General features: G+C 66.0%; 80 protein-coding genes, 1 tRNA gene, 1 other RNA gene and 1 riboswitch. Of the genes, 32 read left to right on the top strand and 50 right to left on the bottom strand.

Going from position 1 to position 82,205, the window contains the following annotated elements; translation table 11 throughout:
- The 5 genes from BDI24065_RS31815 to BDI24065_RS31795 form a co-directional block, all read right to left on the bottom strand.
- A partial coding sequence (locus BDI24065_RS31815; RefSeq protein ID WP_175034548.1) for an electron transfer flavoprotein subunit alpha/FixB family protein occupies positions 1 to 749 on the bottom strand: 749 nt, incomplete at its 3' end.
- A gap of 16 nt (positions 750 to 765) precedes the next feature.
- Positions 766 to 1,515, bottom strand: coding sequence for an electron transfer flavoprotein subunit beta/FixA family protein (locus tag BDI24065_RS31810; RefSeq protein WP_175034547.1), 750 nt, complete (start codon positions 1,513 to 1,515; stop codon positions 766 to 768).
- A 228-nt stretch (positions 1,516 to 1,743) separates the two neighbouring features.
- Positions 1,744 to 2,538, bottom strand: a complete 795-nt coding sequence (locus BDI24065_RS31805) for a MetQ/NlpA family ABC transporter substrate-binding protein (RefSeq protein ID WP_047850524.1) — start codon at positions 2,536 to 2,538, stop codon at positions 1,744 to 1,746.
- A gap of 33 nt (positions 2,539 to 2,571) precedes the next feature.
- Positions 2,572 to 3,225, bottom strand: coding sequence for a methionine ABC transporter permease (locus BDI24065_RS31800; protein ID WP_011351347.1), 654 nt, complete (start codon positions 3,223 to 3,225; stop codon positions 2,572 to 2,574).
- Positions 3,215 to 4,249 (bottom strand): methionine ABC transporter ATP-binding protein, encoded by a 1,035-nt coding sequence (locus tag BDI24065_RS31795; RefSeq protein ID WP_046545198.1) that lies wholly within the window; start codon positions 4,247 to 4,249, stop codon positions 3,215 to 3,217. The genes BDI24065_RS31800 and BDI24065_RS31795 overlap by 11 nt, the downstream gene beginning before the upstream one ends.
- Positions 4,250 to 4,468: 219 nt before the next feature.
- Here BDI24065_RS31795 and BDI24065_RS31790 point away from each other — a divergent pair, with 219 nt between their 5' ends.
- Positions 4,469 to 5,389: an alpha/beta hydrolase gene (locus BDI24065_RS31790; RefSeq protein ID WP_175034546.1), complete on the top strand. Its 921-nt coding sequence runs from the start codon at positions 4,469 to 4,471 to the stop codon at positions 5,387 to 5,389.
- Positions 5,390 to 5,419: 30 nt separating this feature from the next.
- Here BDI24065_RS31790 and BDI24065_RS31785 read toward each other — a convergent pair whose 3' ends face one another.
- Entirely contained in the window at positions 5,420 to 6,343 is a 924-nt protein-coding gene (locus BDI24065_RS31785) for a histone deacetylase family protein (RefSeq protein WP_175034545.1), read from the bottom strand.
- Between the two features lie 43 nt (positions 6,344 to 6,386).
- Here BDI24065_RS31785 and mltB point away from each other — a divergent pair, with 43 nt between their 5' ends.
- Positions 6,387 to 7,736 (top strand): lytic murein transglycosylase B, encoded by a 1,350-nt coding sequence (gene mltB / locus BDI24065_RS31780; RefSeq protein ID WP_175034544.1) that lies wholly within the window; start codon positions 6,387 to 6,389, stop codon positions 7,734 to 7,736.
- 78 nt (positions 7,737 to 7,814) lie between these two features.
- Here the strand turns inward: mltB and cysM are convergent, their stop codons facing one another.
- The 16 genes from cysM to gyrA form a co-directional block, all read right to left on the bottom strand.
- Entirely contained in the window at positions 7,815 to 8,717 is a 903-nt protein-coding gene (gene cysM, locus BDI24065_RS31775; protein ID WP_011351342.1) for a cysteine synthase CysM, read from the bottom strand.
- Between the two features lie 214 nt (positions 8,718 to 8,931).
- On the bottom strand, positions 8,932 to 9,273 hold the full coding sequence (locus BDI24065_RS31770; protein WP_175034543.1) for a ComEA family DNA-binding protein: 342 nt from the start codon (positions 9,271 to 9,273) through the stop codon (positions 8,932 to 8,934).
- A 74-nt stretch (positions 9,274 to 9,347) separates the two neighbouring features.
- The gene (gene rfaD, locus BDI24065_RS31765; protein WP_175034542.1) at positions 9,348 to 10,340 is read right to left on the bottom strand and encodes an ADP-glyceromanno-heptose 6-epimerase; all 993 of its coding nucleotides are present in this window, start codon (positions 10,338 to 10,340) and stop codon (positions 9,348 to 9,350) included.
- Positions 10,341 to 10,403: 63 nt separating this feature from the next.
- Positions 10,404 to 11,354 carry a D-glycero-beta-D-manno-heptose-7-phosphate kinase gene (rfaE1, locus tag BDI24065_RS31760; protein ID WP_175034541.1) on the bottom strand — a complete coding sequence of 317 codons (951 nt, stop codon included), beginning with the start codon at positions 11,352 to 11,354 and terminating at the stop codon, positions 10,404 to 10,406.
- A 7-nt stretch (positions 11,355 to 11,361) separates the two neighbouring features.
- Positions 11,362 to 12,762, bottom strand: a complete 1,401-nt coding sequence (locus BDI24065_RS31755; protein ID WP_175034540.1) for a UDP-glucose dehydrogenase family protein — start codon at positions 12,760 to 12,762, stop codon at positions 11,362 to 11,364.
- Positions 12,763 to 12,852: 90 nt separating this feature from the next.
- Entirely contained in the window at positions 12,853 to 14,025 is a 1,173-nt protein-coding gene (gene lapB / locus BDI24065_RS31750) for a lipopolysaccharide assembly protein LapB (RefSeq protein ID WP_011351337.1), read from the bottom strand.
- A gap of 53 nt (positions 14,026 to 14,078) precedes the next feature.
- Positions 14,079 to 14,372 carry a lipopolysaccharide assembly protein LapA domain-containing protein gene (locus BDI24065_RS31745; RefSeq protein WP_175034551.1) on the bottom strand — a complete coding sequence of 98 codons (294 nt, stop codon included), beginning with the start codon at positions 14,370 to 14,372 and terminating at the stop codon, positions 14,079 to 14,081.
- 210 nt (positions 14,373 to 14,582) lie between these two features.
- Positions 14,583 to 14,906, bottom strand: coding sequence for an integration host factor subunit beta (locus BDI24065_RS31740; RefSeq protein WP_006486894.1), 324 nt, complete (start codon positions 14,904 to 14,906; stop codon positions 14,583 to 14,585).
- A 22-nt stretch (positions 14,907 to 14,928) separates the two neighbouring features.
- Positions 14,929 to 16,641: a 30S ribosomal protein S1 gene (gene rpsA / locus BDI24065_RS31735; protein ID WP_011544885.1), complete on the bottom strand. Its 1,713-nt coding sequence runs from the start codon at positions 16,639 to 16,641 to the stop codon at positions 14,929 to 14,931.
- Positions 16,642 to 16,782: 141 nt separating this feature from the next.
- The gene (cmk, locus tag BDI24065_RS31730; RefSeq protein ID WP_175034539.1) at positions 16,783 to 17,469 is read right to left on the bottom strand and encodes a (d)CMP kinase; all 687 of its coding nucleotides are present in this window, start codon (positions 17,467 to 17,469) and stop codon (positions 16,783 to 16,785) included.
- A gap of 13 nt (positions 17,470 to 17,482) precedes the next feature.
- On the bottom strand, positions 17,483 to 18,787 hold the full coding sequence (aroA, locus tag BDI24065_RS31725) for a 3-phosphoshikimate 1-carboxyvinyltransferase (RefSeq protein ID WP_175034538.1): 1,305 nt from the start codon (positions 18,785 to 18,787) through the stop codon (positions 17,483 to 17,485).
- A gap of 13 nt (positions 18,788 to 18,800) precedes the next feature.
- Complete coding sequence (locus BDI24065_RS31720) at positions 18,801 to 19,727, bottom strand: prephenate dehydrogenase (RefSeq protein WP_175034537.1); 927 nt, start codon at positions 19,725 to 19,727, stop codon at positions 18,801 to 18,803.
- Between the two features lie 186 nt (positions 19,728 to 19,913).
- Positions 19,914 to 20,996, bottom strand: coding sequence for a prephenate dehydratase (pheA, locus tag BDI24065_RS31715; protein WP_175034536.1), 1,083 nt, complete (start codon positions 20,994 to 20,996; stop codon positions 19,914 to 19,916).
- Between the two features lie 33 nt (positions 20,997 to 21,029).
- The gene (gene serC, locus BDI24065_RS31710; RefSeq protein ID WP_175034535.1) at positions 21,030 to 22,112 is read right to left on the bottom strand and encodes a 3-phosphoserine/phosphohydroxythreonine transaminase; all 1,083 of its coding nucleotides are present in this window, start codon (positions 22,110 to 22,112) and stop codon (positions 21,030 to 21,032) included.
- Between the two features lie 155 nt (positions 22,113 to 22,267).
- On the bottom strand, positions 22,268 to 22,867 hold the full coding sequence (locus BDI24065_RS31705) for a DUF2059 domain-containing protein (protein WP_011351329.1): 600 nt from the start codon (positions 22,865 to 22,867) through the stop codon (positions 22,268 to 22,270).
- An 83-nt stretch (positions 22,868 to 22,950) separates the two neighbouring features.
- Positions 22,951 to 25,554, bottom strand: a complete 2,604-nt coding sequence (gene gyrA, locus BDI24065_RS31700) for a DNA gyrase subunit A (protein ID WP_175034534.1) — start codon at positions 25,552 to 25,554, stop codon at positions 22,951 to 22,953.
- Between the two features lie 542 nt (positions 25,555 to 26,096).
- On the opposite strand from gyrA, the gene ompA reads away from it, so the two are divergent.
- The 6 genes from ompA to BDI24065_RS31670 all read left to right on the top strand — a co-directional run bounded on the left by ompA (position 26,097) and on the right by BDI24065_RS31670 (position 30,470).
- On the top strand, positions 26,097 to 26,765 hold the full coding sequence (ompA, locus tag BDI24065_RS31695) for an outer membrane protein OmpA (protein WP_011351327.1): 669 nt from the start codon (positions 26,097 to 26,099) through the stop codon (positions 26,763 to 26,765).
- Positions 26,766 to 26,919: 154 nt separating this feature from the next.
- On the top strand, positions 26,920 to 27,618 hold the full coding sequence (gene ubiG, locus BDI24065_RS31690) for a bifunctional 2-polyprenyl-6-hydroxyphenol methylase/3-demethylubiquinol 3-O-methyltransferase UbiG (RefSeq protein ID WP_175034533.1): 699 nt from the start codon (positions 26,920 to 26,922) through the stop codon (positions 27,616 to 27,618).
- Positions 27,619 to 27,631: 13 nt separating this feature from the next.
- On the top strand, positions 27,632 to 28,348 hold the full coding sequence (gene gph / locus BDI24065_RS31685; protein WP_175034532.1) for a phosphoglycolate phosphatase: 717 nt from the start codon (positions 27,632 to 27,634) through the stop codon (positions 28,346 to 28,348).
- A gap of 17 nt (positions 28,349 to 28,365) precedes the next feature.
- Positions 28,366 to 28,735: a transfer-messenger RNA gene (ssrA, locus tag BDI24065_RS31680) on the top strand.
- Between the two features lie 200 nt (positions 28,736 to 28,935).
- Positions 28,936 to 30,177, top strand: a complete 1,242-nt coding sequence (locus BDI24065_RS31675) for a tyrosine-type recombinase/integrase (protein WP_175034531.1) — start codon at positions 28,936 to 28,938, stop codon at positions 30,175 to 30,177.
- 104 nt (positions 30,178 to 30,281) lie between these two features.
- The gene (locus tag BDI24065_RS31670) at positions 30,282 to 30,470 is read left to right on the top strand and encodes a hypothetical protein (RefSeq protein WP_175034530.1); all 189 of its coding nucleotides are present in this window, start codon (positions 30,282 to 30,284) and stop codon (positions 30,468 to 30,470) included.
- 54 nt (positions 30,471 to 30,524) lie between these two features.
- Here BDI24065_RS31670 and BDI24065_RS31665 read toward each other — a convergent pair whose 3' ends face one another.
- The 15 genes from BDI24065_RS31665 to BDI24065_RS31595 form a co-directional block, all read right to left on the bottom strand.
- Entirely contained in the window at positions 30,525 to 31,244 is a 720-nt protein-coding gene (locus BDI24065_RS31665) for a hypothetical protein (protein WP_175034529.1), read from the bottom strand.
- 85 nt (positions 31,245 to 31,329) lie between these two features.
- Entirely contained in the window at positions 31,330 to 31,677 is a 348-nt protein-coding gene (locus BDI24065_RS31660; protein ID WP_175034528.1) for a hypothetical protein, read from the bottom strand.
- A complete protein-coding gene (locus tag BDI24065_RS31655) occupies positions 31,674 to 32,711 on the bottom strand; it encodes a phosphoadenosine phosphosulfate reductase family protein (RefSeq protein WP_254609894.1) in 1,038 nt (345 codons plus the stop codon). Before BDI24065_RS31655 ends, BDI24065_RS31660 begins: the two co-directional genes overlap by 4 nt.
- Positions 32,708 to 33,673 carry a DnaB-like helicase C-terminal domain-containing protein gene (locus BDI24065_RS31650; RefSeq protein ID WP_175034527.1) on the bottom strand — a complete coding sequence of 322 codons (966 nt, stop codon included), beginning with the start codon at positions 33,671 to 33,673 and terminating at the stop codon, positions 32,708 to 32,710. Before BDI24065_RS31650 ends, BDI24065_RS31655 begins: the two co-directional genes overlap by 4 nt.
- On the bottom strand, positions 33,673 to 34,182 hold the full coding sequence (locus BDI24065_RS31645) for a histidine ammonia-lyase (RefSeq protein WP_175034526.1): 510 nt from the start codon (positions 34,180 to 34,182) through the stop codon (positions 33,673 to 33,675). The genes BDI24065_RS31650 and BDI24065_RS31645 overlap by 1 nt, the downstream gene beginning before the upstream one ends.
- 5 nt (positions 34,183 to 34,187) lie before the next feature.
- Positions 34,188 to 34,934 (bottom strand): hypothetical protein, encoded by a 747-nt coding sequence (locus BDI24065_RS31640; RefSeq protein ID WP_254609893.1) that lies wholly within the window; start codon positions 34,932 to 34,934, stop codon positions 34,188 to 34,190.
- A gap of 80 nt (positions 34,935 to 35,014) precedes the next feature.
- Positions 35,015 to 35,290 (bottom strand): hypothetical protein, encoded by a 276-nt coding sequence (locus BDI24065_RS31635; protein ID WP_175034524.1) that lies wholly within the window; start codon positions 35,288 to 35,290, stop codon positions 35,015 to 35,017.
- 8 nt (positions 35,291 to 35,298) lie between these two features.
- Positions 35,299 to 35,562 carry a helix-turn-helix transcriptional regulator gene (locus BDI24065_RS31630; RefSeq protein ID WP_175034523.1) on the bottom strand — a complete coding sequence of 88 codons (264 nt, stop codon included), beginning with the start codon at positions 35,560 to 35,562 and terminating at the stop codon, positions 35,299 to 35,301.
- A 93-nt stretch (positions 35,563 to 35,655) separates the two neighbouring features.
- Positions 35,656 to 36,201: a hypothetical protein gene (locus BDI24065_RS31625; RefSeq protein WP_175034522.1), complete on the bottom strand. Its 546-nt coding sequence runs from the start codon at positions 36,199 to 36,201 to the stop codon at positions 35,656 to 35,658.
- Between the two features lie 90 nt (positions 36,202 to 36,291).
- A complete protein-coding gene (locus BDI24065_RS31620) occupies positions 36,292 to 36,657 on the bottom strand; it encodes a hypothetical protein (protein ID WP_175034521.1) in 366 nt (121 codons plus the stop codon).
- The gene (locus BDI24065_RS31615; protein ID WP_175034520.1) at positions 36,654 to 36,821 is read right to left on the bottom strand and encodes a hypothetical protein; all 168 of its coding nucleotides are present in this window, start codon (positions 36,819 to 36,821) and stop codon (positions 36,654 to 36,656) included. Before BDI24065_RS31615 ends, BDI24065_RS31620 begins: the two co-directional genes overlap by 4 nt.
- 301 nt (positions 36,822 to 37,122) lie before the next feature.
- The gene (locus BDI24065_RS31610; RefSeq protein WP_175034519.1) at positions 37,123 to 37,848 is read right to left on the bottom strand and encodes a hypothetical protein; all 726 of its coding nucleotides are present in this window, start codon (positions 37,846 to 37,848) and stop codon (positions 37,123 to 37,125) included.
- A gap of 650 nt (positions 37,849 to 38,498) precedes the next feature.
- The gene (locus BDI24065_RS31605; protein ID WP_175034518.1) at positions 38,499 to 38,852 is read right to left on the bottom strand and encodes a DUF4148 domain-containing protein; all 354 of its coding nucleotides are present in this window, start codon (positions 38,850 to 38,852) and stop codon (positions 38,499 to 38,501) included.
- A 379-nt stretch (positions 38,853 to 39,231) separates the two neighbouring features.
- Complete coding sequence (locus BDI24065_RS31600; RefSeq protein ID WP_175034549.1) at positions 39,232 to 39,501, bottom strand: hypothetical protein; 270 nt, start codon at positions 39,499 to 39,501, stop codon at positions 39,232 to 39,234.
- 101 nt (positions 39,502 to 39,602) lie between these two features.
- Complete coding sequence (locus BDI24065_RS31595) at positions 39,603 to 40,709, bottom strand: substrate-binding domain-containing protein (RefSeq protein WP_175034517.1); 1,107 nt, start codon at positions 40,707 to 40,709, stop codon at positions 39,603 to 39,605.
- A 131-nt stretch (positions 40,710 to 40,840) separates the two neighbouring features.
- Between BDI24065_RS31595 and BDI24065_RS31590 the strand changes: the two genes are divergently transcribed.
- The 4 genes from BDI24065_RS31590 to BDI24065_RS31575 are packed head-to-tail and all read left to right on the top strand — an operon-like array spanning position 40,841 to position 46,143.
- Positions 40,841 to 41,341, top strand: a complete 501-nt coding sequence (locus BDI24065_RS31590) for an NAD(P)H-dependent oxidoreductase subunit E (RefSeq protein WP_175034516.1) — start codon at positions 40,841 to 40,843, stop codon at positions 41,339 to 41,341.
- Positions 41,338 to 42,915 (top strand): formate dehydrogenase beta subunit, encoded by a 1,578-nt coding sequence (locus tag BDI24065_RS31585; RefSeq protein ID WP_175034515.1) that lies wholly within the window; start codon positions 41,338 to 41,340, stop codon positions 42,913 to 42,915. Before BDI24065_RS31590 ends, BDI24065_RS31585 begins: the two co-directional genes overlap by 4 nt.
- A 17-nt stretch (positions 42,916 to 42,932) precedes the next feature.
- A complete protein-coding gene (fdhF, locus tag BDI24065_RS31580) occupies positions 42,933 to 45,884 on the top strand; it encodes a formate dehydrogenase subunit alpha (RefSeq protein WP_175034514.1) in 2,952 nt (983 codons plus the stop codon).
- A gap of 7 nt (positions 45,885 to 45,891) precedes the next feature.
- Complete coding sequence (locus tag BDI24065_RS31575; protein WP_175034513.1) at positions 45,892 to 46,143, top strand: formate dehydrogenase subunit delta; 252 nt, start codon at positions 45,892 to 45,894, stop codon at positions 46,141 to 46,143.
- Between the two features lie 8 nt (positions 46,144 to 46,151).
- On the opposite strand, the gene BDI24065_RS31570 is transcribed toward BDI24065_RS31575, so the two are convergent.
- On the bottom strand, positions 46,152 to 47,798 hold the full coding sequence (locus BDI24065_RS31570) for an FAD-dependent monooxygenase (protein ID WP_175034512.1): 1,647 nt from the start codon (positions 47,796 to 47,798) through the stop codon (positions 46,152 to 46,154).
- 130 nt (positions 47,799 to 47,928) lie between these two features.
- Here BDI24065_RS31570 and BDI24065_RS31565 point away from each other — a divergent pair, with 130 nt between their 5' ends.
- Positions 47,929 to 49,770, top strand: a complete 1,842-nt coding sequence (locus BDI24065_RS31565) for a tetratricopeptide repeat protein (protein WP_438820040.1) — start codon at positions 47,929 to 47,931, stop codon at positions 49,768 to 49,770.
- Positions 49,771 to 49,854: 84 nt separating this feature from the next.
- On the opposite strand, the gene BDI24065_RS31560 is transcribed toward BDI24065_RS31565, so the two are convergent.
- The 4 genes from BDI24065_RS31560 to BDI24065_RS31545 form a co-directional block, all read right to left on the bottom strand.
- Complete coding sequence (locus tag BDI24065_RS31560) at positions 49,855 to 51,150, bottom strand: MFS transporter (protein ID WP_175034510.1); 1,296 nt, start codon at positions 51,148 to 51,150, stop codon at positions 49,855 to 49,857.
- Positions 51,151 to 51,934: 784 nt separating this feature from the next.
- Entirely contained in the window at positions 51,935 to 52,492 is a 558-nt protein-coding gene (locus BDI24065_RS41570; RefSeq protein ID WP_175034509.1) for a hypothetical protein, read from the bottom strand.
- Positions 52,493 to 52,515: 23 nt separating this feature from the next.
- On the bottom strand, positions 52,516 to 53,208 hold the full coding sequence (locus BDI24065_RS31550; RefSeq protein WP_175034508.1) for a DUF2968 domain-containing protein: 693 nt from the start codon (positions 53,206 to 53,208) through the stop codon (positions 52,516 to 52,518).
- Between the two features lie 115 nt (positions 53,209 to 53,323).
- Positions 53,324 to 54,514: a gamma-glutamyl-gamma-aminobutyrate hydrolase family protein gene (locus tag BDI24065_RS31545; protein WP_175034507.1), complete on the bottom strand. Its 1,191-nt coding sequence runs from the start codon at positions 54,512 to 54,514 to the stop codon at positions 53,324 to 53,326.
- A 280-nt stretch (positions 54,515 to 54,794) separates the two neighbouring features.
- On the opposite strand from BDI24065_RS31545, the gene BDI24065_RS31540 reads away from it, so the two are divergent.
- The 8 genes from BDI24065_RS31540 (at position 54,795) to BDI24065_RS31505 (ending at position 62,829) form a co-directional block, all read left to right on the top strand.
- A complete protein-coding gene (locus BDI24065_RS31540) occupies positions 54,795 to 55,475 on the top strand; it encodes a GntR family transcriptional regulator (protein ID WP_175034506.1) in 681 nt (226 codons plus the stop codon).
- Positions 55,476 to 55,482: 7 nt separating this feature from the next.
- Positions 55,483 to 56,859 (top strand): amidase, encoded by a 1,377-nt coding sequence (locus BDI24065_RS31535; RefSeq protein ID WP_175034505.1) that lies wholly within the window; start codon positions 55,483 to 55,485, stop codon positions 56,857 to 56,859.
- A gap of 139 nt (positions 56,860 to 56,998) precedes the next feature.
- The gene (locus BDI24065_RS31530; protein WP_175034504.1) at positions 56,999 to 57,511 is read left to right on the top strand and encodes a disulfide bond formation protein B; all 513 of its coding nucleotides are present in this window, start codon (positions 56,999 to 57,001) and stop codon (positions 57,509 to 57,511) included.
- Positions 57,512 to 58,141: 630 nt separating this feature from the next.
- Complete coding sequence (gene xdhC, locus BDI24065_RS31525; RefSeq protein ID WP_175034503.1) at positions 58,142 to 59,152, top strand: xanthine dehydrogenase accessory protein XdhC; 1,011 nt, start codon at positions 58,142 to 58,144, stop codon at positions 59,150 to 59,152.
- 18 nt (positions 59,153 to 59,170) lie between these two features.
- Positions 59,171 to 60,196: an adenosine deaminase gene (locus BDI24065_RS31520; protein ID WP_069247409.1), complete on the top strand. Its 1,026-nt coding sequence runs from the start codon at positions 59,171 to 59,173 to the stop codon at positions 60,194 to 60,196.
- A 27-nt stretch (positions 60,197 to 60,223) separates the two neighbouring features.
- Positions 60,224 to 60,571: a hypothetical protein gene (locus tag BDI24065_RS31515; protein WP_175034502.1), complete on the top strand. Its 348-nt coding sequence runs from the start codon at positions 60,224 to 60,226 to the stop codon at positions 60,569 to 60,571.
- The gene (guaD, locus tag BDI24065_RS31510; RefSeq protein ID WP_175034501.1) at positions 60,568 to 61,884 is read left to right on the top strand and encodes a guanine deaminase; all 1,317 of its coding nucleotides are present in this window, start codon (positions 60,568 to 60,570) and stop codon (positions 61,882 to 61,884) included. The genes BDI24065_RS31515 and guaD overlap by 4 nt, the downstream gene beginning before the upstream one ends.
- Before the next feature lie 156 nt (positions 61,885 to 62,040).
- A riboswitch (yybP-ykoY riboswitch) is annotated at positions 62,041 to 62,216 on the top strand.
- 40 nt (positions 62,217 to 62,256) lie between these two features.
- Positions 62,257 to 62,829: a TMEM165/GDT1 family protein gene (locus BDI24065_RS31505; protein WP_175034500.1), complete on the top strand. Its 573-nt coding sequence runs from the start codon at positions 62,257 to 62,259 to the stop codon at positions 62,827 to 62,829.
- Positions 62,830 to 62,883: 54 nt separating this feature from the next.
- Here BDI24065_RS31505 and BDI24065_RS31500 read toward each other — a convergent pair whose 3' ends face one another.
- Positions 62,884 to 63,582: a DUF4136 domain-containing protein gene (locus BDI24065_RS31500; RefSeq protein ID WP_174934502.1), complete on the bottom strand. Its 699-nt coding sequence runs from the start codon at positions 63,580 to 63,582 to the stop codon at positions 62,884 to 62,886.
- A 186-nt stretch (positions 63,583 to 63,768) separates the two neighbouring features.
- Here BDI24065_RS31500 and pepN point away from each other — a divergent pair, with 186 nt between their 5' ends.
- The 7 genes from pepN to BDI24065_RS31465 all read left to right on the top strand — a co-directional run bounded on the left by pepN (position 63,769) and on the right by BDI24065_RS31465 (position 71,643).
- Positions 63,769 to 66,462, top strand: a complete 2,694-nt coding sequence (pepN, locus tag BDI24065_RS31495) for an aminopeptidase N (RefSeq protein ID WP_175034499.1) — start codon at positions 63,769 to 63,771, stop codon at positions 66,460 to 66,462.
- A gap of 280 nt (positions 66,463 to 66,742) precedes the next feature.
- Positions 66,743 to 67,756 carry a class 1 fructose-bisphosphatase gene (locus BDI24065_RS31490; RefSeq protein ID WP_175034498.1) on the top strand — a complete coding sequence of 338 codons (1,014 nt, stop codon included), beginning with the start codon at positions 66,743 to 66,745 and terminating at the stop codon, positions 67,754 to 67,756.
- 207 nt (positions 67,757 to 67,963) lie between these two features.
- Positions 67,964 to 68,039, top strand: a tRNA-Thr gene (locus tag BDI24065_RS31485).
- A gap of 170 nt (positions 68,040 to 68,209) precedes the next feature.
- On the top strand, positions 68,210 to 69,019 hold the full coding sequence (locus BDI24065_RS31480) for a helix-turn-helix transcriptional regulator (protein ID WP_175034497.1): 810 nt from the start codon (positions 68,210 to 68,212) through the stop codon (positions 69,017 to 69,019).
- A 164-nt stretch (positions 69,020 to 69,183) separates the two neighbouring features.
- A complete protein-coding gene (locus tag BDI24065_RS31475) occupies positions 69,184 to 70,917 on the top strand; it encodes an FAD-dependent oxidoreductase (RefSeq protein ID WP_175034496.1) in 1,734 nt (577 codons plus the stop codon).
- The gene (locus tag BDI24065_RS31470) at positions 70,914 to 71,126 is read left to right on the top strand and encodes a hypothetical protein (protein ID WP_175034495.1); all 213 of its coding nucleotides are present in this window, start codon (positions 70,914 to 70,916) and stop codon (positions 71,124 to 71,126) included. Before BDI24065_RS31475 ends, BDI24065_RS31470 begins: the two co-directional genes overlap by 4 nt.
- A gap of 262 nt (positions 71,127 to 71,388) precedes the next feature.
- The gene (locus BDI24065_RS31465; RefSeq protein WP_041492772.1) at positions 71,389 to 71,643 is read left to right on the top strand and encodes a GlsB/YeaQ/YmgE family stress response membrane protein; all 255 of its coding nucleotides are present in this window, start codon (positions 71,389 to 71,391) and stop codon (positions 71,641 to 71,643) included.
- A gap of 79 nt (positions 71,644 to 71,722) precedes the next feature.
- Here the strand turns inward: BDI24065_RS31465 and BDI24065_RS31460 are convergent, their stop codons facing one another.
- From BDI24065_RS31460 to BDI24065_RS31445, 4 genes are all read right to left on the bottom strand, one after another.
- A complete protein-coding gene (locus BDI24065_RS31460) occupies positions 71,723 to 72,205 on the bottom strand; it encodes a TlpA family protein disulfide reductase (RefSeq protein WP_175034494.1) in 483 nt (160 codons plus the stop codon).
- Positions 72,202 to 73,470, bottom strand: coding sequence for a sialidase family protein (locus BDI24065_RS31455; RefSeq protein WP_175034493.1), 1,269 nt, complete (start codon positions 73,468 to 73,470; stop codon positions 72,202 to 72,204). The genes BDI24065_RS31460 and BDI24065_RS31455 overlap by 4 nt, the downstream gene beginning before the upstream one ends.
- Entirely contained in the window at positions 73,458 to 75,821 is a 2,364-nt protein-coding gene (locus BDI24065_RS31450) for a TonB-dependent receptor (RefSeq protein ID WP_175034492.1), read from the bottom strand. Before BDI24065_RS31450 ends, BDI24065_RS31455 begins: the two co-directional genes overlap by 13 nt.
- A gap of 124 nt (positions 75,822 to 75,945) precedes the next feature.
- Positions 75,946 to 76,335 (bottom strand): DUF2946 domain-containing protein, encoded by a 390-nt coding sequence (locus BDI24065_RS31445; protein ID WP_175034491.1) that lies wholly within the window; start codon positions 76,333 to 76,335, stop codon positions 75,946 to 75,948.
- A gap of 197 nt (positions 76,336 to 76,532) precedes the next feature.
- Between BDI24065_RS31445 and BDI24065_RS31440 the strand changes: the two genes are divergently transcribed.
- Together BDI24065_RS31440 and BDI24065_RS31435 are read left to right on the top strand one after the other, a co-directional pair.
- Positions 76,533 to 76,679 (top strand): hypothetical protein, encoded by a 147-nt coding sequence (locus tag BDI24065_RS31440; RefSeq protein ID WP_006756195.1) that lies wholly within the window; start codon positions 76,533 to 76,535, stop codon positions 76,677 to 76,679.
- A 223-nt stretch (positions 76,680 to 76,902) separates the two neighbouring features.
- Positions 76,903 to 77,496 (top strand): chorismate mutase, encoded by a 594-nt coding sequence (locus BDI24065_RS31435; RefSeq protein ID WP_175034490.1) that lies wholly within the window; start codon positions 76,903 to 76,905, stop codon positions 77,494 to 77,496.
- 33 nt (positions 77,497 to 77,529) lie between these two features.
- Here the strand turns inward: BDI24065_RS31435 and BDI24065_RS31430 are convergent, their stop codons facing one another.
- The gene (locus BDI24065_RS31430) at positions 77,530 to 78,669 is read right to left on the bottom strand and encodes an exonuclease domain-containing protein (protein ID WP_175034489.1); all 1,140 of its coding nucleotides are present in this window, start codon (positions 78,667 to 78,669) and stop codon (positions 77,530 to 77,532) included.
- Between the two features lie 141 nt (positions 78,670 to 78,810).
- Positions 78,811 to 79,014, bottom strand: coding sequence for a cold-shock protein (locus BDI24065_RS31425; protein ID WP_011351289.1), 204 nt, complete (start codon positions 79,012 to 79,014; stop codon positions 78,811 to 78,813).
- A gap of 393 nt (positions 79,015 to 79,407) precedes the next feature.
- Here BDI24065_RS31425 and BDI24065_RS31420 point away from each other — a divergent pair, with 393 nt between their 5' ends.
- Both BDI24065_RS31420 and BDI24065_RS31415 read left to right on the top strand, forming a co-directional pair.
- The gene (locus BDI24065_RS31420) at positions 79,408 to 79,674 is read left to right on the top strand and encodes a hypothetical protein (RefSeq protein WP_043181783.1); all 267 of its coding nucleotides are present in this window, start codon (positions 79,408 to 79,410) and stop codon (positions 79,672 to 79,674) included.
- 510 nt (positions 79,675 to 80,184) lie between these two features.
- Positions 80,185 to 81,336 (top strand): porin, encoded by a 1,152-nt coding sequence (locus BDI24065_RS31415; protein WP_175034488.1) that lies wholly within the window; start codon positions 80,185 to 80,187, stop codon positions 81,334 to 81,336.
- Positions 81,337 to 81,438: 102 nt separating this feature from the next.
- On the opposite strand, the gene greB is transcribed toward BDI24065_RS31415, so the two are convergent.
- Entirely contained in the window at positions 81,439 to 82,005 is a 567-nt protein-coding gene (gene greB, locus BDI24065_RS31410; RefSeq protein WP_175034487.1) for a transcription elongation factor GreB, read from the bottom strand.
- Positions 82,006 to 82,205: the final 200 nt, after the last annotated feature.

Here is an 82,205-nt window from a genome sequence, read left to right as displayed (position 1 = left end):
ACGATCTTGCCGGTCTGGCCGACCTGGTAGTCGTTCGGCACGTAGCCGGCGTCGACTGCCGCGCGCGATGCGCCCAGTGCCGCGCTCAGCTTGTCGGCCAGCGGCTCCAGCACCTTCGTGTAGTTCTCGCCGCTGCCCAGACCGCGGCCACCCGACACGATAATCTTCGCGCTGGTGAGCTCAGGACGGTCCAGCTTCGTCACTTCACGGCTGACGAACTGCGACTTGCCGGCATCGGCTGCCGCTTCGATCTTCTCGACCGACGCGCTGCCGCCTTCCGCTGCCACCGGATCGAAGCCCGTCGCGCGCACCGTGATCACCTTGATCGGATCGCCCGACTGCACCGTCGCGATCGCGTTGCCCGCGTAGATCGGGCGCTCGAACGTGTCGGCCGAATCGACCGCCGTGATGTCCGAGATCTGCGCGACGTCCAGCTTCGCGGCGATGCGCGGCGCGATGTTCTTGCCGTAGGCGGTAGCCGGCGCAAGGATGTGCGAGTAATCCTTCGCGATGTTCAGCGCGGTCGCTTCGACGTTTTCCGCGAGGCCGGCTTCGAGTTGCGGCGCGTCGGCCAGGAGTACCTTCGACACACCTGCGATCTTCGCTGCTGCGTCGGCTGCGCCTTGCGCGTTGTGGCCCGCGACCAGCACGTGAATGTCACCGCCGATCTTCGCTGCCGCCGCCACCGTGTTCAGCGTCGCGGCCTTGATCGACGCGTTGTCGTGTTCTGCAATCACCAGAATCGTCATTTCTTTCCGCTCCCTCTTACAGCACCTTGGCTTCGGTCTTCAGCTTCTCGACCAGCGTCTTCACGTCCGGCACCTTCACGCCGGCTGCGCGCTTCGGCGGCTCAACCACCTTCAGCGTCTTCAGACGCGGCGCGACGTCGACACCCAGGTCTTCCGGCTTCACGGTTTCCAGCGGCTTCTTCTTCGCCTTCATGATGTTCGGCAGCGTCACGTAGCGCGGCTCGTTCAGGCGCAGGTCGGTTGTGATCACGGCCGGCAGCGTCAGCGACAGCGTTTCCGCGCCGCCGTCGACTTCGCGTGCAACCGTTGCACGGCCGTCGGCGACCGTCACCTTCGATGCAAACGTCGCTTGCGGCAGGCCTGCCAGCGCAGCCAGCATCTGGCCCGTCTGGTTCGAATCGTCGTCGATTGCCTGCTTGCCGAGGATCACCAACTGCGGCTGCTCCTTGTCGACCAGCGCCTTCAGGATCTTCGCGACAGCCAGCGGCTCGACGCTGTCGTTCGACTCGACGAGGATCGCGCGATCCGCGCCAATCGCCAGCGCCGTACGCAGCGTTTCCTGCGCTTGCGCGACGCCTACCGACACGGCGATCACTTCGGTCGCCACGCCCGCTTCCTTCAGGCGCACCGCTTCTTCAACCGCGATTTCGTCGAACGGGTTCATCGACATCTTCACGTTCGCGATGTCGACACCCGTGTTGTCCGACTTCACGCGGACCTTCACGTTGTAATCGACCACTCTTTTCACTGGCACCAGGATTTTCATGCACACGCTCCAAAGTTACGAATACGACCAGAGGCCATTCTATAGCGAGGCCTCATGACTGCGCGGCCAAGCGGACCCAACCTTCGTGGTTGTCGAGGATACCGCTTCTTGGCGACGCGCCAATGATAGCGAACGGTCGTTCTATTTTAAAAGAGAAAAAACCCGGACGCAAAGCCCGGGTTTTCGATCATCGACTCTAATCTCGCCGGGCACCCCGTGCTTCGCCCGTTACCAGGCGGCAATGACCGCGCCGCCGAACTTGCCTTCGATGAACTGCTTCACTTCAGCCGAATGATAGGCCGCGACCAGTTTCGCGACCCAGGGCTTGTTCCGGTCCGCCTCGCGGATCGCCAGGATGTTCGCGTACGGGCCGTTCGGGCCCTCGATCGCGATCGCGTCCTGTTTCGGTTTCAACCCCGCTTCCATCGCGTAGTTGGTGTTGATCGCGGCCGCGTCGACGTCGCCGAGCGAGCGCGGAATCTGCGCCGCATCCAGTTCGACGATCTTCAGCTTGCGCGGATTGTCGACGATATCGAGCGGCGTCGCCTTCAGCCCCGCGTCCGCGCGCAGCTTCAGCAGGCCCTGCTTTTGCAGCAACAGCAGCGCACGGCCGCCGTTGGTCGGATCGTTCGGGACCGCGATGCGCGCGCCCGGCTTCAGTTCGGCCAGCGACTTCACGCGCTTCGAATAGATGCCCATCGGGAACGTGACGGTATCCGCGACCTTGATCAGTTTGTAGCCGCGATCCTTCACCTGCGCCTGCAGATACGGATCGTGCTGGTAGCTGTTCGCATCGAGGTCGCCCGACGCGAGCGCGGCGTTCGGCTGCACGTAATCGGAGAATTCGACGATGCGGATATCGAGGCCGCTCTTCGCCGCGACCTTCTTCACCGCTTCCATGATCTGCGCGTGCGGCCCGCCCGTCACGCCCACCTTGATGGTTTCGGCCTGGGCGTGCGCGCCCGCAAACAGCGCGGCCGCGCCGAGTGCCGCCGCGAATTTCAGCATGAAGCGTCGTTGCATCGTGTGTCCCCTAACGGATCGATCAGTCTTGTTTTACTTGTGGCTCAAGCGGCGGACGAGCCAGTCGCCGAACGACTGCACGATCTGCACGAACACGATCAGGATCGCGACCACCGTCCACATCACTTCCGGCAAATAGCGCTGGTAGCCGTAGCGGATCCCGAGATCGCCGAGGCCGCCACCGCCGATCGCACCCGCCATCGCCGAATAGCCGACCAGCGACACGAACGTGATCGTCAGGCCCGCGACGACGCCCGGCAGCGATTCGGGCAGCAGCACCTTGAAGACGATCTGCGACGTGGTCGCGCCCATCGATTGCGCAGCCTCGATCAGCCCGCGGTCGACTTCGCGCAACGCCGTCTCCACGAGACGCGCGATGAACGGCGCGGCCGCGAGCGTCAGCGGCACGACCGCCGCGGCCGTGCCGATCGACGAACCCGTGACGAGCCGCGTAAACGGGATTACCGCGACCAGCAGGATGATGAACGGCGTCGAGCGAACGGCATTCACGATGCCGCCGAGCACGCGGTTCACGGCGAGGTTCTGCAGCACGCCCTGGCGGTCGGTCAGGTAGAGCAGCACGCCGAGCGGCAGGCCGACGAGCGCGCCAACCACCCCGGAGATGCCGACCATGATCAGCGTCTCCCAGAACGACTGCACGAACATATCGAACATCTCACTCAACATACGAAAGCTCCTCTACCACCACACCTTGCTCGCGCAGGAACGCGAGTGCCTGCCCGACCTTGCCCGGCTCGCCGCCCGCGAGCACCGCGAGCGAACCGAACGCCTGCCCCTGGATCTCGTCGATCTGGCCGTGCAGGATGTTGAAATCGAGTTCGTACCGGCGGATCGTCTCCGACAGGATCGGCTGGTCGACACCCGAGCCCGTGAACGCGAGCCGCAGCAGATGCCCGCTGCCCGTCTTCAGCCGCTCGGCCACGCGCACTTTCAGTGCGGGCGGCAGTTCCTGTGCGATCACGTCGCCGATCAGCGCGCGCGTCACTTCGTGATGCGGCTGCAGGAACACGTCGATCACGCGGCCTTCCTCGACCACGCGCCCCGCATCGAGCACGGCAACGCGATCGCACACCTGCTTGATCACTTCCATCTGGTGCGTGATCAGCACGATCGTCAGGCCGAGTTCGCGGTTGATGCGCTTCAGCAGGTCGAGGATCGAACGCGTGGTCTCGGGATCGAGCGCGGACGTCGCTTCGTCCGACAGCAGCACCTTCGGCTGGCTCGCGAGCGCGCGTGCGATACCGACGCGCTGCTTCTGCCCGCCGCTGATCTGCGACGGATAGCGATCCTTCTGCGCGGACAGCCCGACGAGGTCGAGCAGCGGCAGCACGGCGGCCTCGATCTCGGCACGGCTTGCGCCGGCCAGCTCGAGCGGCAGCGCGACGTTGTCGAACACCGTGCGCGACGACAGCAGGTTGAAGTGCTGGAAGATCATGCCGATCTCGCGGCGCGCCTCGCGCAGCGCGCCAGCCGGCAGCAGCGTGAGATCGCGCCCGCCGACGACGACATTGCCTTCGGTCGGCCGCGTGAGCAGGTTGATGGTGCGCACGAGCGTGCTCTTGCCGGCGCCGCTTCGGCCGATGATGCCGAACACCTCACCCTGCGGGATCGTCAGGTTGATGTTGCGCAGCGCCTCGACCCAGCCACCCGGCCCGGGAAATCGCTGCGAAAGATTGCGTAATTCGATCATGTAAACAAAACGGCGGCCCGGCTGGCGAGTTGGCCCGCCAGTCGGCCGCCGATGCATCTGGAATAACCGACGATTTTACCGCAAACCCCTCATTCCCCTTAATAATCGATTTCGATCTTTTCATAACTGAACGAAATTAGAGGAGCGCCGCTGGCGCGCCGCGACGGTGCCGCGACTATGATCCGGAACACACATGCCAACCAACAGGGGACACGCCAGATGACCGCCACCACTACGCCGGCCGCCGCACCCGCTACCTCCGGACCGGCACCTTCGTCGTCGCCCGCGCCGACCATGGGCCGGCTGCGTACCGCGGACGGGCTCGAACTGGCGTCGTACCGCTGGTCAGCCGGCGACGGCACTGCGCCGGCGCGCGCGACGATCGCGCTCGTGCACGGCCTTGCCGAACACGCGGGCCGCTATGCCGCGCTCGCCGGCCGGCTGAATGCGGCCGGCATCGACGTGCTCGCGATCGACCTGCGCGGGCACGGCCAGTCACCCGGCAAGCGCGCCTGGGTCGAGCGCTTCGACGGCTACCTGAGCGATGCGGATGCGCTGGTCGCCGAAGCTGCGCGCGGCAATTTGCCGCTGTTCCTGATGGGGCACAGCATGGGTGGCGCGGTCGCGGCGCTGTACGCGATCGAACGCGCGCCGGCGCGCGGTCACGCGCTGACCGGCCTCGTGCTGTCGAGCCCGGCGCTCGCGCCGGGGCGCGACGTGCCGCGCTGGATGCTCGCGGTGAGCCGCGTCATCAGCCGCGTATGGCCGACTTTCCCCGCGATCAAGATCGATGCAGCGTTGCTGTCGCGCGATCCGGCCATCGTCGCGGCCAATCGCGCCGACCCGCTCGTGCATCACGGTGCGGTGCCCGCGCGCACCGGCGCGGAGATTCTCGACGCGATGGCACGCATCGAAAGCGGTCGCAGTGGGTTGCGCGTTCCGGTGCTCGTCTATCACGGCACCGAGGACAAGCTGACCGAGCCCGACGGCAGCCGGGCGTTCGGCGCGCGCGTCGGCTCGCCCGATCGCACGCTGACGCTATACGAAGGCGGCTTTCACGAAACGATGAACGATCTCGAACGCGACCGCGTGATCGACGCGCTGATCGCGTGGATCCACGCGCGCGTGCCGGCGCGCTGAGCACGCACGGCCCGGCCGGTCAATCGATAATCAGATGCCGGCCAGCACGCGCAGGTGTGCGACGACGCTGCGTCCGAGCGCGGACAGGTTGTAGCCGCCTTCGAGGCAGCTCACGATGCGGCCCTGCGCATGCCGGCGCGCCACGTCGACGATCTGCGCGGTCAGCCATTCGAAGTCGGCTTCGACGAGGCCGAGGTTGCCGATGTCGTCCTCGCGATGCGCATCGAAACCCGCCGACACGAACAGCATCTGCGGCTTGAACGCATCGAGGCGCGGCAGCCAGAACATGTCGACGGCTTCGCGGATCGCCATCCCGCTGCTGCGCGCGGGCATCGGCAGGTTGACCATGTTCGGCGCCTGGTGATCGACGCCCGAGAACGGGTATAGCGGATGCTGGAAGAAGCTGCACATCAGCACGCGCTCGTCGTTCGCGAACGCCGCCTCCGTACCGTTGCCATGGTGAACGTCGAAATCGATGATCGCGACACGCTCGAGACCGTGTACGTCGAGCGCATGCCGCGCGGCAATCGCGACGTTGTTGAAGAAGCAGAAACCCATCGCGCGCGCGGGCTCCGCATGGTGGCCGGGCGGGCGCACGCCGCAGAACGCATTCGCATAGCGGCCTTCGATCACCGCATCGGTCGCCGCGATCGCGGCACCGGCCGCGCGCAGCGCCGCGCGCCACGTATCGCGGTTCATCAGCGTATCGGGATCGATCTCGACGTAGCCGTCGACCGGCGTCATGCTCCGGATATAGTCGATGTGCGCCTGCGTATGCACCCGGCCCAGCGCGACCTCGCTCGCGAACGGTGCGGTTTCGTGCACGATCAGGTCATCGATGCGGCTCGCGATCAGTTGATCCTGGATCGCCGACAGGCGGGCCGGGCATTCCGGATGCCATTCCCCCATCTCGTGCAGCATGCAGTCGGGGTGCGTATAGAAAGCGGTTGCCATAAGCTGTCATCCACGGCGCACGGTGCGCCGCAGGTCTCCATCAATGATGTCCATCGTCTGCCGCGAATTCGCCGCTAACTTACCACAACGGGGCCCCGCCACGCCCCGGCGCGCCGGATCCGTCGGGTATACTGCGCCGAACCCAATCGCCCTGTCCGCCCGCTTCGACATGAATTCCAGCAAGCCTGCCGCCCTTCTCTCCGCGCTGTTCCGTGTTCGCGTGCCGCTCGTGGCGGCCGCTGTGGTCGCGGCCCTCGGCGCCGCGCCTGCCGGCGCGCAGACGCAACCCGCGAAGTCCGCGGGCAAGCTCGTCGCACAGGCTCAGCCGCAGCAGCCGACGCCGCAAGGCCAGACCTTCGAAGAGGAAATTGTTCCGCAGCGTTACGCGAACAACGCGAAGGTCGATGCGTTCATCGACGAGATGGTGAGCCGCAACGGCTTCGACTCCACGAGCCTGCACGCGCTGTTCTCGCGCATCAGCTATTCGGCGACGGCCGTCAAGCTCGTGAAGCCGGCCGCGTCGCCGACGGTCAAGAACTGGCGCGTCTATCGCTCGCGCTTCATCGAGCCGATCCGCATCAACGCGGGCGTGAAATTCTGGAAGGCGAACCAGGCAACGCTGCAGCGCGCCTCCGAGCAATTCGGCGTGCCGCCCGAGGTGATCGTCGGCATCATCGGCGTCGAGACGATCTACGGCCGCTACATGGGCAATTTCCGCGTGCTCGACGCGCTGACGACGCTCTCGTTCGATTATCCGGATACGCCGAATCGCGACAGCCGGCAGGCGACGTTCCGCAAGAACCTCGAGGATTTCCTGGTCTGGACGCGCGACAACCAGCTCGACCCGACCACCGTGCTCGGCTCGTATACGGGCGCGATCGGGATCCCGCAGTTCCTGCCGAGCAGCATCCGCGAATATGCGGTCGACTTCGACGGCACGGGCCATGTCGACCTGCGCAGCAGTCCTGTCGATGCGATCGGCAGCGTCGCGAACTACCTGAAGCAGCACGGCTGGGAAACCGACCGCCCGGTAGTCTGGCAGATCACGCCCGATACGGGCAGCCTGGGAATTGCACAGGCCGCCGCCGACGGCCAGCCCGAACCGCACTGGGCGCTGTCGCAACTGCTGCGCGCGGGCATGACGCTGAACGAGCCGACGGTCAACATCACGACCGAAGCCGGTACGCCCGTGACGGTGGTCGACCTGCCGTCGCCGGGACGTGCGACCGAATACATGCTCGGACTCAAGAATTTCTACGTGCTGACGCGCTACAACCGCAGCTTCTTCTACGCGCTGACCGTGTACCAGCTTGGCGAGGCCGTGAAGGCACAGATGGAAGCGAGCGGCGCACTTCAGCCGAGCGCCACCGAAACGCAAACTCAGTCGCAGTAAGCTCCGCCTGCCCAAAGAAAAAGCGCCGCACAAGCGGCGCTTTTTTATTACATGCGCGCGGCGCGCGCGTGCCCGCGTTCAGGCAGGAAACACGCCCGTGGACAGGTAGCGGTCGCCACGATCGCAGACGATGAACACGATCGTCGCATTCTCGACCTGACGCGCGATGCGCATCGCGACTTCGCACGCGCCGCCCGACGAAATGCCCGCGAAGATGCCTTCGACCGACGCGAGCCGGCGCGCCATCGTTTCCGCCGCGGCCTGGCTCACGTTCTCGACGCGGTCGACGCGGCTACGATCGAAGATGGTCGGCATGTATGCCTCCGGCCACTTGCGGATGCCCGGAATGCGCGAACCGTCTTCCGGCTGCGCCCCGACGATCTCGATCGCCGGATTCTGTTCCTTCAGATAGTGCGACGTGCCCATGATCGTACCCGTCGTGCCCATGGCCGACACGAAGTGCGTAATGCGCCCTTCGGTATCGCGCCAGATTTCCGGGCCCGTCGCTTCGTAGTGCGCAATCGGATTGTCCGGGTTGGCGAACTGGTCGAGGATCACGCCCTTGCCTTCGCGCTGCATCTGGTCCGCGAGATCACGTGCCAGCTCCATCCCGCCCTTCACCGGCGTCAGGATGATTTCGGCACCGTAGGCAGCCATGCTCTGGCGGCGCTCGACCGACAGGTCCTCCGGCATGATCAGCACCATCTTGTAGCCGCGGATCGCCGCTGCCATCGCGAGCGCAATGCCCGTGTTGCCGCTCGTCGCCTCGATCAGCGTATCGCCCGGCTTGATGCGCCCGCGCGCTTCGGCCTTGCTGATCATCGATAGTGCCGGACGATCCTTCACGGAACCGGCCGGATTGTTGCCTTCGAGTTTCGCGAGCACCACGTTGTTGCGCGCGCGAATTTCGTCGTCCGGCAAGCGGACCAGTTGGACGAGCGGCGTATTGCCGATCGTGTCTTCGATAGTTTTGTAAGCCATGGATATACCGTGAGTACGAGGCCGATCAATCAATCGATTGTAAACCAGCACCGCTGCTCGCGCCGGCAACCCCATTGCGACGATGGAATACGCGTGCCGTGGACACGCGTGGCCGCCGCATACGCGTGTCCACGCAAAAAACCCGCGGCATGCCGCGGGAAGCCGTCGCAATGACGGCGACTGAAGGAGCTCTTTGTCGGTCGCGCGCGACGCGTTACTTCTGCGCGGTGCGGGCAGGTGGGGCCGCGGGCTTGCCGGCCGGCTTGCCCGCGGCCGGCAGCGCGGCACCCGTGCCGGCCGCGCCTATCGTCAAACCTTCCTGCTGAAGCCGCCCGACGGTATGGCCGCCCATGCCTTTCACGCGCGATGCGAGATCTTCCGCATTCCTGAACGGACCGCGTGCACCGCGTTCGTCGAGAATCGCCTTCGCCCGTGCCGGGCCGATGCCCTTGATGCCGACGAGCGCATCCTCGTTCGCGGTGTTGACGTCAACGGCCGCCCAGGCCGACGCGATCATGCCGAGCATTGCCGCTGCGGCCAACCATTTCCTGATCATGTGCTGGATCTCCGATGAAAAACGGCCGGCGGCTGCCGACCGTGAGACCCAGTCTATCGATGCAACGCTTCCGCTTAAACCTGGCCGGATAGCCAACGCACATAACGGTCGACGCCTTCCTGTACGGTCAGGAACGGTGCGTCGTAGCCGGCCGCGCGCAGCTTCGTCTGGTCGGCCTGCGTGAAGCACTGGTACTTGCCGCGCAACGCATCGGGAAACGGCACGTATTCGATCAGCCCCTGCTCGACCTGCTGCGCGAGCGTCAGCGGCGGCTGGTTGCCGAGCGCACGCAGCGTATTCACGACCGTCGACGCGATATCGTTGAACGGCTGCGCACGGCCCGTACCGAGGTTGAAGATGCCCGACTTCTCCGGATGATCGAAGAAGAACAGGTTCACTTTCGTCACGTCCTCGACCGACACGAAGTCGCGCGTCTGCTCGCCCGGCGCATAGCCGTTGTACTCACCGAACAGCTTCACCTTGCCTTCCGCGCGGAACTGGTTGAAGTTGTGGAAAGCGACCGACGCCATGCGCCCCTTGTGCGTCTCGCGCGGGCCGTACACGTTGAAGTAGCGGAAGCCGGCGATCTGGCTCTTCGCGGTCGGCAGCACGCGACGGATCACCTGGTCGAACAGGAACTTCGAATAGCCGTAGATGTTCAGCGGCGCCTCGACCTCGCGCTCCTCGACGAACCGCGTCGATCCACCGTAGGTCGCGGCCGACGATGCGTACAGGAACTGCGTGCCCTGCGCGAGGCAGGCGTCGAGCACCGCACGGCTGTAGCGGAAGTTGTTGTCCATCATGTAGCGACCGTCGGTTTCCATCGTGTCCGAACAGGCGCCTTCGTGGAATATCGCGCGGACCTTGCCGAAATCGCCGCGTGCGAAACGCTCGACGAATTCCGTCTTGTCCAGATAGTCGTCGATCTCGCAATCGACGAGATTCCGGAACTTGTCCGCGCGCGTCAGGTTGTCGACCGCGATGATGCGCGTCTCGCCGCGCTCGTTGAGCGCCTTGACGATGTTCGCGCCGATAAAACCGGCTGCGCCGGTGACGATGAGGGTCATGATCGTCCTGCCTGAAAAGTGCGAGCCATGTGTGCGGCGCGCTCGTCGCGCCGCTGCATGCGCTCAGTGAAACAGTTCGTCGTAATCCACGGTGGCCGTGCCCAGCTTGCCGACCACGATGCCTGCCGCGCGATTCGCAAGCACGACGGCGTCGACGAGCGGCACGCCCGCGCCGAGCATCGTCGCGACCGTCGCGATCACGGTATCGCCCGCGCCCGACACGTCGAACACCTCGCGCGCGAGCGCCGGTGCGTGCAGTTCGCCGGTGGCGGTAAAGAGCGTCATCCCTTCTTCCGAACGCGTGAGCAGCAGCGCGTCGATGCCGAGTTCCGCGCGCAGCTTGGCGACGCGCGCGCGCAGATCGTCTTCCGACTTCCACTGCCCGACCACTTCGCGTAATTCCGCGCGATTCGGCGTGATCAGCGACGCGCCGCGATAGCGTGCCCAGTCGTCGCCCTTCGGGTCGACGAGGACGGACTTGCCGGCCGCACGCGCCTTCTCGATCATCGTCGTGACGTGCGTCAGGCCGCCTTTCGCGTAATCCGACATCAGCACGACGTCGTGCTGCGGCAGCAGCGAATCGAAGCGAGCGAGCCCCGCGAGCAACACCTCGTGCGTCGGCATGGCCTCGAAATCGACGCGCAGCAGTTGCTGCTGGCGCGCGAGCACGCGCAGCTTGATCGTGGTCGGCAGCGCCGGGTCGCGCTCGAGATGCGGCGTCACGCCGCTGCTGCCGAGCAGCTCGACGATCCGCTCGCCGGGTTCATCGCAACCGACGACGCACAGCAACCCGGCCTGGCCGCCGAGCGTCACGGCGTTGCGCGCGACGTTGGCTGCACCGCCGAGGCGCTCTTCCTGACGCTGCACGTGCACGACCGGCACCGGCGCTTCAGGCGAAATGCGATCGACGTTGCCGAACCAGTAACGATCGAGCATCACGTCGCCGACGACAAGCACGCGCGAGCGCGCGAGCTGCTCGCGCGGCACCGGAACGACTTCGCGAAGAGTATTCATCGTGTGGTCAGCCACGGGTGGACGACTGGGGATCGACATACGGCCGGCCGATCGCGTAGTAGTCGATGCCCAGTTCGGCCATCGCGTCCGGCTCGTACAGGTTGCGCCCGTCGAAGATCACCGGCGCCTTCAGTTCGGCCTTCAGGCGCGTGAAATCGGGGCTCCGGAATTCCTTCCACTCGGTCACGATCACGAGCGCGTCCGCGCCCGTCACGGCGATGTCCTGCGTCTCGACCAGATGCAGCCGCGCCAGCGTGTCCGGATCGGTGCCGAAATCGAGCGCAAACACGCGCCGTGCCTCGTCGACCGCGACCGGATCGTACGCGCGGACGGTCGCGCCGCGTTCGAGCAGCGCGGCGATCAGGCGGCGGCTCGGCGCCTCGCGCATGTCGTCGGTGTTCGGCTTGAACGCCAGGCCCCACACCGCGAACTCGCGGCCGGTCAGGTCGGCGCCGAAGCGCTGCTCGATCTTGCCGATCAGCACGTCCTTCTGTGCATGGTTGGCCGCCTCGACGGCCTCCAGGATGCGCAGCGGCTGGCCATTTTCGCTGGCCGTGCGAATCAGCGCCTGAACGTCCTTCGGGAAGCACGAGCCACCGTAGCCGACGCCGGCGTACAGGAAGTGATAGCCGATGCGCGGATCGGAGCCGATCCCGCGGCGCACGGCCTCGATGTCGGCGCCGACCTTGTCGGCGAGATTCGACATCTCGTTCATGAACGAGATGCGCGTTGCAAGCATCGCGTTCGCTGCATATTTCGCGAATTCGGCCGAACGCACGTCCATGTAGATGGTGCGCTCGTGGTTGCGGTTGAACGGCGCGTAAAGCTTCTTCATCTTCTCGCGCGCGATCGTGCCCGTCTCGTCGTCATCGACGCCGATGATGATCCGGTCCGGACGCATGAAGTCTTCGACCGCGGCGCCCTCTTTCAGGAACTCCGGGTTCGACACGACCGAGAAGCAGTGCGCGACGCTGCCCGCCAGCCCGCGGGCGGCGAGCGCCTCATCGACCACACCGCGCACGCGCTGCGCGGTGCCGACCGGCACGGTCGACTTGTCGACGATCACCTTGAAGCCCGTCATGTGGCGGCCGATGTTGCGCGCGGCTTCGAGCACGTACTGCAGGTCGGCCGAGCCGTCCTCGTCGGGCGGCGTGCCGACGGCGATGAACTGGATCTCGCCGTGCGCGACGCTCGCCTCGATATCGGTCGAGAAGCGCAGGCGCCCGGCCGCGCGGTTGCGCGCGATGATGTCCAGCAGCCCCGGTTCGTGAATCGGCATCCCGCCGTTGTTCAGGATGTCGATCTTGCGCGGATCGACGTCGAGACAGAAGACGTCGTGACCGATCTCCGCGAGGCAGGCGCCCGTGACGAGACCGACATAGCCGGTGCCGATGATGGTGATTTTCATAGATGTTCCGGTACTTCCCGGTAATTGACTAACTTGGCCGCCGGGACGAGCCCGACGGCAACCGCAGCGCGTTGGCTCCGCGTGCCGGGATCAGCCCGGCATCGCAGGTTCGACGCGGCGAGGCGCATAGGTTTCCCAGCCGCTGCATCCAGGGCACTGCCAATAGAAGAGCCGTGCCCGGAAACCGCAATTCTGGCACGTATACCGTGGCAGGTTCTTCGTGCGCTGCTTGATCAGCGCACGCATCATTTCAAGTTCCTTACGACGCGGTTCGTCGGCCGCCGCGATTTGCGCATCGAGCAGATGCAGCATCCCCGACAGGTTCGGCGACTTCTCCATCTGCGTGCGCGCGAGCGTGTGCGCCGCGTCCTGGCCACGCAACCCCGCGATGTGCTGGTACGCGATGTCGAGCAGGTCGTTCGACGGATAGCGGTCGATATACCCCATCAGCAGCTCGGCGCCTTCGGCGTTCTTGCCGAGCGCGACATATGCCTTCATCAGCTTGTCGGCGACGAGCGGCAGATACGCCGGATTCTGCGCTTCGACGCGCTTCCAGTGCTCGATCGCGGCCGCGTGGTTGCCCTCGGCTTCCGCCGCGTCGCCGGACAGGACCGTCGCGCGAACGTTCTGCGGGTTCACGGTCAGCGCCAGGCGCAATTGTTCGGCGGCCGCTGCCGCGTTCTTGCGCTGCAGCGCGTCCTGCGCGAGTTCGCAGTGAAATTGGGCAATTTCGACGCCGAGCGGCTTGTCGCTCATCGACTCGATGCGCTTCGCCGTATCGATCGACTTGTTCCAGTCCTTCTCGATCTCGTAGATCGTCAGCAGCGCCCGCTGCGCGCCGAGCGCGTAATCGCCGTCGGCGAGCTTGTGAAACGCCTCCTCCGCACGATCGAGCAGGCCGGCTTTCAGGAAATCCTGGCCAAGCTCGTACAGTGCGTGGTCGCGTTCGTTGACCGGCAGGTCCGTTCGGCTCAGCAGGTTCTGGTGCACGCGGATCGCACGGTCGGTTTCGCCGCGGCGGCGGAACAGGTTGCCGAGCGCGAAGTGCAGCTCGACCGTCTCGGGATCGAGCTTGGCGACCTCGATGAACGCGTCGATCGCCTTGTCGGGTTGTTCGTTTAACAGAAAATTCAGGCCGCGAAAATACGATCGCGGCAGGTTGGCACTCTCCGACAGGAGATTCTTCAGGTCATAACGTGACGCCGCCCAACCGAGCGCGAACGCGACCGGAATCGCGAGCAACCACCAGAAATCCAGATCCATGCGAAATATCGAAGCAGAGACGAAAACCGCGCGATTATCGCGCGGCGTCGGTGTTAAATGACGGGCGGCATCGGCGGCTGGTCGATGACGGCCGGCGTTTCGCGCGCCGCACGCAGATCGCGCTTCAGGCGCCCGTTCTCGAGACGCAGGCGGAAGATCGAAGGCAGCCCGGACAGCAAGCCGGCCAGCAGCCCCACGGCGAAGAACGCCAGGCCGATCAGGATCAGCGGCGCTTGCCATGAATAGCCGGCAACGAAATTCAGCGTCGCGGTTTGCGTATTGGCCAGCGCAAGCACAAGCAGCAGCACGAACACCAATACCCGGATCAGCCAGACGATAAACTTCATGAAGCCCTCTCTTTGTTGAGGTTTGCCGCGGCGCGCGACTCCCCTTCGTCGCACCGAATCGACCCGTATTGTAAAGGATGCGTTTCCGCGGCTGCGCACATCCTGCGCGCACCCGTTGCGCGGCGACCGCCGGAAATGAAAAAAGCGCCCGCAAGGGGCGCTTTTCTTTTCAGCCTTCGCCGGATGGGTTCCGGGCAAACCGGATGACGCTCAACGCTCGTCGTCCGGATCGTCAGCCTTCAGCGGTTCACCGGCACGGCCGTCGACGCGTTCCCGCAATTCCTTGCCAGGCTTGAAGTGCGGCACGAACTTCTCGGGCACCTGCACTTTCTCCCCCGACTTCGGGTTGCGGCCGACGCGCGCCGGGCGACGGTTGAGACCAAAGCTGCCGAAACCCCGAATTTCAATGCGATGCCCTTTCGCCAGGGCGTCGGACATCGCATCGAGCATCGTTTTCACCGCGAAATCCGCATCCTTGAGGACAAGTTGCGGAAATCGCGATGCCAGCTGCGCGACCAACTCGGATTTGGTCATACTTCAGCAGACCTCGTGAGGCTTACTGGTTCTGGCCGTCGAGCTTCGCCTTCAGCAGCGCGCCGAGGTTGGTCGTACCGGTCGCAGCAGCGCTGGAGTCCGACTGCAGGCCGCGGATCGCTTCCTGTTGTTCAGCCGAATCCTTCGCCTTGATCGACAGGTTGATGCCGCGCGACTTGCGATCGATGTTGATCACCATCGCGTTGACCTTGTCGCCTTCCTTCAGCACGTTGCGTGCATCTTCGACGCGATCCTGCGAGATTTCCGACGCACGCAGGTAGCCTTCGATGTCGCCCGTCAGCGTAACGACTGCACCCTTCGCATCGACCGTCTTCACGACGCCGTCGACGATCGAGCCCTTGTCGTTCATTGCAACGTAGTTGCTGAACGGGTCGCCTTCGAGCTGCTTGATGCCGAGCGAAATACGTTCCTTCTCGACGTCGATACCGAGCACGATTGCTTCGACTTCGTCGCCCTTCTTGTACTTGCGAACAGCTTCTTCGCCAGCTTCGCTCCACGACAGGTCCGACAGGTGGACCAGGCCGTCGATGCCGCCCGGCAGACCGATGAACACGCCGAAGTCGGTGATCGACTTGATTGCGCCCGTGATCTTGTCGCCCTTCTTGAAGTTGCGGCTGAAGTCATCCCACGGATTCGGCTTGCACTGCTTCATGCCGAGGCTGATACGACGACGGTCTTCGTCGATCTCGAGGACCATGACTTCGACTTCGTCGCCCAGCTGGACAACCTTCGACGGAGCAACGTTCTTGTTGGTCCAGTCCATTTCCGACACGTGGACGAGGCCTTCGATGCCCGATTCCACTTCGACGAATGCGCCGTAGTCGGTGATGTTCGTGACCTTGCCGAACAGGCGCGTGCCCGACGGGTAACGGCGCGAGATGCCTTCCCACGGATCGTCGCCCAGTTGCTTGATGCCCAGCGAGACGCGGTTCTTCTCTTGGTCGAACTTGAGGATCTTCGCGGTGACTTCCTGGCCAACCGACAGGACTTCGCTCGGGTGACGCACACGACGCCATGCGATGTCGGTGATGTGCAGCAGGCCGTCGATGCCGCCGAGGTCGACGAACGCGCCGTAGTCGGTGATGTTCTTGACCACGCCGTTGACGATCGCGCCTTCCTTCAGCGTCTCGAGCAGCTTCGCGCGCTCTTCGCCTTGGGTTGCTTCGATCACTGCACGACGCGACAGCACGACGTTGTTACGCTTGCGATCGAGCTTGATCACGCGGAACTCGAGCGTCTTGCCTTCGTACGGGGTCGTGTCCTTGACCGGACGCGTGTCGACCAGCGAACCCGGCAGGAACGCGCGGATGCCGTTGACCATCACGGTCATGCCGCCCTTCACCTTGCCGGTGATCGTGCCGGTGACGAGTTCGTTGTTGTCGAGAGCCTTTTCCAGCGACAGCCACGATGCAAGGCGCTTCGCCTTGTCGCGCGACAGGATCGTGTCGCCATAGCCGTTTTCGAGTGCGTCGATTGCGACGGACACGAAATCGCCCGACTGCACCTCAACCTCGCCCTGATCGTTCAGGAATTCCTCGATCGGAATGTAAGCCTCGGACTTCAGGCCTGCATTGACGACCACGAAGTTGTGGTCGACGCGCACGACTTCGGCGGAAATCACTTCGCCGGCGCGCATGTCTTGGCGGGTCAGCGACTCTTCGAACAGAGCCGCGAAAGATTCAGTATTCGGGGTAGAGGTTTGCAGGTCGGACATAAAAATCTGATTGTGCATGGATCGCTGTGCCACGCCGGCCGGAATGGCAGGCTGAAAGGGCCAGATCGAGGTCCACACGGGGTTAAGGGTTCGAAACACGCTCCGCACTTCCGCGCGGAGCACCTACCGCTACCCGCCTTCTCAGGCGGGCTGGCCGAGCGCCCGGTACCACTGCAGCACCTGGTCGACGGCTTCATCGACCGAAAGCGCCGACGTATCGAGCAGCTTGGCATCTGCCGCAGGCTTCAGCGGCGCGGCCGCGCGATTGCTGTCGCGCGCGTCACGCTCACGAAGATCCCGGAGCAAGTCATCTATATTAGCAGAAAAACCTTTTTGCATCAATTGCTTATGCCGTCTGGTCGCGCGCGCCTCGGCGCTGGCCGTCAGAAACACCTTCAGCACGGCGTCCGGGAAGATCACGGTGCCCATGTCGCGCCCGTCTGCAACCAGGCCCGGCGTCTTGCGGAACGCGCGCTGGCGCGCGACGAGCGCGATGCGCACCGGCCCGTGCACGGCAATCGCCGATGCACGGTTGCCGACCGCTTCGGCGCGGATGTCGTTCGATACATCGACGCCGTCGAGCTGCGCGCAGCCTTCGCGGAACGTGATGTGGAGATCGTCGACCAGCTTCACCAGTGCGTCGATGTCCTCCGCGTCGATGCCGTAGCGCACGCTCGCGAGCGCGGCGAGCCGGTACAGCGCGCCGCTGTCGAGCAGGTGGAAGCCAAGGTGCGCAGCGACGAGCGCGGCGACGGTGCCCTTGCCGGAAGCGGTCGGGCCGTCGATCGTGATGACGGGGGTCGGGTGAAAGGGTCGGGTCGATTTCATCGGAACAGTCGGGTCAGGCCTTGGCGAGCGCGGCGAAGCGGTCGAAATAGTCGGGGAACGTCTTGCCGACGCACTTCGGATCGTTGATGCGCACGGGCACGCCGCCCAGGCTGACGAGCGAGAAGCACATCGCCATCCGGTGATCGTCGTACGTATCGATCGCCGCGTTCGGCGTGAGCCTTTCCGGCGGCGTGACGACGAGATAGTCGGGGCCTTCCTCGACGATCGCACCGACCTTGCGCAGCTCGGTCGCCATCGCCGCGATGCGGTCGGTTTCCTTCACGCGCCAGCTCGCGATGTTGCGCAGCGTGCTCGTGCCGTTCGCGAACAGCGCCGCGACCGCAATGGTCATCGCCGCGTCGGGGATCAGGTTGAAGTCCATGTCGATCGGCTCGAGCTTGCCGTGGTCGTGGCCGATGCCGCGCACGTCGATCCAGTCGTCGCCCATCGTCACGTTCGCACCCATCTGCATCAGCGCGTTCGCGAAGCCGACATCGCCCTGGATGCTCGCGCGCCCCACGCCCTCGACGCGCAGCGGGCCGCCGCCGAGCGCGCCGGCCGCGAGGAAGTACGATGCGGACGACGCGTCGCCCTCGACCATGATCCGCCCGGGCGAGCGGTAGCGAACACCGGCCGGCACCACGAAACGCTGCCAGCCGTCGCGCTCGACGGTCACGCCGAAGCGCTCCATCAGACGGATCGTGATGTCGATGTACGGCTTCGAGATCAGTTCGCCGTCGACTTCGACGACAGTCTTGCCGTCCTTCGCCTTCACGAGCGGCAGCGTCATCAGCAGCGCCGTGAGGAACTGGCTCGACACGTCGCCACGCACGCGGATCGGCGCGTCGACCGAAATCGACGCGGGCCTGATCCGCAGCGGCGGGTAACCTTCGTTCAGTTCGTAGTCGATCTGCGCACCGATCTGCCGCAGGCCGTCGACGAGATCGCCGATCGGCCGCTCGTGCATGCGCGGCACGCCGTGCACGCGATAGTCGCCGCCGTTCACCGCAAGCGCGGCAGTCAGCGGCCGCACGGCCGTGCCCGCGTTGCCGAGGAACAGGTCGGCCGTCTTCGCGGTGAATGCGCCGCGCGTGCCCGTCACGACGCAGGTGTCGCCGTCGCGCGCGAGCTTCACGCCGAGCTTGCCGAGTGCATCGAGCATCACGCGCGTGTCGTCGGAGTCGAGCAGGTTGGTAATCGTCGTTTCGCCTTCGGCAAGCGCCGCGAGCAGCAGCACGCGGTTCGAAATGCTCTTCGAGCCGGGCAGGCGCACGGTGCCCGATGCGCTGGAGTACGGGCCGAGATCGAGATAGTCCATGGGAATCGTCCTGTTATTTCTTGACCGGTTCGGCAGCGGGTGTGCCGCCGCGCTCCTGCCATGCCTTGCGCGCGGCGCGCGAGCGCGTGAACACGGCTTCGAGTGCCGCGCCGTCGCCGGCGTCGATTGCCGCGCGCAGCCGTGTGAGCACGCGCGTGTAGCCGTCGAGTTCGTCGAGCAGCGCCGCGCGGTTCGCCACGCACACGTCGCGCCACATCTCCGGGCTCGACGCCGCGATGCGCGTGAAATCGCGGAAGCCGCCCGCCGCGTACGAGAATTTCAGTTCCGCGTCGGCCTCGCCGAGGATCTGCTCGACGAGCGCGAACGACAGCACGTGCGGCAGATGGCTGATCGACGCAAACACGCGATCGTGCTGCTCCGTGCTCATCGTGCGCACGTCGGCGCCGGTCGCGCGCCACATCGCGTCGATCCGGGCGACGGATTCGGGTGCGTTCTCCGGCAACGGGCACAGCACGACGTTGCGGCCGACATACAGATCCGGCAATGCGGCTTCGACGCCGCTCGACTCGCGACCGGCGATCGGATGCCCCGGCACGAACTGCGCGATCCGCGCGCCGAGCGCGTCCCGCGCAGCCGCGACGACATCGGACTTGGTGCTGCCCGCGTCGGTGACGATCGTCGCCGCTTCAAGCCACGGCGCGATGCGCGCGAGCAACGGGCCCGTTTGCGCGACGGGCGCGGCCAGCAGCACGAGATCGGCGCCAGCCAGCGCATCGCGCAGTTGCGCGTCGTCGTCGAGCGCCGCCGCGCGGTCGATCACGCCGAGCGCGAGCGCGCGCTCGACCGAAGTACGCGAACGCCCCACGCCGACAACCTCGCCCGCGCTGCCCGGCGCGCGCTCGCGCAGCGCGCGGGCCAGCGATCCGCCGATCAGGCCGACGCCGAAGATGACCAGTTTGTTGAATGCAAAGCCTGACACGACAAGAGCCAAGTTACGCGCGCGGGACGACGCCCCGCACGCGGAATTCCAGATTCCGGGCAACGGGCCCGCATGCAGCACAACCTGCGCCGCATGCCGCCCGAACCCGCCTTCGGCAGCGCCGACCGGCCTGCCCTGCCCGCCTGGCCTCGACGCCTGCGCGAACAGGCGAAGGGCCCCCGCGCATCAGCGTGCGCGCGGATACGAACCGAGTATCTTCAGGAACGCAGCCTTCTGGCCGAGTTCCGCGAGCGCGGCTGCCACCGACGCATCGTCCCGGTGCCCTTCGATGTCGATGTAGAAGTAGTACTCCCACGTGCCGACGCGCGCCGGGCGCGACTCGAAGCGCGTCATCGACACGCCGTGCCGCGCGAGCGGCTCGAGCAGCTTGAACACGGCACCCGGCTCGTTCTTTACCGACACGATCAGCGACGTCTGGTCGTGACCGCTTTGCCCGGCCGGCTGCTTGCCGATGATGACGAAGCGCGTGCGGTTGTGCGGATCGTCCTGGATCAGCGAGAACGCGATCTGCAAGCCGTAGTGCGCGGCCGCGCGGTCGCCCGCGATCGCCGCGACGGTCGGATCGGCCGCCGCGAGACGCGCGGCCTCCGCGTTGCTCGCGACCGCCTGCCGCTCGAGCTGCGGTGCATTCGCCGCGAGCCACTGCTGGCATTGCGCAAGCGCCTGCGCATGCGCGCAAACGCGCTTCACGCCGTCGAGCGTGCCGCTCTGCGTCAACAGGTTGTGATGAATCGGCAGCGCAAGCTCGCCGCTGATCAGCAGTTGCGTCTGCAGCAGCAGGTCGAGCGTGCGCGACACGGCACCTTCGGCCGAGTTCTCGACCGGCGCGATGCCGAACGCGGACGCGCCGGCCTCGACCGAGCGGAACACCTCGTCGATCGACGGACACGGCAGCCCCTCGATCGACTGGCCGAAATACTCGAGCATCGCCTGCTCGCTGTACGTGCCGACCGGCCCGAGGAACGCGACGTGGATCGTCTGCTCGAGCGCGCGGCTCGCGGCCATGATCTCGCGCCAGATGGCGCTGATGTGCTCGCTCGCGAGCGGCCCCGCACTCATGTCCTGCAGCCGCGCGATCACTTGCAGCTCGCGCTCCGGCCGGAACACCGGCGCGTTGAAATGCTTCTTGACCTCGCCCACTTCCAGCGCCACCGCGGCGCGCTGGTTCAGGAGCGCGATCAGCTGCGCGTCGATCGCATCGATGCGATCGCGCAGCGGTTTCAGGCGGGAATTCAGTTCGTCGTCCATGCGTTTTGCCGTGCTGTTTGAACAGCGCCGCCGTCAGGCGCCGCGCTGCTCGAAGTCCTTCATGTACTCGACGAGCGCTTTCACGCCCTCGAGCGGCACCGCGTTGTAGATCGACGCCCGCATGCCGCCGACGGACTTGTGGCCCTTCAGCTGCAGCAGCCCGCGCGCCTTTGCGCCGGCAAGGAAGTCTTCGTTGCGCGTTTCGTCGGCCAGGAAAAACGGCACGTTCATCCGCGAACGTGCTGCCGGCTCGACCTTGTTCAGATAGAAACTGCTCGCATCGATCGTGTCGTAGAGCAGCTTCGCCTTTTCGATATTGCGGGCCTCGATCGCTTCGAGACCACCCTGCCGCTTCAGCCACTGGAATACCAGGCCAGCGATGTAGATCGCGTAGGTGGGCGGCGTGTTGTACAGCGAGTTGTTCGCGGCGATGGTCTTCCATTCGAACGCGGACGGGCAGATCGACAGTGCACGGTCGAGCAGATCCTCGCGCACGATCACGAGCGTCACGCCGGCCATCCCGATGTTCTTCTGCGCGCCGCCGAACAGCACGCCGTACTTCGCGACGTCCATCGGACGCGACAGGATGTGCGACGAGACATCCGCGACCAGCGGCACGTCACCGAGATCGGGAATCTCGAACGTCTCGACGCCGTCGATCGTCTCGTTGGTGCACAGATGCACGTAGGCCGGATCGTCCGACAGCTGCCATTCGGCGCGCGCGGGCGCACGCGTGAAGCCGTCTTCCGTCTTGCCGGTTGCGGCGAGATGCGGCGTGCCGTATTTCTTCGCTTCGTTGAACGACTTCTGCGACCACGAGCCCGTGACGACGAAGTCGGCCGTTTTGCGCGACCCGAGCAGGTTCATCGGCACGATCGCATTTTCCGCGATACCGCCGCCCTGCAGGAACAGGATCCGGTGGCTGGCCGGCACGCCGAGCAGGTCGCGCAGGTCGGTCAGCGCGGCCTCGTGGATCGACATGAATTCCTTGCCGCGATGGCTCATCTCCATCACGCTCATGCCGCTGCCGTGCCAGTCGAGCATTTCATCGGCAGCTTGCCGCAGCACTTCCTCGGGCATCGCCGCAGGGCCGGCGGAGAAATTAAAGACGCGCATCGTGAAAACCTCGGAGGGACGCGACCGGCTCGCCGCCGGCAGAACGCGCCAGAAAAGAAATGGCCGCTTGCGCTCGCGCGCAAACGGCCATTATCGCACTGTCGTCAGGCTCCCGCCAAACCCGGCCGAACGGCCGGGGGCGTGCCCGGACGGCTTTACTTGCCCGGCTTGACTGCTGCGACTTCCTTGTCAGCCTGCGTGCGCGTTGCCTGGATAGCTTGCGGCATGTACTTCTGCATCAGGCCGTTGACCACGTCGCGGCCGACCTGATCCTGAACCTGGATGAACTTGCGGCCCGTCGGGCTCTTGTAGAACGTCGTCAGATCCTTGATCTCCGACGTGCTGTAGTACTTCGCATATGCGTCGTACTGAGCCGACATCGCGTCGTTCTGGAACTGTTGCGTACCGAACACCTTGCCTGCGCCGTCAACCAGCTTCGGCACCGCGTTCTTCTGCAGCGTCGGAACGGCAGCTTGCTTCTGCTTGTCGTTCAGCGTCTTGTTTTCCGACAGCGCGTCCGACAGGATCGCCGGGACGAGTTGCTTGGCCTGCATTTCGGCGCTGTTGCCGATTGCCGACACGAGCTTCGGCGCGTCGATCGCGTCGAGCAGATCCTTGATCGCTGCCTTCTTGTCGGCGTCGATCGGCGCAGCTGCCGCCGGAGCTGCCGGTGCGGAATTCGACAGCGCTTGCGCCATCGCGAACGTCGGCACCAGTGCAGCCAGCAGAACCAGTTGCTTGAATTGCTTTTGCATCATCACTCCCTTTTGGAAATATGAATGGTTGCTCGCCGGCCGCGGCGCTTCGCGCCCGCGGCGGCTAGAGTCTCATCCGTTCTTCAGGCTTCGCCGTCCGACGCCTCGTCGGCCTCGCCATCACCCTCCTCGGCCTCCGCGATCTGCTGCAGGCCAGAGAGCTTGGTACCCTCATCGAGACTGATGAGTGTAACACCTTGCGTGGCACGCCCCATCTCGCGAATCTCCGAGACACGGGTGCGAATCAGCACGCCGGCCGTCGTGATCAACATGATCTGATCTTCGGCATCGACCAGCGTTGCAGCCACGACCTTGCCGTTGCGCTCGGACGTCTGGATCGCGATCATACCCTTCGTGCCGCGGCCGTGACGCGTGTACTCGGTGATCGGCGTGCGCTTGCCGTAGCCGTTCTCGGTCGCGGTGAGCACCGTCTGCTCCTCGCTGCCGGCGACCAGCAGCGCGATGACCTGCTGCCCGTCCTCGAGCTGCATGCCGCGCACGCCACGTGCCTCACGACCCATCGGACGCACGTCGTTCTCGTCGAAGCGCACGGCCTTGCCGGAGTCGGAGAACAGCATCACGTCGTGGGCGCCGTCGGTGATCGACGCGCCGATCAGGTAGTCGCCGTCGTCGAGGCCGACCGCGATGATGCCCTTCTTCATCGGACGGCTGAATGCCTCGAGCGGCGTCTTCTTCACGGTGCCGAGCGACGTCGCCATGAAGATGAACTTGTCGGCCGAGAATTCCTTGACCGGCAGCACGACGTTGATCTTCTCGCCTTCCTGCAGCGGGAACATGTTGACGATCGGGCGGCCGCGCGAGTTGCGCGAGCCCTGCGGCACTTCATAGACCTTGACCCAGTACACGCGGCCGCGGTTCGAGAAGCACAGGATGTAGTCGTGCGTGTTCGCGATGAACAGCGTCTCGATCCAGTCGTCTTCCTTCATCTGCGTCGCCTGCTTGCCGCGACCGCCGCGCTTCTGCGCACGGTATTCGGACAGCGGCTGCGACTTCACGTAGCCCGCATGCGACATCGTGACGACCATGTCCTGCGGCGTGATCAGGTCTTCGGTGTTCAGCTCGGTCGCGTTCAGCTCGATCTTCGAGCGGCGCGCGTCGCCGAATTCGGCCTTCACCGAGGTCAGTTCCTCGCCGATCATCGTCGTGATCCGCTCGGGGCGCGCGAGGATGTCCAGCAGGTCGGCGATCTGCGCCATCACTTCGCGGTACTCGCCGATGATCTTGTCCTGCTCGAGGCCGGTCAGGCGCTGCAGACGCATCTGCAGGATTTCCTGGGCCTGCGTGTCGGACAGGCGGTACAGCCCGTCGCTCTGCATGCCGAACGCCGGGTTCAGGCCTTCCGGGCGGTACGCGGAACGGCCGCCGGCCGCCGCGTTCTCGCTCTCGGCGCGCGTAAGCATTTCGCGCACGAGCGACGAATCCCACGGCTTCGCCATCAACTCCGCCTTCGCGATCGGCGGCGTCGGCGCGGCCTTGATGATCGCGATGAACTCGTCGATGTTCGCGAGCGCGACCGCGAGACCTTCGAGCACGTGGCCGCGTTCGCGGGCCTTGCGCAGTTCGTAGATCGTGCGGCGCGTCAGCACTTCGCGTCGATGCGACAGGAAGCACTGCAGGATTTCCTTCAGGTTCAGCAGCTTCGGCTGGCCGTCGACGAGCGCGACCATGTTCATGCCGAACGTATCCTGGAGCTGCGTCGCCTTGTACAGGTTGTTCAGCACCACTTCCGGCACTTCACCGCGCTTGAGCTCGATCACGACACGCATGCCGCTCTTGTCGGACTCGTCGCGGATGTCGGAGATGCCTTCGAGCTTCTTCTCGTTGACGAGCTCGGCGATCCGCTCGAGCAGCGAGCGCTTGTTCACCTGGTACGGCAGCTCGTCGACGATGATCGCCATCCGCTGGCCGCGGTCGATCTCCTCGAAGTGCGTGGCGGCGCGCATCACGACGCGGCCACGGCCGGTGCGATAGCCGTCGCGCACGCCGGCGACGCCGTAGATGATGCCGGCCGTCGGGAAATCCGGCGCCGGGATGATCTCGATCAGCTCGTCGATCGTCGCTTCCGGGTTGCCGAGCAGGTGCTGGCACGCGTCGACGACTTCGTTCAGGTTGTGCGGCGGGATGTTGGTCGCCATGCCGACCGCAATACCCGACGAGCCGTTGATCAGCAGGTTCGGGATGCGCGACGGCAGGACCGACGGCTGCATTTCGTTGCCGTCGTAGTTCGGCTCGAAATCGACCGTTTCCTTGTCGATGTCGGCGAGCAGTTCGTGACCGATCTTCGCCATGCGAATTTCGGTGTAACGCATCGCCGCGGCATTGTCGCCGTCGATCGAGCCGAAGTTGCCCTGCCCGTCGATCAGCATGTAGCGCAGCGAGAAGTCCTGCGCCATCCGCACGATCGTGTCGTAGACCGCGGTATCGCCGTGAGGGTGGTACTTACCGATCACGTCACCGACGATACGCGCCGACTTCTTGTACGCACGGTTCCAGTCGTTGTTCAGTTCGTGCATCGCGAACAACACGCGCCGGTGCACGGGCTTCAGGCCATCGCGGACATCCGGGAGGGCACGTCCGACGATCACGCTCATCGCGTAATCGAGATACGAACGGCGCATTTCCTCCTCTAGGGAGGTGGGCAGGGTCTCTTTGGCGAATTGATCCATGTATCCGTATCGTTTCGGAGCGAAGACGGCGAACGCCTTTCGCGTGGGCGCTGCATGCGCAACGCAACGCGAGATTCTAACATGCGCCCATCAGCCGCCAATTCGCCTCCCCCTCTATATATGAATAGCAAAAATCGCGGCATCGGCGAATCGGCCGTAATTGCACATCGCAATCGCACCCGACTCGGCATCACAGACGATTGCGGCGTCACTTGTTTCTCGCGCACGAGTAAACAACTGCATTCAACGGCGCAATTTCGCCGCCACACTCTTGACAATCTCTGAAAGTTACGGCAGGTCGGTGTTGCGCATGCACCACAAAGTTGAAGCGATCTTGGGGTGGGGAGGATTTTTTTTCGTAGGAAGGGAACGATATGGCAAAATGCCAACGCACTGAAAGTTAGACGCTGCTCGAAGTCTACACAGAGGCGGCGCCGCGTTTTTTGTGCCGCACCAATGTTATACTTCGAGCAATGTATGACTTGTCACCGTCAACAGGCTCGCAGTAAACCTGCGGTAATCTCAATTTCGAGAGGAGAAATATGAATAAACTTTCAAAGCTCGCGTTCATTGCAGCTACCGCAGTTATGGCTGCATCCGCTTCGGCACAGTCGGTGCCGGCGTCGCGCCAAGCCGTCAATGACAACTGGGTCAACGGCACGGGCGAATGGGTGTGGATGAACGGCACGAACGAGCTCTGCTGGCGCGATGCATTCTGGACGCCGGCCACCGCCAACGCGAAGTGCGATGGCGCACTGGTCGCCCAGGCACCGCAGCCGCCGGTCGCTCCGGTCGCCCCGGCAATCACGAGCCAGAAGATCACGTATCAAGCTGACGCACTGTTCGACTTCGACAAGGCAACGCTCAAGCCGCTGGGCAAGCAAAAGCTGGACGAACTGGCTTCGAAGATCGAAGGCATGAACACGGAAGTGGTCGTCGCAACGGGCTACACGGACCGCATCGGTTCGGACAAGTACAACGACCGTCTGTCGCTGCGCCGTGCGCAAGCCGTGAAGTCGTACCTGGTCAGCAAGGGTGTGCCGGCCAACAAGATCTACACGGAAGGCAAGGGCAAGCGCAACCCGGTTACGACTGGCTGCAACCAGAAGAACCGCAAGCAACTCATCGCCTGCCTCGCACCGGACCGCCGCGTGGAAGTCGAAGTGGTTGGTACGCAAGAAGTCCAGAAGACGACCGTTCCGGCAAACTAAGCCGCGGTTTTCGACTGCTTCAAAGCCCCGCTCCGGCGGGGCTTTTTCTTTGACGCCTACCCAGGCGCTCGCCGCTTCGCCGCTCGTCCGCTTCTTATATACTCGGGGCTGACGAACCACAGCACCGCCCTCCTCCCGTAGCCCGTTTGCCGACATGACCAACGCCGATCCGCACGAACTCCAGAAATTCAGCGACCTCGCCCATCGGTGGTGGGATCCGAACGCCGAATTCAAGCCGCTGCACGACCTGAACCCGGTCCGGCTCGGCTGGATCGATGCGCACGCGCACCTCGCCGGCAAGCGCGCACTCGACATCGGCTGCGGCGGCGGCATCCTGTCCGAATCGATGGCCGGACTCGGCGCACAGGTGAAAGGCATCGACCTGTCGACCGAAGCACTCGGCGTCGCCGACCTGCACAGCCTCGAAAGCGGCATCTCGGTCGAGTACGAGGCCATCGCCGCCGAAGCGATCGCCGCGCGCGAACCGGGCAGCTACGACGTTGTCACCTGCATGGAAATGCTCGAGCACGTGCCGTCTCCCGGCGATATCGTCGCCGCGTGCGCGACGCTCGTGAAGCCGGGTGGCTGGGTGTTCTTCTCGACGCTGAACCGCAACCTGAAGGCCTACCTGTTCGCCGTGATCGGCGCGGAGTACATCGCGCAAATGCTGCCGAAGGGCACGCACGACTACGCGCGCTTCATCCGCCCGTCGGAACTGGCCGGCTTCATACGCGCGACGGATCTGCACATCGTGGAGATCAAGGGCATTACGTATCACCCGATCGGCAAGCGCTTCGCGCTGTCGAACGACGCCGACATCAACTACCTCGTCGCGTGCCGCCGCGGCGCGTGACCTTCCAACCGGCATGACGACTCCCCTCTCGACCGCGCGGGCTGCACTCGACGAACCGCGCCTGCTGCACTGCGATGCCGTGCTGTTCGACCTGGACGGCACGCTCGCCGACACGGCGCCCGATCTCGCGGCTGCCGTCAACAAGATGCAACGCGTGCGCGACCTGCCCGAAACTCCGCTCGACGTGCTGCGGCCGCTGGCTTCGGCCGGCGCACGCGGCCTGCTCGGCGGCGCGTTCGGCATCGATCCGCACACGCCCGGCTACGAAGTGATGCGCGACGAATTCCTGGCCAACTATGCGACGGATCTGTGCGTGCACACGACGCTGTTCCCCGGCATCGGCGACGTGCTCGACGAACTCGATGCGCGGGGTGTGCGCTGGGGCATCGTCACGAACAAGGCAATGCGTCTCACGGCACCGCTCGTCGACCTGCTCGGTCTCGCGCCGCGCGCCGCCTGCGTCGTCGGGGGCGACACAACGCCGCACCCGAAGCCGCACCCGGCCCCGCTGCTGCATGCGGCCGAGCAGCTGACGCTCGCGCCTGCGCGCATCGTCTACGTCGGCGACGACCTGCGCGACATTCAGGCCGGCAGCGCCGCCGGCATGGCGACGGTCGCGGCCGCGTACGGCTATTGCGGTGATGGTGCCGCGCCGGCCGACTGGCAAGCGCAGCATCTCGTCGACACGACGCAGCAACTGCGCGAACTGCTGCGCGATGTTGGGCTATAATGATTGATCTTATCCGCGGGGGCGACCTGGTTTCGACAGGGGTTGTGAAGCGGCTAGGGCATGTCGAGGACCCGTCACCTCGTTAATCAATGGGAAAATCGTAACTGCAAACGACGATACGTTCGCACTGGCAGCCTAAGGGCCGCCGTCCTCTGCCTAGTTCACTGACGGGCTAGTGTCGCAAGACCGGTAGCAATACCGCCAGAGGTCATTTACGTCAGTTAAGCCCTGTCGGCGTCGCGACGCCAGGGTCGAAAATCTAGCGAATCGCCGTAGTGCAGCGTGTTCGTCCGCGTCGCTGCGGTTAAATCAAATGACTGAACTAAACATGTAGAACTAGTCGTAGAGCGCTTCTGGACGCGGGTTCGATTCCCGCCGCCTCCACCAAATACCCGCCAAACGTTCACCACGTTTCGCAAAGAAGACCCCGCCGAGCCTTGCTCCGCGGGGTTTTTTGTTGCAATCTTCCACCAACAACCCCCACTGAGTGCAATCCTAGGGCGGGGGTTGTCTTGGGGGTGTTTCGTAATTCCGCCAATCGACAACCCCCAACCCCCATGGCGGCTCCCCCCCGAACGGAAAAGCATATGGCCCTGACCGATGTGGCGATCCGCAACGCCAAGGCAGCGGAGAAGCAGCAAAAGCTGTTTGACGGGGGTGGCCTGCATCTGCTCGTGACGCCGTCCGGCGGTAAGCGCTGGGTGCTCAAATATCGATTCGGCGGCAAGGAAAAGAGCCTGGCGATCGGCACCTATCCCGAGGTGACGCTCGTAGAGGCCCGCCAGAAGCGCGCCGCCGCGCGCGAGATGCTGGTGCAAGGCATCGATCCCGGCGAGGCGAAGAAGGCAGAGAAGCGCACCCAGCGCCTCAACGCCGAGAATTCGTTCGAGGCCATCGCGCGCGAGTGGCATGCGAAGTACGCGCCGAGCTGGTCCGCCAGCCACGGCGCCCGCCTGCTCCGCCGGCTCGAGGTCGATGCATTCCCGTGGATCGGCGGCAAACCCATTGCCGATCTCGCGCCGCCCGACGTGCTCGATGTGCTGCGCCGGGTCGAGAAGCGCGGCGCGCTCGAAACGGCGCACCGTCTGCACGCGAACGTCGGCCAGGTGTGCCGGTACGCGGTGGCGACCGGCCGTGCCGCGCGCGATGTGACCGCAGACCTGCGCGGCGCGCTGCCGCCGGTGCAGCAGGAGCATATGGCCGCGATCACGGACCCGAAACAGGTCGCCGAGCTGCTGCGCGCGATCGACGGCTATCAAGGCACCCTCCCCGTTTCGTGTGCACTGCGCCTCGCGCCCCTGCTGTTCCAGCGGCCCGGCGAGTTGCGCGCCGCCGAATGGGCCGAATTCGACCTCGAGGCAGGCACATGGGAGATTCCCAGCGACCGGATGAAGCGCACGAAGCAAGGCAAGGCGGCCGGCGGCGCGCATATCGTTCCGCTGCCGGGACAAGCCGTCGCCATCCTGCGCGAGCTGCAGCTGCTCACAGGCAACGGGCGCTTGCTGTTCCCCAGCGTGCGTACGAAGGACCGCCCGATGTCCGACAACACGGTGAACGCGGCGCTGCGGCGTCTCGGCTACGACGGCGACACCATGACCGGGCACGGCTTCCGCGCGATGGCGCGCACGATCCTCGACGAGGTGCTCGGCGTGCCCGCGCCGATCATCGAGGCGCAGCTCGCACACACCGTCAAGGATCCGCTCGGGCGCGCATACAACCGCACTGCCCACCTGCAGCAGCGCCGCGAAATGATGCAGAAGTGGGCGGACTACCTCGACCGGCTGAAGGCCGGCGCGCAGATCATTCCGATCGGAGCGGCGGCCGGCTGACCGGCGCAGCGTCCGCGTACTGCGCCTCGCGCGCGCACGTGCGCGTAGTGGCTGCATCGCATCGATGCGCGGCCATTGAACACCACACGGGGAGGCAACAACACATGAGAGCATCGAACGGGTTCACGCGCCTCGGCGCAGTCCTGAAGGTCGTCGGATACGTCCTCTTCGCCTTCGCCGCATCTGCGTGGATTTACGGACCCGCGGGCGTGGCCGGCGCGCTCTTTTTCGGCGTGCCCGCGGCTGGGGTCTGGGCGCTCGGCTGGGTAATCGGCGGACTCAATGCTACCTAGGCGCCAGCAAATCTCCTGATATCGGCCACTGCATAATCGCGTCGGGCACATCCGTTACGAGCGTTCATGTGGCCGGCAATCCAAACTGTCATGGAATCGATCGGAGTCGTCACACATCCAGATTTCATCGAATCGATGCTCGGGCAGTCGGCCACGCACGAGTGCAACCAGGCGATCCCATTCGTCAGGGAAGTAGAGCGAATTCAGCACGCATCGCACGATCAGCACCGTGTGCTCGGGATAGACCTTTTCGACCTTGCCCATAATGCTTTTCAGGACGACGTCACTCATCGCATGCACGAAGTCCTCATTGCCATGAACGACCACCTCAGACTCGATTTCCCGATTTTCACGACGTCGCGTGCCCGAAACGCTCAATCCTTCAACACCATAGGCAAATCCGACTGCATCTAGCCGCTCGCGCAGCAGATGGTCGTTCCCGTGTGCAGCGCTGGTCACTTCCAGATAACCGGCGGCCGGGAAGTATCCGTGTTCAATGTAGCCGCCTCGTTGCTCCATAGTTGCATCCGGACGCTGACTTCCGCTCGACCAGCAAATGGAGATGTAGCGCCCTGTTCGGTAGTGTGACTGGAGGTATCGGCAGATCGGGAGCAGCTCCTCGATCAGCCGCTTCTCAAAGATCGAAGGCCTGAGCCTGAGCCGTGTCGCCGAGTCCGGCTGTCGCCATACAGCCTCGAACAATTCATATACCCGGGCACAGAACTGCAGGCCATCTAGCAACACACCATCCACACCGGCATATGCACTATCCATTGGATCTCCAAGGCTCTGCCACCAGTTCGCGACGCTCCCCGAGAGCTTACCCGTTCCCGGCAACGCGCCGCCGCCCTGGTGAGCGCTATCGGAACCGCGGGATTGCCATGCAGAGGTCGCGGAACCGCTGGAGCGACTCGGTATAGCCCGTCAGCTCACCGATGCCGTGCGGGTGCGCCAGCGGCCCGATACGGCGGCCAGCGATGCTTCGCGGCTCGCGGTCGGGGATCCAGTAGCCGACACGGAAACCGCGCCGCCGTGGCCGCTCTCTCACTTTGCCAAGCATGATCGCGCCGAGCATCGCCGGCCGCACCGCATCGGCGGGCACCCCGAACTTGAGGGAAATCGCCTCCGCAGAGTAGACGCGGCCGGGCACCAGGTCGCGCAACACGTTCTCGAGGGTGAACGGCGGCGGGTTCTTGCGCGGCCTCAATCTCCCTCCCCCTCGCCGCCGACGGGATCGAGATCGCCGAGCGCGATCTTCGTCAGGCGCATGTGCCGCTCTTGCTCATCGTGGATCATCCGCAGGCGGCGCTCGTACTCGAAAGCAGCCTCCGGATGGAAGTCGCGCAGATAGCGCAGCTTGTTGCCGCTCTCGTTCAGCCATGCCGTGCAATGCATGCAATCGAGCGAGCCGAGTCCATATCCGTACGACCTGGGGACCTCTACGCCCTCGGCACGCAGGTAGGCGAACACGTCCTCTCTCGACCAATCGCGTAAGGGGAATAGATACGCGCCGCCGTTGGGATCGGGCTCCCCGTTCAAGAGCGCGTTGTTCGTCAGCTTCTCGTCTGCACGATCACCCCGGATCAGCAGATCGACACCATGTGCATTGATCGCGTTGTGGAGCGGCAGCCACCAGTTGCTCCAACAGCAATCGAACTTCGAATGGATCTTGAACTTCGGCGCCGACGCCTCGGCCATGCGCCCGGCGGGCGTTGCGCTCAACGGCATCATGTCAGCCGGGAAGGTCTGCTCAGGCCCGTGTCTCCACACGTAGCCCGGCCCTTTCACCTCCACGAAGTTTGGCACGAGCCTCCGAATCCGCTCCATCTGCTCGATGGTCTCGGGGTACGGGTCACCTGCGTTTGCCCACAGCACTATCACGCGATCCCACCACGGGCGCAAAAGATAAAGGCAAGCTAGGGAATCCTTGCCGCCAGAGAATGTAAGAGCGACACGCTTGTGCGTGGTCATGGCCCGCTCAATATCCCCCAGCGCTACGTCGACCAGGAACTCCCTTCGGCTAATCGCGCCCACAGAACCTGACTCAAGGAGCTTCCGTCGCATTACCTCGATGTCCGCGTCCCAATACGGCGAATACTCTCCATATCGAAACAGGGAGAGTGCTGCCTGGGGACTGATAATCGGTATCGTCTTGTCCTCGACGGTATCAGGCTGAGATGTTCCCGCTTTCCCTGCAATCAATGCAGCATCCGGCTTGCTCATGTTCGATTTCATCGTCATCGCGTCCACCCCTGCTTCCAAGTGCCCGAACGCAGGTCGAGATGCCGCGCGCCGCCGGCACGCGCATCGCGAAACTGCAGGCTGGCCGCGTCGAACCAGAGGCGCACGGTGCCTTCCCACGCGTAGTGCCGCTGCTTCGCGCAGATCAGGGCTGTATCTGCCTGCTGCTCGGCCTCCGCGCGCTTCTCGTCGGAAATCGTCTCCTTGCGCAGCAGCGCCTCCTTGGTCTTATTGCGATGGACGATCAGCACGTTGTCGACCAGGTCCGTGATCTCGCCGGCGCCCTTCATATCGAACTTGTCCGGGATGTCGGTTTCGCGCTCGCCCTTGCGGATGTGGTGCACGAGGTGGATGTGCACGCCCGTGTCCCGCGCCAAAGAGCACAGCGCGTCGACGAAGGTCTTCTGGCCGGCGTAATCGTCCGGGGCGATACCGCACTTCAGCAGGCTGTCGATCACGACGTGGTGCACGCCAAGCTCCTTTCGGCAGTACCGCGCGACTGCGAGCATGCGCGTGCGCTCGACCGTGCCGACATGGGCATACAGCCACAGCCGATCGTTCGTCCACTGACCGAAGCCGCGGATGAAATCGGGGGCCGGCCGCGCAGTTGCAGCAGCCTGGCGCGTCAGGCGCTCCATGGTCGCGATCGGCCGCATTTCCATCGACGCGATGCATGCGCGGTCGCCGGCCGACATGGCGTGCAGCATCACCTCACCGAGGACGGCAGACTTGCCGTGACCGTTGATGCCGCCCCAGAGCGTTACCTCGCCCTCGCGGAAGCGGAGGGAGTCACCGACGCCGGCCCATGGTGATGCCGTGCCGGACGCGACCTCTTTCGGGCTGTGCAGATGCGTGACCAAGTCCTCCATGAACTCGCTCGCGCGGCGCACGTCCGCGCGGCCGTCATCCTCGTCTCTGGCGTAGGCCGCCCAGTCGATCGAATCGGGAATCGTTCGGGCCATCAGGTCACCTCCTCGGCGTTTCTGTTTCGTTCGGCGGCGAGTTGCACGACGAGCTCGCACGCGTGGTCATAGGGATTCGGGAGCGTGTCGCCCAAGGCATCGAACAGGCGGCGCGCCAGCGTGTGCGATGCCGGCCAGCACATCGGCGCAATCGGCATCGGAAACCAGTCGAAGAGCGCGAAGTCCTCGCCGTGCACTGCGCGCCGCTCGCCGCAGTGCACGCGCGGACCTTCGCGGAATGCGAGTACCAGCGTGTCAGGCACCGCGGCCGCGATGTCGGCGAGCGTGCGCAGCAGATCGCTCCAATGCACGTCCGCGGATGCGAATACCTCGACGTTGAGCGCGGCAACAGGACGCCAGTCGTATGGCTGGCCGGCGCGGGCCGAGAGCGTCACGTTGTCGAAGCGGAGCGGCCCAGCGAGCGCCACGAGCACCGGCAGTTCCGGCACGCGGCCGGCTCGACGCATGGACACGAGCACGGCACCGTTGGAGGGATAGGGAAAGCTCATAGCGATCACGCGAACGGGTTGTCGGAGGAGCGCCCATTCGCGCGCGGCGATGAGTCAGCCACCCAGTCCGCCTTGAAGCCGCCCCAGCCGTTCTCGCAGGCCAGCTTGACGGCGGCAGCCATCGACAGACCGGCCTTGGCTGCTTCAGCTGCAACGCGATCGAGCGACGTCTGGGTGGGCGCGAGCCGCTTGCCCTTGCGAGTCTTCAGCCAGTCCGCAGCGATTGTCTGGTCGACACCCAGAGACACGAGATGCGCCTGCGCATCGAAGCGCGAAGCGCGCTGTGTTTGTTTCTTTGAAGACGAAGACGAAGATGAAGATGAAGATGAAGATGAAGATGAAGATGAAGAGCCGTCACCCAAGGGGGGCTTTGGTGAAGCTTTGGTGCTATCACCCAAGGGGGGCTTTGGTGCACCCTTCGGCGCACTGTCGTCATCGCTCTGAAAGCGCGACGACTCGCCACGAACCGCGCGCACATACTCGTCTTTGACCATGCGTGACGAGTACCAGATCGGGCCCTCCTGTTCGGCAACCAGCGTTACCGGCTCGCCGTCGCGGCGGCCGGACCTCGGCACGTAGATGCACGCGGCGCACGACTGCCCGTTGTCGGCGCCCTTCAACACCCCTTTGCTGACGATGGCCCTGAGCGTCGGGAGCGGCGCGCCGATCGCCTGCGCGATCTCCTTGAGCGGCCAGCGCAGGACGCCGTATTCCTCCGAGTCGTGTAGGAGGCACATCACGTCGATCCACACACCTTTCTCAGCGTGGGTGCAACGTCGCAAGTTGCTGTTCGCCTGCCAGTCGCCCGGGTAAAACTGGAACGAGGGACGCGTCATGCTGGCAGCCCCATCGCATCCTCCATGCGCCGGACCTGTGCCGCGCTCCGGTGCCGGATTTCCAGACGCATGAGATGGCTGCAACGAGCGCGCAGCACGCGCGTGCCGGCGGCACACATCAGCCGCCCGAGAGCGTCGATACGGAGCTCGCGTGCATGGTCGTCAACAGATCGTCCGAGAGCGGCCGCGGAGACGGTGGCAGCGCGCGTCGACCAGCTGCGCAACTGGATAGCGCCGACGCGGCGCGTGTGGATCGCAAGGTTTGCCGTCATGGCGCACCTCACGCGTTTTCGGAAGCACGGTAGCCGGCCGGATCAGCCAGCCAGCGATGGATCTCGCGATTCGGCCACGCAACGCAGCGCGCCGATCCGAGCTGCACGCGCTTCGGGAATCGCCCGGCACGTTCGCGGAGACGCACGGCCTCGTGGCTCAACGGCACGAACTGCTTCAGATCGTTCCAGCGCGTGAAGCCGTCGAGCGGCAGAGCCAGCGGCCCGGGTTGATCGCCGGCGGCTGCCGGCGTATTGGGGAAGTTTGCGCCCATGTGCAAAACCTCGCGGTTGATTGAACATGGGCCGATGATGCTGTTCGAGGCTCTCCCGGTCTAAGGGTAGCCATCTTGCGAAATGACTACCCCTCAACCGTCGTCAGAGGCCATCCGCGCTGTCAAACGCGCCGCCATTTTCTGGACTATCTCACCGCGGTAGACGCTGAAGAGCCGCCGCAATTCCTTCGAATCGAGCGGCTTTTCCAGCCGCTCTTCCCTCGCGATCACGTCGCATATTTCGTCCCACGTGGGCACGGCACCGCCCGTTCTGCCGGGTTCGACCTCGCGCAGCTGAAAGATGCGCATGGCGATACGCTCATTGCGTTCGGTCCGATTCGAGCTGCGACGGCGCCGTCCATCAACCTTGACACCGAAAGCAGCGTCAAGCGTCGACGGCTCACCACTCAAGTACGCCGCGAAGGCGTCGGCAGCAAAGTGTGCCAGCTCCGCGGAAATTGGAGACGTCGGAAACGAGAGCGTGCGCAGTTGCACGACGAACGCAGCCAACAGATCGCGCGCCGCCTCCGCATCACTTCCCCGTGCAGCTTCGATCCATGGCTCGAAGCCCGACCACGTCGGACTATCGATTTCGGCCGCCACGCGATCGAGCCGATCCGGCGGTTTGCTGTCGCTCATTGCGCCCTCACGCAATCCCTTGAGAGGAGCCGCGCCGGCCGGGTAAGGGAGCCCGGTTTTCGCCCCGTCGAGCTAGGCGCGGTGAAACGATTATGCCGCAGTGTCGGAGCGTGCCGGCCGCACCGCATACTCGTCGGCCCAATCCGACAGTGCCCCGATATCCTGCACGAGCATCCCCGACACGGCCGCGCCCATCGCAAGCAGCGCCTCCACAGTCGTCGGTTTCAGGGGTGGCTCTACGTCGCAGCCCTCCCCGGCGCTCCGGTATGACGACTCCTGAACCATGTTCGCGCGCGCGATCGCGAAAATCTGCTCGAGCCCACAAACCACCGCATAGGTGCGCTCAAGACGGCTCAGCAACGGGCCGGCCCTGACGACAGAATCGTCTGCGGCAGCAGCGGACACGCGTTCGCTGAAGACCGGGAATCGAGAGTCGAGGAAGTTCTCGCCGCTCATCGCACCACCTCCGCGCGAGCGAGTTCGGCCAGGCGCCGCAGCGCGTCGCCGGTGGCGTCGAGCGCGTCCTGGTAGGTCGGTGCGAGCGCGGCCGCGCGCAGGGCGGCGCGAATGATTTCGAGAGGGGATTGCAGTTGCTCGGGACGAGCGACGGCTTGGCGCATGGTGTGGCCTCCTTGTACGGTTGAGGCCCGCTGTCCCGTCGCCAAACGGGGTGAGCGGGCACTGAGCAGGGTTGGCGAACCGGCGTACAAGGTAACCGGCAGACCCGAAGGTCTCCCCGCCCAGGCCCGCCCATTGAAGGCGTGCAAAGGCAGCGCAAATAGAAAAGCCGCGGGTCGAACGACGGCGCGGCTTCATTGCGCCTTGTACACGTCAGGTCGCCAAACCCGGCCGCTGTTGTCTCAGCGGCACATACAGGCTATCCCCGCCGGTTGGGAGGCGTCAAGAGGGAATTGAACCCGGCTATTGCGCTCGACGACGACGGCAGAAGAACAGCTTCGCCGATACGACGAAGAACTGCAGTTGCACTGGCCACGCTGCCGCGCACGTCGGTCGATACTGATGCGGCAACGGCGGTGATGCCCATCGACCAGCCAACGGCATGAAATCGACTGAAATCGCCTCGATGCCATCGAACATCGACGGCTGCGTTTCCTCGATACGCGACGCGCGCGCTACTCGTCGATTGAGCGTTCGTGATCCGATCGCCAGATAGGTCGCCACGCGCATCGCGTCACCATCGAACCGCTCGAATGTGCGGAGATATGCGACGGCCTCGGAGAATCGGCCGCTGATCGCGCGCGCTGCCACCGCGGCATCTTCGCGCATCTCGAGCGCAACGAGCGGTTCGTATTTTTCTGGAGCTGAAAGTCGCGCGCCGACAGCACTGGGCAGAAGGTCTCCATCGTCGTCGATATCGTCTCGATCGATTCGCAACGCGAACCGCTCCTTCCGATTGACGAATTTCCCGAACTGGCGCTGTAGCCGGGCGACAATCATGTCGCGCAAGTTTTCGTCGTCCGGATCAGGAGTTGCATCAGGATCCGCGTGGAGCTCGTCCACGATCAGCCAGGTTTCGCTCGTCAGATCGTCAACGGAGTGATCCCCTTCCGAAGACCAGGCGATTCGCTCAAGCTGCTTGCGAATCAGGCTCGTGACGCGCTGGAAGAATGCGAAGGCCCTGTTCAACGGCCCTCCCAGTCAGCCGCGGACGCGTTACCCGCACCCGTATCGGCAGCGCAGCAATTCCTCGGCAGCGATAGCCGGGCGCGGCGCCCGGTACTCGATCTGGAGTGCATCGCGCGATGCTAAATCAATCGTATGAAAGATCAATGCATCGTCGCCACGAGATGAGTAGCAGTGCTTTTAGCGAGCGACGCGACATCGCACGGGGCGTGCACGGTCATCCAGGTGATGCGTGCGCACAACGGGTCGGAACTGGAGCGAAACACCCCCAGGCGCTCATTCGCGGGGGTCGTTTTGGGGGTTGTTTGACCACGAAAATCAGGAACACCCTTGTCAGATATGGGATTTACGTCGAAATTCGAGTGACGCCGCCCCACCAAATTCCGCGCTCGCCGCACGAACCCCGCATGACGCAAGTCTGCGGGGTTTTTTGTTGCCGACGAAACGCACGCGCCCTCTCCTTCCGAAAAAGCGCCCAGCCACGGGTGGGCCGGGCGGAATGCCGCCGGACTTCCGGCGACAGGAGGTGACGGATACCCTGCCGTGCCCGCGCGATCATCGATCGCGCCCGGCAGCGGCCCGCCCGGGTGCTGCGGGTCCAGGCGCGACGCGTCGTCGCACCCGGCATTCGCGCACACCGGGCAATACGCAGCTTAGCTGCCGCGATACAGCGACTTCATTTCTTCAGCGGTGGCCGGACGCACGCCCATGGCACGCGAACCCGATGCCGACGCGCCCTGCGCCTGTGCACCGTAACCGCTGACGTCGGCGCCTTGCGCTTGTGCCAGTGCGCTGCGCTGTTGCTCTGCAACACGTGCCGTGGCAGCCTGGATCGCTTCCGGATAATGCGGATCTTCGCCGCGAGCGGAGTTGTAACCTGCCTGCTGCAGCTGAACCAGCTCGGCGCGAACCTGCGCGCGGGTGATCGTCGAACCCGACTGGGCAAACGACACGACCGGGGCAACGAGAGCGGCAGCAACGACAACAGCTTGAACGAGCGACTTCATGATGACCTACCTCCAGATTTGTCTGTGTTCGCGGTGAACACCTTGTTCATCGCTGACAACCCGAAGTTTATGTAGGCGGATGCTTAAGAATAAGGCAGGTTTCTGGAAGACATCCTTCCTGATTTACGGGTTAACCCTAAATCACCCGCCGGGCCGGCGATGCGTACACGCCGGTATCGCCCGGCATCGAATCGCACGAAGATTCGCTGGAAAGCAAAAGCCCCGCGAAGCGACAACGCTTCGCGGGGCTCGAACAGAATCGGAATCGCTCGGGATTCCTGCAGTTGCCGGTCAGCCGGCCAGACCGGTCCGCAGGCGCAATGCCCGCCCGTCGAACCGGTGCCGCATGACTATCGTGCGAACGCGTCCGTCAGCCGGGTTATTGAGTATCCATCGGACACTTCAGGTTGCAGCCGTTCGGATCGCCCAGGTCGCCCTTGCGGCGCAAGGCCGACTTCTTGCCGCTCTGGTATTTCTGCGACGGCGTCGACGCTGCGAACGGCATCTGCGGATGCTCGTTCAGGCGAAACTGTTCGCTCAGGATACCGCCGGGCACACCAGGGGAATTTTGCGCGAGCGCAAACGGCGAAACAGCGACCAGCAGCCCCGCGGTCAACGCTGCCGCGGCGAGGGGAACGGAAAATTTCATGGCGGGATGACGCTTGAACGGCGTGCTTGTTGGAACGTTGGTCAAGCGGCAAGCGTAGCGCAAATCCCTCGCTGCTGCATCGCGGTGCGATCGCGCCCGCGTTACCGGGAATTGCCCGCCGGCACGCTCGCGCCGTCGCCGCCGGCCAGCCCCGTCGCGATGCTCGTCAGCGTTCCGCATGCGGCGGGATCGTAGCCGTCGAGATGCGCGACGCGCTCGACGAAGCGCGCGTCGCGCAGCAGCGCCAGTACGCCGGCAAGCGGCCTCGCGTCGAGCCGGGCGCGTTCGCACGCGAAGTAATAGTCTTCATCGACGACCGGGATGAAATCGAGCCCGAAATGATGGGCGGCCGGCTCGACGCCGAAGCCGAGATCGGCCATCCCGCTCGCGACGAACGCCGCGATCGCCGAATGCGTGAGCTCGGCCGACGCGTAGCCGTCGATGCGCTCGGGATCGATGCCGATCGCGCGCAGCGCGAGATCCAGCAGCATGCGCGTGCCCGACCCCGGCTGGCGGTTGACGAAGCGGATGTCAGTGCGCGCGAGATCCGCGAGCCCGCGAACCTGCTTCGGATTGCCGCGCGGAACGAACAGCCCCTGCTGGCGCCGTGTCAGGTGGATCAGCACATGGCGCGTATCGTCGAGCCACGGCCGGTAGATCTGCGCGCACTGCGCGCGAAACGCACCGCGCGGAAGATGGAAGCCAGCCAGGTCGCACTCGCCGCGAGCAAGCGCCTGCACGGCCTCGACGCTCTCGCGATACTTGATGTCGACAGCTGCCTGCGCATCGACGAGCGCAGAGACGAGCGTCGCGACCGCGTAGCCGTGCGATGCGTGGATGCGCACGGCGCCGTCGCGCTGCGCGAGCCGCCGGTTCAGGTCGCTCGCCACTTCAGCCGCCAGCGTGCGCAGGTTGCCGTCGAGCCGGCTGCGCGCGAGTCGCTGCGCATCGACGACGGCCTGCCCGAGCGCCGACAACGTCGAGCCCTTGCCGCGCGCGGTTTCGATCAGTTCCCCGCCGATGCATGCCTCCAGCGCGCGCAACATGCCCCATGCGTGCCGGTAGGAGAGCCCTTTCGCGTGCGCGGCCTGCGCAATGCTGCCCGTGTCAGCCACGAGTTCGAGCAACGGCGCGACATCCGACAGGCTGGCCGCGCGGCCCTCCGTGTCGCGTACGGTCAGATACGCGTCGCATTCGATACGAATCAATTATGCACTCCGATTTCCTATTGCGACCGCCAAATCTTCCGCTTATCGTTGGTCAAAATCAATCTGAACGAAGTCACGATGCGCACTATATGAATTCCGAGCGCATATGAGACTTTGGAGGAGCACAACCGATGTCCCCGAATTCCCAAGCGCCCGACGCGCTCGTCGAGCGTCATGCACGCGCCGGCCGGTCGCTCGTGGCGATCCTGCACGCGATCCAGGACGACGCGGGTTACGTGCCGCCGGGCTGCGTCGCGCCGCTCGCCCGGGCACTCAACCTGTCGCGCGCGGAAGTGCACGGCGTACTGACTTACTACCATCACTTCCGCACCGCGCCGCCCGCTCGCGTGACGATTCAGATGTGTCGCGCCGAAGCGTGCCGCAGCATGGGCTGCGAAGCGCTGGCCGCGCATGCGGAAGCCCGCACGGGTTGCCGGTTCGACGCCGCGCACGGCGATGCCACCGATGCGCATGCGCCCGGTGACGTCGCACTCGAATCGGTCTACTGCCTCGGACTGTGCGCGCAGTCGCCGTCGCTGACGGTCAACGGCGTGCTGCATGCCAAGGTCACGCCCGAGAAATTCGACGCGCTGCTTGCCGACGCGGTCGCCCACACCCCGGAGGCCGCATGACGACCCGCATCTACGTTCCGCGCGACTCGTCCGCACTGGCACTCGGCGCCGACGCGCTCGCCGACGCGATCGCCGCGGAAGCAGAACGGCGCGGAGTCGCCGTCGAACTGGTCCGCAATGGTTCACGCGGGCTGCTGTGGCTCGAGCCGCTCGTCGAGGTCGGCACGGCCGCCGGCCGCGTCGGCTATGCAAACCTGTCGGCCGCCGACGTACCGGCCCTGTTCGACGCAAACTGGCTCGAAGGCGGCACGCATCCGAGCGGCGTCGGCCTCGTCGATGCACTGCCCTATCTCGCACGCCAGCAACGCCTCACGTTCGCACGCATCGGCCTGACCGATCCGCTGTCGATCGACGACTACCTGCAACACGAAGGCCTCGCCGGCCTGAAGAACGCGCTCGCGCTCGACGGCGATGCCGCGTGCGAAACGCTGATCGAATCGGGGTTGCGCGGCCGCGGCGGTGCAGCATTCCCGGCCGGCATCAAGTGGCGCACGGTCCGGCAAGCAAGCGCCACGCAGAAGTACATCGTCTGCAATGCAGACGAAGGCGATTCGGGCACGTTCTCCGACCGTTTGATCATGGAGTGCGATCCGTACTGCCTGATCGAAGGGATGATCATCGCGGGTATCGCGACCGGTGCGACAGTCGGCTACATCTACGTGCGCAGCGAATACCCGCACGCGATCGCGACGCTCGAAGCCGCGATCGTTCGCGCACGCGAAGCCGGCTGGCTCGGCGAGCACGTGCTCGGCTCCGCGCATGCGTTCGAGCTGCACGTCGCGAAAGGCGCGGGCTCGTACGTGTGCGGCGAGGAAACGGCGCTGCTCGAATCGCTCGAAGGCAAGCGCGGCGTCGTGCGTGCGAAACCGCCGCTGCCCGCGCTCGCCGGCCTGTACGGCCAGCCGACCGTCATCAACAACGTGATCACGCTCGCGACGGCGCCCGTGATCTTCGCGCGCGGCGCCGCGTTCTATCGTGACTACGGGATGGGCCGCTCGCGCGGCACGCTGCCGTTCCAGCTCGCGGGCAACATCCGCCACGGCGGGCTCGTCGAGCTCGCGTTCGGCGTCACGCTGCGCGAGCTGCTGTTCGACTTCGGCGGCGGCACGGCAAGCGGCCGGCCCGCACGCGCCGCCCAGGTCGGCGGCCCGCTCGGCACCTACCTGCCCGATCACCAGTGGGACGTGCCGCTCGACTACGAAGCGTATACGGCGATCGGTGCAGTCGTCGGCCACGGCGGCATCGTGCTGCACGACGACACGTCGAACCTCGCAGAGCTGGCCGAATACGCGATGAAGTTCTGCGCGATCGAATCGTGCGGCAAGTGCACGCCGTGCCGGATCGGTTCGACGCGCGGCGTCGAGACGATCGCGCGCATCCGCCACGGCGATACGTCGGAGCGGCAGGTCACGCTGCTGCGCGACCTGTGCGACACGATGCTGGCCGGTTCGCTGTGCGCAATGGGCGGCATGACACCCTACCCGGTGCTGTCCGCGCTCGACCATTTCCCCGAAGATTTCGGGCTCGCTGCCGGCAAACATGCCGCGTCGGGTCCGGTCAAGGCTGCGGCCTGACCCAGAAGGAGCCCTGCATGTCCCTCGACACGAACAACGTCCGCCAAGGCGGCTGCGGCTCGGGCCAATGCGCGTGCAAGAGCGCTGCGCAGGCGCGAGCCCTCGATCCGTTCGACGATACCGACTTCGGCACGCCGCAACGGCATGCCGATACCGACGTCACGCTCGAAATCGACGGCCAGCCGGTCACGGTGCCGGCCGGCACGTCGGTGATGCGCGCGGCGATCGAAGCCGGCGTCAATGTCCCGAAGCTCTGCGCGACCGATTCGCTCGAACCGTTCGGCTCGTGCCGGCTGTGCCTCGTCGAGATCGAAGGCCGGCGCGGTTATCCGGCGTCGTGCACGACACCTGCCGAAGCGGGCATGAAGGTGCGCACGCAGTCGGACCGGCTGCAGTCGCTGCGTCGCAACGTGATGGAGCTGTACATCTCCGACCATCCGCTCGACTGCCTCACCTGCCCCGCCAACGGTGACTGCGAGCTGCAGGACATGGCAGGCGTCGTCGGGCTGCGCGAGGTGCGTTACGGCTTCGACGGTGCGAATCATCTGCACGATAAAAAGGACGAGTCGAATCCGTACTTCACATACGACCCGTCGAAGTGCATCGTCTGCAACCGCTGCGTGCGCGCCTGCGAGGAAACCCAGGGCACGTTCGCGCTGACGATCGCCGCACGCGGCTTCGAATCGCGCGTCGCCGCCGGTGAAAGCGAATCGTTCATGGCGTCGGAATGCGTATCGTGCGGCGCGTGCGTCGCCGCCTGCCCGACGGCCACGCTGCAGGAGAAATCGGTCGTGCAACTCGGGCAGGCCGAACACTCGGTCGTCACGACCTGCGCGTACTGCGGCGTCGGCTGCTCGTTCAAGGCCGAGATGAAGGGTACGCAGGTCGTGCGCATGACGCCGCACAAGAACGGCCTCGCAAACGAGGGCCACGCGTGCGTGAAAGGCCGCTTCGCGTGGGGCTATGCGACGCACAAGGACCGCATCACGAAGCCGATGATCCGCGAGAAGATCACCGACCCGTGGCGCGAAGTCAGCTGGGACGAGGCGCTCACCTACGCGGCAACGCAATTCCGCAAGCTGCAGGACAAGTACGGCCGCGATTCCATCGGCGGCATCACGTCGTCGCGCTGCACGAACGAGGAAACCTATCTCGTACAGAAGCTGGTGCGTGCTGCGTTCGGCAACAACAACGTCGACACCTGCGCACGCGTGTGCCACTCGCCGACGGGTTATGGCCTCAAGACGACGCTCGGCGAATCGGCCGGCACGCAGACGTTCGCATCGGTCGGCCAGGCCGACGTGATCGTCGTGATGGGCGCGAATCCGACCGACGGCCACCCGGTGTTCGGCTCGCGGCTGAAGCGGCGCGTGCGTGAAGGCGCGAAGCTGATCGTGATCGACCCGCGCCGCATCGACGTCGTCGACGGCCCGCACGTGAAGGCCACCCACCACCTCCAGTTGCGCCCCGGCACCAACGTCGCGATCGTCAACGCGCTCGCGCACGTGATCGTCACCGAAGGGCTCGTCGCCGACGCGTTCGTCGCCGAGCGCTGCGAGACGCGCGCATTCGAGCAATGGCGCGACTTCGTGTCGCGTGCCGACAACTCGCCCGAGGCAACCGCCGACGTGACGGGCGTACCGGCCGAGCGGGTACGCGAAGCCGCACGCCTCTATGCGACGGGCGGCAATGCCGCGATCTATTACGGCTTGGGCGTGACCGAACACGCGCAGGGCTCGACGACGGTGATGGGCATCGCGAACCTCGCGATGGCGACCGGCAACATCGGCCGCGAAGGCGTCGGCGTCAATCCGCTGCGCGGCCAGAACAACGTGCAGGGCTCGTGCGACATGGGCTCGTTCCCGCACGAGCTGCCCGGCTACCGGCACATCGGCGACGAGATCGTACGCACGCAGTTCGAAGCAGCGTGGTCGGCGAAGCTGCAACCGGAACCGGGGCTGCGCATCCCGAACATGTTCGACGCGGCACTCGACGGCAGCTTCAAGGGGCTCTACTGCCAGGGCGAGGACATCGTCCAGTCGGACCCGAATACGCAGCATGTCGCGGCCGCGCTGTCGGCAATGGAATGCATCGTCGTGCAGGACATCTTCCTGAACGAGACCGCGAAATACGCGCACGTGCTGCTGCCCGGCTCGTCGTTCCTCGAGAAGGACGGCACGTTCACGAACGCGGAACGTCGCATCTCGCGCGTGCGCAAGGTGATGCCGCCGCTCGCGGGCTACGCGGACTGGGAAGTCACGCTGATGCTGTCGCGCGCGCTCGGCTACGAGATGGACTATGCGCATCCGTCGGAAATCATGGACGAGATCGCGCGGCTCACGCCGACCTTCTCGGGTGTGTCGTACGCGAAGCTCGATGCGCTCGGCAGCATCCAGTGGCCGTGCAACGAGCATGCACCGGAAGGCACGCCGACGATGCACATCGACGCATTCGTGCGCGGCAAGGGCAAGTTCGTGATCACGCAGTTCATTGCGTCGCCGGAGAAAGTCACGCAGCGCTATCCGCTGATCCTGACGACAGGTCGCATCCTGTCGCAGTACAACGTCGGCGCGCAGACACGCCGCACCGAGAACGTGCAGTGGCACGAAGAGGATCGCCTCGAGATCCATCCGCACGACGCGCAGGATCGCGGCATCCGCAGCGGCGACTGGGTCGGCATCGAATCGCGTGCGGGGCAGACGGTGCTGCGCGCGCTCGTGACCGAACGCATGCAGCCGGGCGTCGTTTATACGACGTTCCACTTCCCCGAATCGGGGGCGAACGTGATCACGACGGACAGCTCGGACTGGGCGACGAACTGCCCCGAGTACAAGGTGACGGCCGTGCAGGTGCTGCCCGTCGCGCAGCCGTCCGACTGGCAGCAGGCATACGCGCGCTTCAACGCGGAGCAGCTCGATCTGCTCGAGCGCCGCGCAGCCGCGACCGCCAGCGTGACGACAGGCAAGTGAGGAAGCGATGGACAACGGACACCTGATCGACATGGCCAACCAGATCGGCGCATTCTTCGAATCGATGCCCGATCGCGACGAAGCGCTGACCGGCATCGCCGACCACATCCGGCGCTTCTGGGAACCGCGGATGCGCCGCGCGTTTCTCGCGGCGCTCGACGATCCGTCGGGCGACGCCGCGCAACGTGCGGCACCGATCGTGCGCGACGCGATCGCCGTGCATCGCGCGTCGCTCGTGCCCGCCGCGGCGAGCGCCTGACCGTACCGCTACGCGGACCGCGACATGCCCGCGAACCAGCTTTCGCAGTGGCGCAGCAGCGCGTTCGCGTCGGTCGCCGTGCGCCCGCGCACGGCCACATAACCGTCGGGCCGCAGCAGGTAAAACGACGGCCGCGAGCGGCCGTATTCCTGCGCCAGCCCGGCGTCACCGCCGCCTTCGGCATCGGTGACGCGCCAGACGCGCACCGCATCCGGCATGATCCGTTCGAGCCCCTGCACCAGAGCCTGCGCATCGGCCGGCATCGGCGGCACCGCACCGGCTTCGGCATTCGCCGGCTCTTCCAGCAACAGCAGCGTGAAGCTCGCCGGATCGTGCAGGTCGTATAGCCGCGCCGTTCCGGGCGCCTGACCGAGCGGCCCGTCGAGCACCCGCACGTGCGCGTCGGGTGCCCGCTCGCCGCCGCGCGGCCCGCCATCGAGCACGCGCTCGAGCGTAAGCGGACTCTTCCGGTATTGCACGCCGAGCTCGCTGACCGAGCGCCGCACCGCGTCGCGCATCGGCCCGAACGACGCCAGCACCGGCACGACGTGATCGCGCAGCAGCTTCATCGCGCCACGCTCGGCTTCGACGATCTGCGTGACGAAGCCGGTCTGCCGCAACACGTCGCGCTCGATCGGATGGCGCTCCGCGTGATACGTGTCGAGCAACCGCTCGGGCGTGCCCGCGCCGAGCACGCGCGCGAGCTTCCAGCCGAGGTTGAACGCTTCCTGGATGCCGGTGTTCATGCCCTGCGCGCCGGCCGGGCTGTGGACGTGCGCGGCGTCGCCCGCGAAGAACACACGGCCGTGACGCAGCCGGTCGATCATCCGGCTATGCAGGTGAAAATAGGACGACCATGCGAGATCGCTCGGCGAGATCGACGCACCGGTACGAGCACGCACGATCGCGTCGCATTCCGCGAGCGACGGGGTGGGCGCATCGGGCGACGCGTCGCTGCCGGGCGGGCGGTCGGCCACCAGCCGGTAACGGCCGCCGCCCATCGGAAACAGGCCGGCGATGCCTTCGGGCGTCGTGAACAGGTGGATCTCCTCGTCCGGCCAGTCGGGTATCGCCGCGAAATCGGCAAGCAGGAAAGTCTGTTCGAACGCATGCCCGGTGAAGCCCAGGCCGAGCAGATGCCTGACCGTGCTGTGCGCGCCGTCGGCCGCGATCAGGTACGACGGTGCGAACGATTCGTCACGGCCGTCGGCGCGGCGGATCGACACCTCGAGCGACGCGCCGCCCGCTTCGCACGCGGTCAGCGTCGCGCCGCGCTCGACCGTCACGCCGAGCCGGGCCAGGTGCTCGGCGAGCAGGCGCTCGGTGACGGTCTGGTCGAGAAACAGCAGGTACGGATAGCGCGTTTGCAGCGGATCGAAATCGAGCCGCGCGATCACGCGGCCGTCGGCATGCAGTGCGGCCGCATGCGCACGATGGCCGAGTGCGAGAAACGGCTCGACCGCGCGATGCTGCTCCAGCAGTTCGAGCGTGCGCGCCTGGATGCCGATCGCGCGCGAATGCCGTGCGGGCGCAGCGAGCCGATCGATGATGCGCACCGGCACGCGGGCCCGCGCGAGGCTCATCGCCGCGGCAAGGCCGGTCGGCCCCGCGCCGACGATCAGCACGGGCGGGATATCGGGCAGTGTGTCAGCCATGAGAACCTCGATGACACGCGACCCTGCAAGTCTACGCCGCTCCGCGTGACGGGGCCATATGCCGAGCGGCCAACACGCGGCACCACCGCGCGGTGTGGGAAAATACGCGCTTTCCGTCAGTTTTCGCGTTATGGATTCCGCATTCGACCGAGCGTATGCCGCACACCGCGCGGGCCGCCTCGCCGAGGCCGAGCACGGCTATCGCAACGCGCTCGCCGCCAACCCCGCCGACGCCGACGCGCTGCATCTGTTCGGCGTGCTGCGGCACCAGCAGGGCCAGCACGCCGAGGCGGCCGATCTCGTCGGCCGCGCCGTCGCGCTGCGGCCGGGCGATGCCGCGCTGCAGCTCAATCTCGGCAACGCGCTGAAGGCGCTCGGTCGGCTCGACGAAGCGGTCGACCGTTTTCGCAACGCGCTGACGCTCGCGCCCGAATTTCCGCTCGCGCACTACAACCTCGGCAACGCGTATGCGGCACTGCAGCGCCACGACGACGCGATCGATGCATTCGGCCGCGCGCTGCGGCTCACGCCCGACGATGCATCGATCCACAACAATCTCGGCAACGCGCTGAACGCGCTCGGCCGCCACGACGACGCGCTCGCCGCGTTCCATCGCGCGCTCGAGCTGCGGCCCGGGCATGCGGGCGCGCACAACAACCTCGCGATGGCGCTGAACGCGATGGGCCACGCCGACGACGCGATCGCGCACTTCCAGGCCGCGATTGCCGCACAGCCGCGTTTCGTCGCTGCGCATTTCAATCTCGGCAATACGTTCGATGCGGTCGGCCGGCATGCCGAGGCGGCCGCCGCGTTCGAAGCCGCGCTCGCGCTGCATCCGCCGTTTCCGCTCGCACTGTTCGGGCTCGCGAACGCACTGAGCGCGCAGGCACGCCACCACGACGCACTGCCCTACTACGAGCGTACCGTCGGGCTCGATCCGTCGTTCAGCCTGGCCTGGCTGAACCTCGGCAACGCACATCACGCGCTCGGTGCGCACGAGATGGCGCTGCGTGCATTCGACCAGGCACTGCGCGTCGCGCCCGATCTCACGCTGGCACGGCTGCACCGCGCGGTCACGCTGCTCACGCTCGGCGACTTCACGCGCGGCCTGCCCGCCTATGAAGCGCGCCACGACACGCCGGGCGCGACGCCGCTCGGCACGTTGCCGCGCTGGCAAGGCGAGCCGATTGCGTCGCGCACGCTGCTGATCCGCGCGGAACAGGGCTTCGGCGACACGCTGCAGTTCGTCCGCTTCGTACCGCTCGCCCGCGCACGCTGCGCGCGCGTCGTGCTCGAAGTCCAGCCGGAGCTCGTTACGCTGCTGGCGCCGGCTGCATCGCGTTGGCACGTGACGCTCGTCGCACAAGGCGCCGCGAAACCGCCTGCCGCCGATGTCGCATGCACGCTGATGAGCCTGCCGTTCCTGCTCGGGCTTCAGACCGAGGAGGACATCGTCGCGGGCTCGCGCTACCTCGATGCCCCCGACGGCGCCGGCCGGCGCTTTCGCGGCTCGCTCGGCGGGCAGTCGAAGCGCAAGTTCGGCCTCGCGTGGTCGGGGCGCCGGCAGGCGCAGGAAAACCGCTCGATGCCGTTCGACGCGCTTGCGCCGCTGCTCGCGCTGCCGGACATCGACTGGATCGTGCTGCAGCCCGCACTCGACGACGACGAACGCGCGCGCGTCGACGCGCATCCGCGCGTGCATCGGCTCGACGGCCGCCTGAACGACTTTGCCGACACGGCCGCGCTGATCGAGCGGCTCGATGGCGTCGTCACGATCGATACGGCAGTCGCGCACCTAGCCGGCGCGCTCGGCAAGCCGCTATGGGTCATGCTGCCGTTCGCGCCCGACTGGCGCTGGTTCACCGGCGACGACTGCCCGTGGTATCCGCAGGCCAGGCTCGCCCGCCAGCCCGCGCCAGGGCAATGGCTCGACGTGGCGGCCGCGGTCGCCGGCACACTGCGCGAAGCCTGAGCGCAGACGAAAAAAGGGAGCGCGTCGCGCTCCCTTTTTCAATGCGATGCGTGCGACCGGCGCCGCACGACATGCGCGTGCCCGTCAGGCCGCCTTGTACTGGTTGCGCGCCTCGGACGTGCGATACAGCACGAGTGTCGCGATCAGCCCGCAAATCGCGGCAACGCTCAGCCACAGCCCCGGCGCCGCCTTGTTCCCGGTCTGATGAATCAGCAGCGTCGAGATCGCAGGCGTGAAGCCGCCGATCGTCGTCGCCAGGCTGTATGCAAGCGAGAAACCGGCCGTGCGCACGTCGGCCGGCATCACCTCGGTCAGCGCGACGACCATCGCCCCGTTGTACGACGCGTACAGGAATGACAGCCACAGCTCGACCGCGAGCAGCCGCAGGAACGACGGATCGCCGACGAGCCACAGCACGGCCGGGTAAGCCGTCAGCAGCGTCAGCACGGTGAACGTGATCAGCACCGGGCGGCGGCCGATGCGGTCGGACAACGCACCGGACAGCGGCAGCCACACGAGATTGGAAATCCCCACGCAGACGGTCACGACGAGCGCGTCGAGCGACGACAGGTGCAGCACTTCCTTGCCGAACGTCGGCGTATAGGCGGTGATCATGTAGAACGACACCGTCGTCATGATCACCATCCCCATGCCGGCAACCACGACACCCCAGTTGTCGAGCATCGAACGCATGATCTCGCCCATCGTCGGACGATGACGCTTCGCGAGGAATTCGTCGGTCTCCTTCAGCGAACGACGGATCAGGAACAGGAACGGCACGATCAGGCAGCCGATCAGGAACGGAATGCGCCAGCCCCACGCGGTCATCTCCTCGACCGGCAGCGCGCGGTTCAGCAGCACGCCGACGAACGCGGCGAACACCACGGCCACCTGCTGGCTGCCCGACTGCCACGACGTATAGAACCCCTTGTGCCCCTTCGTCGCAATTTCGGACAGATAGACCGACACGCCGCCGAGTTCGACGCCCGCCGAAAAGCCCTGCAGCAGCCGGCCGAGCAACACGAGCGCTGGCGCGAGCACGCCGATCGTCGCATAGCCGGGTATCGCGGCCACCGTGAGCGTGCCGAGCGCCATCAGCCCGAGCGTCAGGATCAGCCCCTTGCGCCGGCCGTGGTGGTCGATGTAGGCGCCGAGCACGATCGCGCCGACCGGCCGCATCAGGAAGCCCGCGCCGAACACCGACAGCGACAGCATCAGCGACGCGAATGCGTTGCCGCTCGGAAAGTAGGTTTTCGCGATGGCCGACGCGTAATAGCCGTAGACCATGAAGTCGTACATTTCCAGGAAGTTGCCGCTGACGACCCGGAACACGGTGCGGACTTTCGATTCTTGCGCGATGGCGTGTGACGCTGTGGACATGTTTTTCTCGCTCAGCTCGGATGGCGCGAATCCGCGCCGCATGGATCCGACGACGCACGCGGCGCCGCGCCGGCGCGCACGGGCATCGCTGCCCGCCGGCGGCTCGCCGCGCAACGACGCGCGCACCGGCATGGTTCGCGCATCATGCCACGCCTACCCGACATTTGCCTTGTGTCGCCCCGCCGTAGCCGTCGCGGTGCGCTCCTCGTACGAGTCGTCCCGAAACGGCAGCAAAAATCAGATTGATCTGATCGACCGGCCTTCGCCGGCTGACCACAATGTCTCGACTTGCAACGACAACTCCGCGCCGCACCGGCACGGTTGCCCGTGTCGCATGGCGCACCGCCCTCATGCCCCCATCGCCCCTCGTTCCCGTTGCCGGCGCGCTCGCCCGCCCCCGCGTCGCTCCGCTCGATCACGTGCCGTCGTTCGGCCGCGAATGGACTTTTCGCGGCGCACCCGGTGCGCGACCCGGCAAGCACTGCCTCGCGACACTGGCGACGTCCTGCATCGACGTAGACCAGCCGCATCGCGCGTGCCACTGGCAACCGCTACCCGTCGCAGCGCCGGCACCGACTCTTGCAGAGTCGCCGGTTGCACTGCCTGCGGCTGCGGGCCGGTGTTCCAGCCATACCGCCGGCGGCGTTCGCGACCGCCGTGGGAGGTACGCGATCTGCTGGAGCATCGGCGCGCTCGGCATCATCGGCTGGCTGATCGCCGCGCATGAACCGCTTGCAGCGTTCGGGCCGGCATACGCGATTCAAACGGCCGGCGCCGTGCCGGATCACGCCACGTCGTCGTCCGGTGCCGTGCGGGTCGCTGTGGTTCCGCCACATACGTCGACGAACGCGCCACCACAGCACAAGATGGCCACGCCTGTCGCGACAACGGTCGAATCACCGCCGGTCACGCGTCGTCCCGCATTGCGTCGTCCGACCGCAACCGCCAGCGTGCCGCCGACAGCCGCTGCAGCATCGCCTCGTTCGAGCGGCAAGCACACGGCGGCGGCGCCGGTCCGAGCGCCGACCATGCCGCGGCTGGCCGCGCATCCGCCGATCCGGCGCAGCACGGTCGACACGCGAACGCGCGATCGCCTTGCCCCCGTGCCGCGCGCAATCGCCAGTCCGCGCGACACGCTCGACGATCCGCTCACGCTGATCGCGATGGCAAGCGCGCTGCGCACGACCCCGCCTGCCCGGGCAACGCACGCGCCCGCCACCGGTTTCGACTGGACAACACAACTGTCCCACCGCCGCTTGACCGAGACGCCGGACGCGTTCGCGCGCTGACGGCTGCGCCATAAAAAAACCCGGCGAAGCGCGCTTCGCCGGGTTTTGCTCATCTCTGCGTCCGTCTGACGAATCGTTACTTGTGCGCGGGCAACCCCGTCTCGGTCTGCTTCTCGAGCTGTCGCACCTGCTCCTGCAGATCGCGCAGCTGCAACTGCGCAGCGCGCTTCTCGACCTGCAGCGCCTGTGCCTGCTCCTGTGCCGACCGCTGCCGCTGCGCAACTTCGGCCTGCTGGCTGCGCGCAACGCTCAGGTCGGCCTGCAACTGCTGCGCACGATTCGCCTGCAGCGCGATCACGCGCTCGAGAAACGCCTTCTGCGCCTCCAGCTCGGTACGGCGGATCTCGATATCGGCAAGTTGTACGGTCTGCTGAACGAAGTTCGCGTACACCATCTCCGCGCGATTCTTTTCCTGCGACCGGATCACGCGCCATAGTTGCTTGTCCTGGAACAGCGCGACGTAGTAGGTCATCTCGCGCGGATCGAACATCAGGCTCGCGCCATAGCTGCCGTTGTAGGTCGTACGCATCTCGACGATCCGGCCATCGTGCAGCATCTGCGTCAGCTCGGCGACGTTGCCTTGCGCGGACGCATCCGTCGCAGCCACGCTGGTTGCCGCCGGGTCGCCGCGCAGGCTCGTGACCGCCGGACGCGTACCGGCGGCGGGCGCAGTCGCGTCGGCGGACCAGGCCGCACCCGCTTGCATGCAGGCAGCCAGCGCAACGATCCAGCTTGCGCATCGTGCAGGGGAAAAATTTCGGAAAGCCAACGTCAGACTCCGGCGAACGAATCGGAACTCGCGATTATCGTTCAAAACGAAACGGCCGCATCTCGAATTTATCGGGATGCGGCCGGCCTTCGTGCGACACGAAGAATGTGGCTTGCTACAGGCGGGTTTCGCGCGCCGCGCGCAGGAAGGCATCGAGCAGCGGCGTGCAGTCGAGCAGCTCCGAACCGCCGGCACGATGGAACTCGGGGTGCCACTGCACGCCGACGACGAACGGCGAACGGCGATGGCGAATGCCTTCGATGATCCCGTCGCCGGCCGACACGGCCTCGATGTTCAGATCGCGGCCGAGATCGCGGATCGCCTGATGGTGGATCGAGTTGACGATCGCTTCGCTGCGCCCCGGGAACATGCTCGCAAGCGTCGACGAATCCGGGAAGCGGATCGCGTGACGATGCTGGTCGTAATGCTCGCTCACGTGCGCATTCGCGGTCGGCACATCGGTGGCGATGTCCTGGTACAGCGAGCCGCCGAACGCGACGTTGATCAGCTGACAGCCGCGGCATACGCCGAGGACGGGTTTGCCGGACTCGACGAACTCGTGCAGCAGTTCAAGCTCGTACATGTCGCGCACGCGATCGCCCGGCCATTCGGGGCGGGCGTCGGACGCGGCGTAGGTTTGCGGCGATACGTCGGCGCCCCCCTGCAGCAGCAGGCCGTCGAGATGCTTCGCGTAGTCGCGCAGGCGGATGTTGCTCGGGTGAATCATGCCCTGGTGGCCGACGGTCGGAATCATGAACACGAGCACGTCGCGCGACATCACCCAGTGCGCGATCGACTCCTCGAGATACTGCAGCGTCTTGCCCCGCAGCCCCTTCGCACCCGGTTCCGGATGGAAGATCCGCGCGGACACGCCGATGCGCAGCGTGCGCTGCGTGATGCGCTGGCCGGCACGGTCGAACAGCCGGCGCGCGCGTGCGGCCACGATCCGGCCGAATACCGACCACGGCGTGTCGCTCTGCTTCAGGTAGGCCGGCGGCGCATTCTGCGTGCTCGCAGGCGGCGGGCGCGGCGTGTCGAAATCAGGCTGCGCGCCGAACCCGGGTGGCGGCGTTCCAGCCTTCGGCGGCGCGGCGGCAGCAGCGCCATCGACGGCGGCGCCTGTCGCACCGGGTGCACCCGGTTCGGACGCAGCCGTCACCGGTGACGCGCCGTCGGCAGTGACATTCTGCGCGACGGCCCGGGCTGCCGGCGCATCGGGCGCTTTCGCCGGATCGGTACGGTGGGAATCGGAAGAAACGGAGGAGGTGCCGGGCAGACCGGCCGGGGAAGGCGTGTTTTCGCTCATGACGATGGTCTGGTACGTCGCTCACGCGTATGGATAAACGAGGATTCATTATGCTTCAGCGCACGATCGAGCGGCAAACCTGCAACATCCTGTCGAAAATGTTGCAAGTTGGCGGCAAACCGCGTCGGGGAGCGTCCCCGTTCACACGCGCGTCACGCCGAACCCTCGTGGCCGGCACTGGACACCAGTGATATATCACAATAATATCCAGGCATCGCCCACGCTTCCCGATCGCCCGCGCCATGATCGCGCCCCGTCCGGCCGCCGCGCCGCAATCCGCATGAGTACCCTGACCGACGCCACCCGCGACCGCCCCGCCGCGCCGGCGGCCAGCCTTGCCGACCGCGCGTACGCGCTGATCCAGCACGACATCATCACGATGCGCCTGAAGCCCGGCGCCGCACTCAACGAAGCCGACCTCGTCGCGCGCACCAGCATCGGCCGCACGCCGGTACATCAGGCCGTGCATCGCCTCGTGCTCGAGGGGCTGCTGTCCGTGATGCCCCGCAAGGGATTGATGGTGCAGCCGCTGTCGCTCGACGACATCGTCGCGGTCATCGACGTGCGGCGCATCAACGAAGCGCACTGCGCGGAACTCGCCGCGCGCCACGCAACGCCCGACGATCTCGCACGCCTGGCCGCGCTGCTCGACGCCGGGCAGGCGTGCGTCGACACGCACGACGTCGAGGGCATGATGGAACTCGACCGCGCGTTCCACCAGGCGATCGCCGCAGCCGCGCGCAATGCCGTCCTCGCCGAGATCCTGCGCGCGCTGCACGAGCGCTCGCTGCGCTTCTGGTTCGTCACGCTGTCCGAACCGCACCATCTCGCCGACGTCCAGCACGAGCATCGCGAACTGTTCGATCGGCTGTCCGCGCGCGACGCCGCCGGTGCACGCGCGGCCGTTGAAAACCATATCGATTCGTTCCGCTCCACGCTTCTTCAACATCTTCGCCCCTGAGCCGCCCATGACCACTTTCACGCCCTTCCCCCCGCTCGCCCAGCTCGCCGCCGACCTCGCCGCCGGCCGGACCACGAGCCGCGCGCTCGTCGACACCGCGCTCGACCGGATCGCCGATCCGTCGGGCCAGGGTGCGGTCGTCTTCACCGAAGTCGATGCCGACAACGCACGCGCGGCCGCCGACGCGCATGACCGGCTGCGCGCCGCCGGCACCGTGCTGTCGCCGCTCGCGGGCATTCCCGTGTCGGTCAAGGACCTGTTCGACGTCGCGGGCCAGGTGACGCGCGCGGGTTCGCGCGTGCTCGACGGCGCGCCGGCCGCGCGCACCGACGCAGTCGCCGTCGCGCGGCTCAAGCGCGCGGGCGCGGTGCTGGTCGGCCGCACCAACATGAGCGAGTTCGCGTTCTCGGGGCTCGGACTGAATCCGCACTTCGGCCATCCGCGCTCGCCGTACCACCGCGACGTGCCGGGCGACGCGCGGATTTCCGGCGGCTCGTCGTCCGGCGCGGCCGCATCCGTCGCCGACGGGATGGCCGCCGTCGCGCTCGGCACCGACACGGGCGGCTCGATCCGCATTCCGGCCGCCCTGTGCGGGCTGACGGGCTTCAAGCCAACGGCAAGCCGGATTCCGACGCAAGGCGGCGTGCCGCTGTCGACGACGCTCGACTCGTTCGGCCCGATCGGCCTGACGGTCGCCTGCTGCGCGCTCGTGGACCGGATGCTTGCAGGCCTCGAACCGCACGTACCGGCCGCCCGGCCGCTCGAAGGCGTGCGGCTCGGCGTGCTGACGAACTACGTGACGGACGGCGTCGATGCCGACGTCGCGGCCGCGCTCGACGCCGCGCTCAAGCATCTCGAAGCCGCCGGCGCGATCGTCACGGAAGTACGCTTCCCCGCGCTCGACCGGCTGCCGGACATCAACCGCTTCGGCTTCTCGCCGATCGAGGCCTACGCGTGGCACCGCCCGCTGCTCGCCAAGCACCGCGACCAGTACGACCCGCGCGTGCTCACGCGGATCCTGAAGGGCGAACCCGCGAGCGCCGCCGACTATCTCGACCTGCTCGCCGCGCGCAAGGCGATGCTCGACGAAGCAGCGCACACGGTCTGGTCGCGCTTCGATGCGCTCGTCGCGCCGACGGTGCCGGTCGTGCCGCCGCGCATCGCCGAACTCGAGGCGGACGATGCCGCGTTCACGCACACCAACGCGCTGATCCTGCGCAACCCGAGCGCATTCAACTTCCTCGACGCGTGTGCGCTGTCGCTGCCCTGCCATCCGCGCGACGCGGCGCCGGTCGGCCTGATGCTCGCGGCGGCACCGCATCGCGACGACGCGCTGCTCTCGATCGGCCAGGCGGTCGAGGCCGTGCTGAACACGATCCGCTGAGCGCAGCCAACCGACCGCCGGCGGACAGGATGCGCGGTGCGGCAGGTTGCCGCACGCGCGCTGTCAGTTTCGTGCCAGACCGTTCGCGCTAAAATCGCGCGATTGTTTTCCGGACCGACCCACGAGGAACCCCGCCGACATGAACGACTACACGCTCGCCATCCGCCGCGAACGCCGCCTGCTGATGCTGCTCGGATGGGTATGCATCGCCCTGCTGGCCGGTGCGCTGTACCTGCAGTACGTGAAGAACGAAGATCCGTGCCCGCTGTGCATCATCCAGCGCTACTTCTTCTGCGCGATCGGGATCTTCGCGTTCCTGGCCGCCGGGATCCGCAACTGGCGCGGCGTCTGGGTGCTCGAGCTGCTGATCGCGATCGCCGCGGCCGGCGGCGTCGGCACGGCCGCCCGGCACCTGACGATCCAGATGAATCCGGGCTTCAGCTGCGGCTTCGACACGCTGCAGCCGATCGTCGACAGCCTGCCGCCCGCGCAGTGGTTCCCCGGCATGTTCAAGGTCGCCGGGCTGTGCGAGACCGTCTACCCGCCGATCTTCGGCATCCTGCTGCCCGGCTGGTCGCTGATCGGCTTCGCCGTGATCCTGATCGCCGTCGTCGCGAGCCTCTGGCGCCATCGCCGCAAGCTCGCAGCCTGACCGGCCGGTTTCGCACCGGCCTTGCGCGCGGCCCGCTCGCCCGGGCCACCCATTGCCGGCCGGTGACCGCCCGGCCCCGGAGCGCTCGCCGGCCCACCCCGGCGGGCTGCATCGGGCCCGTCAAGCGTAAACACCTACTCCGCCGCCGCCCGGATCTCCGGGCGAACGCGCATCGCGCGACTTCCGCGCCCAGCCCCGCCACGCCTGCGTTTCGGCCCGACGTGCACACATCGACGCCCCGATCCCGCGCGGCGGGCCTATGATCGACATGATCGCCTCCTGATAGCCCGGATCACCGCCCCGCGATGTTCCCGTCGCGTTGCGGTGCTATCTTCGTGACTGGATGGCGATCTACGTGCGCGAGGCCAGGCGGTCTCACCACCCCTGCGTAACGCGCGCCCGATCCGCAATGTCGACTGGATTCATCATGACAACGCAACCCATCCGCATCCGTCACCCTCATGGCGTCCGCGCATCCGGCGGTGCCGCCCGCGCGCGCCGTCCGCGCGCTGCCGTCGCACCGCATCGGCCGTGCGGCCGGCCCGCTCCGCTCCCGTCCGTCATCGTTGCCGCCACGCCCGCCAGCCCGCGTCGCGTGTGGTGCCGCGTCGTCCCGAACGGAGCGTGCTGATGGAAGCCTGGCTCGGCGATCTGCAGCAACTGCTCGCGCATGGCGAAGCGGCCGTGCTCGTAACGGTCGCGCACACCGACGGCTCCGCGCCGCGCGAAGCCGGCACCAAGATGCTCGTCACGCGCGACATGGCCCGCCATACGATCGGCGGCGGTCATCTTGAATGGAAGGCGATCGAGATCGCGCGGCACCTGCTGAAGGATGGCGCGCACGTGCCGCACGCGCGCCGGCTCGAACGGCTCGCGCTCGGCCCGAGCCTCGGCCAGTGCTGCGGCGGCGCCGTGGTGCTCGCGTTCGAGCGGCTCGATGTCGGCGATCTCGGCTGGATCATGTCGCTCGCGAAGCGTGTCGCGGCCGGCGCCGCGACCGTGCGTAGCGTATCATTCGGCCCCTCGCCGGGCGCGCCGCTGTTGAGCGAGCCCGAATCGGAAGCCGCGCGCGCCGACTGCCTGCTGTGGGAAACCGGCGGCGTGTCACTGATGACCGAAACGATCGCGCCGTATGCGTTCCCCGTCGTGCTGTTCGGCGCCGGGCACATCGGCACCGCGCTCGTGAAGGTACTGGCGACGCTGCCGTGCCACGTCCGCTGGATCGACGGGCCCGATGCGGTGTTCCCGCCGGCCGACGCGCTCGCCGGCATCGGCAACCTCGCGATCGAAGCGGCCGCTGCCCCGGCCGACGCGGTCGACGCCGCACCGCCGCAGTCGTACTTCGTCGTGATGACGCACGACCACGCACTCGATTTCGTGCTGGCCGAGCGCATCCTGCGTCGTGCCGACTACGCGTACTTCGGGATGACCGGCTCGCACGCGAAACGCGTGCAGTTCGATCATCGCCTCGCAGCGATCGGCATCGACCCGGCCCAGGTCGCGCGGATGCGCTGCCCGATCGGTGTCGAAGGCATCATCGACAAGGCACCCGAAGTGATCGCGATCTCGGTGGCTGCGCAATTGCTGCAGGCCGTCGAGGCAAATGCGAACGCGTCCGCGCAGGCTTCCCCTACCTACTGACCGACCAAGAACGACGCCATGACCCCGACATTCAAGGACAAGATTGCCCGCGCGCCGAAAGCGGAGCTGCACATCCATATCGAAGGCTCGCTCGAGCCCGAACTGATTTTCGCGCTCGCCCAGCGCAACGGCGTGAAGCTCGCATACGACTCGATCGACGCGCTGCGCGCCGCGTACGCGTTCACCGACCTGCAGTCGTTCCTCGACATCTATTACGCCGGTGCGAGCGTGCTGCTGACCGAGCAGGATTTCTACGACATGACGGCCGCGTACTGCGAACGCGCGCTCGCCGACAACGTCGTCCACACCGAGCTGTTCTTCGATCCGCAGACGCACACCGAGCGCGGCGTATCGATCGAGACGGTGGTCGCGGGCATCGAGCGCGCACTCGCCGATGCCGAACAACGCGGGCTGTCGAGCAAGCTGATTCTGTGCTTCCTGCGCCACCTGTCCGAAGAGGACGCGCTCGCGACGTTCGAATCCGCGCTGCCGCTGTTCGAGCGCTATCGCCATCGCCTCATTGGCGTGGGCCTCGACTCGTCCGAGCTCGGCCATCCGCCGACCAAGTTCGCACGCGTGTTCGAGAAAGCGCGCGCGCTCGGGCTGAAGCTCGTCGCGCATGCGGGCGAGGAAGGCCCGCCCGCATACATCTACGAAGCGCTCGACGTGCTGAAGGTCGACCGGATCGACCACGGCGTGCGCAGCATCGAGGACGCGGCACTCGTCGAACGCCTCGCGAAATCGCGCACGGCGCTCACCGTCTGCCCGCTGTCGAACCTGAAGCTGTGCGTGTTCGACGACATGGCGAAGCACACGCTGAAGGCGCTGCTCGATCGCGGCGTCGCGGTGACGATCAACTCCGACGATCCGGCCTACTTCGGCGGCTACGTCAACGAAAACTACTTCGCGACGGCCGAAGGGCTGCAACTCACGGATGCCGAAGTCCATGCGGTGATCCGCAACGGCTTCGAGGCGTCGTTCATCGAACCGGCGCAGCGCGACGCACTGTACGCGCGCCTCGACGCGTACTGGCAGGCCGCGTGACGGCCGGCATCGAGGAACGCTAGACAGATGAAACACGGCCACGGCATCCGCTTCGCGACCACCGTCCCGGCCTTGTGCCGGGACGACCGCGTGCGTGAGCGCGCGGCGACGGCGCCGTTCGTCGTCGCTCGCGCGTGCCTGCCGTCGCGATTTGCCGTTTCGCGCGCCGCCGCACCGGTCGCGAGCGCAACGGCTGCGAGGCCCGCCGGCAACCACTCGCTGGCGGCTTCGGCCGCCACGTTCGCCCGCGCAATCGCATCCGGTCGTGCCGCACGCAGCGTGCCGCACCCGCTCGCCAGGCGCCGCCCCGCCCTCGTGCGGCGTCGCCCGTTTTCTTCTGTTCGCCTTACCTTGATGCAGGACCATTCGTCATGACGCAAACCGCTTTCCGTTCCCAGCTGCTGACCTTCAACGGCGACCCGGCGCAATCGAGCCAGGCCGCGAACCACGAGACCGACGGCCTCCTGATCGTCGACGACGGCAAGGTCGTCGCGGCCGGCCCGTACGCGCAGCTCGCCGCGACGCTCGCGCGCGACGCGATCGTCCATGACCTGCGCGACAAGCTGATCGTGCCCGGCTTCATCGACACGCACATCCACTATCCGCAGACGGACATGATCGCGTCGCCGGCGCCGGGCCTGCTGCCGTGGCTGGACAAGTACACGTTCCCGACCGAGCGCCAGTTCGGCGATCCCGAGCATGCGCGCGAAGTCGCCGACTTCTTCGTCGACGAACTGCTCGCCTGCGGCACGACGAGCGCGCTCGTCTACTGCACGGTGCACAAGCAGTCGGCCGACGCGCTGTTCGCGGCGAGCGACGCGCGCGACCTGCGGATGATCGCGGGCAAGGTGCTGATGGATCGCAACTGCCCCGAATTCCTGCGCGATACCGCGCAATCGGGTTATGACGACAGCGCCGAGCTGATCGGCCGCTGGCATGGCAAGGGCCGCCAGATGTACGCGCTCACGCCGCGCTTCGCGCCGACGTCGACCGAAGCGCAGCTCGAGGCGTGCGGCGAGCTCGCACGCCGCCATCCGGACGTGTTCGTGCAGAGCCACGTCGCGGAAAACGTCGATGAAGTGAAATGGGTGGCCGAACTGTTCCCCGGCCATCGCAGCTATCTCGACATCTACGACCGCTACGGGCTGCTGCGCCCGCGCGCGGTGTACGGCCACTGCATCCACCTCGATGACGAGGACCGCCGCCGGATGGCCGAGACGCGCACCGTCGTCGCGCACTGCCCGACGTCGAACTTCTTCCTCGGCAGCGGGCTGTTCGATTTCGACAAGGCCGGCGAATACGACGTGCCCGTCACGCTCGCAACCGACGTCGGTGGCGGCACGTCGTTCTCGATGCTGCAGACGATGAATGAAGCGCACAAGGTCGCGCGGCTGTCGGGCCACCACCTGACCGCGACGCGGATGTTCTGGCTCGCGACGGCCGGCGCCGCGCAGGCGCTCGACCTCGCCGATACGGTCGGCACGCTCAAGCCGCTGACCGAAGCCGACTTCGTCGTGCTCGATCCGCAGGCCACGCCGCTGCTCGCACGCCGCACGAAGCGCGCGGATTCGCTCGAGGAACTGCTGTTCGCGTTCGCGCTGCTCGGCGACGACCGCGCGGTGTACCGCACCTATGCGGCCGGCGAGCTCGTCCACGAGCGCGGCGCGGCACGCCGCCCGGCCGCGTAACTGCGTTCGAACGCTTTTCCCGGCAGGCGCGAGCATCCGCCACTGCGCCTGCCGGGTCCGCCGCACGGCCGGAGATCGCCGTAACCCGATCCCGCCCCGACTCCAGGCGCAGCGCCCGCCGACCGCTTTCCCGCGCGCAACGCGCCGTGCTAGAATTCGCCGCTCATTGGGGAGTAGCCGCTCCGCTCGATGTCCCGCGCTACCGGCGCGCATCGTGACGGAGGCGTCCGTCAACAGACTTGGCCGTTTGGCCATGGCGGGCGCAGCCACGTTGGCCTGGCGAGACCGATGATTCACAGTGCGCCGCATCAGGGCCCGGCGCGCCGTGGATCGTCGCTCGCACGCACAACACCGGCCCGTGGAACCCCATTCGTGTCCCAAGCCTTCCTGATCTCGACCGGCGCGGTCGCCCTCGCTGAAATCGGCGACAAAACCCAACTGCTTTCCCTCGTACTGGCCGCGCGCTATCGCAAGCCCGTACCGATCATTCTTGGCGTGCTCGTCGCGACGCTCGTGAACCACGGTTTCGCAGGCGCGCTCGGCGAATGGCTCGGCGTACTGGTCACGCCGTCGATCATGCGCTGGGCGCTCGCGTTCTCGTTCGTTGCGATGGGTCTGTGGATCCTCGTGCCGGACAAGCTCGATGCCGACGAAGCCAATGCCAACCGTTCGCGGCTCGGCGTGTTCGGCGCGACCCTCGTCGCGTTCTTCCTCGCGGAAATGGGCGACAAGACGCAGATCGCGACCGTCGCGCTGGCCGCACGCTTCCAGGACTACATCGGTGTCGTGGCCGGCACGACGTTCGGAATGATGCTTGCGAACGTGCCCGCGATCCTGCTCGGCGACCGCTTCGCGCACCGCCTGCCGACGAAGCTCGTGCACGGAATCGCCGCCGTGCTGTTCGTCGTGCTCGGCGCGCTCGCGCTGCTGGGCATCGGGGTCTGACGGGAAGGAAGATGGCGGGCGCGGCCGGACGGCCGCGCCGAGACTGACGCCGCGTTACTTCGCGGCGGCCGCACCCGAAGCGGGCGCCGCCGGCACCGCGCGCTCGTTGGCAGCCGGCGCCGCCGGGCCGCCGCGCTTGTCGACCGGCAGCCGGACCGAGCGGACCGCGCCGTTCGACAGCGGGAAGTCGGCGAGCGCGCTGCGCGCGAGGAACGGCATCGCGTACAGCAGCGTGCCGTTGTCGCCGGTCGTGCGCGCGGACACGTTGTAGACCTCCTTGCCCGTCGCGCGCTCGGTGATGCGGATACCGAGCGTGTAGTCGAACACCTGGTACGTCTGCGCGACGTAGCCGGCCGGCATCGGCCCCCAGGGCCCCCACGGGCCCCACGGCCCGCGCCGCCAGTACGGCCCCGGCGCGAACCACGGATCGTAATAGACGGGCTGCGGCACCGTCACGAGATCGCTGCCGACCGCATAGGTCAGCCCGACGAGATACCGCGCCTGCGCCTGCGGCACCTGCCGGAACGCATACGTGGACAGTTCGTTCGCGACGATCGGCTCGTAGGTCGACTGCTCGATGCTGTTCTTCTGCGCATCGGTGCGCGTGAACGCATAGGTGCGTGTCGCGTCGCTGCCGCTCCAGTCGGAGAAGGCCGTGACCTGGGTCGTCACGTAGCTGGTACAGCCGGTCAGCAGCGCCACGCACAGCACCGCCGCCCAGCCCGCACCGCGTTGAATCCATTCGCGTTTCATGTTGATCCTCTTCGATCCGTCACCCGTTCGTCGCACCGCGCGAACCGTAACGGGATGCCGATAATACGCGGACTCCCGGAACCGGTAAAAAGTTCGCCCGGCACGCAGCCGCCAGCCTTTGTACAATGGCCCGGTTCGCCCGGCCCGTGCCGCCGGCCCGTCCCCACTCCACCGATCTCGACGACCATGTCCGACAACGCCTCCTCCACCGTGATCCGCCGCGCCGACTACACGCCGCCGGCCTTCCTCATCGATTCCGTCGCGCTCGAATTCGATCTCGCGCCGGCCCGCACGATCGTCAGGAATACGATGCGCGTGCGCCGCAATCCGGACGCCGCGCCCGCGCCGCACCTGGAGCTGATGGGCGAAGCGCTCGAATTCGTCGGCGCATGGCTGGATGGTGCGCCGCACGGCGCCGTGCGTGCGCACGAACACGGGCTGACCGTCGAGAACGTCCCCGAAGCTTTCGAGCTCACGCTCGAAAGCGCATGCGCACCCGACCAGAATACGACGCTGTCGGGCCTCTATGTGTCGAGCGGCAACTTCTTCACGCAGTGCGAAGCCGAAGGGTTCCGCCGCATCACCTACTTCCTCGATCGCCCGGACGTGATGGCGTCGTACACGGTGACGCTGCGCGCCGACAAGGCCGCCTACCCGGTGCTGCTGTCGAACGGCAACCTCGTCGACTCGGGCGACCTGCCCGACGGCCGCCACTTCGCGAAGTGGGAAGACCCGTTCCGCAAGCCGAGCTACCTGTTCGCGCTGGTCGCGGGCAAGCTCGTCGCGATCGAGGAGAAGATCACGACCGGCTCGGGCAGGGAAAAGCTGCTGCAGGTGTGGGTCGAGCCGGCCGATCTCGACAAGACGCGTCATGCGATGGATTCGCTGATCCACTCGATTCGCTGGGACGAGAAGCGCTTCGGCCTCGAGCTCGATCTCGACCGCTTCATGATCGTCGCGGTCGGCGACTTCAACATGGGCGCGATGGAAAACAAGGGGCTCAACATCTTCAACACGAAGTACGTGCTGGCGAACCCCGAAACCGCGACCGACACCGACTTCGCGAACATCGAATCGGTGGTCGGCCACGAGTACTTCCACAACTGGACCGGCAACCGCGTGACCTGCCGCGACTGGTTCCAGCTGAGCCTGAAGGAAGGCCTGACGGTGTTCCGCGACCAGGAATTCTCGGCCGACATGGCCGCGGGCGACGACCTCGAATCGGCGGCCCGCGCGGTCAAGCGCATCGAGGACGTGCGCGTGCTGCGCCAGTTGCAGTTCGCCGAGGACGCGGGCCCGATGGCGCACCCGGTGCGCCCGGAGAGCTACGTCGAGATCAACAACTTCTACACGATGACCGTCTACGAGAAAGGCTCGGAAGTCGTGCGGATGTACCAGACGCTGTTCGGCCGCGACGGCTTCCGCAAGGGGATGGACCTGTACTTCAAGCGGCACGACGGGCACGCGGTGACCTGCGACGACTTCCGTCACGCGATGGCCGACGCGAACGGGCGCGACCTCGCGCAGTTCGAGCGCTGGTACAGCCAGGCCGGCACGCCGCGCGTGTCGGTGCGTACCGCGTACGACGCGGCCGCACGCCGCTATACGGTCACGCTCGCGCAGGGCTACGGCGACGGGTCGCCGGCCGCGCGCGAAACGCAACAAGGCCCGCTGCTGATCCCGTTCGCGATCGGCCTGATCGGCCGCGACGGCCGCGACCTGCCGCTGCGTCTCGACGGCGAAGCCGCCGCTGCGGGCACGACGCGCGTGCTCGACTTCACCGATACCGAGCAGACCTTCACGTTCGTCGACGTACCGGAACAACCGCTGCCGTCGCTGCTGCGCAACTTCTCGTCGCCGGTGATCGTCGAGTACGACTACAGCGACGACGACCTCGCATTCCTGCTCGCGCACGACAGCGATCCGTTCAACCGCTGGGAAGCCGGCCAGCGTCTCGCCACGCGCGCACTGCTGACGCTCGCCGCGCGTGCGGCCGCGAATGAACCGCTCACGCTCGGCGAGAACTTCGTCGCCGCATTCCGCCGTGTGCTGACCGACGCAACGCTGTCGCCGGCGTTCCGTGAACTCGCGCTGACGCTGCCGTCGGAAACCTACCTCGCCGACCAGATGGCGGAAGCCGATCCGGCCGCCGTGCATCGCGCGCGCCAGTTCGTGCGCCGCCGGCTCGCCACCGCACTGCGCGCCGACTGGCTCGCCGCATACGAGCAGCACCAGACGCCCGGCGCCTACGAACCGACGCCGGAGGCCTCCGGCCGCCGCGCGCTGAAGAACCTCGCGCTCGCGTATCTCGCCGAACTCGAGGATCCGGCCGATGCGGTGCGCCTCGCGACCGCGCAATACGATGCGGCGAACAACATGACCGATCGCGCGGCTGCACTCGGCGCGCTGCTGTCCGCCGCGGCTACCGGCGCGAACGAACCGGCCGAACACGCGCTCGACGATTTCTATCGTCGCTTCGAGAAGGAAGCGCTCGTGATCGACAAGTGGTTCGCGATGCAGGCGGCGCAACGCGGCACGCTCGCGCAGCCGACGCTCGCGAAGGTTCGCAAGCTGCTCGCGCACCCGGCGTTCAACCTGAAGAATCCGAACCGCGCACGCTCGCTGATCTTCAGCTTCTGCGCGGCCAACCCCGCGCAATTCCACGCGGCGGACGGCTCGGGTTACGCGTTCTGGGCCGAACAGGTACTCGCGCTCGACGCGGTCAACCCGCAGGTCGCGGCACGCCTCGCCCGCTCGCTCGAACTGTGGCGCCGCTTCACGCCGGCGCTGCGCGACCGGATGCGCGAAGCACTCGAGCAGGTCGCCGCCGGCGCGAAATCGCGCGACGTGCGCGAGATCGTCGAGAAGGCGCTCGCGTAACGCCATCGCCCGCATCGCGCCCGCGCGATACAGCCGGTGCCGCCCGTCGCGGCACCGGCTTTTTTTATGGTGTGAAGACTGCCGGAACCGCGCGCAATCGCGGGATCCGACCGCGCCGGCTGCCATTGCGGCAAAGCCCGCCCCACCGGTTTCCACCAGCGGAAACCGGGCCGGTTCGGCCGCCCGGCCATGTAACCGGACGAAAAAACCCGGCGGCACGGGAGGCGCGGCGGGTAAAATTGCGACCATTCAAGGATTCTTTGGCCTTCTGGAGTCTGTCATGTCCATTGCCCGCCGCACCACGCTGTCGAAGTTCCTGATCGAACAGCAACGTGAGACCAACAACCTCCCCGCCGACCTGCGCCTGCTGATCGAAGTCGTCGCACGCGCGTGCAAGGCGATCAGCTACAACGTGTCGAAGGGCGCGCTCGGCGAAGCGCTCGGCACCGCCGGCAGCGAGAACGTCCAGGGCGAAGTGCAGAAGAAGCTCGACATCCTGTCGAACGAGATCCTGCTCGACGCGAACGAATGGGGCGGCAACCTCGCCGCGATGGCATCGGAAGAAATGGAAACGTTCTTCCCGATCCCGGCGAACTACCCGCGCGGCGAATACCTGCTCGTGTTCGATCCGCTCGACGGCTCGTCGAACATCGATGTGAACGTGTCGATCGGCACGATCTTCTCGGTGCTGCGCTGCCCGGACGGCAAGCAGGCAACCGAGGAATCGTTCCTGCAGCCCGGCACGGAGCAGGTCGCCGCCGGTTACGCCGTGTACGGCCCGCAAACGGTGTTCGTGCTGACGACCGGCAACGGCGTGAACTGCTTCACGCTCGACCGTGAAGTCGGCTCGTGGGTGCTCACGCAAAGCAACATGCAGATCCCGGCCGACACGCGCGAATACGCGATCAACGCATCGAACGCGCGTCACTGGTACGACCCGGTCAAGCGCTATGTCGACGAACTGAACGCCGGCAAGGACGGCCCGCGCGGCGACAACTTCAACATGCGCTGGATCGCATCGATGGTGGCCGACGTGCACCGGATCCTGAACCGCGGCGGCATCTTCATGTACCCGGCCGACAAGCGCACGCCCGATCGTCCGGGCAAGCTGCGCCTGATGTACGAAGCGAACCCGATGTCGTTCATCGTCGAACAGGCAGGCGGTGCCGCGACGACCGGCACGCAGCGCATCATGGAAGTGCAGCCGACGGGCCTGCATCAGCGCGTCCCCGTGTTCCTCGGTTCGAAGAACGAAGTCGAGCGCGTGACGGGCTACCACGAAGAAAAGCAATAAATTTGCACCGCAGCACTAGACAGTGTCGCGCGACGTACGTACAATCGCGCCTCTCGATGTGACCCCAACGGGTCGCATCGCAGTGAAACGAAGCGGGAAGTTTGCCGAGTCGATGAGTTTCGCGAAACAGCAGCAGCAAGCTGAAAAAAATTCGCAAAACCTATTGCCAAGGTCTCAGATTTCACCTTATAATTTCGTTTCTCTGATGCCGGTGTAGCTCAGTTGGTAGAGCAGCGCATTCGTAATGCGAAGGTCGTAGGTTCGACTCCTATCTCCGGCACCAAGTTATAAAGGGCTGACAAGCATGCTTGTCAGCCCTTTTCTCATTCCGGGCGCCGAATCGTGCGCGGCCCTCCTGCTGCCCGCGTCCGCTCCGCTTGCGGGCATCACCCGACTCCCGCGCCGTACCCCGCCGATTACAATCGACGGACCACTCCGCCCTTTCCGAGCATCATGCGCACCTGGCGTCTCGAGCGACCGAACCTCACCGGGCAACTGGATGTATCGCGTGCGACGCGCCTCGTCGCCGCGATCGGCGGCAACGAACCGAACGCATTCGCGGCCGAAGTGCTGAAACTGTTCGACGACGCGCTGTCGGTCACGCAATGCACGATCTTCGCGTACGAGTTCGGCAACCGCCCGCGCACGCTATCCGTCGCCGATCATCGCGGCGGCCGTTACCTGCGCGACATCGCCGATACCTACGCGCGACATTTCTACGCGCTCGACGGCAACCAGAAGATCGTGTCGAGCGCGCATCGCGGCGCGCGCCGCCACGACCTGCTGCTGCACCAGCAGGCCGGCGACGAGATCGATCATGAAGCGTATCGCGCGGCGTGCTATCGCGGCCCCGACGTGTCCGACCGGCTATCGCTGCTGATGCAGCCCAACGATGCAAGCTGGCTGTCGATCAACCTGTACCGCGCGCATCGCAGCGGTGCGTTCCAGCCGCGTGAGATCGCGGAGATCGAAGCGCTCGCGCCGCTGATCGCGCAGGCCGCAAAGCATCACTACGCGCTCGCCGGTGCCGCGCAGATCGGTATCCCGCAACTGATGCTCGCGCGGCTACGCAGCGCATGCCCGGCGTTGTCCAAGCGCGAACTCGACGTGCTGCGCGGCGTGCTCGAAGGCCAGACCGCGCACGAGATCGGCGAAACGATCGGCGTGAAGGCGTCGAGCGTCGTCACGTACCAGAAACGCGCATACCGGCGCCTGGGTATCTCGAGCCAGCGACAGCTGTTCGCGCTCTGCCTGCAACCCTGAACCGAACCGTCCTGCGATGACCCCGTCGGGGTAAATCCCGGTCGGCTTGCTGTACCCGGAATGGGGACAGCGGATTCCCGCCCGGCTTCCATACTGCTTCGACTGCCTGCACACGTTGCCCCGGCGCGCGTGCACGTCGAACCGCCCTCCCCTGGAAGCCAACGATGGATATCGACTTCAAGCCCTACCCGTTCGTCGCCGAGCGCCATCCCGCGCATCTGCCGACCTGCGACGACGGTATCGATACGCACCGGCATCGCGTGGCGATCGTCGGCGGCGGCCCCGTCGGCCTCGCCGTCGCGCTCGGCCTCGCGAACCACGGCATCCGCAGCGTGCTGATCGAGGCGGACGACGCGGTCTGCCACGGCAGCCGCGCCATCTGCATCTCGCGGCGCAGCCTCGAGATCATCGAGCGGCTCGGCGCGCTCGACGGCTTCCTGCGCACGGGGCTGCCGTGGACTGGCGGACGCAGCTTCTACCGTCGCGACGAAGTGCTGCATTTCACGATGCCGCAGGACGAAAACCAGAAGCTGCCGCCAATGATCAATCTCGCGCAGTATCACATCGAGCAGTTCCTGCTCGACGCCGCGCTGCGCCGCCCCGAACTCATCGAGATCCGCTGGCAGGCGAAAGTCACCGGCGTGACCCGGCAGCCGGACGGTGTCCGCCTCGACGTCGACACGCCACTCGGCGGCTACGCACTCGACGCCGACTGGGTCGTCGCGTGCGACGGCGGTCGCAGCACGATGCGCGAAGCGCTCGGCCTGTCGCTCCAGGGCACGAGCTACGAGGGCCGCTACGTGATCGTCGACATCGCGCTCGACAGCGACCGGCCGACCGAACGGCTTGCGTACTTCGATCCGTCGTCGAACCCGGGCTCGACGGTGCTCGTCCACAAGCAGCCCGACAACGTGTGGCGAATCGATTACCAGTTGCGCGACGATGAGGATGCCGAAGCGGCCGTGAAGCCGGAGAACGTGATCCCGCGCGTGCAGAACCTGCTCGACATGATGGGCGAGCGCGGCGACTGGTCGCCGATCTGGATCACGATCTACAAGGCGAACGCGCTGACGCTCGAACGCTATCGGCACGGCCGCGTGCTGTTCTGCGGCGATGCCGCGCATCTCGTGCCGATCTTCGGCGTGCGCGGCGCGAACTCGGGCATCGACGATGCCGACAACCTTGCATGGAAGCTCGCGTACGTGATTCGCGGCCTCGCATCGGACACCCTGCTCGACAGCTACTCGGACGAACGTGTGTTCGCGACCCGCGAGAATCTCCGCTACGGCACGAAGAGCACCGAGTTCATGGCGCCGCCATCGTTTGCGTTCGAACTGATGCGCAAGGCCGTGCTGTCGCTCGCGGTCCGGCATCCGGCACTGCGTTCGCTGATCAATCCACGCCAGACGACGGCCATCGCCTATGCGATGTCGTCGCTCAACGCGGCCGAACGCGACGCGTTCGCGGCCGGCCCCGCGCCCGGCACGGTGCTCGCCGAATGTCCGCTGATGCGGTATACGGCGCACGGCAGCGGCATGCAGCGCGGCCACCTGACCGATCTCGTCGCCCCGCGCTTCACCGCGTTCTGCTTCACGTCCGACGGTGTGCCCGATCCGGCGCTGGCCGATCTCGAACGGCGCATGCAGGCTGCGCGGATGCCGTTCGCGCTCGTCACGCTCGCACGGCATGCGGCGCCGCAGCAACCGGCCTGCGGCGGGCATGACGACGACGGCCGGCTGTTCGACATGTACGGCGCGCGTGACGGCACCGTCTATCTCGTAAGACCAGACGGCCACGTGGTCGGCCGCTGGCACGACGCTCGCGCTAGCGAGGTGGCCGCCGCGCTCGAACGCGCACTTCGTCCGTGCGCATCAACCGATCCTCAGGAGACCGCATGATGACGGACACCGAACGCGACACCCTCTACACCGACCTGTGCCGCACGATGACGCGGATCGGTGAAGCCGATGCGTCGCTCTTTCTCGCCCGCTTCGCCCTGCTGTCGATCGAGGCGATCGGCGAGCCCGCGACCGTCGCACGGCTGATCGCCGATGCAAGCGACGGATTGCCCGACGCGGGCACGCAGGCATCGACGCACGGACGATGACGCTGATGGCCGACCGGCTTCACCGGCGGCCATTGATTACATATTCATTTCACCGTGCATCACCCGCGCACGGGCCTCGCCGTATGCAGACGAATTCCCTGGAAAATCCGGTTAAGGGTGCATAACATTACTTAACGATTCCGACCCGTCTATCGCGTTACATTGCGTGGGCGGCGCGGCAGGTCGCGATGCCGCCTTCATTCAGCTTGCGGCAACGCTGCCGACGTCCGGTCATTCGACACAACTCAAGGAGAGGAAAACCATGGCTCATGGCTTGATTATGTGGCTCATCATCGGTGCGATCGCCGGCTGGCTTGCCGGCTTGCTCGTCAAGGGCGGCGGCTTCGGGCTGATCGTCGACATCATCGTCGGGATTGTCGGCGCAGTGATCGGCGGCTGGCTCGCCGGGATGCTCGGCATCAGCGTCGGCAGCGGCTTCATCGGTTCGGTGATCGTCGCGGTCGTCGGCGCGGTGATCCTGCTGTTCGTGATCCGGCTATTCAAGCGAGCGGCCTGACGCTTCTCTCCACGCGCCTTCGGGCGCGTTTTCGCATCAGGCCGGCGCGCGGCCCGTTCGCCGCGCGCCGTCACTCCGTTCAGCGTTTCGTGCGCTGCAACCAGCCGTCGAGCACGTCGGCCGTCAGCAATCCGCTGCGCGCTTCGCGTGCGCCATCGCGTCCGATCCACACGGTGCGCGGCATCTCCCCTCTCCATCCCGCATCGAGCGCCGCGCACAGACGTTCGGGCATCGGCTCCGCGTTCGCATACTGCGCGACCTGCGGCGGCAATTTCATCTGCGCGAGCGCCTGCGAGATGGCCGCACCGTTGTCGTCATACGCATCCATCGCGACCATCGCGAGCTGCACGTCCGGATGACGGCGCTGCCACGCGACCAGATGCGCGGCGTTCTCGCGACAGTATCCGCAATCGAGCGACCAGATCTCGATCGCCAGCGGCCGCTCGTGCGCGCTCGCATACAAACGCGCGACGTCGGCCGCGCGCAGTGGCTGCAGTTCGCCGCCGGCCCAGGCAGGCACGCTCGCAAGCACGATGCCCAGCATCGCAATCAGCCGCTTCATTTCACATCCTCCAAAGCGATCAGACGATAGCCGTCGTTACGCGTGCGCCACGACAGATAAATGCGACCCGCATCGTCGAGCAATTGCGGGTTGTCGCTCGCGCCCGACGTCGCTGCGATCACGCGCGGCGCCGACCAGTGCTCGCCGCGATCGTCCGACCGGCGCAGCTTGATCTGCATCGTGTCGCCGTCGAACGCCTTCCATGCGAGCCACACGACGTCGCCGCGCGCGACGAGCGCCGCATGCGATGCCTGCTCGCCGGGCGCCGCGGGATTCGCGCCGAATGCCCACGGCGTGCCGCGCGGCTCGCCATCGGCGCCAATGCGCGAATAGAACACGTCGGCCCGGCCGTCGACGACGCCGAACCAGGCGAGATGGCGCGTGCCGTCCGGCGTGATCGCCAGCGCCGGACCGTGCTCGGGGCACGCGTCGACGTGCCAGTTCGAGAACGTCGCGCGCACCGGTACGACCGGCTCCGACGCGGCGACAGGCAACACGGCAAGCGCATGATCGCGGATCTGCCCCGGAAACACGTTGCGCCATGCGGCCTCGATGCGCCCGGCCGGATCGATCGCCATCGCGATGCGGCAGCATTCGCACGTCTGATCGGTCACCTTGCGCTCGGCTTCGAACGATGCACCGCCGTCGCGCGATACCGTGTAGTAGACGGCCGCACCTTCATACGCGTGCCCCGCCGCTTTCGCCGCGACGAGATCGCGCTTGTCGATCCACGCGATCGCGATGTTGCCGGCCGGATCGACGGCCATCATGTCGAAGCGGTGCGTGATGGCCTGCCGGTCGCGATGCACGGTCACGGGCACGCTCCACGTCGCGCCGCCGTCGAGTGACCGCGCGAAGCGCACCATGCCCGTGTACGGCGCATCGAGCGGCATCGACCACGACACGTACACGGCATGCCCGTCCGGACTCGTCGCGATCTTCGGGCGATTCTCCGCGCTCGTGTAGATCGGCTCCGGCATCGCGTTGACGGTCACGGGCGCGGACAACGTGCGGCCCGCGTCGTCGGAATGCGCAACGACAACGTGCACGCCCTCGACCCACGCGACCCACAGCCGGTGATGCGTGTCGAATGTCGCCCCCGTCGCGAGCGGCTGCTTCTGCTGCGCGGGCGCGGCCTGCGTGCTCATGTGCACGGCGTGCGAATCGGCGGCCTTCGGCACGTCGTGCGCATCGTGCGCACCGGCTGGCGACAGCAACGCGAACCACAGCGCGCCGCCTGCCGCGAGCGATCTCACAGCGACCATTTCAGTTCTCCATAGAAAGTACGGCCCGGATACGGGTGGAACACGTAGTAGCGGCGGTCCGTCAGGTTGTCGATGCCGACCGACGCGGTCCAGTGCCGGTCGAGGCGGTAGCGCGCCTTCAGGTCGACGACCGTGAACGAGCTCGTGCCGCCGTAGACGTCCGGGTTCACGTCGCTGTTGTCGAGCGTGTTGAACTGGCGGCCCGAGTAGCGCACGCCGACGCTCGCGAGCCAGTGCTCGTCGAAGCGATACGACGCGAGCAGGTTCGCACGCATGCGCGGAATCCGCGGAAAGCGCGAGCCGACATACGCGGGATTCGCCGCATCGGCGAGGATCTGCGCATTGCTCGCCGACACGTTCGCGTCGAGATTGAGCCCGCGCAGCCCGACGTTCTCGCCGCTGAACGCGAGCTCGACGCCGCGCACGCGCACGCGATCGACGTTCGAGATGTTGGTCACCGTCGTCGCGCCCGACACCGTCGTCTGGCTGTAGATCGAATCCCGCAGATCGCTCTGGAACACGCTGGCACGCACGACGCCGACGCCCACGTCGCGCTCGGCCGTGAAATCCCAGTCGATCGCCTTTTCAGGCCGCAGGTTCGGGTTGTTGTTGACGATCGCGTTGTTCGAGATCGTGCCCTGGAACAGTTCGCCGACCGTCGGGAAACGCGTGCCGGTCGCAAACGACAGCCGGAAGCGCCAGACGTCGGTCGCATCCCATTGCAACGCAACCTTCGGCGACAGCGCATTCGCGCCGCGGTCCGCATAGCCAAGCGTGCCGCTTGCATTGCCGAGCGCACCGCCGTACGCGTCCCACCGCTCGTAGCGCAGCCCCAGCGTCGCGAGCCAGCCCGGCGCGAAGCGCCACGCGTCCTGCCCGAACAGCGCCTGCGTGCGCGTGTCGCCGCGATAGACGCTCGACAGCGACGTGGTCGGCCCGGCCAGCCAGTCGGCCGTGTTGTACGTGACGTTGCGCAGGAAGTAGTTGTCGTAGTGATAGCCGAACGTGAACGTATGGCCCTTCACTTCCGGCGCCTCGGCCTTCAGGTCGAGCGTGCGCCAGCCGGTGCCGTCGCCCTGGAACAGCGTGCCCGCGCCGCTCTGCACGGTCGACGCCGAGCGCTGCACGTCGCGCGACACGTCGTACGCGGACACGACGCCCGACAGGCGCCAGCCGGAATCGAGCCGGCCGTTCAGACCGAGCGCGTACAGCCAGTTCTCCTGGTCGCCGCGCTGCGGCGCGAACGCGTTCGGCGCGACGGTCATGTTCTGGCCGCCGATCGACACGTTGCCGCCGTAGACCGGGTTGCCGGCCGCGTCGCGCAGGAAGGTTTCGCCATGCTGCCGGTAATGGTTCTCCCAATGCCCGAGCGTGAGCGTTGCATCGACGTGATCGGTGAACGCATAGCCCATCCGCACTGTCTCGTTGAGCTGCTCGGTCCGCTCGATCGTCTGCGCGCCGACGATCGTCCGGGGCCGGCCGTTGGGCCCGATGTCGGTCGCGGCCCCCGTCACGGGCACGGCGGCGCCGAGCTTCGGGTTGTACGCGGAATTGGGGCTCGCATACTGCATCGGCTGGCCGTTGTTCTCGAGCCGGTCGAGCGACAGCGCAAACCAGAACCGGCCGACACGGTTCGCGATCCGCGCGGTCTGGTGATTGCCGCCGAGGCTGTCCGCGAATCCGTAGCCGTCGTGGTAGCGCTGCGTGAAGAACTGCGTCGACAGCGACGCCTCGAGCTGTTCCGGGCGGCGCGTCGTGAGCAGCACGGTCGAGCCGATCGAGTTGCCGGGATACAGCGCGGAAAAGGGGCCATAGAGCACGTCGACGCGTGCGATATCGTCAGGCGGAATCAGCGACCAGCGCGGCGGGTACGCGTAGCTCGAGCCGAGCAGGTTCGACAGCAGCAGGCCGTCGGCGTAGACGAGCCCCCGCGCGCTCTGCAGTTCGTTGAAGTCGCGGCCCGCGAATACGCTGTTGCGGTCGCCGATATAGCGCTTGCGGACCATCAGGTTCGGCGCGTACTTCAGCGCGTCCTCGGTCGTGACGTTGGTGTGCGATTCGATCTGCTCGCGCGTGATCGAGGTGACGACGGCCGGCGTATCCGGATCGACCGGTTGCCGCTGCGCGGTCACGCTGACGGCGGTCAGCGTATCGCCGGCCGGCGCCGGCGGCACGGTCGCGACGGCCGAAGCGGGGGCGGCGGCATCGGCGGGACGCTCCACGCCACCGCGCGCGGCAGCGCCGCGTGCATCGTCCGTTGAAGCCGCATGGGCGGCCGGCCAGGCGAATGCGGCCGCGCATGCGAGCGCGAGCCGGCCGCGCGACGGCCGCGCGACGAAGGGAAAGGACATGAATGAATTCCTGAAAACGTGATCGGACGCCGCCGGACACGCGCGCGCGCCGCGCACGAACGGCGCGGCACGCGGCCGGGCCGCGGACGGCACGCGCGCCACCGGGGCGCGCGAGCGACATCAATCAGATCGGAGCGTTTTCAGGCGGGGCGCGAGGCTGCGCGAGACGGATGCCCTTGCGGGGAAAATCGGGAATGGCCGGCGCGGCCGCGCGGTAGGCGAACGTCCGCACGAAGCCCGGCAGCGCGGGCAGGCTCGACCCGAGCGCCACGTTTGCCGCGAAGCCCGGGCAGTACACGCAGTGCGGCACGCCGGCATGGTCCAACGACGACGTATCGTGATCGTCGCCGGCCTGCGCGAGCACGACCTGGCGGGCGCCCGCTGCACTGCACAACTCGAGCGTGAGCTCGCCGGATCCGCTCGTTGCAAGACGCGCATAGCCGATGACGGGCGACAGTACGTTCAGTACCAGCGCCAGCCATACGAGGCCGATCCATCGCGTCGTTCGTTTCATCGCGGTCCAGAAAAAGTGCGCGCAAGTATAACAAGCGGCCTGATTGTTGCCGATTCCGCACGATGCAATAGTCGGCATCGCAGCGAGCGTCAGAGCGCATGTGCCGTTAATACAACAGAGACAAAATCTAACGATTCGCCACTGGCATAAATCCAAGCACGAGGTTGATAATCATCGAACCTGCTGGAGAAATGACCATGGACGAAAGACCAACTCGCATGCCACCGCCCGAGCAAGTGATGAGCCCGGATCCGGAACCCGTCGGCGTGGAATTCCTCGCCGAATTGCCCGACCACGTGCGGGCATTCTTCGACGAGCAGCACAAGCTGTACTCGCCGAAGTGAACGCCTGTTCGGTTCTGTAACCGCCACGTGTCGATCATCGCTATCGTGCGGTTCATCACTGCGCATCGCGCGCAATTCGCCTCGCACCCGGGCCGCAACAGCCTGACGGTGCCGGATCAGCTCGCCTGCTGATTCTCCGGTCGCTGCGCTACGCCGCGCGACTGTCTTCGTCTATCCTTCTGGTTTTCCACCTCCGGCCCGCCCGGGTCTCCCGATCGTTCCGATGAAGCAAGCCATTCGTGCCAGCCTCGCTGTCGCCGCGCTCGGCGTCGCCCTCTTTTCGTCTCCGCGTGTCGCCATTGCAGACGGCGACGACACCGCCCTCACCAACATCGTCGCGCTCGCGTCGCAGCGCCTTGCGCTCGCCGAACCGGTCGCGCGATGGAAATGGGCCAATCACAAGGCAATCGAGGACCGGCCGCGCGAAGCGGCGCTGCTCGAATCGGTCGAGAAGCGCGCGGCACAAGCCGGCCTCGATCCCGCATTCGCGCGGACGTTCTTCGAGGATCAGATCACCGCGAGCAAGGATGTGCAGAACGCGCTGTTCGCCACGTGGCGCACGACGCGGCCGCCGGAAGGCGCGCCACCCGATCTCGCGACCAGCACGCGCCCGGCGCTCGACCGGCTGACGCAGAAAATGCTCGCGGGGCTCGCGCAGGTTGGACCGCTGCGCGATGCGCCTGATTGCCAGGCACGGCTCGCGCGCAGCATCGCGAACTGGAAGACGCTCACGCGCTACGACTCCACGCAGACGCAGGCACTCGACACCGCGCTGTCGCACGTCTGCTCGGCAGGCGGCGCAAGCGCGATCGGCTGACGCGGCGGGCGCGAGTCACGCGACCGCGCCTGATCAACCCGCCTGCCCCGCGGGCGTGAGCGCGACAAGCGGAATCAGTTGCAGGCCGCGCGCGAGATGCGTCTGCAGCAGGCGGTGGGTGAAGGGTTCGAACGCGCCGTCCGTCCCGTCGGCCGCGAGCCGCGCGGCCGCGTCGAGCGAGTCCGCCGCGCCGAGATAGCGCCAGCCATCGATCACATGAAACAGGCGACGCTCTCCGCTCGCCTCGAACGCAACGGCACCTTCGAACGGCCAGGGCGCGCCGCCGGCACGGGCGGGGTCGGCTGCGGGGCGCCGGTTGTACGACGGACGCAGTCGGGCGATCCATTGCGCTTCGGCCAGCATCGCCCCCAGCTCGTTGCCGGTCTCGCGCCACTCGACACGCCGCACCTGTTGCGCAAGCCGCATTTCCTTCGACGAACGGCGCTCGCCGGTCAGCAGCGCACGCAGCCGCTGCCGCACACGCACACTGCGGCCGACATACAGCGGCGCGTCCTCCTCCCCGAACAGTGCGTACGCACCGCACCCGGCCGGCGCGGTATCGAGCCAGGCTTCGGTCAGGTCGCCGCCCAGACGGAAATGGCGCGTCGTGCGCGCGATCTGGTCGCGCAGTCGCTCGAGCGGCACGATGTCATGCAACTGGCGCCAGAACTGCCAGAGCAGGTCCGCATCGGCCAGCGCCCGGTGGCGCGCAGCCGGCACGAGACCGTGGCGTTCGATCAACGCGTCGAGGCCGTGCCGCGATTCACGCGGGAACAGCGCCCGCGACAGCCGCACGGTACACAGCACATCGGGATTGAATGCGAAGCCGGCGCGCTCGAATTCGGTTCGCAGGAAGCCGCGGTCGAAGCTCGCGTTGTGCGCGACGAAAAGCTTGCCGTCGAGCCGCTCGAACAACCCCGGCGCCAGCGACGCAAACGACGGTGCGTCGCGCACCATCTCGTCCGAAATGCCCGTCAGTTGCTGGATGAACGGCGGAATCGACTGCCCCGGATTGACGAGCGTCGTCCACGTCGACACGCCGAGCGGGCCGATTTCGACCACGCCGATTTCGGTGATGCGGTGTTCGGCGGGCGAGCCGCCAGTGGTTTCAAGGTCGACGAAAACGAGCGGTTGTTCGCTGGCGGGATCGGACGGACGGGGGGAATCGGACATGAAAAGACTGGAAATCGATGCTTTCGTGAGTATGCACCGGCATCCGGGTTCGCGGCCAGCCCGAACCGGCGTGTTCCGCCCCCGAAAAGCAAAAAGCCCCCGCAATGCGGGGGCCGGACGTGATCGGCAATGCGTGGCGCGTCAGACCGCCTGGATATTCGCTGCCTGCTTGCCTTTCGGCCCGACTTTGACGTCGAACGAAACGCGCTGGTTTTCCTTCAGCGTCTTGAAGCCGTCCATCTTGATTTCGGAAAAGTGTGCAAACAAATCTTCACCGCCATTGTCCGACGTAATAAAGCCGAAACCTTTAGCATCGTTAAACCATTTCACGATACCGGTATCCATGTCTTCGTTCCCCACTCGATTAGATCAAAAAAGCTATTTTTATAGCCGTTTCCCGAAATCCCGAAACATTGCGCCAGCACCTTTACCAGCACGCCGCCCGAGGACGGAGTGCTGACTTTATAAATTGGACAATCCGGGTGCGTCAAGGAAATTTTTGACGATCGTTTTATCAAAAAAGCGCTAATACCATTGGAATCGGTACACCATCGTCTTTTATTAATTGATTCGCATCAAAAACCTGTCAATATTACCGGGATCAGAGCCCAGATAATTTCACCCATGAAATTCCTACCGGGGACAAATCGACTCGGTAAAATCCTCGGGTTTTTTCCGGGTTGCGGAAATCCGGGGACATTGCGATGCTCACTTAACGCCGGAAGGAAGGAGAAGGTCATGTGGCTGGACGGAATCAAGCGCTTCGCGAGCCGGCTCGGACGCGTACGCCGCAAGTCCCGCGCCCTGGCCGAGTCCGCGCGCGAAGCGCCGTGCGACACCGAATTCGATACGACCTGGCACGGCGATCACTGGCAGAACCTGCTCGCATCGCCTCTCGATGCCCGTCACTACGTGATGGAAGACTGGACATACACGCCGCCCCCTAACGAAGCCAAAGAGGCCGCGCCTGCGGCCAAGCGCAAGCGGCGCTCGTACGCGCAATAGCGCACGGAAAGACCGGGCAAAAAAAAAGCGCGACTGGGAAGTCGCGCCGACAAAGGTTTGGAGATCTTTTCCGTCAACGAAAAAGTCTGCTTCGGAAAGCAGAGATCGCAGTATAGCGAGAGAACTACCTTTCATTATCCATGCTCCACACAAACCTCTATTGCCGATGTGTCAATAATCGGACCGCGACCATCCTCGCCTGCCACTGACCCTACTGACCGCCTGTCGCAATCGCGCAACGCCCGTTACGTAGTCCTGATCGCCATTTTTCTTCGCTGCACTGCCGCAAACCCTTGATGGGCAATCGTTTGCGACGATTCGCCAATCTTTGCGGATTCCAAAATACACTATTGCTTAAAGCGTACCCCTTCCCCGCTTCTCGCACTCCGTACACTGCAGATGGCTTTTTGATAAGCACACCGCCGCTCTGCCGGACCGGCCGCAGCGTCAAGCAAAACATGCCAGTCCGCAGCAGGTTCGATCGACATCATCCTGTTTGGAGACAGCTCCATGAAAAAAACGCTGATCGTCACCGCGTTGTCGGGTGTATTCGTTACCGCAGCACATGCTCAAAGCAGCGTTACGCTATACGGCCTGATCGACGCCGGCATCACCTATACCAACAACCAGGGTGGCCACAGCTCATGGTCGGAACGCAGCGGCCAGATCAACGGCAGCCGCTGGGGCCTGCGCGGCACGGAAGATCTCGGCGGCGGCCTGAAAGCGATCTTCGTGTTGGAAAACGGCTTCAACATCGCGAACGGCACGCTCGGCCAGAATGGCCGCGAATTCGGCCGCCAGGCGTTCGTCGGCCTGTCTCATGACCAGTTCGGCGCCGTCACCCTCGGTCGCCAATACGATAGCGTCGTCGACTACATCGGGCCGCTGTCGCTGACCGGTACGCAATTCGGCGGCACCCAGTTTGCCCACCCGTTCGATAACGACAACCTGAACAATTCGTTCCGGATCAATAACGCCGTCAAGTATACGAGCATCAATTACGGCGGCCTGAAGTTCGGCGCGTTGTACGGCTTCTCGAACAGCAACCAGTTCTCGAACAATCGCGCCTACAGCGCGGGCGTGTCGTACACCTACGCCGGCTTCAATATCGGCGCCGGCTACCTGCAGTTGAACAATGACATCACGGGCCTCACGTCGGCCGCGGTCACCAACAGCGGCGGCGCGGTGGCAGGCGACAACACGTTCGTCGGCAAGCGTCAGCGCGTGTTCGGCGGCGGCCTGAACTACACATTCGGCCCGGCAACGGCCGGCTTCGTGTTCACGCAATCGCGCGTGAACCGGGCCCTCGGCATCTCCGCGGGTGCCTCGGGCGTGTCGAGCGGTCTGGGTCTCGACGGCACGTTTGCCCGCTTCAACAACTACGAAGTGAACGCGCGCTACGCACTCACGCCGGCCTTGTCGCTGGCCGGGTCGTACACCTATACCGCCGGCTTCCTGGACGGCCGTCATCCGGGCTGGAACCAGTTCAACCTGCAGACCGACTATGCACTGTCCAAGCGGACCGACGTGTATGTGCAAGGCGTGTATCAGCGCGTCAGCACGGACGGCCTGGGCATCGGCGCCTATGTCAATGGCCTCGGTGGCGCTTCGTCGACCAACAAGCAGATCGCCGTGACCGCCGGCCTGCGGCACCGTTTCTAACCGGCGCTGCTTCGTCAGAAAAAAAGCGCCTCGCGAGGCGCTTTTTTTTCGGGACGCTGGTGTTCGCGGACCTCCGGTCGGGCGGAAGGCCAACGTGGCGGTTCACATTCGGCTGTCCGAGGCCGGATAACGAACATCGAGGACGTCGATCGGCTCGGGACCGAGCGGGGTCAGCAGCGTAACCGTATCGCCGATGCGCGCCTTCAACAGCGCCCTCGCAATCGGCGAGATCCAGCTGACACACCCATGATCGAGATCGACCTCGTCGATCCCGACGATCGTGATCGTGTGATCCTCGCCGTCCGGCGTCTCGTAATCGACCGTCGCGCCGAAAAACACCTGGTCGACATTCTCCTGCCGGCTCGCATCGACGACTTCGGCCAGATCGAGCCGCTTCGTCAGGAAGCGGATGCGGCGATCGATCTCGCGAAGCCGCCGCTTGCCGTAGATGTAGTCGCCGTTCTCCGACCGGTCGCCGTTCGACGCGGCCCAGGACACGAGCCGCACGACCTCGGGACGCTCGACGTCGATCAGGTTCAGCAGTTCGTCCCTCAGCCGCTTGTGGCCGGCCGGCGTAATGTAGTTCTTCGAGCCAGCCGGAATCGCGGGCTGGGCCTGGTCGAGCTCGTCGTCGTCGCCGTCCGACTCTTTGACAAACGCCTTGTTCATGATGCGGATTCAACATGGATGACTGATGCTCCAAGGGTACACGAAGGGCGCCCCGGCAAGGTCATGCACCTAATTTGCGAATAAGGCTTCCCTTTTTATACAACCCTGCTATAATTTCGCTTCTGCGTGCGGCTGTAGCTCAGTTGGATAGAGTACTTGGCTACGAACCAAGGGGTCGTGGGTTCGAATCCTGCCAGCCG

The sequence above is a fragment of the Burkholderia lata genome, from assembly GCF_902499025.1.
GTDB lineage: Bacteria > Pseudomonadota > Gammaproteobacteria > Burkholderiales > Burkholderiaceae > Burkholderia > Burkholderia lata_C.
This window is presented reverse-complemented; position numbering and strand designations above follow the sequence as displayed.

What these genes read in the sequence shown, in the direction of transcription:
- xdhC (WP_175034503.1), top strand. Translation starts at nt 58,142, where the DNA reads ATGGAAGCCTGGCTCGGCGATCTGCAGCAACTGCTCGCGCATGGCGAA.
- ubiG (WP_175034533.1), top strand. Translation starts at nt 26,920, where the DNA reads ATGACCAACGCCGATCCGCACGAACTCCAGAAATTCAGCGACCTCGCC.
- BDI24065_RS31585 (WP_175034515.1), top strand. Translation starts at nt 41,338, where the DNA reads ATGACGACCCGCATCTACGTTCCGCGCGACTCGTCCGCACTGGCACTC.
- rfaE1 (WP_175034541.1), bottom strand. Translation starts at nt 11,354, where the DNA reads ATGAATACTCTTCGCGAAGTCGTTCCGGTGCCGCGCGAGCAGCTCGCG.
- BDI24065_RS31460 (WP_175034494.1), bottom strand. Translation starts at nt 72,205, where the DNA reads ATGAAGCGGCTGATTGCGATGCTGGGCATCGTGCTTGCGAGCGTGCCT.
- BDI24065_RS31615 (WP_175034520.1), bottom strand. Translation starts at nt 36,821, where the DNA reads ATGCGCCAAGCCGTCGCTCGTCCCGAGCAACTGCAATCCCCTCTCGAA.
- ompA (WP_011351327.1), top strand. Translation starts at nt 26,097, where the DNA reads ATGAATAAACTTTCAAAGCTCGCGTTCATTGCAGCTACCGCAGTTATG.
- BDI24065_RS31425 (WP_011351289.1), bottom strand. Translation starts at nt 79,014, where the DNA reads ATGGATACCGGTATCGTGAAATGGTTTAACGATGCTAAAGGTTTCGGC.
- BDI24065_RS31600 (WP_175034549.1), bottom strand. Translation starts at nt 39,501, where the DNA reads ATGAAATTTTCCGTTCCCCTCGCCGCGGCAGCGTTGACCGCGGGGCTG.
- BDI24065_RS31545 (WP_175034507.1), bottom strand. Translation starts at nt 54,514, where the DNA reads ATGAGCGAAAACACGCCTTCCCCGGCCGGTCTGCCCGGCACCTCCTCC.
- lapB (WP_011351337.1), bottom strand. Translation starts at nt 14,025, where the DNA reads ATGGATCTGGATTTCTGGTGGTTGCTCGCGATTCCGGTCGCGTTCGCG.
- BDI24065_RS31440 (WP_006756195.1), top strand. Translation starts at nt 76,533, where the DNA reads ATGGACGAAAGACCAACTCGCATGCCACCGCCCGAGCAAGTGATGAGC.
- BDI24065_RS31480 (WP_175034497.1), top strand. Translation starts at nt 68,210, where the DNA reads ATGCGCACCTGGCGTCTCGAGCGACCGAACCTCACCGGGCAACTGGAT.
- BDI24065_RS31415 (WP_175034488.1), top strand. Translation starts at nt 80,185, where the DNA reads ATGAAAAAAACGCTGATCGTCACCGCGTTGTCGGGTGTATTCGTTACC.
- BDI24065_RS31435 (WP_175034490.1), top strand. Translation starts at nt 76,903, where the DNA reads ATGAAGCAAGCCATTCGTGCCAGCCTCGCTGTCGCCGCGCTCGGCGTC.
- BDI24065_RS31800 (WP_011351347.1), bottom strand. Translation starts at nt 3,225, where the DNA reads ATGTTGAGTGAGATGTTCGATATGTTCGTGCAGTCGTTCTGGGAGACG.
- BDI24065_RS31530 (WP_175034504.1), top strand. Translation starts at nt 56,999, where the DNA reads ATGAACGACTACACGCTCGCCATCCGCCGCGAACGCCGCCTGCTGATG.
- BDI24065_RS41570 (WP_175034509.1), bottom strand. Translation starts at nt 52,492, where the DNA reads ATGAGCAAAACCCGGCGAAGCGCGCTTCGCCGGGTTTTTTTATGGCGC.
- BDI24065_RS31465 (WP_041492772.1), top strand. Translation starts at nt 71,389, where the DNA reads ATGGCTCATGGCTTGATTATGTGGCTCATCATCGGTGCGATCGCCGGC.
- pepN (WP_175034499.1), top strand. Translation starts at nt 63,769, where the DNA reads ATGTCCGACAACGCCTCCTCCACCGTGATCCGCCGCGCCGACTACACG.
- BDI24065_RS31790 (WP_175034546.1), top strand. Translation starts at nt 4,469, where the DNA reads ATGACCGCCACCACTACGCCGGCCGCCGCACCCGCTACCTCCGGACCG.
- BDI24065_RS31620 (WP_175034521.1), bottom strand. Translation starts at nt 36,657, where the DNA reads ATGAGCGGCGAGAACTTCCTCGACTCTCGATTCCCGGTCTTCAGCGAA.
- BDI24065_RS31520 (WP_069247409.1), top strand. Translation starts at nt 59,171, where the DNA reads ATGACCCCGACATTCAAGGACAAGATTGCCCGCGCGCCGAAAGCGGAG.
- guaD (WP_175034501.1), top strand. Translation starts at nt 60,568, where the DNA reads ATGACGCAAACCGCTTTCCGTTCCCAGCTGCTGACCTTCAACGGCGAC.
- rpsA (WP_011544885.1), bottom strand. Translation starts at nt 16,641, where the DNA reads ATGTCCGACCTGCAAACCTCTACCCCGAATACTGAATCTTTCGCGGCT.
- BDI24065_RS31785 (WP_175034545.1), bottom strand. Translation starts at nt 6,343, where the DNA reads ATGGCAACCGCTTTCTATACGCACCCCGACTGCATGCTGCACGAGATG.
- BDI24065_RS31420 (WP_043181783.1), top strand. Translation starts at nt 79,408, where the DNA reads ATGTGGCTGGACGGAATCAAGCGCTTCGCGAGCCGGCTCGGACGCGTA.
- BDI24065_RS31665 (WP_175034529.1), bottom strand. Translation starts at nt 31,244, where the DNA reads ATGGATAGTGCATATGCCGGTGTGGATGGTGTGTTGCTAGATGGCCTG.
- BDI24065_RS31500 (WP_174934502.1), bottom strand. Translation starts at nt 63,582, where the DNA reads ATGAAACGCGAATGGATTCAACGCGGTGCGGGCTGGGCGGCGGTGCTG.
- mltB (WP_175034544.1), top strand. Translation starts at nt 6,387, where the DNA reads ATGATGTCCATCGTCTGCCGCGAATTCGCCGCTAACTTACCACAACGG.
- BDI24065_RS31655 (WP_254609894.1), bottom strand. Translation starts at nt 32,711, where the DNA reads ATGACGATGAAATCGAACATGAGCAAGCCGGATGCTGCATTGATTGCA.
- BDI24065_RS31805 (WP_047850524.1), bottom strand. Translation starts at nt 2,538, where the DNA reads ATGCAACGACGCTTCATGCTGAAATTCGCGGCGGCACTCGGCGCGGCC.
- BDI24065_RS31745 (WP_175034551.1), bottom strand. Translation starts at nt 14,372, where the DNA reads ATGAAGTTTATCGTCTGGCTGATCCGGGTATTGGTGTTCGTGCTGCTG.
- serC (WP_175034535.1), bottom strand. Translation starts at nt 22,112, where the DNA reads ATGCGCGTCTTTAATTTCTCCGCCGGCCCTGCGGCGATGCCCGAGGAA.
- BDI24065_RS31475 (WP_175034496.1), top strand. Translation starts at nt 69,184, where the DNA reads ATGGATATCGACTTCAAGCCCTACCCGTTCGTCGCCGAGCGCCATCCC.
- gph (WP_175034532.1), top strand. Translation starts at nt 27,632, where the DNA reads ATGACGACTCCCCTCTCGACCGCGCGGGCTGCACTCGACGAACCGCGC.
- BDI24065_RS31645 (WP_175034526.1), bottom strand. Translation starts at nt 34,182, where the DNA reads ATGAGCTTTCCCTATCCCTCCAACGGTGCCGTGCTCGTGTCCATGCGT.
- BDI24065_RS31535 (WP_175034505.1), top strand. Translation starts at nt 55,483, where the DNA reads ATGACCACTTTCACGCCCTTCCCCCCGCTCGCCCAGCTCGCCGCCGAC.
- BDI24065_RS31455 (WP_175034493.1), bottom strand. Translation starts at nt 73,470, where the DNA reads ATGGTCGCTGTGAGATCGCTCGCGGCAGGCGGCGCGCTGTGGTTCGCG.
- BDI24065_RS31810 (WP_175034547.1), bottom strand. Translation starts at nt 1,515, where the DNA reads ATGAAAATCCTGGTGCCAGTGAAAAGAGTGGTCGATTACAACGTGAAG.
- fdhF (WP_175034514.1), top strand. Translation starts at nt 42,933, where the DNA reads ATGTCCCTCGACACGAACAACGTCCGCCAAGGCGGCTGCGGCTCGGGC.
- BDI24065_RS31625 (WP_175034522.1), bottom strand. Translation starts at nt 36,201, where the DNA reads ATGAGCGACAGCAAACCGCCGGATCGGCTCGATCGCGTGGCGGCCGAA.
- BDI24065_RS31490 (WP_175034498.1), top strand. Translation starts at nt 66,743, where the DNA reads ATGTCCATTGCCCGCCGCACCACGCTGTCGAAGTTCCTGATCGAACAG.
- BDI24065_RS31635 (WP_175034524.1), bottom strand. Translation starts at nt 35,290, where the DNA reads ATGACGGCAAACCTTGCGATCCACACGCGCCGCGTCGGCGCTATCCAG.
- pheA (WP_175034536.1), bottom strand. Translation starts at nt 20,996, where the DNA reads ATGGACGACGAACTGAATTCCCGCCTGAAACCGCTGCGCGATCGCATC.
- BDI24065_RS31705 (WP_011351329.1), bottom strand. Translation starts at nt 22,867, where the DNA reads ATGCAAAAGCAATTCAAGCAACTGGTTCTGCTGGCTGCACTGGTGCCG.
- BDI24065_RS31515 (WP_175034502.1), top strand. Translation starts at nt 60,224, where the DNA reads ATGAAACACGGCCACGGCATCCGCTTCGCGACCACCGTCCCGGCCTTG.
- BDI24065_RS31445 (WP_175034491.1), bottom strand. Translation starts at nt 76,335, where the DNA reads ATGAAACGAACGACGCGATGGATCGGCCTCGTATGGCTGGCGCTGGTA.
- BDI24065_RS31630 (WP_175034523.1), bottom strand. Translation starts at nt 35,562, where the DNA reads ATGGGCGCAAACTTCCCCAATACGCCGGCAGCCGCCGGCGATCAACCC.
- BDI24065_RS31755 (WP_175034540.1), bottom strand. Translation starts at nt 12,762, where the DNA reads ATGAAAATCACCATCATCGGCACCGGCTATGTCGGTCTCGTCACGGGC.
- BDI24065_RS31740 (WP_006486894.1), bottom strand. Translation starts at nt 14,906, where the DNA reads ATGACCAAATCCGAGTTGGTCGCGCAGCTGGCATCGCGATTTCCGCAA.
- greB (WP_175034487.1), bottom strand. Translation starts at nt 82,005, where the DNA reads ATGAACAAGGCGTTTGTCAAAGAGTCGGACGGCGACGACGACGAGCTC.
- BDI24065_RS31570 (WP_175034512.1), bottom strand. Translation starts at nt 47,798, where the DNA reads ATGGCTGACACACTGCCCGATATCCCGCCCGTGCTGATCGTCGGCGCG.
- rfaD (WP_175034542.1), bottom strand. Translation starts at nt 10,340, where the DNA reads ATGACCCTCATCGTCACCGGCGCAGCCGGTTTTATCGGCGCGAACATC.
- BDI24065_RS31470 (WP_175034495.1), top strand. Translation starts at nt 70,914, where the DNA reads ATGATGACGGACACCGAACGCGACACCCTCTACACCGACCTGTGCCGC.
- BDI24065_RS31650 (WP_175034527.1), bottom strand. Translation starts at nt 33,673, where the DNA reads ATGGCCCGAACGATTCCCGATTCGATCGACTGGGCGGCCTACGCCAGA.
- BDI24065_RS31575 (WP_175034513.1), top strand. Translation starts at nt 45,892, where the DNA reads ATGGACAACGGACACCTGATCGACATGGCCAACCAGATCGGCGCATTC.
- BDI24065_RS31560 (WP_175034510.1), bottom strand. Translation starts at nt 51,150, where the DNA reads ATGTCCACAGCGTCACACGCCATCGCGCAAGAATCGAAAGTCCGCACC.
- BDI24065_RS31795 (WP_046545198.1), bottom strand. Translation starts at nt 4,249, where the DNA reads ATGATCGAATTACGCAATCTTTCGCAGCGATTTCCCGGGCCGGGTGGC.
- BDI24065_RS31675 (WP_175034531.1), top strand. Translation starts at nt 28,936, where the DNA reads ATGGCCCTGACCGATGTGGCGATCCGCAACGCCAAGGCAGCGGAGAAG.
- BDI24065_RS31770 (WP_175034543.1), bottom strand. Translation starts at nt 9,273, where the DNA reads ATGATCAGGAAATGGTTGGCCGCAGCGGCAATGCTCGGCATGATCGCG.
- BDI24065_RS31605 (WP_175034518.1), bottom strand. Translation starts at nt 38,852, where the DNA reads ATGAAGTCGCTCGTTCAAGCTGTTGTCGTTGCTGCCGCTCTCGTTGCC.
- BDI24065_RS31590 (WP_175034516.1), top strand. Translation starts at nt 40,841, where the DNA reads ATGTCCCCGAATTCCCAAGCGCCCGACGCGCTCGTCGAGCGTCATGCA.
- BDI24065_RS31565 (WP_438820040.1), top strand. Translation starts at nt 47,929, where the DNA reads ATGGATTCCGCATTCGACCGAGCGTATGCCGCACACCGCGCGGGCCGC.
- aroA (WP_175034538.1), bottom strand. Translation starts at nt 18,787, where the DNA reads ATGGACTATCTCGATCTCGGCCCGTACTCCAGCGCATCGGGCACCGTG.
- cysM (WP_011351342.1), bottom strand. Translation starts at nt 8,717, where the DNA reads ATGGCTTACAAAACTATCGAAGACACGATCGGCAATACGCCGCTCGTC.
- BDI24065_RS31450 (WP_175034492.1), bottom strand. Translation starts at nt 75,821, where the DNA reads ATGTCCTTTCCCTTCGTCGCGCGGCCGTCGCGCGGCCGGCTCGCGCTC.
- BDI24065_RS31540 (WP_175034506.1), top strand. Translation starts at nt 54,795, where the DNA reads ATGAGTACCCTGACCGACGCCACCCGCGACCGCCCCGCCGCGCCGGCG.
- BDI24065_RS31430 (WP_175034489.1), bottom strand. Translation starts at nt 78,669, where the DNA reads ATGTCCGATTCCCCCCGTCCGTCCGATCCCGCCAGCGAACAACCGCTC.
- gyrA (WP_175034534.1), bottom strand. Translation starts at nt 25,554, where the DNA reads ATGGATCAATTCGCCAAAGAGACCCTGCCCACCTCCCTAGAGGAGGAA.
- BDI24065_RS31670 (WP_175034530.1), top strand. Translation starts at nt 30,282, where the DNA reads ATGAGAGCATCGAACGGGTTCACGCGCCTCGGCGCAGTCCTGAAGGTC.
- cmk (WP_175034539.1), bottom strand. Translation starts at nt 17,469, where the DNA reads ATGAAATCGACCCGACCCTTTCACCCGACCCCCGTCATCACGATCGAC.